The sequence below is a fragment of the Providencia sp. PROV202 genome (genome assembly GCF_028479565.1).
GTDB lineage: Bacteria > Pseudomonadota > Gammaproteobacteria > Enterobacterales > Enterobacteriaceae > Providencia > Providencia zhijiangensis.
In genome coordinates this window covers 57,672-173,014 of the sequence record NZ_JAMPNV010000014.1, presented here as the reverse complement: position 1 = coordinate 173,014, position 115,343 = coordinate 57,672, and the positions used below count along the sequence as shown (strand labels likewise).

The following is a 115,343-nucleotide window of genomic DNA, read 5'->3' as shown; positions in this document are numbered from 1 at the left end:
ATAATCAGTGTCGTGCGTGTCGGCTGCTCATCTAAACACTGTTTCATCCATTCCAGTTGCTGATCAGAAAGCTCGCCGTGAGCAACATCTTGTAGTTGGCTATCTAGCATTAAAATTTGCCAGTCATCACCAATAAAGACCTGCTTCGCACTCGAAATACCCGCAATTTTTAAGGTGCCAACCATCGCAGGCGGATAATCGTGATTTCCCGGTAGCCAAACGCAAGGTGCAGGAATACGCTCAATCCCAGCCGCAAAATGTTGATAGGCTTTAGGTGATTGGTCTTGAACGAGATCCCCTGTGGCGACGATTAAATCGACAGGTAAGTTTTGTTCTGCAATCGCATCAAGTACCGCCTGATAGCTTCGGTAAGTATTGATCCCTAAAAGGGTGTTTTCCGTATCAGCAAAAAGATGCGTATCAGTAACTTGTAATATTCTAATAACTTTAGGGTTATTAGCAGTCACTTTAAGCTGGCTGTCCAAAGTCTTCCTTTTTCCTTAAAAATAGCGCTAAGTATTATCACCTAAACCATGAAGTGCGTAGGTCACTGATTTTAACCTAACTATCCATTAAATATCTGCTAATCAGCACACACTTCACTAGATTAATGGTTATTTAAATCAGTTTCACCCATTTTTCATGCAGCTTTTGATGATTCAATTGTAGCCATTGAATGGCAATCACGGTGGCCGCGTTATCAATTTTACCCTCTTCAACCCATTGATAAGCTTGCTCTCGGCTCACTACATGCACTCGAATATCTTCATTTTCCGAGGCCAAGCCATGAATGCCTTTTGCCAACGAGCTATCGACCTCGCCAACAAAAACATGAATCCGCTCGCTAGTGCCTCCAGGACTTGATAAATAGCTAATCGATTTTTCTATACGTCCAATGGTGAGACCCGCTTCTTCCGTTGATTCGCGGCGAACCACCTCTTCGGGGGATTCGTTATCTTCTATCATTCCCGCGACTATCTCTAACAACCATGGTGTTTCACTTGATTCAAAGGCAGGAAATCGAATTTGCTCGATTAATACGACATTATCGGTTTGTGGATCATAAGGCAGTATTGCCCCCGCATGCCCTCTTTCAAACACTTCGCGAACAATTTCTTTACTCCAGCCGCCTTCAAATAATCGATGTTTAAATCGATATTCAATCATTTGAAAAAAACCGTTAAATAATTTACGCTTAGATATAATTTCAATATCATTTTTACTGTATTTAATCGGGTTTTCGATTTTATTATTCATTGATAGTCTCCTAATCCCTTCATTTTTATACTAACAAAGATGGAAGGATGAAATCAGTTTTTAAGGTTTTTTAACCTTAGATGAGGTAATGTTTAAACTAATTGAGACTAAATGGCACAAAAGGCTACCGTTTTCCGTGCCACACCTCTGTTACAATGTGCGCCATTATTCAAATTTATGAGCAACAATAGGGTCTGTTTTGAGAACGGTCTCTCTTTTCAGAGTTCCAACAGCCTATCATCGTCCGTAACATGATAAGTTTTAGACAACAGGCTCCATATAATTTGCTGTTTAATCAAGGAATCCAAATGAAGAAACTGCTTCCCCTTTTTATTGCGATGAGTTTTGTGGGTCTCAGTGCTAATAGTTACGCAGAAGATTTACTTCAGGTTTACCAAAAGTCCAAAGACAGTAACCCGGAACTCAGAAAGTCATTTGCTGAACGTAATCAAGCTTTTGAGAAAATCAACGAAGCACGTAGCCCGCTGTTACCGCAATTAGGTTTAGGCGCTGGGGCAACTTATGGCAGCGGTTACCGTGATGCAAGCAATACCGAAAGCACGGGTCTTAATGCGTCATTAAAATTGACCCAGACTGTGTTTGACATGTCAAAATGGCGTCAGTTGGATCTTCAAGAAAAAACCGCAGGAATTTCTGATGTTACCTATCAGACAAGCCAGCAACAGCTTATTTTAGATACCGCAACGGCTTATTTTAACGTACTGAAAGCCATTGATGCGTTATCTTACATCCAAGCCAACAAAGAAGCGGTTTACCGCCAGTTAGACCAAACAACGCAACGTTTTAACGTCGGCTTAGTCGCAATCACTGACGTGCAAAACGCCCGTGCAAATTACGATAGCGTGATTGCACAAGAAGTGGCTGGTCGCAATGATTTAGTTAACGCGGTTGAAAAACTTCGCCAAGTCAGCGGTGTTTACTATAGCCAGTTAGCCTCTTTAAATATCGACCGCTTCAAAACTGCTAATCCAGACGATGTTGAGTCTATCTTAAAAGAAGCTGAGCAACGTAACCTGAGCTTACTGAGTGCCCGCTTAGCGCAAGACGTGTCTCGTGAAAACATCCGTTTAGCAGAAACGGGTCATATGCCGACCGTAGATTTAGATGCATCAACTAGCGTAGCAAATACGTATAACCACGGTAGCGGTTACGATCGTACCGGTGGCGCAAATAACAGCTACAATGGCCAAAACAGTATTGGTTTAACATTAAGCTTGCCACTATATTCTGGTGGAGCAATAAGTTCAAAAGTTGAACAAGCACAATATGGTTTCCAAAGTGCAAGCGAACAACTGGAAAGCGTTTACCGTAACGTTATCCAATTGGTTCGTTCATCGTATAACAACGTGACATCATCAATCAGTAGCATCAACGCTTATAAACAAGTTGTTGTTTCAGCGCAGAGCTCATTAGATGCAATGGAAGCGGGTTACCAAGTGGGAACTCGTACTATCGTTGACGTGTTAACAGCAACAACTGCGCTGTATCAAGCGAAGCAAAACCTGTCTAACGCTCGTTACGATTATATGATTAACCAACTGAACATCGAATTTGCACGTGGTACGTTAAACGAAGATGATATTGCGCGTTTAAATGCCAGCTTAGGTAAAGAGATCCAAACTTCACCTGACAGCATTATTCGCAACTCGACTGCACCAAAAATTAAATAATCATTTAATTGAGTCGATGAAAATAGCTCGCCCAAATGGCGGGCTATTTTTTTAGCCCTATCACCCAAGCGCTTATTTTGAAATAACGCGAATTTGTCTGTTCTCTAAATAATGAATAACTTACCGTATTATTTATTCATCTAATTCTTAAAATTCAGTCAATTCTGACTAAACTTAATTGCAACCATAGTCAAAAAATCATCATAATTAATTTATTGATATCAAAGAAAAATAGGAATTACTCAGCATTAGATTTCACCAACAACATGCAAAAATGGAATCAATTTCGCTAAATCCATCATTTCCCATTATTTGTGCAGCATTTGTACTTTAATTTTTATCCTATATCCCCTATTCTAAGGGCAACATCTCGAACCCCCTTACTTATTATTCATTCAAGGTAATTACCATGACCATGAAGCGTACCAAAAATATTAATCAGAACGCCTTCCGTAAGTCTTGGCGCTCATACCGTTTAGCCCCTGTCGCTGTGGCGGTCAGTGCTGTATTTATGCTGTCTGCATGTGAAGAGAGCGATGAAACTGTGTCTCTGTACACTAACGCGCAAGACTGTAGCCAAGCCAATCCATCTCAAGCAGACCAATGTACCCTTGCCTATAACAACGCATTGAATGAAGCCGCTAAAACAGCGCCAAAATACGCAACTCAAGCAGATTGCGTGGCAGAATTTGGTGAAGCGATGTGTACTCAGGCGCCAGCTCAAGCAGGCATCGCAGGTACAAGCACACCAGCAGCCGGTGAGCCAGCTGCTCAACCACAAAGCAGTGGCAGCATGTGGATGCCATTAATGATGGGCTACATGATGGGCCGTATGATGGGCGGTAGCGCACCATCTCAACCACTGTTTAGCTCTAAAAACCCAGCCAGCCCAGCAAATGGTAAATTTGTTGATGCGACGGGTAAAAGTTATGGTCCAGCCGTTGCTGGCGGTCGTTCAATGAGCGTACCAAAAACTGCTATGGCACCAAAACCAGCGACTACCTCCACCATTACTCGTGGCGGTTTCGGTGATACAGTCAACAAACAAGCGACAGCGCAACGTTCATCTTCGTCCGCAAAATCCAGCTCATCCTCTTCCCGTTCAATGGGTGGTTGATAAGTAATGAAACGTGTTCCTATTGTAGAGCGTCCTAACTGGCGCGAAAAAGCGGATGAGTTTGGTTTTCACTTCCACACTATGTACGGAGAACCGTACTGGTCTGAAGATGCCTATTACCAATTCACGCTAGCACAAGTTGAAGAAATTGAAGAAGCTACCGCTGAAATTCACCAAATGTGTTTAAAAGTGGTTGAACGCGTTGTTGAAAGCGACGAGTTACTCGCTCGCTTCCAAATTCCTAAACACTGTTGGGAATTTGTCCGTAGTTCGTGGAAAAGTGAGCAGCCTTCATTATATTCCCGTCTCGACTTAGCTTACGATGGTATAAATCCACCTAAGTTACTGGAAAATAACGCAGATACACCAACGTCACTGTATGAATCAGCATTCTTCCAATGGATTTGGTTAGAAGACCAAATCGAAGCTGGGAAACTGCCAGAAAATGCAGACCAGTTTAACAGCATTCAAGAGCAGCTGATTGAGCGTTTTGGTGAGCTTAAAGATCAATACGGTTTCCGCTTGCTACATATGGCTTGCTGCCAAGATACCGAAGAAGATCGTGGCACAGTGCAATATCTGCAAGACTGTGCAAACGAAGCTGGCGTAGCGACCGAATTTCTGTATATGGATGAAATCGGGCTGGGTGAAAAAGGCGAATTCACCGATACACAAGATCAGGTCATCAGTAACCTGTTCAAGCTGTATCCATGGGAATTTATGCTCAGAGAAATCTTCTCAACCAAGCTGCAAGATGCGGGTGTACGTTGGTTAGAACCCGCCTGGAAAAGTATTATCTCCAATAAGGCGTTGCTGCCAATGTTATGGGAAATGTTCCCTGATCATCCAAACTTGTTACCAGCCTACTTTGCGGATGGTAACAAACCAGAGCTTGAAAGCTATGTGATTAAACCGCTATTTTCTCGTGAAGGTGCGAATATTCGCGTCATCGAAAATGGCAAAGAAATCGCTTCTGCGGATGGCCCTTATGGTGAAGAAGGGATGATTATCCAGCAATTCCACTCACTGCCAAAATTTGAAGGCAGCTACACATTAGTGGGAAGCTGGTTAGTTAACGATCAACCTGCGGGCATCTGTATTCGTGAAGATAACGAACTGATTACTCAGGATTTATCACGTTTTTACCCACATATTATTATCGACTAATATTTTGTTAGTTTGATAAAACAGGGTATCTGATAAAAAGAAGGCGGCAACGAGCTATTTCGTGCCGCTTTCTTATTTTTTATTATCAGTATTAACCAACCTGAAAGCATAAACTGGTTCGAAAATATTAGCCGATTTGCACTGACAACATGCTCAGCGATGCGGAAACAATCCCTTCCACCGGCGTACTTATCCCTTCTACGCCATCCCAAGTTCCTAAAATAGGTAAGATAGGTAAAAAGTGTTCCGGCGATGGATTCGATAATTTACCATCTTCACGATCTAACCCTTTAGTGAGCGGATGCGGCTGATCGAGACTGTGTAAATTGTCATACACAAACTGCTCAAAAGAGGTCGCCCAAGGATAAGGCGCTGCATTAGCATTTTGCCAATCCATCGCTCTTAAATTATGAACCACGTTACCGCTGCCCATAATCAATACCCCTTCATTGCGCAATACCGCCAGCTTTTTCCCCAGCTCATAATGCCAAGCTGCGGGTTTCGTACCATCAATGCTGAGCTGAACAACAGGGATATCTGCTTGAGGATACATACGGACTAAAATTTCCCATGTGCCGTGATCAAGCCCCCACTCCTCTTTATCTTGATGAATTGGTTCCGGAGACAATAATTCAGCCACCTGTTTAGCCAGTTCTGGAGATCCCGGTGCTGGATACTCTATTTGGTATAAAGCTTCAGGGAAACCACCAAAATCATGGATAGTTTTCGGTTTAATCATCGCCGTGATCGCCGTTCCACGGGTATACCAGTGTGCTGAGATCACCAAAATCGCACGCGGTCTAGGCAAGGTTTTGCCCAGTTTTTCCCATGCTTCAGTGTACGGATTATGGTTAATCGCGTTCATCGGACTACCATGACCGATAAATACCGCAGGCATTCGATGGGTTAAGTGTTGGTTATTTGTCGACATGATGACCTCAATTCCACAAAAAGGATAATGAGTATCAGCATACCCTTTTTTAGAAAAAACACAGTGGGGGAATTATGAGAATGATCATCAAAAAATTTGAAGAGGCCACAAAGGTGTGCAACTTTGTGGCCGATGACTCTGTATGCAAAACGTTTTAAAAACCTAGCAAATTAGCTGGCTTTTTTTTCCACTTGAAGGCGGTAGTTCACTAAGTCTTCGATAGTCACAACAGTCATGTTGTGCTCGCGAGCAAACTTCACTACATCTGGCGCACGCGCCATGCTGCCATCATCGTTGGTTAACTCACACAGTACTCCAGCGGGTTTAAAACCTGCCAGTACAGCTAAGTCAATTGTCGCTTCGGTATGACCACGGCGAGTCAATACCCCACCCTCACGAGCGCGCAGAGGGAATACATGGCCTGGGCGATTAATATCCGCAGGCACCGCATTATCCGCAATTGCGGTTTTAATCGTCGTGATACGATCAGCCGCAGAAACGCCTGTCGTTACGCCTTTTGCCGCTTCGATAGTGACCGTAAAACCGGTTTGGTTTTGGCTGGTGTTTTTTTCCACCATCATCGGGATATCAAGCTGCTTACGGCGTTCTTCCGTAATACACAGGCACACAATGCCGCTGCTATAGCGAATGGTCATTGCCATTTGCTCTGTGGTCATGGTTTCTGCTGCAAACACTAAGTCACCTTCATTCTCACGATCTTCATCATCGAGAACTAAGATACCTTTGCCTTGGCGCAGGGCTTCAATTGCATTTTCAACACGCTCGGTTGGATTACCGAATTCGGAAAGTAGCGTCTGATTCATGGTAAAAACCTTCTTAAATTAACAATATTTGAGTTACCAGAACCAGGGCAGTCTTAGGAGTACGAGAAATGAATAAACACAACGACTTAACAGCCGTTTCGCTATTCAATATGTAGAACAATGTTGCACCTAATAGGTACAAGCATGCAGATACAGTGATTCTCTCCCATCCGGACTATAACCGTCGGCTCCAGATTCACACTGGATCTGCTGACCTTTCCTATCCATGACAATAATGCCAAAGACAACAAAGCGCTCGCGGGCTTCATGCGCGATGCATGTTACCGCCGGTGGGGACTTTCACCCCGCCCTGAGATTACGCAATTAATATAACTCCAATAATTCAATGGTGCAACGAGCAAACGATAAAGTGGAAACTTACTCACACTTTTCGCCAATAAAAACAAGATGAAAGGCTGGGTTTCTATAATAATGTTAGAAGGTGGTTTATTCGTAACGCCGCAGGTATTACACTACCCCACATTATTTATTTTGAAACTGACGTTATTTTGAAACTGAAGGACCCGCGAATGCTCGATCCGAAAAAAATTGAACAAGTTGCCCGCCAAATTCAAGGTGCATTACCAAAAGGCGTGCGTGACTTAGGTGAAGACTTTGATAAAAAGCTTCGTTCACTGCTGCAATCTCAGCTCGGTAAATTAGATTTAGTTAGCCGTGAAGAGTTTGATATTCAAACACAAGTTTTGCTGCGCACTCGCGAAAAACTGATGAAAATGGAGCAACGCGTTAGCGCACTTGAAGCCCGTTTTTCAGATGAAAAAGTGATTGAAGAAAAACAAGAAGATTGATTCAGTCACAAACAAAAAAGCCTAACTTCTGTACGCAGTTAAATGCAGACGAAAAGCTAGGCTTTTGCTAAAACCAATTAAAATCTAATTATTTGGTTTTCATGATATTTTTAATAATATTAGTGGTTGAAATACCATCTTCGAAATTCAGTACCATCACTTGTCCACCAGCAGCCCACACTTCCTTGCTACCAGCAATCTCATCTGGTTGATAATCTCCACCTTTTACTAAGATGTCAGGCAGAATTTCGGAGATCAAACGCTGCGGTGTATCTTCCTCGAATGGCACAACCCAATCCACAGCACCCAATGCCCCCAACACAATCATACGTTGGTCTAATGGATTAACTGGGCGAGTTTCCCCTTTCAAGCGGCGAGTCGATGCATCACTGTTTACCGCAACAATCAGGCGATCACCCAATTTACGTGCATTTGCTAGATACGAAACATGTCCCGCATGCAGAATATCGAAACAACCATTGGTCATCACTACGCGCTCACCACGAGCACGTGCATCGGCCACTGCTTGCTTCAGCTGGCTCTCGGTCATTACGCCGAAACCATTTTCTGCGCGACCACGGATAGCATTTTCTAATTCGATAGGGGAAACTGTTGAAGTCCCTAATTTGCCAACCACAACACCCGCTGCGGCATTTGCTAATGCACAAGCTTCATGTAATGGGCGACCTGATGCAATTGATGCCGCCAATACGCCAATGACCGTATCGCCAGCCCCTGTAACATCAAAGACTTCCTGTGCTTCAGTCGGTAAATGTAAAGGTGCTTCATTACGGCGGATCAAGCTCATTCCTTGCTCTGAGCGAGTAATCAACAGTGCGGATAACTCCAAAGATTCCAGGAGCTGCATCCCTTTTTCTTCAACATCTTTATTATCTTTGCAACGACCTACAATCGCTTCAAATTCAGACATATTTGGCGTTAATAGCGTCGCGCCACGATAACGCTCAAAATTGTTGCCTTTCGGGTCGATAAGAACAGGTACGCCCGCTTTATTCGCCAGCGCAATCATCTTTTCAACTTCGGTTAATGCACCTTTCGCATAGTCAGACAGCACCAACGCGCCAATATGAGGCAGGGCTTGCTCGATGCGCTCTAACATTGGCTGCGCATCCACATTTTCGAACCCTTCTTCAAAGTCGAGGCGGATCAGCTGCTGGTTACGGGATAAAACACGTAACTTAGTAATGGTTGGGTGTGTAGGAATGGCCACAAAGTCACAGCGTACATTCACGCCATTCAGGTTCTCGGTCAGCGCTTTTGCCGCATCATCAATCCCCGTTAACCCCACTAAGCGAGAATTTGCGCCCAGTGACGCAATGTTCATTGCCACGTTTGCCGCGCCGCCTGGACGCTCTTCCACCATGGTCACTTTAACAACCGGAACCGGCGCTTCAGGCGAAATACGATTTGTAGGTCCATGCCAGTAGCGATCTAACATGACATCACCAACAACCAAGACACCTGCTTGCTTATAATCAGGAAGGGTTACTTTCATCCCGCACTCCAGTTATGAAAAGAAAATCTGAAATTAATTGCCGCTAATACTAGCATACTGCGCGATATCGCCTAAATAATTTGCTAGCTAATCAATCACTCAAGCCATTTTTTCCAGCTGGCAAGCACCAAGGCGCGTTGAGCTGAAAATTGTTGGCTGTCTACACGGCTAGGTAACGATTGTAGCGCTAAATGATGTAGCTCGTTACGCATCGTGACATACGCCTGCGTTAAACCATACGCCTCTTCTTCTGACATAAAATCATACTGCGCCATTAACTCAAAAATACGCACATTATCAGACCAGCGAGTCAGCGCTGGATTATCAATAGCAAAACGCAGCACTAAATATTGAGCAATAAACTCAATGTCAGTGATCCCGCCCGGATCGGCTTTTAAATCAAACTCATTTTCCTGATGGCTTCCCAAATGCCGATGCATTTTCAGGCGCATATCCCGCACCTGCTCACGAAGCACATCCGGCTCTCTCGGCAGACATAAGGTTTCATGGCGAATTTGCATGAATTTTTGCTGTAGCGAACTGTCGCCAAACACCATACGAGCGCGGATCAGCGCTTGGTGCTCCCACGTCCATGCATCATTTTTTTGGTAGTCATCGAAAGATTGGATTGTACTGACCAACATGCCCGATTCACCGGAAGGTCTTAGGCGAGCATCCACTTCGTACAATACCCCAGAAGCCGTGCGGGTGCTAAAAAGATGAATAATACGCTGTGCAACACGCAGATAAAATTGACGAGCCTCAATGGAACGATCCCCTGTTGTCACCGCATTCATCGGGCAGTCAAACAGAAAAACCAAATCCAAATCTGAGCTATAACCCAGCTCCCAGCCACCTAATTTACCATAGCCCAGTACCGCAAATCCGTACTGTTTTTCATCGAACTGAGCTAAGTGATCGGGTTCCCCATAGCGCTTGACCATCATTTGCCATGCTTGGCGCACCACTGCATCAATAATCGCTTCAGCCAAATACGTTAAGTGGTCACTCACTTTCATCACAGGGAGCACCCCCGAAATATCTTCGGCGGCAATACGTAATAACTGTGCCTGTTTAAATTGGCGGAGCGCTTCTAGCAACTGCTCTTCGTCATCTTCAGGCACACGCATTAAATATTGGCGTAATTCATCGCGGTAGGCGGTGAGCGGTAATGGCTGATACAAGGACTGCGGGTCGAGTAATTCATCCAACAAAAGCGGGTGACGAGCTAACTGCTCGGCAATCATTGGCGAAGCCGCACATAAGCGAATAACGTGAGTTAGCACTTCGTCAAATTCGAGCATCAACTCTAAATAAGTTGTTCGACTAACAATGCTCAGCAATAATGGCGTGATGCGTTCAATCACTCGCCCTGCATCTTCGCGCTCACCCACTTTTGCCAACAACTTTGGCATTAACTCATCAAGAACATCGCGACCACGGGGGCCAATAGTGCGCTTATTAAGATCATGGCGGAACAGGTTAATTCCGTGGATTATTTTTTCTGCGACGAGTTCATCTTTTGACGGTAAATAACTTGCCAGCTCCTCTTTGGAAAGCTCACTCTGCCAGAGCGTAATGTACGCTTCATGGCACTCTTCCACTTTGTCTTCCTCACCATCGCTACCAATTTGCTCTGCGAAAATTTGGTGTACCGTTGCCATTTTTGCACTCAGTTGCTGATAAAAATCAGCCCAATTCGCAAATCCCATCCCCCACGCTAAACGCGCCTGATTTAAAGCATCATCGGGCAATGTCTGGGTTTGTTGGTCATCGATACTTTGCAATAAATTCTCTAACCGACGTAGGAAGATATAGCTGTCTTGCAGTTGAGTAACTTGCTGTGCTGGTAATAATGCAAGTTCTTCAATGCCTTGTAATGCGGTAAATAAAGATTGTGACTGTAACGCGGGTTCTCGTCCGCCTCGGATCAACTGAAAAACTTGGGAGATAAATTCAATTTCGCGAATACCGCCAGCGCCTAATTTGATGTTATTGACCAATCCACGACGGCGAACTTCTCGCTCAATCATATTTTTCATATTACGTAGGGATTGGATAACACTGAAATCAATATAACGGCGGTAGACAAACGGGCGTAATAATTTACGCAAGGTATCCGCATAATGGATGCTGTCAGGCCCCATAATACGGGCTTTGACCATGGCATAGCGCTCCCAGTCACGCCCTTGCTCTTGGTAGTAATCCTCCAAAGCAGAAAAACTGAAGACCAATGGGCCGCTATCGCCAAATGGGCGTAAACGCATATCAACGCGATACACAAAACCGTGAATGGTGACTTGGTCAAGAACGCGGATCAGCTTCTGCCCTAGGCGCGTAAAAAACTGCGCGTTATCCAGCTCTTTACGTCCCCCTTGAGTAACTCCATTTTCGGGATAAGCAAAAATCAGGTCGATGTCAGACGAAAAATTTAATTCCCTTCCACCCAGTTTCCCCATCCCAAGCACTAATAGTGGCTGCGGGTTTCCAGTACGATCACACGGCGTTCCCCACAAGAGGCAATAGGTTTTGTATAGCCAGTCTCGCGCTGCAACAATCAATACCTCAGCCAGTTCGCTAAGTTGCACAATAGTATCGCGCTGGGAACATAATTCTAAGGTTTGCATCCAAGCGATACGCACTAACATATGATGACGAAAAGTGCGTAAGACCTGCATCAAATGATCTTCATCCGTCACCGATGCTAGCGCTTCTTCCAGCCATTCCCCATAGCGAGCCCATTCATCACCTACCGGGGGCAGTATTCGAATATGCTGTAAAAATCGGGAATTAGCGAGAACCTGTTTTAACGCAAAATCACTGAATGCGAGAAAATTCAGTTCAGATTCATTTAGCGGAAGCAGCTCAGAAGATTGCTCCGTAAACAGCTGAATAATACGTTGGTGTTGGTTCTGCAAAAGCTCAGAAGAAAGCGGCATAGATTCAGTACCTATTCGACATCGGTATATGTTAAGGCGGTTAACCACTGAATAAAGGCTAGTTTGCATTTTAGCCATTGGCTACTGTAACAAAAGCCTTCTGCACTGACCGTTTCATCAGTCACATCCAAACGTAATTGTTCCAGAGGGAGATCGTGAACAAAATGCGGTGCAGAGTTTTGGTAATGCACTAAGAAAGCCTGAACAAAGCGTAAAAACTCACTAAGCCCATGACGCGCATGTTCACCACCAGCTAGCCAATACTGTTCATGTTGCTGGCAAAGTTGCTGCATGTGCAACAGTGACTTTTCAATCGGTTGTTCTTCATAATCAAACACAGATTCAGGACGCACTAAAGGCACAGGCTCACTCGCCAATAATGAGTAACCTCGTGCCGCTTTACTCAGGGAGGATAAACTCAGACCATCAATATCTGCGAATTTTTTCGCTAAATTCAGTACGTCAGCTACAAAGCCTTGTTTTAGTTCCAATTCAAATTCTTGAATCGGTAAATCTTTCGCACCCGCGGAGACTTCCCCTTGGTCGAAAACAATTTCAATTTCACTATCTTCGAATTTCACCAACCATGTTTCACGAGTGAAATTAGTGCTAAACAAAACTTCCAACTCATCCTCTAGTTGCGCGATATCCGTTCCTTCAGGCCAGATTTCTGCTGGAAATGCCGCAAGATTGATTTCAGGGGAATCAATTTCCACGTTGAACTCTGGGCGCTGGTGTAATCCGCTAATCACTTGCCCAGCCGTTTTCATCGTCATCTCATAACGACCATCACAACCCCGAATACGCAACCCCATATCCCATTGGCGTAGTTGTCTTTGTGCCGTATCAAAATAGATATTAGTCAGCTTGCGAGGCGCAGAATGTTGTGGTGAAAGCGTCGAAATACACTGACAAACAGCATCAATAGCAGAACTCTGAGCCGCTAACTTGAGTTCAACTTCTATGTGGTTCATACATTTCCTTATTTAATAATTTTACTGCATCCATATTACCCCAATCCCTGAAAGCAGAGAAAAGAAACCGCACGGAAACCAAAAATTCTACAAATATAAATTCCCTTAGAGGGTTGTTTCAATAACATGCTTAAAAATTGTATTATCCAGTGACTTAGGAAGGTTCTCATTCTCATTCAACATTTACACAACTCTATGCTTTAACGTTTGCACCAATAGGCTTTACTTATTAGTATTTAATTAATACGACACTCATTCACCGTGAAAAGATAAAAACACTATGCGAAAAATTCCACTTTTACTTGTTTCAATCATGGGGTTAGGCCTTTCAATCACAGCAAACGCTGAAACACGCTACGTTTCTGAAGATTTATCGACTTATGTCCGTAGTGGCCCAGGCACCAACTACCGCATTGTTGGCTCGCTAAACGCAGGTGAATCCGTTGAACTGATTTCAGTGGATAATAAATTTGCTCAAATTAAAGATGGCAAAGGCCGCACCGTTTGGATACCAACGGATCAGCTTAGCGACATCCCAAGTATGAAAAGCCGAATTCCGCAGTTAGAAGCTGAAAATCAAAAGCTTCGTCAACAGTTAGATAACATTGACAATACTTGGAATACCCGCACCGCAGACATGCAGCAAAAAGTGGCTGATAATGATAGTGAAGTGCGTCAGCTCAAAGCAGAAAATGAAAAACTGAAAAACGAACTCATCAAAGCGGGTAAAAAGTTAGACATTGCTGAAGTGAATCTGGATGATCGTCGCCGTGAGTTAATTTTACAGTGGTTTATGTACGGTGGTGGCGTGGCGGGTGCAGGATTAATTTTAGGGCTACTTCTGCCTCACATTATTCCACGCCGTAAAAAACGTAATGATGGTTGGATGTAAGAGAGCCTAAATGAAAGTCTATCTCGTCGGTGGAGCGGTACGTGACAAATTACTTGGATTACCTATCTCAGATAGAGATTATGTGGTGGTGGGTACCACGCCAGAGGCGATGCTAGCCCAAGGCTTTCAACAGGTAGGCAAAGATTTTCCTGTCTTTTTGCATCCAAAGACTCATGAAGAATATGCCCTTGCCAGAACGGAACGAAAAATCGGTTCTGGCTACACAGGGTTTAGCTGTTATAGCGCGCCAGACGTCACTATCGAAGATGACTTACTGCGCCGAGATTTGACCATCAACGCCATCGCACAAAGCGATACAGGGGAGTTGGTCGACCCCCATCATGGTGTGCGTGATCTCAAAAATCGCGTTCTGCGCCATGTCTCTGATGCTTTTTTGGAAGACCCATTGCGCGTATTGCGTGTGGCACGTTTTGCCGCTCGCTATTATGTTCAAGGCTTTCGAGTTGCCCCAGAAACCATGGCGTTGATGCAGTCCATGTCGGAATCGGGAGAGCTATCCCATCTCACTCCAGAGCGCGTCTGGACAGAAACGCACAAAGCGCTAATGTCCAATTCACCGCAAGTTTACTTTGAAGTTTTACGTGAATGCGGCGCACTTGCCGTTCTATTTCCTGAAATTGATAACCTATTCGGCGTACCAGCCCCTGAAAAATGGCATCCGGAAGTGGACACAGGGATCCATATTTTGATGGTAATGCGCGTGGTGGCAACATTATCGAAAGATATTGATGTGCGCTTTGCTGCGTTATGCCATGACCTAGGTAAAGGACTTACGCCTAAAGCGGTCTGGCCGAGTCATCCGCAGCATGGAGAAGCAGGGATCCCCCTGATCATCGACATGTGTGAGCGGTATAAGATCCCAACCAGCACTAAAGACCTCGCCTGCCTTGCTGCAAAATATCACGATATGATCCATGTGATTAACAAGCTCAGCGCTGCCGATATTGTGGGGATCTTTGATGGATTAGATAGCTGGCATAAACCTGAGCGTATTTCTCAGCTTAGTTTAGTGAGTGAGGCTGATGCCAGAGGTCGCGGAGGGTTAGAAAACCAAGCTTATCCTCAAGGGATATTTTTACGTCAATCCTATGAGATAGCCAAAGCGGTCGCGGTGAAATCGATTATTGAGCAGGGTTTCCAAGGCGCACAAATCCGAGAGGAACTGACTAAGCAGCGTATTCAAGCAGTTGAAGAGTGGCTAAAAATACAAAAAGTGATGATTTAAAATAACTGAAAATATTGGCGGTACTTCAACCGCCAACATCCACGCAACAATCCCCACTAACTGGTTTTTGTACCACGTTCAATCAATACGCCCATATTGGCAGCACGAGCAACAGCCCCTGGCTTAGACACTCGAATACGTACCCAAGGTGTGAAAAATTCATTCATCAGCAGTTGAGCAACCTCTTCTGCAACTCTTTCAACTAACCCAAATTTATTCTGTTCTAAATAGCTAACAACACGTTCGCTAACTTCAGCGTAATTCAAACATAATTCAACATTATCGCTCATCGCGGCCTGTTTATTGTCCCATCCCATTTCGATATCGAGCAAAAGTTTTTGTTCAATATCTTGCTCCCAGTCATATACACCAATGGTGGTGATGACTGATAATTGTTCAATAAATACGATATCCATCACGTCATTTTCTCGTTTATGTGCTGAATTGATACCACTTCAGGAAAAATATGCGTATTATCCAAGACTGAAGTGAATTACATATAAATAGCTTAAACCGTTTTTGGAGTTAGTTATGAGTGCTATCGCGCTTGGCATGATAATCTTCGCCTATCTTTGCGGATCAATATCGAGTGCTATTTTGATCTGCCGTCTGGCAAGATTACCCGACCCTCGTCAACACGGCTCTGGTAACCCCGGTGCAACTAACGTCTTACGCGTCGGTGGCAAAGCTGCCGCTGCCTCAGTACTGATCTGTGACGTACTGAAAGGGATGATCCCTGTATGGCTTGCTTATTATTTAAATGTGCAACCATTCTATCTTGGCTTGGTCGCGATTGCAGCCTGCCTTGGACATATTTATCCGGTTTTCTTTCACTTTAAAGGTGGAAAAGGCGTTGCTACCGCATTTGGATCCATCGCGGCAATCGGTTGGGATCTTTCAGGTTTGGTGGCAGGCACTTGGCTGCTCACCGTATTGCTCAGTGGCTACTCATCCCTTGGGGCGATTGTCAGTGCTCTAATGGCGCCATTTTATGTGTGGTGGTTTAAGCCTGAATTCACCTTCCCGGTAGCCATGCTGTCGTGCTTAGTGCTTGTTCGCCATCATGGCAATATTCAGCGTCTATGGCGCGGGCAAGAAAGCCGAATTTGGCAAAAATTGAAGAATAAAAAGCAAAAAACCACCAAAGAGATAGCTCAAGAGCAACGTGACGATAAGGACGATTAACATCATTCACGATAATGCCTCTAATAAGTCATTACTTTGATAAATAATAAGGGCTGAATTTCAGCCTTTTTTATTTCTATTATCTTCACGTCTAGTTCAATCACATCCTTCTATACCATCAAAAACTTTCCCTATTTTTTACTATATTGACTCACACTCACCCCCCCAATTTTGGTACGTGTTTACACTTATTCATAACACAGCGCACACTTTTAAAAAATAGTTAAAATATTGCAAATTTATTACTAATGAATAATTAAAAACTGTCGACTATATAAAGGAAAACTTAACTATAAAAGTGAATATAAAATGAGCAGAATTCCATATGTAACCCAAAATGAGCATATCTTAGATGAAGATATCACCTTGATGACCACAAGCGACCTTCAAGGGAATATTATTCACGCTAATGATTTTTTTGTGCAAGTCAGCGGGTATGACCTCGATGAATTAATGGGGCAACCACACCGTATTATTCGTCATCCAGATATGCCTAAAGCCGCCTTTGCGGATATGTGGCGTACCTTAAAAATGGGAGAGCCTTGGACTGGGATCGTCAAAAATCGCCGTAAAAATGGCGACCATTACTGGGTTCGCGCTAATATCATCCCTATGCAGCGAAAAGGTGTCATCACCGGTTATATGTCCATTCGTCTACGTGCGACCCGAGAGGAAATCGCCGCGGTTGAGCCGCTGTATAAAGCTCTAGTCGAAAATCGTAGCAATCGCCGAATTTATAAGGGGATCGTGCTGCCAAAACGCCGCCGATTCTCACTTTCAACCCTGTCTGTTCGCTGGCGTTGCCGTTTAATTTCCAGCAGCTTATTTGTTCTGTGGATGGCGATGGCGGGTTTATCGGGTCTATCCGGCAATGCACTGCTACTGACCAGCTTATTCACCTTAATAACCCTGCTACTCGGTAATGTGATGTTAGAGCGTAGTTTTGCGAAGCCGCTCGAAAATATTATGTCTCAGGCATTAAGCGTAGCGCGAGGTAACCGTAATAGCATTGATCACATGAACCGCGTTGATGAAATTGGGCAGATACTGCGCTCCATTGGCCAGCTAGGCTTAGTGTGTCGTTGGCTGATTAACGATGTCTCTGAGCAAGTAGATAACGTCCGTAAAGGAAGCCAATCGTTAGTGAGCGATTGTGGTGAACTCGATAGCCATACACAGCGTACCGTAGGCTATATGCAGCAAACCGCCGCTACCATGAATCAAATGGCGGTCTCCGTTAAGATGAATGCGGACAACACGCATAAAGCCGATGTGCTATCGAACGAAACCAGTGAAACGGCCGTTAATGGGGGAGCAATGATGGATGCGGTCGTCACCACCATGGATGAAATCGTCCATAGCACCAGTAAAATTAACTCCATCACCGATGTGATTAAAGATATTGCATTCCAAACCAATATTTTGGCACTGAATGCTGCCGTGGAAGCCGCTAGAGCCGGTGAGCAAGGTAAAGGCTTTGCGGTCGTCGCCAATGAAGTTCGTAGCTTAGCGAGCCGCAGTGCCAGTGCAGTGAACGATATTCGCGAACTTATCAATAACTGTGAGAAGAAAGTGAGCTCCGGTAAAGACCAAGTCTACGCGGCGGGGAACACAATGAAAGAGATTGTGGATCAAGTGCAAAACGTAACACAGCTAATTACCCATATTAGCCATGCTACAACGGAGCAAGCCTCTGGGATCTCTGATATCACACAAGCCGTCAGTGAACTGGAATCCATCACTCAACAAAGCAGCTTACTCGTTGAGCAGAGCACTGAGACCGCAAATCACGTTAAAGATCGTTCCATTCGTTTAGAAGATGCAGTGACTATCTTGCACTAAAAACATTTTACATTAAAAAATAGAGGGCTAACGTAATACGCTAGCCCTCACTTTAATTATGTTCAAAACATAATTAATTATTTAACAGCGCCTTCATCTAACGGTGGCAACTCTGCAAGCGGCCAGCGAGGACGAACGGTCACGCCTAAATCTGCATTTGCACCGCCTTTTAAGCGAATTAAGCCCGCGAGAGCAATCATTGCACCATTGTCGGTACAAAACTCAGGGCGTGCATAAAATGCTTCGCCGCCACGCTGTTTCAAAACTTCTTCCATTTTGGCGCGTAAAGTACGGTTAGCACTCACACCACCGGCCATCACTAAGCGTTTAAAGCCAGTTTGCTCAAGCGCGCGCTTACATTTTATCGCGAGCGTATCCACAACTGCATCTTCAAAAGCACGAGCGATATCAGCGCGAGTTTGAGGATCATCAGGATTATCGCGGATCGTATTTGCCGCAAACGTCTTCAAGCCGGAAAAACTGAAATCCAGCCCCGGACGGTCAGTCATCGGGCGAGGGAAAACAAAACGCCCTGCAACGCCTTGCTGCGCCATGCGTGATAACACAGGCCCCCCCGGATAGTCTAAACCGAGTAATTTCGCCGTTTTATCGAATGCTTCGCCTGCTGCATCATCGATGGATTCACCGAGAAGTTCATATTCACCAATGCCCGTCACGCTAATTAGCTGGGTATGACCACCAGACACTAACAATGCCACAAATGGGAACTCTGGGCTTTTTTCTTCCAGCATAGGAGCGAGCAAATGCCCTTCCATGTGATGCACAGCAACCGCAGGTACATCCCACGCAAACGCCAGCGCACGACCCACCGTCGCTCCCACCATCAATGCACCCACTAAACCGGGACCTGCGGTGTACGCAACGGCATCGATATCTTCGCGGGTTAAATTGGCTTCTTTGAGTGCCGCTTGAATCAGCGGTACTGTTTTGCGGATATGATCACGAGAGGCTAATTCGGGTACGACACCGCCGTAATCAGCATGAACTTTAATTTGGCTGTATAACTGGTTCGCAAGTAGACCCAGTTTATCATCATAGATTGCGATTCCAGTTTCATCGCAAGATGTTTCGATACCTAAAACACGCATTGCACTACCCTTGTTTGTTGCATGAGGGCAAGTCTATCACTAAATTTGCACCATCGCGCCTAAATTTGCGTCATTGCGTAATAAAAAGTCATGAAATCCCACAATTAATCCCAGCAAAAGGCTGACTTTCCAAGTTGTATAGTCTATAATCAGACCCCTGTAATAAAAATTTCGTGTGGCAAATTCTCATTATTATCTGGTTTTTCTCACTTTATTGATTAAAGCTGAGGCAAAACAGGTGATCTTGCGTGATTCAATTTTATACGGCACTTTACAAACCCGTACTCATTGAAGTAAAATTCCGCACCATTTTAAATGACGGCTGGTGAACAAAAACCAGCAACAAACCGATTTCTATTGAGGTGAGAGGCACATGCCGGTAATTAAAGTACGTGAAAACGAGCCATTCGACGTAGCACTGCGTCGTTTCAAACGTTCTTGTGAAAAAGCAGGAGTTTTAGCAGAAGTTCGTCGTCGTGAATTCTATGAAAAACCAACGACTGAACGTAAACGCGCTAAAGCATCAGCTGTAAAGCGTCACGCTAAAAAACTGGCTCGCGAAAACGCACGCCGTACTCGTCTGTACTAATTGATTGCGATTTTAATCGCAGCCAATACAGACAAGTAAGTAGTTAGCAGTTAAAGGCCGTGCTTTCCTAACGGAAGCGCGGCTTATTATCGTTCATCAACAGGCGAAAAAGAGGCTTATGGCTGGACGAATTCCGCGTTCATTTATCAATGACTTACTCGCTCGAACCGATATCATTGATTTAGTCGATGCAAAAGTCCCGTTAAAAAAACAGGGTAAGAACCATCACGCTTGCTGTCCTTTTCATAACGAAAAAACACCATCATTTACTGTCAATGGTGAGAGACAATTTTACTATTGTTTCGGTTGTGGTGCCCATGGTAACGCCATCGATTTTCTGATGAATTACGACAAATTAGATTTTGTCGAAGCAATAGAAGAGTTATCCGCATTACACGGTCTGGATGTTCCTTACGAAAAAGGAACCGGAACCAGCCAAATTGAACTCCATCAGCGTCAAAATTTGTACCAATTGATGGAAAAAATAAATCAGTTTTACTGCGCTGCCTTAAATCATCCATCGGCCAATAAAGCCAAAGATTATTTAAGCCAACGTGGTTTAAGTGCAGATATTATCTCGCATTTTTCGATTGGTTTTGCGCCCGCAGGCTGGGACAACCTTCTCAAGAAATTTGCCGTGACCCCAGAAAGCCGTCAGCAACTTGATGAAGCGGGCATGCTGGTCACTAATGATAATGGTCGCGTTTATGATCGCTTTAGAGAGCGAGTCATGTTCCCGATTCGGGATCGTCGCGGTCGCGTAATTGCATTTGGTGGACGGGTGTTAGGCGATGCATTGCCAAAATATTTAAACTCCCCAGAAACCGATATATTCCATAAAGGCCGCCAACTTTTTGGCCTTTATGAAGCCACGCAAAATAGTAGTGAGCTTGCAAAATTACTTGTTGTTGAAGGCTATATGGACGTTGTAGCACTCGCACAGTATGACATCCGCTATGCGGTTGCATCACTTGGCACCTCTACAACCTCTGAGCATATTCAATTGATCTATCGCTCAACAGACACGGTAATTTGCTGTTATGACGGAGATAGAGCAGGAAGAGAAGCCGCTTGGCGCGCACTTGAAAACGCCCTTCCCTATCTAACCGATGGTCGCCAACTCCGTTTTATGTTTTTACCTGATGGTGAAGACCCAGATTCATTGGTACGCAAAGAAGGAAAAGACGCCTTTGAGCAACGTATGGAAAATGCGCAAAGTCTTTCCACCTTTTTGTTTGACTCTTTAGTTCCCCAAGTGGACTTAAAAACCCAAGAGGGTCGAGCAAAAATTAGTAAACTTGCTATCCCATTGATAAAACAGATTCCGGGTGAAACTCTGCGCCTCTATATGGCACAAGAGCTAGGAAATTTCATTGGTATACCGGATATTTCCCAAGTTCTTGCTATGATTGATAGAGAGAGTACTGAGCCAGTTAACTATCAGGCACCCAAACTGAAACCAACAACAATGCGTATACTTATCGCGTTGTTGGTGCAAAATCCGAACTTTTCGGAGCTTGTTCCCTCGCTAGAGGGAATTGCCCATATCCAAATGCCGGGGCTTTCTCTATTTCAGGAATTGGTTGAAGTTTGCCGTTCCACCCCCGGAATGACCACTGGGCAGTTGCTAGAACGTTATCGCGATAATAATTTCGCGAAACAACTTGAAAAACTCGCAACATGGAACGATATAGAAATAGAGGAAATAGCGGAAAATACCTTTATAGATGCTCTAAATCATCTATTTAATAGCGCCCTCGATGAGCGTTTCGACTATCTGATAGCGAAAGAACGAACACAAAGGCTGACACCTGAAGAGCGCGAAGAAGTCCGTCTAATCACTCTTTCACGAGTGAAAACGTAAAGCATCCAAAAAATAGTATACAGAACGGCTTAAGTGCCGCAAATAACAAGGCAAATGCCTGTAAATGCTACGAAATATAAAGGGCGTAGCGCGTAGTCAAATGTCCCTTTAAATGTTCTTGTTGGCCGTTAGTTTCGCCGACCGACACCAATTTAAATACTCAGAAGTGTGGATACCGTCTTATGGAGCAAAACCCGCAGTCACAGCTTAAGCTACTCGTCACCAAGGGTAAAGAGCAAGGTTATTTAACCTATGCTGAGGTAAACGACCATCTGCCGGAAGATATCGTCGATTCGGATCAGATTGAAGATATCATCCAGATGATTAATGACATGGGCATCCAGGTCATGGAAGAAGCACCTGATGCCGATGATTTAATTTTGGCTGAAAATACTTCCGACACGGATGAAGATGCGGCTGAAGCTGCAGCTCAAGTATTGTCCAGTGTTGAAAGTGAAATCGGCCGTACCACTGACCCAGTGCGCATGTATATGCGTGAAATGGGGACTGTCGAACTTCTTACCCGTGAAGGTGAGATCGACATCGCAAAACGTATCGAAGATGGTATTAATCAGGTTCAGTGCTCTGTTGCTGAATATCCTGAGGCTATCACCTACTTACTTGAACAGTATGACCGCGTCGAAGCTGGCGAAAGCCGCTTATCTGATCTCATCACTGGGTTCGTTGACCCAAATGCGGAAGAAGATTTAGCCCCTACAGCAACCCACGTAGGTTCTGAACTTCCACAAGAAGAGTTAGATAAAGACGACGAAGACGAAGAAGATGAAGACGGCGATGACAGCGATAGCGATGACGATAACAGCATCGATCCTGAGTTAGCGCGTCAGAAATTCTCTGATCTTCGCGAACAATATGAAAAAACTCGCACCCATATTAAGCAATATGGTCGTAGCGATGCGAAAACGGCGGCTGCTATCGAGCAATTATCCGAAGTTTTCAAAGAGTTCCGTTTAGTACCTAAGCAGTTTGACTATCTGGTCAACAACATGCGTGAAATGATGGACCGCGTTCGTATGCAAGAACGTACCATCATGAAACTGTGTGTTGAGCAGTGCAAAATGCCTAAGAAGAACTTCATCACCTTATTCAGTGGCAATGAAACCAGCGAAACTTGGTTAACCGCAGCAAAAGCGATGAACAAGCCGTGGTCTGAAAAACTGCTGGAAGTGGAAGAGGAAGTTCTGCGTTGTCTGCAAAGACTGCGTCAAATCGAAGAAGAAACTGGCCTGACAATCGAACAGGTTAAAGATATCAACCGTCGTATGTCTATCGGTGAAGCTAAGGCTCGTCGTGCGAAGAAAGAGATGGTTGAAGCAAACTTACGTCTGGTTATTTCTATCGCAAAGAAATACACCAACCGTGGTCTGCAGTTCCTTGATTTGATTCAAGAAGGTAACATCGGTCTGATGAAAGCGGTTGATAAGTTTGAATACCGTCGTGGTTATAAGTTCTCAACTTATGCAACATGGTGGATCCGTCAGGCTATTACCCGTTCTATCGCTGACCAAGCACGTACAATCCGTATTCCGGTTCACATGATTGAGACTATCAACAAACTGAACCGTATCTCTCGTCAAATGCTGCAAGAGATGGGCCGTGAGCCATCGCCAGAAGAACTGGCAGAACGCATGCTAATGCCGGAAGATAAAATCCGTAAAGTACTGAAGATTGCGAAAGAGCCAATCTCCATGGAAACGCCAATTGGTGATGATGAAGATTCACATTTAGGCGATTTCATTGAAGATACCACATTAGAGTTACCATTAGATTCTGCAACGTCAGAAAGCTTACGTTCGGCAACTCATGAGGTTCTGGCTGGCTTAACCGCACGTGAAGCAAAAGTCCTGCGTATGCGTTTTGGTATCGACATGAACACTGACCACACCTTAGAGGAAGTGGGCAAACAGTTTGATGTTACCCGTGAGCGTATCCGTCAGATTGAAGCGAAAGCGCTGCGTAAATTACGTCACCCAAGCCGCTCAGAAGTTCTGCGCAGCTTCTTAGACGAATAAGCCGTAAACGTCTTCAAATCTACAAAATTAAACACCTGCTTCGGCAGGTGTTTTTTTATCGGTCACTCACTCTCAATTTTTGCTAGCGTTTAAACATTAACGCTAATGAAAGCAAAATGGCTAATGCTCCACCAAACATCGCTAAATTAAAACCCGAAACAAAGGCTGAACGGGTTGCTTGCTCAATTATCGTCGACGAAAAAAAACCATGATGATTCACTAATTCGACAATCTGCTCATCAGAAAGATGTAAATTAACCTTTTGATTACTCAGCAATAAATCAACGGCTCGATGAGTCATTAGCGTACCCAGTAAGGCGATCCCCAGAGTCATACCTGTTTGTCTCAATGCGTTCATCACCGCAGATGCCATCCCTGAATAGGCTTTTTCTACACTCGACATCACCAATGCGCCTATTGCCGGTGTTGCCATTCCCATGCCCGCCCCCAAAATAAATAACGTGGCCGCAATAGGGAAATAGTCGGTATCAGCATTAACTCGTGTTAAAAGCATGGACGACAGAGCTATCAGCAGAAAACCAATAATCATAATATTACGGACACTGTATCGCCGAGAAAGCAGACCGAAACCGAATGAAAACAACGCCATTGCGATAAATTCTGGCGCCATCCGTAAGCCTGCTTCAAACGCCCCCCAACCTTGCCCTTTCTGTAAGAACAGCGCGATAAAAAACACATTACTGTAGGTAGCAAACCCGAGGGCAAATGATGCCATATTGTATTGAAAAAAATCAGGATTTTTCTTGAATAGATACAACGGTAATAAGGGGCGAGCCACCTTCAGCTCTACGGCAACAAAACTCAATAATGCCACAGCGCCAAGCGCTAAACTTCCCAGAGTCCATGGGCTATCCCAACCGAGATCCCCGGCTTCAATTAACCCATAAGTGATCCCACCAAGAGCAACAATACTCAACAACTGACCAACCGGATCTAATGCCGCCTTATCTGGATCGGCACTTTCCGTGATCCCGAGTCCACCCAATACCAAAGTCAACAAGCCAATCGGAATATTGATGATAAAAATGGTTGTCCAATCAAAGGTATCCACCAAAAAGCCGCCTAAAATAGGGCCAATAATCAGTGATAACGCACTAACTGCTGACCAGATACCAATCACTTTAATTCGCTCGATATCATTACTAAATGCTTGAGTAATAATGGATAACGCCCCAGGGATCAGCGCCGCGGCGGCAATGCCTTGAACAGCTCTTCCAAATAGCAACCACTGAATATTTGAGGCGAACGCACAGATTAACGACCCTAACGTAAAAATTGCGATCCCAACCAGCCACACTTTCTTACGCCCATAACGATCGCTTAGCGGTCCGACGGAGAGGATCAATGCTGATAAGCACAACGCATATGCATCGATAACCCATTGTAACATCGATAAATTTGTGGAGAGTTCTTGCCCTATTGCTGGGAGTGCGACATTCACAATACTGATATCGAGCGTCGCCATAAACGTTCCCAAACACACTGCAATAATCAGAAAAATTCGTTTCATTCTCTTATTCCCATATTCGATCTTTACCGTATGTTAGATCGCAACTGACCGACGGTCAATCGATATTGAGAATAGAAATCATTTGTAATTAAAACGAAGAATTCTTTGTTACCTAACTATAAAAAAACGGCCTATTGGCCGTTTCATGTTCCACTAAGTCACTATTTTTTTAAACTTGGTCTATTTCACCGGTGTTTCATGCAGATATTTCCAAGCGTATTTTTCATTTTCAACATGAATACACGCGGTTGAAATTCGTAACGTCGAAACGCCATCATTGGTCTGCAACTCTTGGTATTGTACCCAGCAGTCATTGCCTAATTGCTGAATTGGCACTATCTGCTGAGTTGTGATGGTTAAATTAGGCTTCTTGCCAACATGTTGACTAAACAGCGCAGTGACATCTTTGTGGGTGATCCCCTGCCCTTGAATGGTGATCATTTTAAAATCCGGATCAAAGCTATTCAGTAAAAGCGGCAAACTCTCTCCCTGATTGCGCCCTGTAAATACATCCTCAATAGCCACATGTAAATCAATCACACTTTGTATTGCCAGCGACATTTTAGAATCCATCTATTTTCCCCTAATGACTGAAATTAACGATAGCAGCCCCAGAATAGCTGCAATGAAAAACGTATATTGATAACGAACTAACTCTGATGAAAATGAAATAAGGTTAAAGAGGGAAATTAATACCACCGTCCCCACACTAAAGGCCACCTGGCGGTTAATATTCCACAACACACTACCTTGCAATAAATCCTTATCTTTAAAGTCTAGTAATGCACTAATTTGCGCCGTATTCGCACTGATCCCACCGCCTGTTCCCATTAATAAATAAGCCATAATCAATAGCCCTAATTGGCTTTGGTTATCGACCCAAAACAAGGTTAAGATCCCAAGGCTGTGCACAACGATACCTGTAATAAATAGGCTTCGCTTACCCAGACGATGATAAAAATAGCCGCCAGTTACCATGGAAATCAGAGCACCCGCCGCATACACCAACATAAACATGCCCGTTTGTTGTGCATTAAATCCGATATTGTTTTGTAGATTAAAAATATTCAGTAAATTAACGCCCGTAAAAATTCCCGGTACCGCGTAATAAACAATAAAACCATTCCGTAAATTATAATTTTTGAGTAATTGCAGGTTTAAAATCGGTGCTCGGTATTTCTTTGCGTACTGTAAATAAACAATCAGCAAAGCGGCAGAAAGCGCAAAACTCAATAATCCGAGAGCTAAACTTTGATAATCATTATAAAGAGAGAATGACATCAATAAGCTCAGTAAACTGAAACTGACTAACAGCAAACCAATAATATCAGGCTTTTCTCGTACCTGTTTTTCACTGGATTTTACCCAGCCCCAAGCCAACAGTGCCGCCAGCAATGAAAACGGAAGATTAGCAAAGAATACCCATCGCCAAGAAAGAGAATCGATAATCATGCCACCAATTGCCGGAGAAAATGCTGGGGCAATTAAAGCAACCGTCATAATCATCGTCGATATCTTTTGGCGTTCTTGATTAGGAAATAGAGCAAATACTAAAGCCTGCCCAACAGGAATTAGTAATCCCCCTGCAATTCCCTGAATAAAGCGCCAGAAAATCAAACTATAAATAGAATCACTAAATCCACATAGCCCAACGGAAAGGGAAAATAGCAGCATCGAATAAGCCAGTAACTTGCGCTCCCCTAAACGACCCGCTAACCACAGGCTAACTGGCATAATGAGCACGAGCCCTAAAATATAGGCATTCGCCACCCAAGAGACCATCGACTGGCTCGCCGAAAATGCCGAAGCGATGTCTGGCAATGCAATGGCAGACATAAAAATGTTAATACAATCAATGAAAAAGCCGAGAAGAAATACTGTAGCGATTTGATAACGGTATGACATAGCTACCTCCGGTCGCAAAGAGTAGAGTGCACCCCTTCTCCTGTCGATGCAAAGGAAGTAAAATCATTGTTTAACAAAATCAAACAATCGAGTGGATTATGCAAAAAAATCTCAAGCAAATTACCAGCTTTCTTCAAGTTGTCGATTCTGGTTCATTTACCAAAGCCGCAGAAGTCTTAGAGCTAAGCCGTTCGATGGTCAGTATTGATGTTAAACAGCTCGAAAAAAGCTTAAATGTCAGCTTATTGGTGCGAAATACCCGCAATATTGCGCTCACTGAGGTGGGAAAATATTTCTACGATGATTTTAAACGGATTCAATTACAGATAGAGGAAGCCTTTGAGAGAAGCCAAAATTTAGCAACCAACATAACTGGCACATTACGTTTCTCTTCAACCAATGAATTTGGCCAGCGTTACATTTTACCTTTGCTCCCAGCATTTTGCCGGCAATACCCTCAACTGCGTCTACAATACAGCTTCAACTCTTCTTTTGATGATTTATTAGCTGAAAAGCTGGATATTGCGATTCGATTAGGGAATTTAAAAAATTCATCATTAAAATCCCGTAAGCTCGGAGAATATGCAATTTATTTGGTCGCCACCCCCCAGTTTACCAATCAATATTCTATTAAAAATATCGAGGACTTAGCGCATATTCCATGGGTCACACATTCACTACTGAATTTGCAAGATAACCAATATATTCTACAAAATCGCCATGGTGAAAAGTTTGGGTTGCCCCTATTAAATAGCCAGTATGAGTCTAATTCCGCAGAAACTATCCGCCAGCTAGCATTAGCATCACTCGGTGCCGCTATTTGTCCCGCATGGCTAGTTGAAGAGGATCTAAACTCTCACCGCTTAATCCGTTTACTTCCAGACCTTGAGCTCCCCAAACAAAATATTCAGCTGCTCTACCCGAACACCCAAAATCTCCCCGCCAAAACACGGGCATTTATTGAGTTTTTGGTGGGAAATATTCAATAAATTTTAGATTTAGAGCAAGGTTAAATTATCTACATTATTCGGTAATTTATTGTCTCTATTCCATTCGAAAACTAGCAACGTCATATCATCTTTCACTAAACATGAATCACCTGATAAAACACTTTGCTGTTGTTCATGTGTACATTCCGCCCAAAAACCATCACTCGCAATTACTATCTGTCCTTCAAATAGTTCAATATTCTCCAGACAATCTAATATCAAATTTCGCTGTAAATTAAAGTTTCGAGTAACTATTTTTCTTCTTTCATCTTGAAGCATTTGGTTATTAAAAAATTCCCCAAATGGGTTAGCTCCCGTATGAACATTTGTAATCCAATAAATAGCCTCATTTTTATTATATATTCCTAACCTAACGTCTCCAGCATGGAAGCAAAAAAGAGCTTGTTCAAACTTGGCAAATATTAAAATACTTGCTTTTCCAATTCGATACTGTTTTTTCGTTTGTTTAAATGCCAATTGAATACAGTCATGAATAATCTTACTGCTGTATGTGGTTAAAGAGTCTATTTCTTTTGAAAGTATTTTAGAGAAGAAAGCTGCCATTTCAGGCTGAGCTGGCGATGAGGTAGATATATCAAAAGCGATAATAAGAGTTATTTTATCTCTGATAATAAGAGTAAAAACATCTTTATTACACGCTCTATCCTGACCAGTAACAGAATGAAATCTCCATGAAAATTTATTATTCTGTATTAATTTATGCATTCATTTAACCTGCTGTAGATAATATCTTCTCTCAAGCGATCACCTTGGGTAGCACTCTGTACAACCATTTCAAAATCATATTCCTCAATTAATTTTGACAATTCTTCTGAGATATAATTTTTTAGTTCAGTATCAGCATGTGAAATATCAACTACAATACTTTCTCTTCCATCAAAGAGATTCAAAATATCTTCAATATCATGACTACTCAGTAAATCCCCATTCCCCCTGCCCAAATAAGCTTCTAATTTAGTCGCAATAAAGTATTCTGGACGAATTAGTTTTATAACAATATCGCTTTCCAGTGTGTAGTCTAATGCTGTTTCAGCTGCTTTTTTATACCAAGAATTACTAAATCCTAATGCTTGTTCATCTATTGGCATAAAATCAACTTTTAATTCACCTAATAACATTCGGCATATTACGTCTTCGGTTGGATCCTCTTTGAATCCTTTATACCTTAGTGTCTCTTGTAACTGAGCAAATTTTGCATACCCCATAATATTAACGATTAAATCAACATCATCCGTATACCGGACTTGCTCCTTCGTAAATTCATCTGTAACAAATAACCCAGTTGTACATCCTCCAACAAACGTCACTTGCTGCAACAACTCATTTCCTAATGCTTTTGCCACCGTTAAAAGCATCTCTTTTTGCAAATTAATTGTACTCATTTGACCCCCTGAAAAATAATTTCTAGCTTTTCTAAAGCTAGGTTATGTTCCCTTGGTCGCCCAATTCTTATAGCATCAACTAATGCTAACATCGCATATAAGCGATTATCATTTTGTATCGCTTGGAAGATGTTCGGGTGAAGTGGAGTAATCATAACCCCTTTCGTTTTTCCTCTAGGGTCAGCCCACACTGGCGGGATCTCTCCTGATGACATTAGTGATCCTTTAAGCGCAGGTGCAGCAATAGAGGTTGTAATCCCTCGAGACAAAGCACCTTCTTTAGCAGGGAATACATATTTAATGCCATATGCAATAAACTCTAACAGCCCTTTTATATTCACTTTAGGGATCCCTAAAGCTCTATCTGGTTTTGCTAACCCCACGTCATACATACGATTTAAACTTAAGCTAATCTGAGACTTGCTAATTCCTGTATATAACTCAAGATTTCTAACTGTAAAACGATTTTGAATATCATTTTCTACTGTGTAGCTAGGTCTTAATCCCTTCTCTTTCCAATTTTCATGTTCGGCCGAGGATATTGAGGAAATAAGAGCATCATCATTGAAATTATTAGCAGAAACTCCCCCTACGTCCGTAATAGAGCCTCCCTCACTAAACGCCTCCCACCAGCCACCATTATGATTAGATAACTCAACAATATCGCTATCCGTATTCTTCCCATTTATCTCAATATGCATAGATATGATTTTGAGGAGAAGTAAAATATCTTGACTTTTCATGTTCCCTCCGACCATTCGTCCTAAGTCCTAGGACTAAAAACAATTATCATGGCAAAAAGGTAAAAGTCAAGTAGGGGACTTAATGAATATCGCGTAAGTGATGTCTTATACTACGCTCAAGACAGAGGTACACACTTTTTCCAGCAGCGCTTTATTGTGGCTAAAAATAATCATCGCGAGGGGGCGTTGCTGTGAAATACAGATCAAATGCTGCCACACTTCCTTTTGAAGATGAGCGTCTAATTGAGCCGTGATCTCATCAGCGATCAACACTTGTGTGCGGGGATCGAGGGCTCGAAGCAGCGCAATACGAGCTAACTCTCCACCCGATAATTCACTTGGGCGCCTTTCTAGCCATTGAGGTTTTATCGATAACCAATCTAACCATTGGGCATCCGGTTCCCACGCATCGCGTACACTGGAACCCACGGTACGATAAGGATTAAAGCTTTTTTCTGGGTGTTGCGGTACTAGCTGGATTGGGCAATAACCGCGGTGAGGAACAATCTCACCATTCAATAAAACTTGTCCATCAGTGGGCTTTTGCCACTGACCGAGTACACGTCCCAGCGTCGTTTTTCCAAATCCACTGGGAGCGGAAATACCAAGTCGTTCATTGTCTGCCAATGACAAATTCAGGTTATCCCACAATATCCTACCCGCTTGCTCAATACGCAGATTTTGAATCTCTAGCATCTGGCTACCTCCATTCATCCAACATCATAAATTGATGTTCCGGCAGAGCATTCCATAGAGATTGGATCCATTGTCCGCCACCACCTTGTTTGAGTTTTTGACTACTCAGTACTTCTTCAAGCGCACCATTACGCAGTAGTGCCACGCGATCGGCGAAACGCACCGCCATAGAAAGGTCATGAGTCACCCATAACACTCCGCGACCATCGCGACACAGAGATTTAATATTATCGAGCAATTGCACCGCATGTTCGTCATCCAGCCATGAAGAGATCTCATCAGCGAGAATATATTCCGCGCGAGAAAGCGTGGCGCTGCTCGCCAGTACCCTTTTAGCCATTCCCCCTGAGAGCTGGCTTGGGTAGTGATTCACAAGGCTCGATTGCAAACTGTATTCTTGTAGATGTCGTGCCACATCGTGCATTTTTATATGCTTCCCGCTGAGTACCGCGGCGCGTTCTAGCTGAGGACCAATCTGAATTAATGGATTTAATGCGCTCACACCTTGAGGCACGTAACACAACGAATTCCCACGATACTGGGATTTGGTTTTCTCTGTCAGGGCTTGACCATTCAGTTCGATATTCCCTTTACAGCGCATATTGTCTGGCAATAATCCTAATGCGCTTTGTAGTAATAAACTTTTACCTTCACCACTACCGCCAATCAGCGCCACCATTTCACCAGGTTGAATATCTAGCGAAATATCTTGCAGTAATGGAGACCATTGCTTTTTACCCAACCAACGATATTGCGCCACATCAATGGTCAGATTTTCAAATTTCAGCATGTTGCTCCCCTTAACCACAATTGTTGAGCCGATTTCGCAAATTGGTCAAATAGCAGAACTAACCCCATCAATGCCGCACCGGGGAAAACCACCATCCACCACGCACCGGTGCTCAAGTAACGTAACGCTTCAGAAAGCAAAATACCCAGCGATGGCTCATGGGGTGCTAACCCAAACCCGAGGAAACTTAATGCGGCACTGTGTAACACGGAGTGCGGAAACATTAATAATGTCCCGACCATCCATTGAGGAAGTAACATCGGTAAGTAATGGTAGCGTAAACGCTCAAATGCGCTGTTGCCAATACGATGGGATAACATAATGTAATCCGTTTGCTGAACCCGCAGCAGTTCAGAACGTAGAATCAGCGTTAATTTAGGCCAATGGGTTAATGCTACCGCCCAAATCACGCCCATTTTCCCGCCGCCTAGCGTAAAGCAAATCAGTACCAATAACAGTAAATGTGGTAGAGCGAGTAACGCGTCAATAATGCCGCGCACGACATAATCCATGCTTTTATTGAGCGAAGATAACCCCGCCATCACCAAGGCGATAATGCCACTGGTGATCGAGGCGGTTAAACCAATTTGTAAACTGGTGGCTAGCCCTTGAAATGTACGTTCAAATAAATCGCGCCCTAAATTGTCTGTTCCAAATAAATGCAACAATGACGGCGCTTGTCGCCTATCAAGCAAGCTCATTTCAATATCAGAAGAGAGCAGCCAAAAGGCGTAGCTACCTAATAAAATCAGGCAACTTAATGAAAGGAGTAGTTTGATCAGAGCGCGATTCGGATTATAAGTCATGATTCTCTTATCACTCCCTTATTCACCCGTTTTAATAGCAAATCTGCCATTGTATTACTGAAGAAAATCAGTACGGCGCAGAGCATCACAATCCCCATTAACAATGGCACATCTCCACGTAAGCCTGCATCAATAGTGGCTTGTCCTAACCCTGGGTACGCAAACACTTTCTCTGCTAATAATGCGCCACTAAAAAGCTCGCCAACAGAGGCAAACTGCAAGCAAATCGCAGGTGTGATAGCATGTTTAAGCACATGGAAGCCCATCATTGACCAGCCTTTATCCCCTTGCGCTTGTGCATAATGAATAAACTCGCTGTTCATCACTTCAGCCACTTTTGCGCGGGTATGTAAGGCAATGGTGCCCACGCCCAACATGCCAAGGGCAATGACCGGTAAAATTAAATGCTGAATTTTTTGTGAAAATGTGGCGGTCTGTTCATCGAGGCCAATCGGCCATGCACAGCAAATTGGTGCCCATTTTAAGGAAACCGCAAACAGGGAAAGCAGCAATAAACCTATCCAAAAGACAGGGATTGAGGCGAGTAGATAACAAAATGCCGAAATAACTTTGTCAGGCCAGCGGTTTAGGTAGCGCCCAGCGACTAACCCAAGCCCAAACCCGACCACACCGGAAAATACCCACGCACTGCCGAGCAATGCCAGTGAAGGAACAATACGGTCAGAAATCACTTGTAAAACAGGGGTATTATATAGCATCGAATACCCCAAATCCCCTTGAAGCATTTGTGAAAACCAGCGCCAGAACTGCATCCAGAGCGGTTGATCAAGCCCCCAACGCGCCGCAATCAGCGGGTATTGCTCAGGGGGCACATGCATCAAGTCGTTACCAATATAGGCTTTGATCGGATCAATCGGCGAGTAACTTAGCAGGATAAAAATCCCCAGCGCGGTTACCGTTAATAAGCAGATAAATCGCAATAAAAGCCCAAAGGTCGTTCGCATTACTTACAAGTCCACTTCCATTCATCGACGTTATTCAACACAGACCAGGATCCGTGAATTTCGGGGGCGCTTTTACCTAAATCAACACATTGATTTGATAAGTAAATATGCTGAACATTCATCAACCAAGCCCATGCCGCATCCCCTTGGATGCCCACACCCACTTTGCCGTTCCAGTCCACTTGTTGCCATAACGGGATAGCGGCATCTTGGTCTGGTTGGCGTAGCGCTTCTTCGATAATTTCATCCACCGCTGGGTTTTTATAGTAACCCGCATTGTAGAAGCCGACACCCGCGGCTTTGCTGCTGTAGTTATGGACTAACTCCATTGGGTCGAGGCTGCCCCAACCAAACAGGGTCGGATTGGCATGCATATGCAATTCAACCGTTTCCCAACTGCCTGATTTCAAATCCATTTCAATACCGAGCGGTTTTAAGCTTGAGCGGATCGCTTGAGCTAAATCGCGGCGAGTTGTGTCCCCACTGGCGTACCACAGAGTGAGTTTCGCCACTTTACCATTTTTCTCTCTCAAGCCGTCTTTATTCAGCTTCCAGCCGGCCTCTTCCAAAATCGCTTTCGCTTTGTCTAAATCCCCATCTTTGAATGACGATTTAGGGTTATTCCAAGGTAACCCAGCGACACCGGTATAAGCCGGAACAGCAAAGCCTTCAAGAACAGATTCTGCCAACAGCTTGCGGTCTAATGCATAGTTAATGGCTTTACGAATAGCCACATCGGAGGTGATGTCGTTACCGATTGGGTTACCCTGCGCATCTTTTTCGCCAGCAGGTGGAATAGGGAAGGAGATCCCACGGTTTTCCACGCTGTAACGTTCAATCAGCTTCATATTAGGGACATTATTGGCGTTGCTTGCCACTGCTGGTGGAATGCGTACAACCTCAAGCTGAGCACTCTGTGCAGCAGCAAATGCGGCATCTTCATCAAGGAACACAAACACCATTTTGCCGTAATCATTTTTAGGGCCGGCATAGTATGGGTTTTGCTCAACAATCAGTTGTTGACCCGGTTGGAAAGCCACTAAACGGTATGGACCTGCCCCAATCGGGTTATGAGCATACGTTTTTGCATCATACTTATCCGCAGAGACGATCCCTAACGATCCCAACACATTGATAAACGTACTTTGCGGAGAGGATAACGTGATTTTAACGGTCAGCGGGTCGATTTCTTCTGCTTTCGCGAAGTTACCCATATCCACTTTACCGCCGCTCGCCGCCGCATTGTTGTAGCTGAATACCACATCTTTTGCCGTTAACGATGAGCCATCCGAGAATTTCAGATCCTTTTTCAAGGTCAGTATCCACTCTTTACCATCTGCATTATGCGTGTAGCTTTCGAGCATATAACTGTGCCAAGACAGATCTGCTTTTTGCTTTAAGAGTGGGCTATGCAGGAGCAAATAACTGCCGTGACTCCAACCCAACATTGGGTCAAAACCTTCTGTGGGTTCTGCGCCAATGGCAAGTCGTAAAGTGTGTGTCGATGATGCGGGCTCAGCCGCTTGTGCTTGCAGGGTTAATCCCATTAAACACATGGCAACCGCTAATTTTTTAATCATATATCCCTCTAATCGGTGATTTTTTCATTTCGGTACCGTTTTCAGGTACCGTTTTTAGGGTACAAATAACTAACAAATTCGAGGTAATGGCTCGCTATGTGGCAAATCTAAAAGTCGGGAAGCACCAAAAATGCCCACCAGCTTCACCTGTTTATTTTCTGTCACACTGCCAATGGTTTTGGCATTAACGCCTAATGGATGTTGATGTAGTGCGGCTAAAACTTGCTGTTCAGCTTCAGGTTTCACCACAATCACTAATTTGCCTTCGTTGGCAAAATTAAGCGGTTCTAGGCCTAATAATTCGCATACGCCACGAACGGCAGAAGAAACGGGTAAATCCCCTTCGTTGATGGAAATACCGCAGCCACTGACCTGCGCAAACTCATGCAAAATGGCATTCACACCACCACGAGTGGCATCACGGAGTGCACGAACGCCGTCAATATCACGTAGAGGCTCAATAATCGGGGTTAAAACCGCACAATCACTGCTGAGTTGCCCTTCTAAACCGAGCTGTTCACGCAAGTTTAAAATGGTCGCACCATGATCGCCCAGTGTTCCACTGACAATCACTTTATCTCCCACTTGAATTTGCTGAGCGCCCCAATGAATTTCGGTTGGGATCACACCAATGCCTGCCGTATTGATAAACACTTTATCCGCCGCGCCACGCTGTACAACCTTGGTATCCCCTGTCACGATCTGCACTCCCGCCGCTTTAGCGGTTGCCGCCATGGATTCCACAATGGTTTGCAAATCTGACAGTGGTAGACCTTCTTCAAGGATAAAACCGCAAGAGAGGTATTTTGGAACAGCACCGCTAACCGCTACGTCATTCACCGTACCGCAAACCGCCAGTTTCCCAATATTGCCACCGGGGAAAAAAATAGGGTCAATCACGTAGCTATCGGTACTGAATGCTAAACGATCGCCTAATGCCGTCATGTCTGCGAGAGAAAGGCGCGCTTGGTCTTCACGTTCATCGAGAGCTTGGTTAGCAAAAGCCTGTAAAAACAGCTGTTCAATCAACTGCTGCATGGCTAGGCCACCGCTACCATGAGCCATAGTAACCACGTTTTTAGAATCCGAGCTCATTTTACGCCTCCCGACGATATTGGTAATACGCGGCGCAGGCTCCTTCAGAAGAGACCATCAACGCGCCAAATGCCGTTTGTGGTGTGCAACGTTGCCCAAACAGCGGGCATTCATTTGGTTTACAGCGCCCCGTAAGCACATCACCACAACGTGCTTGAGGGTCATCCGACACTTGATGAGGCTGGATATTAAAACGCAGCTCCGCATCAAAGGTTTGGTAATCAAGAGTTAACTGCACACCTGAACCCGCAATTTCGCCTAATCCGCGCCACTCACTGGTGGCTTTCAGTTCAAACACATCATCCAAGGCTTTCAGTGCCAGCAAGTTGCCTTCATCCGCCACAATGCGCTTATATTGGTTTTCTACCTCACAGCGACCATCCGCAATTTGATCCACCAGCATGGCAAGAGATTGCAAAATATCGAGGGGTTCAAACCCTGTAACTACCAGCGGTTTATGGAATTCTTGGGTAATAAATTGATAAGGATGAGCCCCAATCACCATACTGACGTGCCCCGGCGCAAGGAAGCCATCAATTCGCACATCAGGCTGTTCAAGCAGGCTACGAAGGGTTGGGATAATAGTGATATGTTGGCAAAATACCGAAAAGTTTTTCACTTGGCGTAAACGCGCTTGTTGTAGTGTCAGTGCGGTACTCGGCATGGTGGTTTCAAACCCCAAACCGAAAAACACCACTTCACGTTCAGGGTGTTGCTGGGCAAGATTTAACGCGTCTAAAGGTGAATAAACGATCCGCACATCCGCCCCGCGGCGTTTCGCGTCCAGTAAAGAGCCATTTTTACCCGGCACACGCATCGCATCGCCATAGGTGCAGAAAATCACTTCAGGACGTTCAGCAATTTCAATGCAGCCATCAATTCGTCCCATCGGCAGTACACAGACAGGGCAACCTGGTCCGTGCACAAATTCAATTTCAGGAGGAAGAAGCTGGTCGATACCAAACTTAAAGATAGCGTGGGTGTGACCACCGCACACTTCCATTAACTGCAATGGGCGCTGCTTGGCTCTTGGGATATCCGCAATACGCTTGCGGATATGCGCCAATAAGGCTTTTGCCAAGGCAGGGTCGCGAAACTCATCGACGTACTGCATCTGTTGCTCCCGAATTTAGCCCTGTAAAGTCCCCCACTTCATGGTCTAACTGGCTCATCGCCGTTAGCGCATCAAGGGTGGCTTGAGCCTCTTCTTCGTTAATCACACTCATTGCAAAGCCAACGTGTACCAAGACCCATTGACCTAGCAGATCCGCCGTGTCACCTTCACAAATTAGCCCAATATTCACGTCGCGTTTTACTCCACAGACGTCAACTTGCGCCAATTGGTGGACATCTTCGCCCACCGCAACGATTTTACCCGGTATTCCTAAGCACATAGCTGAGTCTCCAGCCATGCTAACCAAGCATCCATCCCTTCACCGCTAGTGGCAGAGACTTTAATCACTTGGATATTCGGATTCACCCGTTTTGCATTGGCAATGCATGCTTCGACATCAAAATGCAGGTACGGCAGCAAGTCGATTTTATTGAGGATCATAATGTCTGATGCCGCAAACATATGCGGGTATTTTAAGGGTTTGTCTTCACCTTCAGTGACAGACAGCACCGCAACTTTATGACGTTCCCCCAGATCAAAACTCGCCGGACAGACTAAGTTCCCAACGTTTTCAATGAATAGCAGGCTGTTCTCATCCAAACCTAAACGGTCAACCGCATCATGCACCATTTGCGCATCTAAGTGGCAGCCTTTACCAGTATTAACCTGAATGGCAGGTACGCCCGTTTCACGAATACGCTGAGCATCATTGGTGGTCTGCTGATCCCCTTCAATCACTGCGCAGTTCAATTTGTCACGCAGACGCAACAAGGTCTCAGTCAGTAAGGTAGTTTTACCGGAGCCAGGGCTCGACACGAGATTCAATGCTAAAATATTTTTTGCCGCAAAATCTTCGCGGTTATGCTCGGCTAGATGGTTGTTTTTATCCAGAACATCCATCTCAATTTGTAACATGCGTTTTTGGCTGATACCCGGCGCATGGGTTCCCGCTTCACCTTGACCATAATCGAGGTCATGGTGGTCACCTGCGGGGGCAAAAGTGGATTCCGCTTCATGGCTATGATCATGAGCATGTTCATGGGAATGCGGATGCTCGTGCTTATGTTTATGCTTATGTTTTTCAATCTTCACGCCACAGGTTTCGGGCTCAGATTGATAGTAGTGGTTCACATCACCTTGGTGGTAATAATGGTGATGAATAATCACCGTTTTACCACTATGTTCTTCCGCATGACTGTGGTCATGGTGATGATGGTCGTGGTCATGATGGTCATGCCCATGAGAATGTTGAGCGTGGTGATGATCATGGTCATGAGAATGATGGTGATCATGTCCATGGTGGTGGTCATGATCATGGTGATGTTGGTGCTCATCACCTTCAATTCTGCGCTCTCCCGAAGCACAGCCACAAGTACTACACATAATGATTACTCCATAAGTGAGTGATGAAGTTAGCTTAGTGCAACATCAGAAAAATAGGTTGATTCACCGCAAGGTCAATTCACAATTTTCGCTCTAAATCACACAAAAGGTTCTTAGATCAAAAATCTATTCGATTTCTAATTCTTTGATTCGCAGGCTGTCACCGTTCTCAACTTTAAGATTAAAACCGTGACATTTAGGACAAGCGGCGTCGTGAGTGTGAACATCAACACTTTCACTACAATCCCAACACCATGCTTGAGCAGGACGATACAGGATATGCAATTGACTACCGTGTGCCACAGTTCCGCGGCACGCGATATCAAAACAAAAACGAAGGGCGCTCTCTTCAATACAGGAGAGCGCGCCAATTTCCAACCAAACGCCGGTCACCTTTTTCACCTGATGCTGTCTTACTTGCTGTTCAATGATCTCAACAGCACTTTGGCATAAAGAGACTTCATGCATTATTGGTCTCCCAGATAACGAGCGAACACAGCACGACGTTCCGGTGATTTAGGGACATTAGGATCTGTCACAGGTAAAGAGAGCAACATCCGCGCGCAGTCATCAGCCAAATGTTCACCCTGCGTTGCAGTTAGCTTTCTGTCTAATGGCGACATTAATGAACACGCCAAATATTGAGTTAGTCCTTCCAGTTCCCCAACGGTGTAAGTCATTTCGCCATAAGGGAGAATCAAACCGAGTTTCTCCCCAACAACACGATGCTCCCAATATTGGTCAGGACCCGGCAAGATGATCGCACTCAACATCCAAGGGGTGATAACCGCCCCTACCCATTGATTTTCAAATAACGAAAATGCACTGGCATAGATGCCCATCGTCGGATGCAAGAAAGACAAATCATGCATCGATTGCTGGGCAACTCGTTCAAAAGCAGCCTGAACCAGAGGCTGCGGATTTTGAGAGTAACCTTGGATTTCTTTTGGCATGGATTCATTAGGCATGGAGACACTCTTCTTTTGCGATAATCTCTAACCCTTCACTGCGTAGCACTTCGATCACTTTTTGCAGTGCAGGCTCTAATGCAGCTTGCCCCGTCGCCGTTAAACCGATATTCGGTTCTAGCGATTCAGGCACAATCCCCACCAGTGTCAGACGCTTTGGAAACTCATCGGTTAGGTGCAACGCCGATAACACATCGGAAAGCCCTAACTGATGGGGTGAGATTTTACGGGTAAACAGCGCGGGTACTTCAGCATCGCGCAGAACTAAAATGCTGCCAGGCTGCTGACTCGACAGCACTACATCCGCAATAATCAGATGGTCACGATCCGCCATGGCGCCAATCAGCTCCATACCTGCCGTTCCACCATCCAATACCTCAACACATTCTGGTAAGTGATAACGTTCTTCGAGTGCTTCAACAATGCGCACGCCGATGCCTTCATCACTCAGCAAAATATTACCAACACCTAAGACTAATATACGCATTACAGCACCTTCACCTTGGTCACTTCGGAGCCTTCTGTATCGACGATATGCACAGCACAAGACATGCATGGGTCGAAGGAATGGATCGTTCTGACGACTTCCAATGGTTTAGATGGATCAGCCACCGTAGTTCCCACAAGCGCTTGCTCATAAGGGCCCGGCTCATCATTGAAATTACGTGGGCCTGAGTTCCATGTGGATGGAACAACGGCTTGATAGTTTTCGATTTTACCGTCTTTTACGACAACCCAGTGGGATAACAGGCCGCGAGGGACTTCACCGAAGCCAACCCCTTTGATCACCGTATCTTGTGGGAAGTTTGGCTTGATAAAAGTGGTGTGATCGCCTTTACCAATGTTATCTACCAGTGCTTGCCATTGAATCGACAGGGTTTCGTTTAATACGCAGCAACGAACAGTACGACCGATAATGCGACCTAATGTTGATTCGAGTTGGTCTTTGGTGATCGTGTTACCCGTTAAGGTTTGATATAAACCGACGACATCATTAAAGTGTTTTTCAGTTGGTTCATGTTTCGCTGCCAGTTTGCATAGCAAGTCAGCTAATGGGCCCACTTCCACGGTTTTATCATAGAAAGTTGGCGCTTTAACCCAAGAGTATTTACCGTCATCTTCCCAGCCAGTGTAGTCAGGAATAGTGGTACCTTCCCAAGGGGCTTGCGGCTCATTATCTTTGTACCAAGCGTGCTTGCTGCTCTCTTTAATACCGTTAATCAGGTATTCGTCAGTGTGGCTAGTGATTGGGCGATAAGTACTGAAATCCCCATTTTCCAGATAACCACCCGGTAGCAAGAAGCTGCCATTTTTGTTGTCCATTGGCATTTCAGGCACACACATATAGTGTTTGGCACCTTTACCCATTTCTAACCATTCTGGATAACCCGATGCAATCACCGCCGCGTCGATTTTGTATACTTGCTCGATAAAATCCCCTAAACGGTCAATAAAGGATTTCACGTACATTAAGCGCTCAAGGTTAAGCACCCCAAGACCATCAAGGTTGATTGGGTTAGCAACACCGCCCACCGCTAAGTTTTGAATATGCGGTGTTTTACCACCCAGCAGAGCCACTATGCGGTTAGCATCACGCTGGCATTCCAATGCTTGCAGATAATGAGCCACCGCAATTAAGTTCACTTCAGGCGACAATTTCATCGCTGGGTGACCCCAATAGCCGTTGGCAAAAATACCTAACTGACCACTGGCAACTAGATCTTTAATTTTGTTTTGAACGCGGGTGAACTCTTCAGGGCTGTTTAGCGACCATGTTGAGACCCCTTTGAGCATATTCGCCGCTTTGTTTGGGTCAGCTTTCAGTGCTGAAGTAATGTCTACCCAGTCCAGCGCAGATAATTGATAGAAGTGCACAATGTGGTCTTGGATAGTGTGCGCCGCCAAAATCATATTACGGATATATTGTGCGTTAACAGGCACTTCAAGATTTAGTGCGCTTTCAATAGTACGCACAGAAATGATCCCGTGAACCGTAGTACATACCCCACAAATACGCTGCATGATCATCCATGCATCGCGGGCATCTTTCCCTTTTACGATCTCTTCCATACCACGCCACATGGTGCCGGATGCCCACGCTTTAGTGACTTTTCCATCTTCGATTTCGCAATCAATGCGTAAGTGACCTTCGATACGAGTTACCGGGTCGATAGTTATACGTTGGCTCATGCTTTACCTCGGGCCTGAGAAGGACTTGAATTAGATTTTTTTATTGCTGGAATAATCGGCAGTAGGCGAACTAACAAGATGTATGCGCACACCTCGATGGCCACAAAACCGATGGAAATTAATATCTCTTCTGCGGTTGGGAAATAGTCATATCCACCGCCAGGATTGAAGGCGATCAGTGAGTAGCTCATACGCCATAGCGCAGAACCCAGTAACATGCTTAATCCACTGATATATAACCATCTTGAGTCAGTACGCAGAGATGGCATACGGAAGATAATCAGCGGGATCACCATTAATGCAGTCTCAATCCAGAACATCATGGCGTAGAAATCCATCGCCATCACATAGTGCATCTTGCCGCGGTAAATCAGTTCGCCGAAACGGCAAACCAAGAACAGTACTAAGAATACTTGAAGGATATTGGTTAACTTAACAAACAGAGGCCGTTCATCAGCCCCTTGCCCTTTTAACGCTGACTGCAATAAGGAGCCTTCAAAAATCACAATGGAGAACCCCATAATGAAGGCGGTCAGTAGCGATAATAACGGCAACATTTCATAGCTTTGCCAAATCGGATGAACCTTGTGCCCTGCGGCAATCATCAGTGAACCCATGGAAGATTGGTGCATCATTGGCAGTAACGCGCCCAATGCGATGATGAAAAACATCACTTTATTCAGGCGTTTTAATGACACTTTCCAATTAAAACGTTCACAAATTGCAGGGGCAAACTCCAGCGCCATCACACCGATGTAGATAGTCATACACACCGCGGTTTCAAACAGCACGGAGTTAGTATTAAAGTATCCTGGAATATAGAAGTAAGGCAGGTTCCAGTAGCGACCCACGTCGATGGTGATGGACAAACCACCGAGAGAATAACCAAACAGACTTGCCAGCAGTGCAGGACGCACTAACGGATGATATTCACCGCGGTTAAAGACATACACCGCCCACGCTAGTGCCCATCCACCACAAGCAAAACCAGTACCAATCAGTAAGTCGAAGGCAATCCAGATCCCCCATGGGTATCCACCGTTCAGATCAGAAACTGAACCCAGCCCAAAGACTAAACGTTTTACAATCAAAATCAGGCACAGGATGACAAACGGTCCGAAGACAATCACTGGCCAACTGACTAAACGCCCACCTAGCGGCTGCTCTTTATCATGCGTTGCCATTAGCGTCGTCCCCCTTGTCCTTATGATTTTGGTCGTCATGATTTTGGTCGTCATGATTTTGGTCATCATGCGTTTTATGGTCATGAGACTTATCGTCATGAGAATCATGATTCTTGGTATTGCGATACACTAAGAAACTCAGTCCCGCTAATGCCGCGAGAGGCAAAACCATGCCTTTATACAAGGTGTGCTGAACATTCTCAGAACGTGCACCCGTTGCCAGTTCGTCTAACTCTGGCAGTCCCAGATTTTGATATGGCACGCCAGAAAGCACCATGACCTGAGTACCACCGCCTTCCAATTCACCGTAAATATGCTGCTGGTATTTTGGTGCTGGCATCACATTCGGATCATTGTGATGGACTGTTTGGCGAGGGAAGCCGTACTCTTCGCCCACTTTCAGGGATAAACGTTTTTTCGCTTCAGCGAGAAGCTCTTCACGGGTACCAAAAATCACAGCTCCCGTTGGGCACACTTCAACACAACCCGGTAAACCGCCTTTATCTAAGCGCTCTACGCCTTTTTGGTTACACAGTTCACATTTATGAATTGCACCAAATTTGTCGTCATAAGCATATTTAGGAATGTTGAATGGACAGCCCACCATGCAATAACGACAACCCGTGCAGATATCTGGGTCGTAATGCACGATGCCAGTTTTCGGATCTTTGGTGAGCGCAGAAACAGGGCAAACAGAGACGCAGTTAGGATCAACACAATGCATACACTGTTTTTTAATGTAGGCGTAACCGTCTTTTTCCTGATCTTTATGTAAGCCTGAGCCATCGCTCCAAACTTGAATCACGTTGTTGGTGTATGGCGTCAGTTTGTCATTGTTTGACCATGTTTGAGGCCCAACAGGATTGCGCTCAGGATGGTTAATATCCTGACACTTGGTGACGCACGCCTGACAACCGACACAGAGTGTCGAGTCATACAACATACCCAACGCATTCGGAATTGGCGGTCTATTTTCCGCTCCCGCCAAGCTCGGTGAAGTGGTGCTTGCAAGCAGCGCTCCCCCTGCTGAGAGCTTAAGGAAATTTCGTCTATCCACGGTTATTCTCCCCGTGAGTTGGTATCATTTTGACGCTTTTGACGCCCTAACTCACGTACAGCCATCACACTGACACCCGCCACCAAACCGACCACACCACCGATTAAGCCCACGGCAGTTGCAGAAACTTGTCCACCTTCTTTGTTATTCAAATCCGGTTTTTCGGAACGTGGTGTTTGGTTTTCCACATTCGCTAATTGGTGGATACCTTTGTGGAAGCCCACATTTTCTTCATTACAGCCGTAGCATGGATGCCCGATAGCCACTGGCCACACGCCGCCAACGTCGCAAAATTGCAAGGTTGAACAATTGCCGTAAGTTTCTGGCCCTTTACAACCTAAATGGTATAAACACCAACCTTCACGGTGACCAGCATCACCGAACTCTTTTGCGAAGCGCCCCGCATCAAAGTGTGGACGGCGTTCACAGTGTTCATGAATTAATCGACCGTACGCGAACATTGGACGATTTTTGCTATCCAATGCTGGTGGACGGTTATAGGTGATCAGATGGGCAACTGTTGCTAAGAAGTTATGTGGGTTTGGCGGACAACCTGGAATATTGATAACGGTTTTATCTTTGATAACTTCATTTAAGCCAACCGCGCCGGTAGGGTTATCCCCAGCTGCCGCAACCCCGCCCCAAGAAGCGCAAGATCCGATAGCAATAATCGCAGCCGCACCTTCAGCAGCCATTCGGATATGCTCAACGATAGGTTTTCCGGCCACCATGCAGTAGATGCCATCATCTTTCAGTGGAATCGAACCATCGACCACTAAAACATACTTACCTTTATATTTTTCAATAGCATTATGCTTGTTCTCTTCAACTTGCTCACCAAAAGCCGCAGAGAGAACTTCGTGATATTCGAGAGAAATGGTATCGAGAATTAAATTTTCTAGGGTTGGGTGAGTCGCACACAGCAACGATTCTGTGCATCCTGTACACTCTTGAGCACCAATCCAAATGACGGGTGGACGTTCTGGATCACTCACCGCATCAGCCATTTGAGCGGCGGCTTTTCCACTTAACCCCATTGTCGCAGCAAGCGCTGTACACAACTTCATAAAGTCACGGCGATTAATGCCATGGGGAGAAAGAATAGAGTTATCTCCTGCCATTTCTATTTCCTATTATGAGTGGCTTAGAGCCTATTTATTAGGCTATTTTTCTTTACGATTTTGCATTCAAAAAATAAATAAAATCCCCCACATATTAGAAATGTGAATAAGAATTTAGGTATTATTTGTATTCAAAATCGCTTCACCAATTACACCTAATAAGCTGAGGCCTTATTAGAATTACCTGATGTGTAAATATAAATGAGATCCTAGTCCTACCGCTTTTTAATCACTTGATCTTCATCAAGAGCCAATAAGAAATTTGGTCTTTTTTAAATTTATGATAGAAAAATCGATTCAGCGACGAGTTAAAAGATTATTTAACTTTTCATGCTGTTTTCAATTTGTTTAAAAAAATGAGAGTTAAAATGTTAAAAACGATAACAAAACGTTGTCATATCATGATGTTAAAATAAAAACCACTCGTAAGGTTTTATAGACAAGTATAATTAACCGAATTTCGAGTAACGAATTATTCCAATAATGACCATTATGGTAAAAACAAATAAGAATTAATATCAATTAAATTAAATTAAATTAAATTAAATTAAATACGAATGAATATCAAAAATAAATAAAGCTAAATGTATTTATTAATATATATCTAATTAAAACAAATAAAGCCTGACTATTATTCTTGGTTATTTTTCTTCAATATTGCGGCAGCGATCGCAACTTGCCCCAATGCAAGTCCACCATCTCCCATCGGTAATTGACGAGCATGCAATACCTCAAGAGGCTGCAATTTCGCTATTAGTAAATGACGTAATAATTGGTTGTGCAGAACACCACCAGACAGCACCACGTGTTGAATGTTGTGCAATTTCGCTTGTTGCAATGCTAAATCTGCAAATCCTTGCGCTAATGCTTGATGAAAAGCATGGGCACGTTCAGCTCTCGGTGCACCATAAGCCAGCCATTCATGCCAGAAAGTGGTTAGATCCAATTGATTACCCACCACCGGCATTGTGACAGGATGCTGCTGAACTGAGCTTTGCAATGCTAACGCTTCTAGCTGACAAGCACCCTCGCCTTCCCAACTGGTTTGCGCAGGGCAGATCCCTAACGCAGCTGCGACAGCATCAAATAATCGTCCGGCCGACGAAGCGCTTGGACAGTTAAGCTTTTTAGCAATCGCTTTTTGTAATAGTGGATAAGCAAAAGGAGCAAGCTCCGAAGCAATGGGCTTCGCTTGCCAATCAGGCACAAATTTTTCTAGATGAGCCAATAAATTACGCCATGGTTGGCGAGACGCTAAATCCCCACCCGGCATAGCAACTGGTGGTAATCCGCCAAGGTGTTGGCTAGAGGCATAATCGACAAGTAAGCACTCACCGCCCCACAGCCGCTTATCATCACCGAAACCGAGACCATCTAATGCCAAACCAATCACTTTTTCATTACCTAACGGGATACCATGTTCCACCATCACCGCCGCAATATGGGCATGATGATGCTGAACGTGGATCATCGGGATATTCAGCTGCTCACTTAACGAATTACCGTAACGGTGGCTCACATAGTTGGGGTGCATATCCCCGACTAAATATTCAGGTTTAAATCGATAAATCGACTCAAACAGTGCAATGGATTGCTGATATTGTTGGTAAATATCGATATCGTCTAAGTCACCTAAATGCTGGCTCATCACCGCGCTTTTATCTCTAAGAAGACAAAAGGTATTTTTTAAATCCGCACCTAGCGCCAAAATAGACGGTGAGTTTTCAAAGCCCGCCGGAAGGTCAATGGCATCTGGCACATAACCTCGGGCTCGGCGTAACATTTCCGCTTTTCCGGCATGGTAACGCACTAAAGAGTCATCCGCCCGTTGAACAATATCGCGATTATGCATCAGCCAAATATCTGCGATATTCGCTAAATCCGTGAAAGCCGCTTGTTCCGCGAGTACGGGGGGTTTGCCCGATGCATTCCCAGAAGTCATCACTAATGGCTTATTCACCTGCGCCATCAGCAAATGTTGCAGCGGGTTAGAGGGTAGCATTACTCCAACTTCGCGCAAATGTGGCGCAATATTTTCGCTTAATACGCTATTTTCCCATCCGTGAATAAGCACTATCGGCGCCGCCGCACTTTCAAGTAACGCACGTAAACCTTCAGTAACATCAACCCCTTGAGCTTTTAGCCAGTCGATGGACGGGATCATTACCGCCAGAGGTTTGCTGGGACGGTGTTTGCGTTGACGTAATTGTTCAACTGCATGGAAATGAGTGGCATCACAAGCAAGATGAAAACCGCCAAGCCCTTTAATAGCAGCAATTTTGCCATTCAATAAATCCGCTGCCGTTTGTTCTAAGGCTTGATGGTGAACCGCTAGAACCTTGCCATTCTTGTCACACAGTTGGATTTCTGGACCACAAGCTGCACAAGCATTTGGCTGAGCATGAAAACGTCTGTCTGCTGGGTTTTCATATTCTTGCTGACATTCAGGGCATAAAGGAAATGCCGCCATTGAGGTATTGGGTCGGTCATAGGGCATTTGACGAATAATCGTAAAACGGGGACCGCAATGGGTGCAGTTTGCAAATGGGTAATGATAGCGACGGTTCGCAGGGTCAAACAGTTCGTCGCGGCAGGCTTTGCAAGTTGCAGCATCGGGGATAACTTGAGTATCCATACGTCCTGCGCCACTGTGGCGAATCGTGAATTTTTCTGGTAACTCATCCCATTGAAAAGGCTGAGATTGAATAGACTCAATATGTGCAAGCGGTGGGCAATGTTGGTATAAAAGTTGGGTAAATAAAGGAATATCCGCAGTCTCTAGTAGGCGAACCAGTACACCTTCGCCATCATTACAGACGTCTCCGTTCAAGGCACATTGATGGGCGAGTTGCCAAACATAAGGTCGGAATCCAACCCCTTGAACCTTTCCTTTGATACGTAACTGTATGCCGTTTTTCACTCAAATGCCCTCTGGTGACTAAGGCTATATTCTCGCGCTTCTACGTATAAATAACCTGAGTTCAGATCAAAAAATGGCAGAGTTTTAGTCTCGATGTATTGACCAAAACCCTGCCATTGCCTTTTATGCTTGAATACTAAGGGAGCTCAACCGATAACAGGAAAATACCTGAATACTCATCCGGAGCGAGATCTTTGGTTTTTCTTAATGTGCTGGAAACATCAAAAGTTTGTTTCACAAACGAATCTACCGAAAGTACAGTTGATGGCGCACCATTGACTTTAATTTCAGACTCTAGCCCATCAGCCATAAAAATGAAGTTATCGTTATCTAATCCTGCGACAGCAGAAATTTTAACATCCGTTGGATTTGTGCAGCTGATCGTAAAGTTTTCTCTCACTGTATGACCATTCATCGAGCTATTGGATAATGTGCCGTGGTCGATATAGTCTGGACCTTCAATATCACAGTTAGTAATAGCAGGGTCTAACGGTGAACAGAGAATTATTGGGTTATCTGCGGTTTGCTCACGCTGCATTTTTTGTCGATACAAAATACCTAAATTGAAGCAATATCCAACTCCAGGCCTTCTCGGATAAAACTGCCAACGTCCCGGAATTTGCCTATTTAAAACGTTATCTTTTTCTAATGCTCTAGCCACTTCACTGAACGTAACTGGGCTTTCATCCCATGAACTTCGTTCTCTTAATCTCACTGAGTGAGTATCAAAGTTAACAATGTGTGAGCTACCTGCACCATACCCACCATCTGCATAGGTTCCCCATGATCCTAACTCTATATCGCAAGGGCAACTACCTGTCGTTTGAACAGCCATCGGGCGATTATCGTGCTGTAAATCTCCACGTAAAATATATCGCGTATCCATCCATGCGCCATGGTCAGTAACAAGCTCACCTTGCGCCGCAAATTCAGCCCGCGCAAATTGAAAGGACGATATCGCTAACAAACAGATAAGAATAAGTTTTTTCATAATATCCTTAACAACCGAGTTATTCGTAATAGATATTAAAAGTAGTGGTGGCGCTAAAATCCCCGAGTTTAATACTTTTATTTTTGATTGCGTCTTCTTCCCCCAAAATGGAAGCTTTAAGTGGGATCACGCTAGGGAATTTATTGCCATTCATTCCAACGATAGGGTATTGGCTATTAATATCCACATTGCCATTATCGCTACTTAACACGATGGCATAACCCAGATCACCGGGGTCACCATCAATTCGTAACGAGCCTTTAATTTTCGGGTTACTGATCCCCGTAAATGACATCGAAAATGAAAAATCAGGTAAAAATTCGCACTCAGAGAGTGTAATTTCAAAGACTTCGGAAATATCTCTTTGACGATAAAGGTCTTTATCATTGACCTCATGAAATGGCACCACAAGCTCCTCGCCACCATTGACGATACAAGGAATGGCGTGCCTCAATACTCCAGAAAAATTCACCTCATCCGCGAACGCATTCCCAGAGAAATAAAGTAATAGAGTAAAGAAGATTATCTTCATGGATAAGCAACCGTTAATGTTGCGCTAGCGGTAAATTCGCCCGGGTCGACACGAGCAGAACTTGAGCTATTTTTTACTAATGCCGCCTTCAGATCAGGCGTTCTATAGTCCGATTCATAGGTGTATACAAACGTATCGTTCACTCTTAATGTGTTTGAATCATAATAAATTTGCAGAGCGATATCTTTTTGCTCATTGATTCTCAGCAAATCATTATCAAAGGAAGAGCGGGAGCCTTCAAAACTAAAAACGACATCCGTTCCTGAAGAGATGTTGTCACATTCCCACTCAAAATCGATATCTTCTATATATTTTGTACCATCTTTAGTTGGCACTAACGAAACCACTAAGTCATCACCAAAATCCACCTCAATCGGGCGATTATTATTGATGACACATGGCGTTCCCTCTATCAAATTTCCTCTAAAGTTCACTTTGACAGCCTGTGCGGTACTTGCATATGCCAGAAATAAAACGAATGATAACAAGAGCTTTTTCATAAGATAATACCTTAATGATATCCTACAGTGAGTGTTGCAGCAGTAGAAAATTCACCCCCAACAGGTCTTATCCCATTAGCCAGTGCCAGTTCTGCGGTTAAAGAAGGTAAATATTGGATGTTATCAATCTCATATTGAGAACCGATATCCATAGGTTTGTTATCAATATACAGTTTGATATTCAAACCCGGTGTATCCGCGACTTTCAGGCTGTTTGAGGTTTCCCCTTTAACGCCTTCAAAAGCAATATACAGCTCATCAAATCGCGAATCACAACTTAAACTATAAGGAATTTCCTCTGTGTATTTACCTGACTCAATTTGCCCAATAACAATGTCATCGCCAAAATCCACATAGATATCTTCGTTATCATTCAATACACATCCGCCAGATAAAACATTCACTCTGACGGTCACAAACTTCCCATCCGCAAATGCAGTCACAGATAAAAAAAACAGTAAACTAAGACAAAACAGGTTCTTAAATTTAAACATTCGATTTATCCATTTCTCTCATTTGCTTATGGGATTAGTTAGCCGCTTGCGCGTGACACTCTGTTGCAGAACAGACAAACGGAACATCAACCTGACCGCCGTAGTCATTGATATAGTTAATCACTGGCGATGAACCTAATTGATCTGCGGTAATTGACAGTTTTTGCTCAGCAAATGGCGCAACGTCTACAGCAACAAAACTTTTTGCTTTCTCTGCGTTAGCACTTTTTCTAATGTTGTTTAATACCACGTAGTAAGCCGTTGGGTTTTTGGCATAAATAGCGCCATCTTTTTTGACTAACACTAATTTATTCTGCCACGGCGCATTTTTCATTTGAGTGGAATCAACCGCTAAAGAAGCTGGACGATAGAACAACTTCACGCGTGTTTGTAATGCAATTTGCAGTACGTTAGATTTTTTACTTGTAGGTGGAATTTCTCTTAAATTAAAGAAAAATAAACTTTCTCTATCTTGAGGTAATTTCACTATGTCTGGTAAAGCTTCAATACGCAATTGGCTTGTTTGCCCCGCATTAATTCTTTGGATTGGCGGTAAAATCGTAAAATAAGAGGTTAACTTTTCGCCTTTTTCATCTTGAAACCAACCTTGTGCCAAATAAGGCAGTTGGTTATTTTTATTACTTACCGTTAATGAAACAGAGTTGCTATCGCCATTATAAATAATACGCGTTCTGTCCATTGAAATTGCAGAATAAGCATTCGCGGTCACGAAGCAGCTAAGTAATAATACGGATAATTTTTTCATCATAAACATTAGCCTTCTTTTAAGATTATTATTAATTAATTACATGGTAAGAGCAGTTTGTCGTAAATATTGTGCTCTTCAATATTTTGTGGGAATGTAATCGTACATTCAGAACCTTGCCATAATACTTTCATTGTCTCACCCGGTCTTATTCCACCGATGTAAGCTTCACCTTGGTCACCCACAATACCTGTTGTCTTGCCTGAATTATTTTTAATATCCGCAGCAAATGGTGGGTAACTTCCATCTTGTAATCTCAACGTCACCATCATTTTGATCCCAGAAATAACATCAAAACTACGATAACCTATTGCACCTTCAGTGAGTGTGGTTTGTGTTACGGAATCCGCAATCTCAACATTCTTAGGTAATTTATTAATATCAACAACAACGTCTGTCTTATAGTAGCTATTAATATCAGGAACAACGACTTTTCCAGAACCACTTGAGCGTAAATGTGTACCATTATATTTGACAGGAACATCTTTAACGCCATTTGTATCAACAAAAACTCGCGCTCCACCCGTTGATGTAACTGGGTGCATGCCTATTCCGTACCCCGTCAATGTCATGCCGCCTTGAACATTCGCAGACAATGACATGGAGTTATTGCTTATATAGTTATAGCTGGTATTAAAGTCATTCATATTGCCTTTGTGGCTATAATAGCTACTAAATATCCCGCTATGTCGATTATTACCAATAGAAAGTGAAAGGTTATCTTTATTTTCAAGACGCTCATTCATTGTCACTTTATTCGTATTATCATTCTTACCGTTATACGTTGAATAATTGACATAAGTTCCTGATGCTAATGGAACTGAAAGGCTGACATAAACTCCATTATCTTGATAACCCTGCATTTTGCTATTAAACATATTGATAGACAGACCGATATTATGAAACTTGCTAGTATCAAAATACTTCGAGAACGTCATGTTATAGCGATAACTATTTGGGCGGTTCCAATAGGTTTGGTGCGTGTAATTTAAATTTATGGATGAACGCCAATCAGTAAAGTTTTTACTTAGTGATGCAGAATAAGAGCCTTTATTGTGTCCTGCATACATAATATCTTTTTGGTCATTATAAGTGAGGAAGTCACTCATCGTCATAAATTCACGATCCATAAAACGGTAAGCGGATAATTGAATTTGACTATTACTTCCTTCGAAACTTTTATAATAATCGACTTTAAATGCTTTGCCTTTTAAGGTCGGCCCATCTGTCAGTGCGGCGATTGAATGATTGAATGAGAACGAAATTGCACCAAATCGAAATAAATCACGTCCAACACCAGCAGCAAAAGAGTTAAATCGACTACTATTTAGCGCACCACCAAAAACTGACCAACCATTGCTAATACCCCATGAAATCTCGCTTTGCGTGAAAGCATCCCCCATGACATGACGATCCATATCTGTTGGTCTACCCGCACTCACTTTATAGCGCACAGAACCTGGGCGAGATAAAAAAGGAATATTCCCAGCTTCAACTTCAAACTCCGAAACACGCCCGTCGCTCTCTTCAACTCTGACTTGTAGCGTCCCTGAAATACCGCTATTTAAATTTTGAATTCTAAATGGACCCGCAGGAACTAAACTTTCGTAAATAACGCGTCCATCTTGGCTAATTTTGACTACCGCGTTCGTTTCTGCAAAACCCGTTACCTCTGGCGCATATGAACGTAAGCTTGGTGGCAACATATTGTCGTCAGAACGTAATGAAACCCCAATAAACTTGAAGCTATCAAACAAATCTGTTTGCAGAAAATCCTCACCGAGGGTTAATTTCGATTTTAAGCTGCGAATAGCTCGATAAGCATAAATATTGGTCCATTTAATCTCGTGAGCATCATCAACTCGACTATTCTGCGCATGGTTATATGAACCTTGCCAAAAACCTCGTAAACGCCAGCTATCAAAGTTAGCGCCGACGGCCCCTAATCCTGAAAGGAAAAAAGTATTGTTCGATTTGTTATCACCTAAACTACGGTTATATTGTGAGGTCAGATTATAGTCAAAAATAATACCTTTAATGCCATCTTCCCAACGAGATGCTGATTCCCAGTCGTTGGCTGAATATTCCTGGTAGCTTTTAGGAATATTAATAATTAATGTTCCGGTTGATAAATTAGGTGTTACTGACATTCCTTCTAAGCTAGCAATATCTAAACACTCTAAGCCATCAATAGTATTCCACTGTAATACACTTTCAGCTTCTGAATTTAAGTCAAATTTCTCGACAATTTCATCCGTTAAACACGCTTGTGATTTTTCTTCATAACTCACAACAGTTATTTTCTGCTCAGGTATATACGCGTTATTTATACTTAGTTTAAAGGGGTAAATGCCAGGAACAATATAAAGATCTTGTGAAAAAACTGCCAAATTAATATTTTCTCTATCTTCTGCGTTCAATATATTAATATTGAAGTCCACAGCCTCTTCAGAGAGAGCAATTAATGGATTCAGCAGCAATAAAGATACCGTGATGAGTTTTTTCATGACTTTATTTTTTATTAACATTTAAAAACACAGAACACATAATTTTATTATTAACTTTTTTCATTACGATGTCCTTAAATTTTAATAAATTTTCTAAGCTGAAGTAATGATTAGTCTCATTACTTCAGCTTACCGTTAATAACTAATCCATTAAATTAGTTATACGACAATACGAAATCAGTTACCGCTTGGAATTCACCTGCAACAATATCAACCGGAGCTTCTGGTTTACCTTGGCTACCTAAACCTTTTACGTATGCAGCAAATTGCAGGGTGTTAGTTGTGCCTTGCAGTTTGTGCTCAGATTTAGTGACTTCATTTAATACGATTGGGTCATTGTTGCTATCTACGATCTGGATACCTGCACCTGCAGCAGTACCTGTAATAGCTAATAGTGATTTAGGATCATTTGTAGCGGCCGCGCCTGAAAATGTAATATTCACGGAATCACCTGTTTCGACGGTACAGTCAATTAATTTAATATCGAACATAACTGGTGAAGATTGACCGTCTGAAGTACCACCATTTTTTAACACCACATCAGCGATTTGACCTAAATCTACAGTTTGGTCAATAGAAGATGGGTCAATAGAACAAGGTGCTGTGATGATGCTACCAGTGAAAGTGACTTTACCATTACCGTGGTTAACTGGTGCTGCATTTGCACCAAAACCAATTAATGTCGTTGCTGCGATAGCCATAAGAGTTTTATTTAATTTCATTTGGTAAATCCTCAATTAAGTCGTAATTTAAAGAAAAAAGGTAATAAGAAGTCCTGTAATTAATTATTAATTACAATAGAGTCTTAAATTTCAGATACGAGACATAGTTAAATATACTTAGGTAAAACCACCATATATTTATAAATACGTTAATTAAATCTTTTTGCCTTTTGAGCTTTGGTTCACACAAATACTATAATTACACTTAAAAGCTGTAAAGTCGCCATCACCTATCGAAAACAAGAAGTTCAATAGGCAGTTATTTTTTGATACATTTACTCATATTACGATTATTCTGATACTATAAAAATCAATTAGTTACAGATAATGTGTCATTGATTCATACTTAACAACATTTCTTTCACATATATCGGACATTACTTTTTTGCAATTCGTTACATCTTTGACGTGTATTATTATCTGTAATTATCCAATTACCACTATTCAGCGTAATAGTTTTTTGCATTTTCAATGCAAAATTTATATACGCCAAAAAGAAAATTATTAATTCAAATTTATCTCAGCTCGCCATACTCCCTAATAAATAAGAACTCAGTCTCATTTGTTATGCCTAATGAGAATTATTCAATGTGAATAAAATATATTCTGATCTAATCAGTGTTTCATTAAGGTACTATTTCACACTCAAATATAATTACCATAGTGATTATTTCTGGGGTGGATTGGGAAAATAGCTAGGTAGGAAATTAGAATGGCAAATGCTCTTTAGGTAAAAAGAAACAAAAAGGCTCAAATGCATTCATTGAGCCTTTATCAAATCAGATGAAATGCATTGAAGCCCGAAAATTCATTATCTAGCGAAGCATTATCCTTTATATGAGTAATATTTCCATAAGTTAAATTTGAACTCTTCCTACCTTAGATAATTTGACTTTAAGTCATTACAAACTCATGAAAAACGCATTAAATGCGTTAAAAACAAAACCATCAGAAGCTATTTCGTATTATTCCGAATGGCTTACTTAAATAACATTTTGATTTAACGCTAGCCGATAAATTGCTAGCTAACTTTAGTTCGTACAGATTAAGATTAAATTTTCCCAGACAACCTGAGAAGCAAGATGACGACCACTTTTATTATTGTTCCCGGCTATACCAATTCCGGCTCTCAACATTGGCAATCCTTTATAGAAAGAAAATACCATAATACTGTGCGAGTCATTCAGGATGACTGGAACGCCCCTAACCATAAATGGATAGAGTGCCTAAACGAGGTAGTTCAAAATACAGAGGGTGAATTGGTATTGATTGGACACAGTTGCGGAGCTGTTTGTGTGGCGCAATGGGCGAGCCAATTTCCCACCCATCGAGTAAAAGCGATGATCCTCGCCACCCCCGCGGATGTTGATTCCCCTTCTGCCCTACTCGATATTCAACAGCAGAGACCACTACCCAATAAAAAGCTTCCAAGTCCTTCTTTGCTTATTTATACCGATAATGATCCACATCTTGGCGCCGAAAAAGCCCATCAGCTTGCCGAAATGTGGGGCAGCCAGCTTATGTTGGTTAAAGGCGGCGAGCATTTAAATACCGATGCAGGATATGGCGAATGGCATGAGGGCGAGCAGTTGATTGAAGAGTTTACGGGAAGAGGGTTTGTTGGGCGGTAGTTTTTACCCGTGCTTCAGACACAAAAAAGCCACTTCTTTCGAAGTGGCTTAATGCGCTGATTTAACAGCTAAAATTTGGTGGCCCCTACTGGACTTGAACCAGTGACCAAGCGATTATGAGCCCCAAGTTAAACTCATATAAAACAATAAATTACTATTTTTCAATGTGTTGCACCGTCGAATAGTGGAGGATTTTAAAGTATCATGACTAGATGTTCTGCCATTTTGCTGCCACTTCTTGATAACCCTCAATCAAGCAACTTAAAGAGCTGTTTTTTGTACAATTTTTTGGACTCAAAGTTGTTGTCCTCATCAAATAAGACATGACAATCATGAGTAGACTTCAATGGAAATAAGTCTTCAGGTATTTCTTTTAAATTGAATGGTGCAAGGTATCTGCGGTGAAAATCAGAGTAAGAATAGTATCTTTTGAAGGTAAGTTGTTCTGCTGACGGTCCCTGAGCTATGTTTGCGGAGCCGCTAATGGACTCGACATAATCTTCCGATACCCCACAGTATATCTTCGCGTGCGAATTTGTGTTTTTGATAGCCGAAGTTATAGCTTTTGGAGTAAAGTCAAACCTTTCAAGGATTTTATAATCCAAATATTCAGTTGTAACTGCTTTTTTAAAGCTGTTTAAGGTTTGTGTCTTGGTTACAATACTTAATTTTGGTGAGTGGCTTTGTGATAGTATTTCCTTCCACAATTTCAATGTCTTATCAGCAGGGGATTTATAATAACCAACATAGGGGAATATTAAATAAGTTCTATCAAAGACAAGTTCCCATCTGACTATTATTTTCTTTAAAATTTCTAGTGAGTCACTTTTTGTTAGAGTACCATCAATCTTGTCATTTAGATCTTGGGTATTAGTTATGTTTGCGAGTAAGAAATCGTCTGATGCGAAGCCACAGTGATTGTAGTCTTTATAAAATAACGCTTTATGTTCTGTTCCGCAAGAGCACTTAAAATTGATTGCTACGAGTATTTTTTCAGGTAGGAATCCGTAACCTTTGATATCAATTATTGTATAATCATTTATAGCACTAGCAAATTCATTGAATTTTTTATCAATTTCTTGATGAGCTATTAACTCTAAATTGTCCTCACAAGTTTCACAACTATACAATGATATTGTATTGGAATTATAACTCGGTGCGTTTTTAAATATATCTCCGTTATATTCAAACATTGCATCTATTTCTGTAAGATAAGATGGAGCCTCGCAACTGTAATCTATAACGTAATCTTTGTTAGCACCACTTATAATATGTGACTCTTCTGGGTTGAGGCACGGAATACTTATTTCTTCACCGCAAGCACCGCATGTACAGACCATTTCTCCGTCATCATTTTCAACAGGAAAAATTATTACGTGATACTCTATCACCACCTCACAATGAGGACAGCTGCCTTTGTATTTTCTTTTGTCAAAATACACTTTTATTTTCCTTTTATGCTCAATTATCATTAATTATTGCTAATGGATTAAGACATATAGCTTCAGATAAGTGGTCCGGCGTATAGTTACCTTAATATCCGTGTGCCCAAGAATACACTGTAGTACCAAAATGTTGCCCCGCGCATCATAAAGCGACTTGCAAATGTATGTTGTAATACATGTGACAACTGTCCGTCAGGTAGTTCTGTAAGTATGATCTCTTTTTTCAGGAGAAGAAAGGCAGGAAACTCTACTTTATACCGGTACTGAAGAAAGGGAAGAGATCAATATACCTAGTGTTACCGTTCGCTGGTATCCTATAGGTATCCTAGAAAAAACAAAGGAGTCATGCTATTAACATAACTCCTTGATAAATTTGGTGGCCCCTACTGGACTTGAACCAGTGACCAAGCGATTATGAGTCGCCTGCTCTAACCAACTGAGCTAAGGGGCCAAAGTGGTGCCGATTATACGTGCTGTTTTGGTGAAGGTCTAGTATTTCAAATACTATATGGTGAATTTGTATCCAAGCCATAGCATCAGCCTATAATTCAATGGCATAACATCATCAAAAACCATCATTCCCATCTTAATTATCGGATTTTAATCTAGGATTCCATTCTTTATTAGAACGCCATTTATGAACAAACCTGCGTTAACAACTACCCTATAGTAAATAATCGGGCGTAAAGATTGAGTTTTCCCATTCTAATTTATTAAGCATTCTTTGTTCAATTGATTGATATAAAACAATAATTTTATACTTCATATAGAACATGATGATATTAGACAAACAGTTATAGGACGATAATGATGAAAAAAGTACGTGCAGTTCAATATGGTTGTGGAAAGATGGGCAAATTTCTCATCCGTTACCTACAAGAACACGGTGCTGAAGTTGTGGCGGCTTTTGATATCAACCCTGCCGTGATTGGCAAAGACATTGGTGAAATCGCGGGAACAGCACCAACTGGCGTAAAAATCCAGCCACTGAATGAAGCCGATAAAGCCCTAGAAACCTTAAAACCTGACGTGGGGATTATTGCGACCCTCAGCACCATGGCAGACTTAGAAGATGCATTCTCCCTTTTCGCTCGCCATGGCGTGAATGCAATCTCAACGGGTGAAGAAGCTCTCTATCCGTGGAACTCTTCCCCTGAAATTACTGAAAAACTCGATGCTTTAGCGAAAGCGAATAACTGCACTTTAGCGGGCAGCGGCTACCCAGATATGTTCTGGGGCGTGCTTATCGATACCTTGGCGGGTTCTATGCACAAACTGGTCAAAATCAAAGGCTCTAGCTGCTACAACGTGGAAGATTACGGCATCGCCCTGGCAAAAGGTCACGGTGCAGGCTTGACTGTTGACGAATTCAATCAGCAAATTGGTAACTATAACGACCTGCCATACGCGGTTATCGCTGAGAAAATCGAGAGCGGTGAATATGCGCCACCGTACATGTGGACACAAAATGGTTGGCTGTGTAGCCGCTTAGGTCTGACTATTACCAATCAAACTCAGCGCTGCGTACCGCAAATTGCCAAAGAAGATATCTATTCAGACACCTTAAAAATGACGGTGAAAAAAGGCGATGTATTAGGGTTGTCTGCGGTGGTAATCACTGAAACGGCAGAAGGCGTCACCTTAGAAACCGAATGTATCGGCAAAATTTTAACGGCGGATGAGTGCGACAAAAACAGTTGGCAGCTAATTGGTGAGCCAGATACGGCGATTGAAGTGAATAACCCAGCAACTGTGGAATTAACCTGCGCAAACTTGGTTAATCGTATACCAGCGCTGATCAACAGCCCTGCTGGCTACACCACCACGGAAAAAATGCCAAATAACGTGTATATGACCAAACCAATACACGAATATTTATAATTAACTGATTTAATTAAATATTAATTATATAGCCCACATCCCGTGGGCTATTTTTTGACTTAGCGAGGCTTTGTCATCTGCCATTCTAAGTGACGACGCACTGCCGGCCACTCATTATTTAAGATGCTATAAACGCAGGTATCTCGTAGCTCCCCCGTACGAGTTAGCATATGGTTACGTAAAATCCCATCAAGTTTTGCCCCTAAGCGCTCAATCGCTTTGCGGCTTTGATGATTTAAAAAGTGCGTTCTTAGCTCCACAGCAACACACTCCAACTCTTCAAATGCATGTTTTAATAACAAGTACTTAGCTTCTGTGTTGATCGGTGTGCGCTGCGCTTCCGTCCCATACCATGTCGCCCCGATTTCTACACGGCGAACCCCTTGATCGATACGCATATACGACGTCATACCAACGGCTTTGCCTGTCCGCTTGTCAATAATCGCGAATGGCACCATCTCTTTTTGCTCAAAACGCGCAAGGCGCATGTCGACATCTTTCGCGACATTTTCCGGTTCAGGTACCGAGGTATACCACAGGTGATGCAGCTTATCTCGTTCAATAATCTCAGCATAAACAGCATCGTGGTGATGGGTTAATGGTTCTAATCGAACATGGTTGCCTTCTAAGGTGACAGCTTGGCAAATCTCTTTCATCGGCGTATTTCCTGAATAACTCGGTTGTGTGGAGTGAAAAACCATCAAATTATGATGTAAATAGCCATTCTTCTTTGTTGTAACCATTTTTTATGACAGAAAAATAAAACAAAAGAAATAGTCCTGTAAGTTTAATTATTCCTCGTAAAACATATGATAAAAATCACAATTTTTTAACATTATTCTTAATTCAATTGTCCATTAGGCTACAGTTAACTCATCTGACCTGTTATTAATAGTCCCAAATGGGAGCCAATATGAGCAATTTTCCACATCTTTTTACCCCACTTGATTTGGGGCATACCGTTCTTAAAAACCGTATATTGATGGGTTCAATGCACACCGGTTTAGAAGAGCATCCTCAAGGAAGCCAGCGCCTTGCCCACTTTTACCGACTTCGTGCAGAGAATGGGGTCAGCCTGATTATTACCGGCGGGATAGCCCCGAACCCTGAAGGTGCTTTAGCACCTCATAGCGCTATATTGAATCATCAAGACCAATTGCCATTTCATCAGCAAATCACCGATGCGGTACATCAGGCGGATGGCAAAATTGCGTTGCAGATCTTGCACGCAGGTCGTTATGCCCTGCACCCAGCGTTGGTGGCGCCTAGCCCGATTAAATCCGAAATTACCCCATTTCCCCCTCGCGAATTAACTGCCGATGAAGTCCAGAGAACCATCGATGACTTCGTGAACACCGCTAAACTTGCCCAGAAAGCAGGCTACGATGGGGTCGAAGTGATGGGATCGGAAGGTTATTTAATCAACCAATTTATTACATCCCGCACCAATCATCGAACTGATGAATGGGGTGGAAGCTACCAAAATCGTATCCGTTTTCCGCTAGAAATCGTTAAACGTATTCGCCAAACGGTTGGGAAAAATTTCATTATTATCTATCGTTTATCCATGCTTGATCTTGTCGAAGGGGGATCAACATGGGATGAAGTCGAGCTATTGGCTAAAGAGATTGAAAGTGCGGGTGCCACCATGATCAATACGGGGATCGGCTGGCATGAAGCCCGAGTACCGACCATTGCGACGTTGGTGCCCCGCAAAGCCTTCAGCTGGGTGACGGAAAAATTAATGGGCAAGGTGAATATTCCGCTAATTACCACCAACCGCATCAATGACCCGTTTGTAGCGGAGCAAATCATTGCTAGCGGTCAAGCTGATATGGTTTCCATGGCGCGCCCTTTCCTTGCCGATGAAGCGTTTGTGTTGAAAGCCCAAGATGGTCGCTTTGATGAAATAAACACCTGTATTGGCTGCAATCAAGCCTGCCTTGACCAGATTTTTAATGGCAAACTGGCTGGCTGCTTGGTCAATCCACAAGCAGTACGCGAGATGGACTATCCCAATGAATTAGCAGATAAACCTAAAAAAGTGGCGATTGTCGGCGCGGGTCCAGCGGGACTTTCTTGTGCAATCTATGCCGCCAAACGAGGCCATCAAGTCACGCTATTTGAACGCAGCAACCAAATTGGTGGGCAATTTAATCTCGCTAAACAGATCCCTGGCAAGGAAGAGTTTTATGAAACTTTGCGTTATTTTTCGCGACAACTGCAACTGCTCAATGTAGAGGTTCGACTCGAGCAGCTTGCACAAGCGAATGATTTAACGCAATTTGATGAAGTCATTATCGCCACAGGCGTTATCCCCCGCGCTATCAACCTCGCTGGCGCTGATCATCGCAAAGTCATGTCCTATCTTGAGGCTTTAAAACAGCCCGATAATGTCGGTAAAAATGTGGCGATTATTGGCGCTGGAGGGATTGGGTTCGATATTGCAGAACTCCTTACTCAGCAAGGGATCAGCAGCAGTTTAGATGATAATAAATTTAATCATGAATGGAATATCGATACCGCCATCACTACGCGAGGCGGGCTTTTCCCGACGAAAAAACAGTTAGAACCAACACCTCGCCACCTCTATTTATTGCAGCGTAAAAACAGCAAAGTCGGCGCAGGGCTTGGAAAAACCACAGGATGGGTACACCGCTTATCGTTAATGAAACGCGGCGTTCAGATGTTTAATGGTGTCGAATATATGAATGTGGATGATGATGGGCTGCATATTCGCTATCAAGATGAAAATATCTGCCTTACCGTTGATAATGTCATCCTTTGTGCTGGACAAGAACCTTATCGCCCATTGAAAGAGCAACTCGAAGAAATTGGCATTCACCCTCATGTGATTGGAGGGGCAGATGTGGCTACCGAGTTAGATGCCCGCCGTGCCATTGAACAAGGTATGAAAGTGGCTTATCAGCTGTAAGTTTTACTGCCCCATAAAAAAAACCCGCTAATTCAGCGGGTTTTCTTTTTGAAAGACGTGAAAGCTTAGTCTTGATTTTGAGATAACTCAGCATCCGCTTGAGCCAGTTTATCGTCTTCCGATAAACATACCGCCGCAGTGAAAAGCACGTCCGTTGAAGAGTTCAGTGCTGTTTCCGCAGAGTCTTGCAGTACGCCAATCATCACGCCCACTGCAACCACTTGCATCGCGACTTCGTTCGAAATACCGAACATATTACATGCCAGTGGGATCAGTAATAATGAACCGCCTGCCACGCCAGATGCGCCACACGCACAAACCGCCGCAACCACGCTTAATAATAGCGCCGTCGGGATATCAACAGGGATCCCCAGTGTATGCACCGCTGCCAGTGTTAATACGGTGATGGTTACCGCAGCACCGCCCATGTTAATAGTTGCACCTAGCGGGATAGAAACAGAATAGGTATCTTCGTGCAGATTCATACGGCGACACATCCCCATGTTCACCGGAATGTTAGCTGCGGAGCTACGGGTAAAGAAGGCGGTTACGCCACTTTCACGTAAGCAAGCGAACACTAATGGGTATGGGTTACGTTTGATTTTCCAGTAAACAATCAGCGGGTTAACCACTAATGCCACAATAATCATACAGCCCAGTAATACCGCCAATACGTGGAAGTAACCTTTTAAGGTTTCAAAACCGGTTGTCGCAATTGTTGAAGACACTAAACCGAAAATACCTAATGGCGCTAAACGAATAACCACACGAACCAGCTGAGTCACGCTTAACGAAAAATCGTGGATCATGGTTTTGGTGGTTTCATTGGCATGACGCAATGCAATACCTAAACCAATCGCCCATGCCAAGATACCGATATAGTTCCCTTTGATCAGTGCATCGACTGGGTTAGCGAAAATATTAATCAGTAAGCCTTTAAGCACTTCAGCAATATTACCCGGAGGCGTTAATTGCGTATCGCCTACAGCTAAAATCAAGCTTGATGGGAACATAAATGAGCCAATCACCGCCACAACAGCCGCGAAGAATGTCCCTAAAATATACAGTACTAAAATTGGGCGAATGCTGGTTTTTTGCCCTTGGCGATGGTTAGCAATGGACGCCATAACCAACACCCAAACAAGTATTGGGGCAACGGCTTTTAACGCACTAACGAACAGGTCACCCAGTAAGCCTACGTTTTTTGCTGCCGACGGCCATAACCATGCCAATAAGATACCTGCAATCAAGCCTGCTAGGATTTGTTTGACCAAACTACCTTGACTAATTACTCGCCATAACCCTGCTTTATTTGTATCCATAATAGACCTTTATAATTTATCTTTTTTAGGAATTAAATGTGTTTGCCGAGCCAGTATAAGGAATATTAATCTCCTGAAAAGGCTATTATTCAAAATATACACAATGATTGATTGCAGTTAACATTAATTTTACATATCTGTGATCGCAATAGAGTTTTGTTTCTTATAGGAAACAGAGGACATAGAAAATGAGTGAGGGTTTTCAGATAGTTAAAATAAAAAAACACCTCAGATAAATCCAAGGTGTTTTTTAAAATTGTATCGATTACTACGAATGAGATTTAACGATCGGTTAAATCACGACCAGATAATCACGCTTCAGTGACGCGGATTTTTCCATCTCAACAGCATTATGACTTAATCAATTTTCTCGCTTCGTTGCGCTTATTCACGATGGTATTAACCACCAGCGTTAGAATTAAAATTGCAGCAACAGTACCTAACGAAACCGCAGTAGGAATATGGAAAATATCCATCAGCAACATTTTCACGCCGATAAAGCTTAAAATAATAGCTAAACCGTACTTAAGCATTGAGAATTTCTCAGCAACACCGGCTAATAAGAAGTACATTGCTCGTAAGCCTAAAATTGCAAACAGGTTAGACGTTAATACGATAAACGGGTCAGTGGTCACAGCAAAGATAGCGGGAATACTGTCTACCGCAAAGATAACATCACTGATTTCCACTAAGATTAAAACCAAAATTAATGGGGTAGCAAACAGCAATCCATTCTTTTTAATAAAGAATTTTTCGCCGTGTAACTCATCGGTCATCCGTAAATGTGAACGAACCCATTTAACTAATGGCTTTTCATTTATCGGTGAATCATCTTCTTTAGCAAACGCCATTTTGATCCCCGTAAACAGTAAGAACGCACCGAAAATATAGAGGATCCAGCTAAATTGCGTGACTAACCAGCTACCTGCAAAAATCATAATGGTACGCAGGACGATAGCCCCAAGTACCCCGTAAACAAGTACACGACGCTGTAAGTTTGCTGGAATAGCGAAGTAACCAAATAGCATTAACCAAACAAACACGTTATCCACGGCAAGGGCTTTTTCTAACAGATAACCGGTTAAGAACGCCATAGTTTGCGTGTTCGCGACTTCAGGTCCAACGGTATCATTAAAGTACCACCACAGGCCGCCCGCAAAAATCAGCGATAGAGTCACCCACAAGATGCTCCAGCCCGCCGCTTGCTTCATCGACATCGCCTGACCTTTATGTTTACCTTGCCAAAACATATCGATGAGTAACATCACAAGGATCATGACAGCAAAGCTGCCCCATAAAACAGGATTTCCAACAGAGTTCATTTTGATTCCTTTAAAAAACAAAAAACGGCTGATATCCAGAAGACATCAGCCGCTTAAACTGTTTTCACCCTAAGTAATCACTATACGGTTGTAAACGATGAGCAAACCTCGCCTTCTGGCAAGGTCTCACTTACAACACAGATCACCTAAGATAAGGAAATTGTGGTGCTCGGTTACCGGATGCAATTGTGTGCATCGTAATGACGATAATCCGACAGAAGAAGTTACTCCCCTTTGCTATGTGCACACAATAAGGTAATTAATCTTAAAAAGCAATGATTAGCTACCAATATGTTCATGCTATTTTTCGTTACCTAAACGTAAATAAACTGGTAAATAGTCAGATTAAATCCTCTTATTCAGCGCCATTCCCATTTTTTGTTATTTTAGAAAGGCAGTGGTTAAGAACCTAAAATGTAAAAATCAGCCGCAATTTAAATGAATTCTCAAAATAAGCTTAAAATTTACTGTTTAGTTATTTTCTGTTTTGTTAAAGTGATCGGGTTTTACACTAACAGCCCGAAGAAACAGCCGTTTTCTTCCGGCATTTACTTAATCCATTTCTGCTCAACAACATGTTTGTTGCTGTGATTGCCGTTTAGGAAACATTAATGGAATTAGTTAGAGAACTTTTTTTCGCCCTTTGGCACCAAGATTACGAAACCTTATCTAACCCATCGTTGATATGGTCGATTTATTTTATGCTGTTCATGATCCTATTATTGGAGAACGGCGTGCTCCCAGCTGCATTCTTACCCGGTGATAGTTTACTGATTCTTGTTGGCGTACTCATCGCAAAAGGTGCTCTTAGCTACCCATTAACCTTAGTGATTTTAACTGCGGGCGCCAGTATTGGTTGCTGGGTGGGTTATATCCAAGGTCGCTGGCTAGGTAATACAAAAATTGTCAAAGGCTGGTTATCACACCTCCCTGAACACTATCACCAGCGTGCTTATGGGCTATTCCATCGTCACGGCTTAGCTGCGCTACTGATTGGTCGATTCCTTGCATTTGTCAGAACATTACTACCAACCATCGCAGGGCTTGCGGGCTTGCAAAATGGGCGTTTCCAACTGTTTAACTGGTTAAGTGGGCTCCTTTGGGTGCTAATTTTGACCGCTATCGGCTATGGATTCGGTAAAAGCCCTATTTTCCAGCAATATGAGCATCAAATTATGAATGTCTTGATGCTTATTCCAGTTGGGTTATTAATTTTGGGTCTGATCGGCAGCATTGGTGTTGTCATCAAGAAAAAATTCGCCCGCAAATAAATAGCCGTCACTGAATCAAATCGAACAGCGGGATATATATCGCAATTCCCGCTTTCCTCTATCTCAATTCGAAATCTATGCCAATTAGTGATTGCACTTAAGCTAAAAAAAGCTATTGTACTATTATTAATGTCATAGGCTATTAAGGTCATACGTTATTAAGGTATTGCGTTATTTTTCTATTGATAGGAGGTTCTACTATGTCGTCCAATCATTCTTCTGAAGATCTACGTGCTGAACTTAAATCACTCGCAGACTCTCTCGAATCCATTCTGAATAGTACTCAAGATAAATCAAAAGAAGAGATCGAAAACTTAAAGGCTAAAGCCCGTGAAGCCCTCTCCTCTTCAAAAGCTAAACTCGGTCAAGCCAGTGATAAAATCACCGAGCAAACCAAAGAAATTGCAGGCCAAGCAGATTGCTATGTGCGTGAAAATCCATGGAAAAGCGTGGGTATCGGTGCAGCCGTCGGTGTAGTCTTAGGCATGCTGCTCAGCAAGCGCTAATCATCGCTTATGGAACAGTCGCCACGTCAAGGACCCGCTAAGCGGGTTCTAGATTCTCTGCAAAGAATTGCGGGTATCACCGTTAATATGGTTGAAACCCGCATTCAACTTATTGCAGTAGAATTAGAAGAAGAGAAACTCAACCTTGTTCAGTTATTATTACTTGCAGGGCTGACTCTTCTATTTTCTGCATTTGGTCTGATGTGCCTTATCGGGCTTATTTTTTGGTCTGTGGATCCCGTCTATCGTTATCAAGCTTTCGCTATCACGACCGGAACACTGATTTTACTCGCGATTATCTTTGCTATTTGGACGTTAAAAAAAGCGAAACAGTCCACGCTACTAAGCGCAACCCGTGAACAACTTCGTAATGACGCTAAAGCACTGGCAGGAACCGATGATGAGCAAAAGTAAACGTCAGTTACTTGCAGAAAGAAAGTCACGCTTAGTCTCTGATATTGAACTGCAGCGCATCCAGTTATCGGCCAGTAAGAAAGAGTGGCTACAAGCCACAGCGCCTTATGACCGCGCTTGGCAAACCCTGATGACCTTTCGCCCAATTGTTATCGCTGCGACGGGTCTTATCTCTATTTTTACCTTAAAACACCCCAATCGATTTATTTCACTGAGCAAGAAAGCCATTGCAACTTGGGGACTTATTCGTACCCTAAGAAGCAGCTTAAACAGTTCAAGTCAGAAATAACCCATCTCCTTAAGATAAAAATAATCATTATTTGTCAATATGATAGATAAAAGTGCCCTTTGGCACTTTTTTTCGCACCCAATTATACACATTCAATTTTTTTGTCTATCTTTGTTAATAAGCTTAGCTTTTTATTGAATGAGCTAAGTAATAAGATACGCACATCCAAGATTTCTAGCCTTTTCGTGCTGAAACTTAGCTTATAACGCGATAGATATCGCACTTTATTTATATTTAATGACCGTATTATCTGGAGAGACTCAATGAAAAATTTAGAAAGTGGAGCTATTTTATTAGCACGTATTATGATGCCAGTTCTGTTCATCGTTGCAGGTTACGGCAAATTAGGCGGGGCATATGAAGGCACTCAGCAATATATGCAAGCAATGGGCGTCCCAGGCTTTTTACTACCACTGACAATTTTACTTGAGTTAGGTGGTGGTCTGGCGGTGTTATTCGGTCTGTTAACACGTACAACCGCAATTTTCACTGCAGTGTTCACATTCTTAACTGCGATGCTTTTCCACACGAACTTCAGCGTTGAGCCAAACAGCTTGATGTTTATGAAAAATATGACCATTGCAGGCGGCTACATTCTGTTAGCAGTGACTGGCCCAGGCAAATTCAGTATCGACCATTTATTAAATAAAAAATGGTAATGAGCTCCAACCTCCTCGCCTATAGCGACCTATAGGCAGGGAGTCAACAGTACCCTCAAGTCAACATCCTTTTCCATAAGTTAAATGCCTTTGCACCTCTTGTCCGAGGTGCTTTTTTTTTGCTTTTATCGTTGCTTTCTTTTTATTTTCGCTTTTCGCTTTAAAAAAGAATTAAAGAATAGGTTACGAGTGATCTCTAAATAATTTGTCTTGTAGGTAGGCGGTCAACGAGGATATCTCGGGGAGCATACACAAGTATGTGACTCGAGTAGCCGAGAGCAACCAACACCCCTACAATGCAAAGTATGACGAGATCAACCAACACAGCTACAACTTAAAGTATGACGAGATCACCCTCTAAATAATTTGGGAATTTCTCGGAGACACCACGACTTTGCCTCTCCCATGCTATCGCGTCGCCACGCCATAATCATATTCGACTCATGACTAAACTCCGCCCCCACCACTCGCAGGCGCCCTTCCTTAATATCTTGCTCCACCAGCGGATATGGCATTGTCGCCACTCCTAGCCCTGCAATCAGCGCCTTGCGCTTATCTTCGATGCTCGATACCGTCAATCTTTGCTGCTTATCCAGCAGTTGCACGGTGATCACTGGGCGCTCACGGGCAGTATCTGCCACCGCAATACCTCGGTATTTCACGCGTGTGGTTTCAGAAAGCGGCTCGGGCTCTTGGTGAATAGGATGGTTTGGGCTTGCCACATAAATATGGTTCAGGGTATACAGCACTTTGGAGTTAATTTCAGAGGATGAACGGAAATGCATATCTGGTGCGATAACAATATCCGCACGCCCGGATTCGAGTCGCTCCCATGCCCCTGCTAGCACCTCAGTAATTAAAGAGAGTTGGGTGTCGGATTTCTCAGCCAGTTTATCCACCAGCGGGAATAAAGACTCTGCCGGAACCAGCGCTTCACACACAATCGTCAGGTGAGTTTCCCAACCTTTAGCCAGCGCCTCCGCATCCGAGGTGAGTTTATCGGCGGCTTCAAGTAACACCCGCCCACGCTCTAACAGCATGCGCCCCACATTGGTAAATTTAGTTCGATGTCCTGAACGGTCAAACAAAATAACATCAAGTTCTTCTTCTAACTTCTGCATGGTATAGCTCAATGCCGAAGGAACGCGACCCAGCTCTTCCGCCGCTGCCGCGAAGCTGCCACGCCTATCGATTGCATCCATCACCCTTAACGACTCAAGTGTTAATGCTCTCTCTTTGCTCATGATGTATCTCTTTCAGGAAATTTGAATGATGGAAACAGATTAACTGGCTAACAATTCAACGTCCAGATATTTATTATAACAATATATTACTAGCTATATATTTTGAGTGAGGGTTAACCATTATGATGAAATTAAGATCAGTTAACCATTGTGGGAAAGCAGACTACGGTTGGTTACAGGCACGCTATACTTTTTCGTTTGGTCACTATTTTGATCCAGACTTAATGGGCTTTAAAACCCTAAAAGTGCTAAATCAAGAAGTGCTTGCGCCAGATAATGCTTTTCAACCAAGAGTTTATCCTCATGTTGATATTGTGAACATCATCCTGCAAGGTCAAGCTGAATACCGCGATAACGTAGGTAATACCGTCAGTGCAAAAGCAGGGGAATGCGTCAGTTTTTCACCTCGTCCTGACCTGAGCTACAGTGAACACAATATCAGTGAGACAACGCCATTAACACGGCTTCAGTTGTGGCTAAATGCGTGCCCACAACAGGAATCTATGCCTCCCCAAAAGTTGGCATTAGCGGAGAAAGATAACAAGCTTATCGCGTCACCCGATGGGGACAATAATAGCCTACAACTTCGCCAAAAAATTTGGATAAGCCAGATTTATCTTGAGCCTAATGAGTCGAAAGCCCTCGTATTACGAGGTAAAAATGCCTACCTGCAATCCATTCATGGTGGTTTACAGGTTAGCGGAAAAGAATCACAATCTTTATCAATGAGCTGTAACGATGGCTTATTTATCCAAGATGAAAATTCCCTAACGCTCACCAGCGACCGAGCATTTAGAGGTTTGTTAATTGATTTAGGTGAATCGTTTTAATTCTATTCAGGGGCGGAAAAAGTGAATTTAATCCGTAGATCGCGCAAAATTTGCGAATAGATTCGCAAATTTCATCATTTCTATTTCCGCTATCCTGATACCACTGTGTTAGAGTCCAGCCATAAGACAGTTAAAAAACCATCAGTTTTTAACTCCGAACTTTATTTTTTGATTTTAAAGGGGTTCTTGTGGCTTTATTCATTTTGCAGCGACACAATCAAATTTTCTCTCGGATCCTCAATGAGGTTGTCCCTCAAGATGAATTAGCGAAACAGTTTTCCGTTTCCACCCGCACTATTCGTTCAGATATCAATGAAATCAACGAATTAATCAAAGATCATAGCGCTCATATTATGTATGAACGCGGGCGGGGGTATCGATTAAAAATCGAAAATGATGAAGTTTTTTCTACATTTACCAAACTTAATGATAAAAACAGCCAAATCCCACGCACCAGCAAAGAGCGTATTGATGCCCTATTACTCAAGCTGCTAATGCTGTCCCTACCTGTCAAGCTCGATGATATTGCCGAAGAGTGGTTTGTTAGCCGCAGTACCATTCAGCAAGATATGGGAGCCGTTCGTGAGCATCTTCATCGCTATCAAGTGCAATTGGAGAGCATCCCCCATCAAGGGATCCGCTTAAATGGTAGTGAGTGGGCTATTCGTGCTTGTATGACTGAAGCACTCTGGCGGCAGTTTAGCGAGCAAATCACTCCCGACCTCGCCACATTCACCCCGGAAAGTCTGGACAATCTCGATTTAACCTATATCGATAAAGTGGTTCATAACAGTTTGAATCGCTTTGATATTCGTATCAGCAATGAAGGCCATCTTTATCTTGTATTTAACTGCGCCGTCACCATTTTGCGTATTACCCGCGGCCATGAACTCACTGCCAGCGTCAACAACGAAGAGTTAGAAGAAATCATTACTCAAGCCAGTGATGAAATTTCTAAAGGGCTAATTTACTTCCTTGGTAATGATTTATCCGCAGCTGAATTGAGCTTTTTGCACGACCAAATCATCGCGCAGCGTATTAGTAACCAGCATGCATCAACACAAAAACATCATCATCACAATGAGTTATCTGAATATATCTTAAATTATATCAACGAGTTGTATAACTATGATTTGCGGAATGATGAAAAGCTAAAGAAAGATCTGAATACCCATCTTTCAGCCTTAATGACTCGCCTTCAATACCATATTTCCACCCCAAACCCGCTGCTTTCAGACATTAAACAGTATTATCCATTTGCTTATGATGTCACGTTAAGCGCCTTAACCAGTGCCAGTAAGCAGCTGCTTCCACATCCCATTAATGAAGATGAACTGGGTTACTTAGCGGTGCACATTGGGGTTAGCCTTGAACGAAATTATGGGGCAGGTTCCGCACGCCAGACGGAAGTGTTAGTGGTCACGGATGCGGGTAACTCCACCTTTCGCGTGGTGGAATCCAAAATTATGCGTGAATTTCCGCAGCTCAAATTTAGCCGGGGGCTAACGCTGCAAGAGTATGAATCGTTGGATGAAGTCGCAGAAGACTTTGTGATCACCACCGTACGGATCTCAGAGAAAAATAAACCCGTTATTAAAATTGCACCCTTTCCAACCCCCTACCAGCTCGAACAAGTGGGTCGCTTAGCGATGGTGGATCAGACCCGTCCCTATATTATTGAACGCTTCTTCGATGAACGTTTCTTTATGGTTATCAATGAAAAAATTAGCCAAGAGACGCTGTTCAAAACTGTCTGCCAGAAACTGCAATTAGAAGGCTATGTCACCGCAGATTTTTATCCTTCATTGCAAGAACGGGAATCGATTGTCTCGACATTGCTGGGCGAAGGGATCGCCCTTCCTCACTCTTTAGGGTTACTTGCCAATAAAACCATCGTGACCACTATCCTTGCCCCGCAAGGCATCGAGTGGAACAAAGAGACCAAAGAGAACGCCTATGTGATTTTCTTATTGGCAATCAGCAAAACTGACTATGAAGAAGCGATGGCGATTTATGATTTGTTTGTCACCTTCGTCAAAGAGAAAACCACCCGCCGTCTTGTGAATGTCAAAAATTTCAATGAGTTCCAAGCTATCGCCAAAGATAGTCTCGCGCGAATTTTGTAGTTTCCTTTTACTTCCACCTCCTTGTGGAAAAAGGGAGGTGGGAACTATTTACGTGATCCTAACCACAACTCCACCAAATGATTTTTAGTCCAAATTGTCCACTTCATGCGTAAACCAACGTAAGTGGAAGTGAAGATTTCCACTCTATATAGATTTCCACAAATTCATTTCCACTTTTATTTATTAACCTAAGAGCTATTTCCACTATCCCAAAAATATCTTTAATAAATTGAAATATAATAAATTTATTATATTACTCATTATCCAATCATCCCAATTCACCCTCTGAATGTGTTAGTTTTTCCAGTTAACTTCCTCTTAGAGCGAAAATTAATCGCCACCCTTCCAGTTTCACTTCCAAAATATTTCCACTTTGAACTGGAAATTCCCTGTCTGCAAAATTATTCAAGAAGCGATTAAGGTATTAGTCATGAAGAAAAAAGTGATTTGATTTGAAATATTACCTTGGATTTTAAACAGTTATGAATGAATCAGTTGTAGTTTTCAAAATGTTAGAAGACGATCTTGATATCCATCAGGTCACACAAGAACTGCTAGCAGTGATTACTGACTGGCTCAAACTGGAGGGTTGCTACACCACGGATGTACAGCAACAAATGCTGGAGTCTCATCTACGTGCCATGGTCGCTCGAGCCAAAACCGGTGAAGCCTTACCGGAAGTGGATATCAGTTTATTTGATGAAATCTCGGATCACTCCATTGCATTAGCGCAACGCGTTGTCGATACCTTGCCAGGGCTTGCGCCAGAAGAGACTTATTTGCTCTCAGTTCACTTTGAAGTTGCCCGTTCTAATGATTAATTTTTAGCACCTTATTTTTAGCATTCGGTCTTGGAGAATATTTTATGAAACAGATAGTTATTGTTATCGGCGATCGTTTAGGTAAAGGGCAAAAAGTGGCTGCGGGCGTTGAAGCTGCCGGCGGAAAAGCCATCGTTGTTCCCGGTGTCGCTGCTGACATGAAACTGGGGGATGTGATGAACCAAGAACAAGCTGATCTTGGCATTTCATTCTGTGGTAGCGGTGGTGCAGGCGCCATTACAGCTCAAACCAAATATGGCTACAAAGCGCGTTATGGGATGCGTTCGATTGAAGAGGGAGAAACCGCCATTGCTGAAGGTTGCAATGTTTTAGGTTTCGGTTTTATGGACAAGGAAGAGTTAGGCGAGCGCTTAGTTAAAGCTTTTAATAAAAAATACGGCAACGCTTAATGAAAAAATCTATCGAAACGACTGTACGGGTGACAGGGCAAGGCGACACAAAGCAAAAAGCGATTGCTGACGCCTTAAATTCGATTCAAAAAACCGTACTTAAGAACAGTACCGACATCATTCTGCGGATAGAACCCAAGGATGTTGAGGTTGTTAGTGCTCACTCTCATTCGCGGACAGAAAAGTTTCTTTTTCTCTTTTTGCCACGCAAACGTGAACATTTCCGAGTTGTTCTCGACGTTTCGCTGGATGTTACCTTACTTTCTGTCAACGAAATTCCATTTACAGAACAATAAAAGCAATCAGGTCTGGAGTAAATTCCATGAGTGAAACTGCATCTTTCTTAGAAATATTGGGCATGTCCCTCATTATCGGCGGTCTCTGCGGCTTTGGTTTAGGCGCAGGGGCGGCACGTATGTTCCACGCGCCAACCGTTCAAGGTATGGGCGCATTCCGTACCCTTGGTGAGTTAAACGCGTGTGAGGGCGACCCTGCATCACACTTCTCATTCGGCTTAGGATTCTTCTTCAACGCATGGGCATCATCGGTCGCTGCGGGTGCCTTCACCCAAGACGTTGATCACCGCATCATCCCTAACTGGGGTGCCGCTGCTCTATTAACTAAAAACCGTAGTGTGGCAGATACCCTGCATAACCCGAAAAAAATGGCGATTGCCTGTGCCATTATCGGGGCATTGGTGGTCGCCTTCTTAAATACCACGGCGTCCGCAGTACCCGCCGCGCTACAAACCACCGCGATCAACGTACTGGTTCCGGCGGCTAACTTACTGGTTAACACCGTGATGCCCGTGATTTTCTGGTTAGCCGCGATGGACGCAGGTCGTCGTTCCGGTTTCTGGGCAACCTTATTTGGTGGTTGCGCCCAATTAATCATGGGTAACGCTATCCCAGGTTTAGTGTTAGGGATCTTGATTGGTAAAGGCGTGGATGACAATGGCTGGAACCGTATCACTCGTACCATGATGATCACCGTTGTTCTGCTGTTCGTTCTCAGTGGCTTCTTCCGCGAGTTTGACCTGAAGATGATCACCTCTTTCAACTTAGACAAACCACTGTGGCTTGAATATGTCCACGGACTGCTGAGCGGGAAATAATCATGACAACTGAAATTAATAAACAAGACTTTTGGTACGCGGAATGGTCTTTCCCTATCTTTGTTGGTCTGTTATCTGCAGGGATCTTCGCGGGTACCCATATGTACGTCGTGTACGGGTTCGGCGCATTTAACGAAGTGGCATTCGTCGCGATGTTACGCGCAGGGCTAGATACAGGGGTTTACGGTGCCGTCGCCGCCTTCGGTGCAAGCTTCCTGTTTGCGCGGATTATCGAAGGGTCATTAGTGGGGATTTTGGATATCGGTGGTGCACTACAAACCGGTATTGGCTTAGGGGTTCCCGCCCTATTTTTAGCCGCTGGCTGGGATATTTTAGTCACTAACTTCTGGATATCCCTGATCACAGGTTTATTCCTTGGTGTGCTTATCGGCTTAATTATCGTGTTCGCCCGTAAGTTTACCATTGCACAAGCGAACTCAACGTTTGGTGCAGACGTCATGATGGGCGCAGGTAACACGTCAGGTCGTTTTTTGGGTCCATTGATTATCCTTGCCGCAATGGCCGCGTCTATTCCGATTGGTATTGGCGCACTGATTGGTTCACTGATTTTCTATGTATGGCAAAAACCAGTCGCCGGTGGCGCTATCTTAGGCGCAATGTTATTTGGGTATTTCTTCCCACTCGCAGTTTAATAGCATTTAGAACAAACACTTGAGCATACTCTAAATAATTCAAGCTGCAGCTAGGCGGCAAGCGACGATATCCCTAGGAGCATACATAAGTATGTGACTAGGGTAGCGAAAGAGCAGCCAACAACACTGCGGTTTGAAGTATGACGAGTATGACAGAGGGATATTATGTACTCACTAATAATCAAACACGCCAAGCGTATCGATGGTTCAATTATCGATATCCTAATCAAAGATGGAAAAATCGAAGCAGCGGGTCCTGAGCTTTCCCACAATCAGCAAGCTGAGAAAATCATTAATCTTGAAGGAAAGCTGTATGTTAGCGCTGGATGGATTGATTCTCACGCCCACTGTTTTGCCGAGTCGCCGATTTACTTCGATGAACCAGATCTCGCTGGTGCCGCTGGCGGTGTCACTTCACTGGTTGATGCGGGTAGTGTGGGTGCTGATGATATTGACAGGTTTTATCGGCTAACCACTCAATCCAAAACTAATGTCTTCTCTCTGCTGAATATTTCGCGCATTGGCATTATTGCTCAGAATGAGCTGTCCAACATGGACAATATCGACGATGCGAGTTTTCAAGCCGCACTTGAGCGCCATCCCAGCTTTGTGGTGGGCATGAAAGCGCGTATGAGCAAAAGTGTAGTTGGTGAGAATGGTATTGCGCCTTTGGTTAAAGCCAAAGAAATGCAGAAAAAGCACCATCTTCCATTAATGGTACACATTGGAAATAACCCGCCTAATATTGATGAAGTCGCTGACTTACTCACCCGTGGGGACATCATTACCCACTGCTTTAATGGCAAACCAAATAAAATTTTAGGGGATGATGGATACCTAAAACCGTCTATTGCCCGCGCCCTCGCCCGTGGTGTGATCCTCGATGTGGGTCACGGCGGTGAAAGCTTTAGCTTCAAAGTCGCAGAGCAAGCCATGCGAATTGGCACCTATCCAGACATTATCAGCTCAGACATCTATCACCGTAACCGTGTGAATGGCCCTGTTTATAGCCTTGCATTCGTGATGACGAAATTCCTATGCATGGGCTTTAGCGCCGAACAAATTTTACGCTGTGTCACTGAGAAAGCCGCAGATTTACTGTCGCTTCCTGCTAAAGGTTATTTAAGACCGGGCTTTGATGCTGACATCACGCTATTTGACCTCAAAGAAGAGGCAACCGAGCTGACGGATGCCGACGGCGAGCATCGCATCGGTACCCATCGTTTTGTTCCTGTTGCTGCCATCGTTGGTGGAAAGCACATTATTCCTGCACAAGGCGAATCTGAACATGCAATCAATCTATGAAAAATATCAGTTAAAACACGTTATTAATGCCTCCGGTCGTATGACCATCTTAGGCGTTTCTACCCCAACGCCTGAAGTGATCGAGCGCGTAACGTATGGGTTGAACCATTATTTTGAAATTAAAGACTTAGTAAACAAAACCGGGGAGTACATCGCTCAACTGCTCAATGTTGAAGCTGCGGTTGTGGTTTCCTGTGCCTCTGCAGGTATTGCTCAAGCGGTGGCGGCAGTGATTGTACAAGATGATGAGGATTTGCTGCTTAACTTGCACTCCTCCAGCAAATCCGTTCCTCGTGAAATTATTTTGCCAAAAGGGCATAACGTGAACTTTGGCGCCCCCGTGGACACGATGGTCACGTTAGGTGGCGGTAAAGTGGTTGAAGCCGGTTTTGCGAATGAATGTAGCGCTGCGCAGTTAGCAGCAAAAATCACCTCGCAAACCGCTGCCATTTTGTACATCAAATCCCACCATACCGTACAAAAGAGCATGTTAACTGTGGCGGAAGCCGCCAAAATCGCGCATGCCCACCAGCTTCCGTTGATCGTGGATGCGGCCGCGGAAGAAGATTTAACTGCCTACTACCAAGCGGGGGGCGACCTTGTGATTTACAGTGGTGCCAAAGCGATTGAAGGGCCGACCAGCGGCTTGGTTGTTGGTAAAAAACAGTATGTTGAATGGGTTAAACGCCAATCTCAAGGCATTGGCCGTGCGATGAAAGTTGGTAAAGAAGGTATTTTGGGCTTAACACTGGCTATCGAGCAGTACCTTACCGCCACCAAAGAAACTGGGGCACAGATGGTTAGCCGTATGGATAAATTCCTTAAAGATTTAAATGCGATAGCCGGTATTTCAGCCCGTATTGTTTGGGATGCCGCTGGGCGTGATATCGCCAGAGCCGAGATCAGTTTCGATGAAAAAGCGCTTGGTAAAACCACCTACCAAATCATGGATGAGCTGAAGCAAGGCAATACCGCGATTTATTTTCGTGAGTACAAAGCCAATGAAGGTAAGGTTGAGGCCGACATTCGCAGCGTCAGTACCGAGCAACTTGACGTCATTTCGCAGCAAATTCGTACGCTAGTAGAAGGAATTTAACATGAAGTTGTCACCAAATTTTTACCATGACCGTGTGTGCCTGAACGTCCTAGCGGGGAGCCATCAAAACGCAAAAGAGATTTATGCCGCGGCGGAGAGTTTTGTGGTGGTAGGGGTGTTATCCAAAAATTATCCTGATCTTGAAAGTGCCATTGCGGATATGAAGGTGTACGCCAAGGAAGTACACAATGCGTTATCTGTCGGTTTAGGTGCTGGCGACCCTAAGCAGTCCACCATGGTGTCTCTGATTTCAAAAGAAGTTCAACCACAGCATGTGAATCAAGTATTTACAGGTGCACCGATTAGCCGTGCGCTACTGGGTCAGAATGAAACGTTCGTCAATGCGTTAATTTCCCCAACAGGCACCGTGGGTATGGTGAAAATCTCAACAGGTCCATTAAGCGCTCAAGCACCAGATGGCATTGTGCCGATTGAAACCGCCATTATGATGCTCAAAGATATGGGCGCAGATTCAGTGAAGTTCTTTAATATGCAGGGGTTGAAGTATATTGAGGAATACAAAGCTATCGCAGAAGCTTGCGCGAAGTTTGATTTTTCTTTAGAGCCTACGGGTGGTATTGATTTAGAAAATTTCGCCGAGATCCTGCAAGTCGCCCTCGACGCTGGTGTGAAGAAAATCATCCCGCATATTTACAGTTCTATTATCGACAAAACTACTGGTGATACCCGCCCAGAGGATGTCCGCCAATTGCTAAACATGGTCAAAAACGCGGTAAATTGATGTGGCAATAAGCTGCACATAAGAAAATAAATATTAGCGAGATATTAAAGTACTTACCATCATAACCATGATGAAGCAGCCAATGCCCCACTCACTTTTGTGCCGTGGGGCATTTTTAGTTTTTAACTTTAAATCAATGACCTATTCCTTTGGCATTCGGTATGATGTGAAACCAGTAGTTATCCGGTACAGGGCTATCCCAAACGCCTAAGTAAGCCGCAACCGCGATAGTGGCGAATAAAATACCTAGGGTCAAAATGGCCATCATCATTCCCGATAAGGGAATTTGGCGTTTTTTGATCGGCGTTTGTAATGAGAAAGCCAATGTTGATGCCACTGGGCAAGATTCGACGCACGTCATGCAACCCGTGCATTCTACCGTTCTGACGTTGATTAATTGATCAACAGGAATACGTGACGGGCAATTTTTGGCACATTTTCCGCAATCAATGCAGCTTTCTACATTTCGGCGAATTTTAACCGGCGAAAATAGAGAGAATATTCCCAGCAATGCGCCATAAGGGCAGAGATAACGACACCACGCGTTACGAATAAATAGGCTAGCGACAACAAGAACAGAAACCGTGATGAGTGAGGCGCTACTAATATAGCGAAAGAAATCCAGCATTTTGACATCGATGATGATCCCATAAGGCGACATCATAAAGTATTGGATCATTTGCGCCGACATGGATAACGAGATATAGAGGAAGAAGGCTAATAGTAGGTATTTCAGTCCTCTTAAGGGGATATCGAGCCATTTAGGTACGTTGATTTGAAAACGAAAAAGTTTCTGTCCTATTTTCCCGATGTATTCCGATATTGTGCCTATCGGGCATAGCCATGAGCAAAAGGATTTTTTCAGTAATAAACTGATGATAATAAAGGAAGCTAAGAGAAACATTGCTGCGGCATGAATAGGAGGCAATCCACCCGTTTCAATGGCGTACTTTAAGTTCATTAACCCCGCAATAGGCAGCCAGCCTTCGATGCCTCCTGGACGCGGAAGATAGAGCGTCGCACCGCCAGTTTCGTAATAGCGTACCCAGTAATAGAAGGTAATGCCGATATAAATGTTGATCGCCAAGAGCGTGATTTGCACGACTTTCCGCCATGTTGAGGCGTTACGCCAATCATTCCAAGGGAGTTTTCCGCCAACGGTTCCCGGACGACGTGGGTATCGTACTGAGGGTTTCTTTGCCATGTCCGCCTATCTCTTTAACATGCATTTTAAATACCATTATTGTATGTAAGTCCCCAGCACTCGTATTGATTTGCATCACTGGCTTGCGATGTTGACGGTGGATATGGCGTGTTGATAGGAAGATAAGTAAATGGAAGGTAGAAGGTAGTCAATGAAAGATAATAAACTCAGATTTTTTCTAAATAGTTAGTGTAGTAACAAGGCAGCAAAATGAAGACAACGCGGGGAGCATACATAAGTATGTGACCCGTGTGGCTGAATGAAGCTAACGCCGTTACACCACTAAATATGACGAAAAAAACAGCTCTAAATAGTTCGGCTTGTAGGTAGGCGGCAAACGAGGATATCCCTAGGAGCATACACAAGTATGTGACTAGGGTAGCTGAGAGTAGCCAACACCCCTACAGGCCGAAATATGACGAGTAATAAAAAAGGCCTATAGCGAACGCTATAGACCTTTTCTATTTATCTGTGGAGTTGGTCGGTAAGCCGGGTTCTGTCGTGGACAACCATTCATCTAGGCCAGCACTTGCGCACTGGCTCCAGCAACCTACCCGAGTTCAATGCGGGCCGCACCATATGAACCCCTATTTGGTCTTGCTCCGGGTGGAGTTTACCATGCCACGAACTGTTGCCAGTCGCGCGGTGCGCTCTTACCGCACCCTTTCACCCTTACCTGATCCTGTAAACAGGCCATCGGCGGTTTGCTCTCTGTTGCACTTGTCGTAGGCTCGCGCCTCCCAGACGTTATCTGGCACCCTGCCCTATGGAGCCCGGACTTTCCTCCCCTCTACCCGTCTCCCGAAGGGACTACGATAAAGCAGCGGTTGTCTGACCAACTCCGCGGCGAATTATAGGCACTTTACACTAGCTTGTACAGACTCAATGACAGGCAAATTACGTCAAAACCGGCACTTGGACAAAAATCACTCGCCGTCTTGCTGGTCTAGCATTAATTTGTAGAGCTGGTTTTTCTTCAGGCCATAAATTTCTGCAGTGATCGCAGCCGCTTTTTTAGGTGGTAACTCTTTTTGCAGTAGACCCAACGTACGAATAACATCTGGCGTAATCGCCGATTCATCGGTTTGTGGCTTATACCCTTCCACAATGAGTACCATTTCACCGCGATGACGGTTTTCATCTTCTTTTACCCATTCGAGTAATTCACCGACTGGGCGCCCTTCAATCGACTCCCAAGTTTTGGTCAATTCACGGGCTAAAACCACACGACGCTCAGGTCCCCACACTTCCACCATGTCTGCTAAACTGTCTAACAAGCGATGAGTAGATTCATAAAAAATCAGTGTTCGAGTCTCTTGTTCTAAGGATTGCAACACATCTTTGCGTCCCTTAGTTTTTGCGGGTAAGAAGCCTTCATAACAAAAACGGTCTGAAGGTAAACCTGCGGCTGACAAGGCGGTGATGGCCGCACAAGCACCCGGTAATGGGACAACGCGGATCCCTGCTTCACGGCAGCGATTGACTAAGTGATAACCAGGATCATTAATTAAAGGTGTACCTGCATCCGAGACTAATGCGATACTATCCCCTTGTTGAAGCTTGCTAATTAATTGATCTGCTTTTTGCTGCTCGTTATGATCATGTAGCGCAAACATGCGCGCATTGATGGCAAAATTCTGTAAGAGAATGCCTGAGTGCCTTGTGTCTTCCGCAGCAATTAGGTCAACATGTTTAAGCACATCTAACGCGCGTTGCGTGATATCTCCCATGTTACCAATTGGGGTTGGCACGATGTACAGCGTAGATGCCATAACCACTGCTTGATTAGGTTGATTCATTGTTTCATCCGAATAGCCGGTTTAAAATTAAGCAATTGAAAAATACACCATTGGATACAGTATGCGTCCTTCAATTTTTTTGCATTTGAAAAAAAGATTAATCTGCACTGCGATGTTGTCCACGTTGGCATTAACAGGGTGCCAAATTGAATCATCGACAACCTCGACAACCACCCAGCAGCCTAGCGTTTCTGATGCCAGCCATTACCAGTCCGTTATCGATGCCGCTCAAGGCAAACCATCAATGGATGTCCTGCGTGCTTTTATCAGCCAAGAACCTCTGCTAACCGATCCTGCACAACATCAAGCGAATATTGATTCTCTGTGGCAGATGTTAACACAGATGAAGCCAGAACAGATTCAAGGAATCGAAGCTGACGAAAATATTCTACTGGGCTGGGTCGACCTTCTGGATATCTACCAAAATAATAAAGATGACCCAGAGGCACTACGTACCGGTATTGAAGACTGGAAAACCCGCTACCCACATAATCCGGGAGCCAAAAACCTGCCAAGCGCATTAGTTCAAGGAACCGTTACCAAAGTCGGTACGAACCCACGTATTGCGTTATTTTTACCGATGAGCGGGCAAGGTCAAGTCTTTGGCCAAGCCATCATGCAAGGCTTCCTTGATGCACAAAAAGGTTTACCTTTAGGCCCTGCATCCCAAGCTGCCGCGGCACCAACTGCGCCACAAAGCTCCGGTAATGATGTACTAGACCAGATTTATCAAGAAGTGGCTGCAACGGTTAATGAAAATGCCAATGCAGAAGTGGCTTCATCCAGCGTGCGCATTGATGCAACGCCAACCAATACCCAAAGCGTTAAAGTCTTTGATACCCAAGGCAAAGCGATCCCTCAATTAGTCGCTCAAGCCTCTTCTGAAGGGTATAACTTAATTGTTGGGCCTCTACTGAAATCAGAGGTGCAAGCTATTGCTCAAATGAATGCGCCCGTCAATGTATTGGCACTGAATGAATTAGACGCTAATCAATTACAGCCGCGTGCAAATTTATGTTATTTCTCTTTATCTCCTGAAGATGAAGCGAAAAATGCCGCTAACCAAATGAAATTAGACGGTAAGCAGATGCCGTTAGTGTTAGTGCCTGCATCCCCATTTGGTGATCGCATCGCAAAAGCGTTTGCCGAAGAGTGGCAAGCAAAAGGCGGTGGCACTGCACTGATGCAAACATTTGGTTCTACTGCATCTTTAAAAGAATCAATCAACCGTGGTCAAGGGATCCGCATGACGGGTACCCCGATCAGTATCGATACCCAAGGGATGGCTCCAACCAGTGGCGGTGTTGATGCGGTTTATATCGTCGCAACACGCGATGAATTAACCCTCGTCAAACCGATGATTGATATGGCAATCAGTTCCCGTCAACGCCCTGCTTTATATGCCAGTTCGCGCAGTAACCAAGGGAGCTCAAATGCCGATTATCGTTTCGAAATGGAAGGCGTGAAATTCAGTGAAGTTCCATTACTTGCTGGTGCAAACAACAACCTACGTAAACAAGCTCAAGGCAAAGTGAATAACGATTATTCACTGTTCCGCCTGTATGCGATGGGTATTGATGCATGGTCACTGGCGAATAACTACGATAACTTGCAGCAACATAGTGACCAATTCCGTGTTAACGGTGCATCCGGTACGCTAAGTGTGCATGATAACTGTGTTATCTATCGTGAATTGCCGTGGCTGCAATTCAAGCAAGGGCAAGTAAAGCCTGCGCAATAAATTAAACAAGGCCGCTATATTGCTGCCTATTTTTCAGACAAGGATGTCATGAAAACCGTTAAAAAATCATTAAAATGGTTGACTGGTCGATATTACGAAAACCAAGCGCTCTCCTATTTAAAGCAGCAAGGGCTCGCTTTTGTCGCACGCAATGTTCGAAATCGTGCGGGAGAAATCGATTTGATCATGCGAGATAAATCAGGCTGGGTATTCGTAGAGGTTCGTTTTCGCAAGAATAGTGATTACGGAGACGCACTTTTATCAGTAAACTGGCACAAACGCAGAAAAATATTGTCCACCGCACAATATTGGCTTGCTCAACGACAAGAAAGTTTTGAAACAACACCCTGCCGCTTTGATATCTGTGCAATCACCGGCAAGCAATTTCAGTGGATTCAAAACGCATTTAATCTTAGTGAACAGGAATATAAGTAAGTGCTAGATAGAATAAAAGTTTGCTTTACTGAAAGCATCCAAACTCAAATTGCCGCAGCAGAAGCCCTGCCCGATGCAATTTCTCGTGCTGCTATGATGATGGTGCAGTCACTGCTTAATGGTAATAAAATTTTGTGTTGTGGCAATGGCGCATCCGCAGCAACAGCACAGCGTTTTGCGGCGAGCATGATCCACCGTTTTGAAACCGAGCGCCCAAGCTTACCGGCTCTCGCGCTAAATACGGATAATACCGTGCTCACCGCGATTTCAGGAAGTAAGCAACCAACTGAAATTTATGCAAAACAAGTTCGAGCGCTGGGCCAGCATGGTGATGTATTAATGGCTATCTCAACCCACGGTAACAGTGCCGATATTATTAAAGCCGTAGAAGCTGCAGTAACGCGCGATATGACTATTGTCGCACTTACTGGCTATGATGGTGGTGAGTTAGCGGGTCTTTTAGGACCACAGGATGTTGAAATTCGCATTCCATCCCAGCATAGTGTCAGAATTCAAGAGGTACACTTACTCACAGTGAATTGTCTGTGTGACCTTATCGATAACACGCTCTTTCCTCATCAGAACGACTAAGGAGACAAAATGCGATTACTTCCGATTTTTGCCATAGTGTTTAGCGCTGTTCTTTTACAAGGCTGTATTGGTGCAGCCGTTGTGGGTACTGCCGCAGTAGCCACCAAAAGCGCTACAGACCCTCGTTCTGTTGGTCAACAAGTTGATGATGGCACATTAGAAGCCCGAGTCAGTGGTCAACTTAACAAAGACAAAGATATCACCAGCAAAGCCCGTATTATTGCAACGGCGTATAAAGGTAATGTCTTGTTAACTGGACAATCTCCCGATATGTCATGGGCAGATAAAGCCAAACAAATCGCCAGTAACGTCGATGGTACAGAAAAAGTGTATAACGAGGTTCGACAAGGTCAGCCCGTTGATTTAGGTACCGCGTCAAAAGACACTTGGTTAACCACCAAAGTAAAATCTAAGATTTTAGCCAGTGACGAAGTGAAGTCCGGCAGCGTTAAAGTTATTACTGAGAATGGTGAAGTCTTCTTATTAGGAGTCCTTACTCAGCAAGAAGGTGCTGCGGCTGCAAAAATTGCCAGTGAAACGGATGGCGTTCGTCGCGTAACGACGGCATTTACTTATCTCAATTGATTATAATTAGTAACCTATTGTTACAAAGAGCCAAGCCATGAAGTCAAATTCATGGCTTTTTTCTTATTCCTCACCTATACCGTTATTTTTCAGATAATTCCTATCTCCTAACAAGCTCATCTGATTAAGTATCCACGCCTGCCTTTTCAAAACATATGAAGATGGATTTTTCACATGGAATCGATGAGGATTAGGCAAAACAGCCGCTAAAAGTGCAGCTTCCTGTCGAGAAAGCTTGCTGGCAGGCTTGTTAAAGAATTTATTTGCAGCTTCTTCAACACCAAAAACCCCCTCACCAAACTCTGCAATATTAAGATAAACAGTAATGATCCGAGTTTTTGACCACATCAACTCCATAACTGGTGTCATTGCTGTCTCAAGCCCTTTTCTTACCCAGCTTCTTCCATCCCATAACCATAGGTTTTTTACCGTTTGCTGAGAGATTGTTGAAGCCCCTCTAACTGTCTGTTTATTACTCGAATTATGTTTATATGCTCGCTCAATTGCATCAAGATCAAATCCCCAATGATGAGGAAAATTTTGATCTTCAGAAGCAATGACAGCGAGATAAAGATAAGGAGAAATCTGTTTTTCACTCACCCAAGTCGAATGAGAAACATAAGAAAAATTAAAGTTTATCCATGCGAAGAGCTGCCTTTCGACCATCACTGCAGAAAAGGGAACAGGGATAAATTTGAAGATCACAACCGACACTAGCCAGAGGGCAAGTAATGAAAGTGTGATCTTCTTTAACCAATACCACAAGCGAGAAACAAACTTTTGCATTGAGTTAATTACGCCATTTCTAATACTTTCTCAACCAGCTTATTGATACCTATATTTGCCTCAGCAATGGATTGAGCCAGCATATAAGCAGGTGTTGTAACAACTTTGTTATATTCATCAACCACAATGTTATCAACCGTGCAAACAACATGCTGCCCACCCATCTTTTCAATTTGGGCAATCGTTTCAGTATCATTGCCAATCGTCAATTTCACTGATGTATTTAACATCTTCGGTAACATGACAGGAGCAATACACATCAGCCCTAGCGGCTTTTTCTGATGGTGCATTGCCTGTACTAAACTTAATAGTTGTTTATTAATTTCACATTCGCTTCCTTTCACCGCAAAATCGCATAAATTTTTTGCCACACCAAAACCACCAGGAATTATAAGGGCATCTAGCTTAGAGGCATCTGCTGATGACAAAGGCGCTATTTTTCCACGAGAAATACGTGCAGATTCTTCCATTTGGTTACGCTTTTCTGTTTTTAACTCACCATTAACATGATTAATTACAGTAGCTTGATATTCATCTGGTGCATAAAAGTGAACTTCTGCGTTATTTTTACTTAAAGCAAGCATAGTTAATACTGATTCATGGATCTCGCTTCCATCAAAAACACCACAGCCACTTAAAATTACCGCAATTGATTTCATATCTTCGTCCTTTTGTAGTAAATTACTCCCCAGAGCGAAAGCAGACAAACATCAATCTTCATCACAGATTTTAATGAATCTTGTAACAGGTTCGATAAATTTTGGTATCTTGATAACGTCTGAGTCGTGACAAATGCATTTTAATGATTCGCCTAAGATAAAAATTATAAGCGAATCAATGATTTCCCTGGTGTTGGCGCAGTATTCGCGCACCCCAACTTAGGTTGGGGTTATTTTTTTGTGCGGCCATCCACCCAGTTTCTTAATGTTTCTATATCTGATTTCCAATCCTGTTTTAACTCATCAACCCACTCTTGCACATTGTCCCACCATGCTGGTAATTCAGGGGATTGGATCTGCTGAGCGAGTTTCTGTAAATTTTTCAGTCCCACTGAACCCGCGGCACCTTTAATTTTGTGAGCTTCCTCAACAATGCCCTTTTGATCTTTAGCCACCATATTGGAATCAAGAATCGCTAAATAACCCGGTAGCATTTTTTCAAATACTTCTAAACCGTCATAAATTAGTTTTGGTCCAACTAATTCAATGTATTGCTCTAACATTTCACAATCTAAAATTGACTCATCAACTTCTGCCATATCCACTTGCTCCTCATGTTTGTCATTTGAAGATGCATTCTCGCCCCAGAATTGCTCAATCACTTGAGTGAGCGCAGGAACCGATAATGGTTTGCTCAGAACACCGTCCATTCCCGCATCAAAGTACTCTTTCTTATCTTTGAGGACATTCGCGGTCAAGGCGATTAATGGTGGTAAATCATCTTTATCATACTGTTGTTTAAGCTGTTTAGAGATATCTAACCCCGTCATATCAGGAAGTTGGATATCCAGTAGAACTAAGTCATATTCCCCAGGTGCGAACATCTCTAACGCGTCCTTACCTGTCATTGCGACATCAACCGTGTTGCCAAGGTTTTCTAGCACAGAACACGCCACAACCACATTTAGTTCAATATCTTCTACTAGTAAGATATGGAGCGCTGGTAATGGATAATCATCTTCATGCTGTTGCTGCTCTACGATTTCAGCCTCAACCTCAGGGGCTATAATCGACAATGTAAATGTTGAACCATGCCCAATATCGCTTTCCACGCGAATATCGCCACCCATACTTTGTGCTAACCTACGGGATACAGAAAGCCCAATCCCCGTTCCCGTTGCAGGACGTCCACCGGCAGAATCGCGAACTTGATAATACATAGCAAAGATTTTATCTAATTCATCTTTCGGAATACCGATGCCGCTATCTTTGACTTGGAAAAATAGCTTGTCATCCGCTTCACGCCAGATGCTCAATTTAACTTCACCTTTTTGAGTGAATTTCACCGCATTGCCGATTAAGTTCCATAGAATTTGGCGTAAACGCGTACCGTCCGTCAGAATAGTTTTCGGTAAACCGTGTGCGACATCCATAACAAACTTCAAGCCTTTCGGCTGAACCAGTAGCCCGCTTAAGTTTTCTAAATCGTTCACAAATTCAGGCAATGTCACAGGTTGGTTATCCAATTGGACTTTGCGACGCTCGATTTTGTCCATTTCAATCACATCATTAAAAATATTACCTAAGGTGACGGCACTGACGTGAATGGTTTTTAAATAGCTCGATTGTTCTTTGGTAAGCTTGGTATCCAGTAAAATGCGGCTAAGCCCCACAATGCCATTAAGCGGCGTACGAAGCTCGTGGCTGATAGTAGAGATAAAGGTGGTCTTCTCTCTACTGGCGTTCTCTAACGCCTCCTGATAGCGCTTACGCTCGGTAATATCACGCCCGAACCCCATTAGCCCGTGGCGTTTCCCTACTCGATCATAAAATGGCACTTTTCGCAGCTCAAAACAGGCTTTTCTCCCATCAGGGTAAACTAGCCACTGCTCATAGGTTAATGCCACATTGTGTCTGAAAACTTTCTCGTCCGTTTCCATTACTTTTGCGGCAATTTCTTCATCATAAATGTCCAGTGGCGTTAAACCGACTAGCTGTTTTTCACTCTTACCAGTGAGCAGCTCCATTGCACGGTTACAACCAGAAAACTCATTGTTTTCATTACGATAATAAACAAGGTCAGGGGAGGCATCGAGGAATGAACGCAGTAAAACAGATTGCTGTTCGAACTCAATTTGAGTCTGTTCTCGGTATTTCATTTCTTGTTTGAGTTGCTCTAACAACTCAAGATGGGCACTTTCGGCTTTTTCACGCTCTAAAATTTCTAAGTTAAGTTGCTCAATATTGCCTTGAAGCTGAGTATTCAGTTCCGCATCACGCTTTCGCATCACTTCGAGCTTATCAACCATGCGCGTTAAACGCTGGCGAGATTCTTCTAATTGTTCTACCACCACCGAAAGAAAATAAACAGCTAATGGCGTAATAATTAAGCCAAAGAAAATTGAACCGACCATATCGAGGCTGTCGACTTGTCCTCGAAGAAAAATCGCTACCGCCATTTGCATTATCATGGCAAGCACAACTAACGCTGACGCGAGAAGCAAAGAGAAACGCACTAAGCCTAGCTTCATCATCAGGTCAACATAGTATTGTGCAAGACCGCGAAGTACTTTCATAACCACCCCTTAGTTAAATTCTCACTGAATCATATATCAAACAGGGCTGTTTCGGATGGGGTTTCATACGAAATATCGATCCTGCTCATTAAATCGTCGGTCACAATGGGATATTCACCCGCGTATTAGTAACTTTATTACGATAATCACTATTTATATCAATGCTATCAAAGTAAACTTTAATTTATATCATTCCCGTAAAAGAATTTGGCTGGAAAGGTGCCTATGTCCTCTTCAAATATGGGTTCGCCCCGTCTTGAACCTCGAAAAAAAACGCTGACGATCCGCAAAATTGAGTTTGTGGAAATTTACCAGCCAATCAGCGGCATTGAAGCTCAGCATCAAGCCCAGCGTTGCTTGTCTTGCGGCAGCCCCTATTGTGAGTGGAAATGCCCGCTCCATAACCCTATCCCAAATTGGTTAAAACTGGCTGGAGAAGGTCGAATTCTTGAAGCGGCAGAGCTTTGTCATCACACCAACAGCTTGCCAGAAATTTGCGGTCGAATTTGCCCGCAAGAACGATTGTGTGAAGCCGCTTGTGTCCTGAATGAAACCTTTGGTTCCGTCACCATTGGACATTTAGAGCGCTATATTACCGATAGTGCGTTTAAACAAGGTTGGCGCCCTGACCTTTCCCATGTTAGGGAAACCGATAAGCGAGTCGCGATTATCGGTGCGGGCCCCGCAGGTCTTTCCTGTGCCGATGTGTTGGCTCGCCACGGCGTTCAAGCAACGGTATTTGATAAACACCCTGAAATCGGCGGGTTACTCACTTTTGGTATACCCGCCTTTAAGTTAGAAAAGTCGATAATGCAGCATCGTCGACGCATTTTTGAAGAAATGGGGATTATTTTTAAACTTAACACCGAGATTGGGCAACATGTCCCGTTAGAAACGTTACTCAATGAATTTGATGCGGTTTTTATTGGAACCGGCACCCATCACCCAGTTTCAGGCAATCTCCTCAACGAAGACGTTATAGGTGTCTATCAAGCACTTCCTTATTTAGTGGGCAATGCACGTCATTTATTAGGTTACGCTGACGATCCTCAATATCCTTATGTATCACTGGAAAATAAGAATGTGATTGTGTTGGGCGCAGGAGATACCGCGATGGATTGTGTCCGTAGCGCTATTCGCCAAGGAGCCAGCCAGGTCAGTTGTGTCTATCGAGGTGGCTCTTCAGAAATGCCAGCAACACCGCGAGAAGTCCTACACGCCCAAGAGGAAGGCGTACAGTTTCATTTTCACTTACAACCCATTGGGGTTAACACTAACGCCGAGGGGCAACTTATCAGTGTTCATTTCACCAGCACACTATCGAATTCCACTAAATTGGAAGAAATGACACACTCTGCTGATGTGGTCATTATTGCGTTTGGTTTTGAATCTGACGATATGCCGTGGATTAGCGCACATTCCATACAGCGCGATACGAGCGGTAGAATAATTGCCCCTCGTCATCATCATTATGCTTACCAGACTTCACACCCTAAAATTTTTGCAGGGGGGGATGTGGTTCACGGTTCTGATTTAGTGGTAACAGCAATTGCCGAAGGGCGTGGAGCCGCAGAAGGAATAATGAGTTTTCTTCAGGTATAAAAAAAGAGGAATTTCTTCCTCTTTTTAGCATTGACTATATCAATCTTCATTGCCACGATTTGTGTTTATTTCACAACCCGTAGCGCTGGACGACCTTTCGGTGGTCTTGGTGGCTCATCATCTGGGAATGAAGGCTCTTCAGTTTGAGTGGCCTCATCATGAACCAATACAATGTTGTCAGACAGTGCTTCATCAGTTGTGTTCTCTTCCCCATCAAAGTGCTCATCATAAGCCGCTTCCGGTTCAAACATCATACCTGCGCCATTTTCACGCGCATATACCGCCATGATAGCCGCCATTGGTACATAAACCTGACGAGGTACACCACCGAATCTCGCATTAAACCGCACTTCTTCGTTGGTAATTTCAAAGTTACCTACTGCACGTGGGGCAACATTTAAAACAATTTGCCCATCACGCGCAAATTCCATTGGAACATTCACCATGGGAAGAGTGACATCAACCACCAAATGCGGAGTCATATCGTTATCCAGCAACCACTCATAGTGGGCGCGCAGCAGATAAGGGCGACGTGGTGTCATTGGTGCCATTTCCATCATCCGACTTAGCCTCGTGCTGACTGGCGCATTTCACGCTCTAATTCAGTTAATGATGCTAAAAATGAATCGCGTTCAAATACACGCTGCATGTACATCTGTAAATGTTTGCTAATTGCAGGCTTTAATTCGATCCCTAACACAGGTAAGCGCCATAACAGCGGTGCTAAATAGCAATCGGCTAGGCTGAATTCATCACTCATAAAGTATTGCATGTGTTCAAATGTCGGAGAGACTGCGATCAGCTCTTCAGCTAATTGACGACGCGCACTTTCAGCTTCTTGTGCAGTTCCTTTCTCGATTTTTGTCATCAGTGAATACCAGTCTTTTTGGATACGGTGCATCAGCTGACGGCTAATACCACGTGCAACTGGATAAACTGGCATTAACGGTGGATGAGGGAAGCGCTCATCAAGGTATTCCATGATGATATGTGGGTCATACAGAGTCAGATCGCGATCCACCAGCGTTGGTACGCTTTGATACGGGTTAAGATCAATAAGGTCTTGAGGCAGGTGATCAGGCTCGACATGTTCAATCTCAACACTAACACCTTTTTCAGCGAGTACGATGCGTACTTGATGGCTAAAAATATCAGTAGGGCCTGAAAACAATGTCATTACCGAACGTTTATTAGGAGCAACAGCCATTAAAACCTCCAAATGATAAAAATAATGATCCTTAAATAAGGATTAATTCATTATTTCCATTTTTAAAATCCCATGTGCTTAACCTTCAAGATCCATTTTGAAAGTCAGCACAACCCTCTCGCTTCATGGAAGCGAGAAATAATCAAATAAAAAACTGGGGCATAGTCTAACAGATTTTGTACAGCTTAGGGGGCTGACCTAGAGAAAATCATCGGTTAATTTTATTAGAGGGGAATACCCACATCAAAATCAGCATTATCAGCTTTTGGTTTTTGATAATTAAAAATTAAAACCTTAAAGCTAACTCCATGGTTAATGAGTTGTATTTTTACTGTATTTGAGATATGACGCAAAATGAGAGTGGAATAATAGAATAATACTTTCTGCCTGTCTTTATTTTAATTAAATCATGATGGCTCAATATTTGATTTATTTTAGGCAATAAAAAACCCGCCATAAAGACGGGCTTTTTCATCAATTTTATGCCCAGAAGGCAATAAATTAACGTTTGGAGAACTGTGGACGACGACGTGCTTTACGCAGACCCACTTTCTTACGTTCAACAGAACGCGCATCACGGGTAACGAAACCAGCTTTACGCAGATCAGAACGAAGAGTCTCGTCATAAGCCATCAGTGCACGTGTAATACCGTGACGGATTGCGCCTGCCTGACCAGAGATACCACCACCTTTAACAGTGATGTACAGGTCCAGTTTTTCTAACATTTCAACCAGTTCTAACGGCTGACGAACTACCATGCGCGCAGTTTCGCGACCAAAGTATTGTTCCAGTGTACGTTGATTGATTGTGATGTTACCGCTACCCGGCTTAATAAAGACACGAGCAGATGAGCTTTTGCGGCGACCAGTGCCGTAGTATTGATTTTCAGCCATTGCTATAATCCCGATTAAATGTCAAGAACTTGCGGTTGTTGTGCCGCGTGGTTGTGCTCATTACCTGCGTAAACTTTCAGTTTACGGTACATTGCACGACCCAGAGGTCCTTTTGGCAACATGCCTTTAACCGCGATTTCAAGCACACGCTCAGGACTACGAGCAATCATCTCTTCGAAAGTTGCTTGCTTGATTCCACCAATATGGCCAGTGTGGCGATAGTAGATTTTGTCTTCGCGTTTTTTGCCGGTAACAGCAATTTTTTCTGCATTCAGAACGATGATGTAATCACCAGTATCCACGTGCGGAGTATATTCCGCTTTATGCTTACCGCGCAGACGGCTAGCAATTTCAGTTGCAAGACGGCCTAAAGTTTTGCCATCTGCATCAACAACATACCAGTCGCGTTTTACGGTCTCTGGTTTAGCTGTAAAAGTTTTCATTAAAACTTACCCAATATTGAAGTTACACGTTGTGTGAACACTCATGTTCGTAAAATATAGCGAGGTTCACGCGACTCATTGTCCAGCAAACCCACCCCTTCGAGCAGCCTAGCTGGCATTAATGCGTTATTTTTTGGGAAATAAAAAACAACGCCGTAACGTGGGGTCGCAAGATTATAGAGAAGTCAGCAACAAAAATCGACCCCAAATGCATTTTTTTTACGTTCAAATAAACAATTAGTACCGCATGTTCAAAAAGCACACATAAATCTGGAGAGAAAACGACGCCCTTGAGACTCATTTCCTCTTTGGCTTCTATGATAAATGCGGGATTTTCAAATATTCTTCACTTTGCATTTCTTGCAAGCGAGAAAGGCAGCGCTGATATTCAAACGCCAAAAGTTGCCCTTGATAAAGTGAATCCATCGACACCTGTGCATTGATCATCAATTTTACCTTACGTTCATAGAACTCATCAATAAGCGCGAGAAAACGTCTGGCCGGATTTTCATCCTTCATTCCCATCACAGGAACGTCATACAGCAATACCGTATGATAACAATTTGAGAGGTAGATATAATCATTTTGGCTACGAGGCTCTTCACACAAAACCTTAAAGCTGATTGCCAATACCCCTTCAGCGGAACGAATTGCCTGCATTTTTCGGTGGTTAACTTCTAATACAGGATTTTGCTGCCCTTCCTTACCTGCCAATTTCACAAACACTTCATCTAAATGATGGCGATTTTGCTCATTAATTGGCGATAAAAATAGATGAGCTTGAGTCAGAGTACGCAAGCGATAGTCAATCCCCGCATCCACATTCATTACATCGCAATATTTTTTTATCTGTTCGATAGCAGGCAAAAAGCGAGCGCGTTGCAAACCGTTGCGATAAAGGTTGTCAGGGATAATATTGGATGTCGCGACTAACGTGATACCCCGTGCAAAGAGCCCTTCTAATAGGGTTCCTAGAATCATCGCGTCGGTAATGTCCGAGACAAAAAACTCATCGAAACACAAAATATCCGTCTGTTTTTTGAATTCATCAGCAATAATGTCGAGCGGATTTTCCTGTCCTTGCAGCGCCATTAAGTCTTCCTGCACTTTCTTCATAAAGCGATGAAAGTGTAAACGCAATTTGCGCTCTCCCGGTAAACTGTCGTAGAACATGTCCATCAACCACGTTTTACCGCGACCTACGCCCCCCCACATATATAACCCCTGAACTGGCTCGCAGGTTTTTGTGGATGATTTCCCTAACAAGCGTCCAAAGCGCTGTTTTAGACCGTTTGTTTTTTCATTTGGGAAGCAAGGCGTAGCACTGCAAAGTTGCTGATAAATCTTGTCTAATCGCTCTACGGTTTGTTTTTGTACGTCGTCAGGCTGGTAATTGCCTTGCTCAAGAGCTTGTTGGTAACGCATGGTAGGGGTCATCGGTGACATCAACTCAGTGATCCTTAAAATTTTCGGTTTTTTTTACCGTTATATGATATACACTGCCTTTATTATAACCAGATTCTGTTAGCATTTAACTTTCGATTAACTATTGGGCATAGAGTAAGGAATTTCGCTTTATTATTCCACTCTTTAGCATTAACAGATTTGCGATTAGCAGGTATAGTTAGGGTAATCGAGCTAAATTTTGGCGACCATTTTCTGTGAATTTTGATTGAAGTAAACGAAGGAGTTAGCATGACTTGGGAGTATGCACTAATAGGATTAGTTGTTGGCTTTATCATCGGCGCATTGGTTGTGCGTTATGGCAATCCAAAACTTCGTCAACAAAAAACAGCACAGGCTGAATTAGACAAAAAAAGCACTGAGCTGGAAGAGTATCGTAAAGAACTCGTTAGCCATTTTGCTCGCAGCGCAGAGTTATTGGATAAAATGGCGCGCGACTATCGCCAACTGTATCAACACATGGCGCAAAGCTCTTCCGAGTTAATGCCGGATATGCAAGATAACCCATTCCATTATCGTTTGACTGAATCTGAAGCCGATAATGACCAAGCACCGGTTAAAATGCCACCTAGAGATTACTCTGAAGGTGCTTCAGGGCTCTTCCGCCCTCTCGATGAAAAAGAGAAGTAATTTTTTGATTATGCCACCAGTAGCGCCTGTTACTGGTGGTGTTATTTCCCCCGCCGTATCATTCCAATTCCGAATAAAATCTTATAGTTAGTTTAGCTACTGTATAGAAGTTAGCGTTTCACCTAAACATCATGTAAATGGATGTAAAATTGTGGATAAGTACTATCCGCATAGGGAACTTTTCCGCATAATCCGTGGTCATAGTCATCAGTAAAATATTATTTGAGACCCCAAAATACCTCCGCTTATATGACCTTAGGGTACCGTTAATGGGTGCCATTCATATGAGCTGATATTTTCTATTGAGAGAATCTACGGAATGATGAAAAGAAAAAATTTCTTTCTGACAGCAGTCGCAATGAGTTTAGGTTTAACCCTGTCCACGATCCCAGCAATCAGCAGCGCCGCATTACCGGCCACATTACCAGCAACCGCACAAAGCCAAAATATGCCAAGCTTAGCGCCAATGCTGGAAAAAGTGCTGCCTGCCGTCGTGAATATCCATGTTTCAGGCACTCGTGTACAAAATCAACAAATTCCCGAAGAACTGAAATTCTTCTTTGGCCCAAATGCACCTTCACAACAACAAAGTGTGCGCCCATTTGAAGGCTTAGGTTCTGGTGTCATCATTGATGCGACACAAGGTTATGTTTTAACCAATAATCACGTTATTGATGGTGCTGATAAAATCCAAATTCAGCTAAATGACGGTCGTGAAATTGACGTTAAACTGATTGGTAAAGATCCACAAACTGATATTGCTCTATTAAAAATCAGCAATGCAAAAGATATCAAAAACCTCACCGCGGTTTCTATTGCAGACTCCGATAAACTGCGTGTTGGTGATTTTGCCGTTGCCGTGGGTAACCCATTCGGTTTAGGACAAACTGCCACATCCGGGATTATTTCTGCGTTAGGTCGTAGCGGATTAAATCTGGAAGGCTTAGAAAACTTTATCCAGACCGATGCCTCAATCAACCGTGGTAACTCCGGTGGTGCGCTGGTTAACTTAAACGGTGAGCTGATTGGGATTAACACCGCAATCTTAGCACCAGGTGGCGGAAATATTGGTATCGGCTTTGCTATCCCAAGCAATATGGCGAAAAGCCTGAGCGAGCAGCTGATTAAACACGGTGAAGTTAAACGCGGAATTTTAGGTATTAAAGGTACAGAGATGAACTCTGATATCGCTAAAGCCTTCAATATCGATGCACAACGTGGTGCCTTCGTCAGTGAAGTCATTCCAAAATCATCAGCGGCAAAAGCAGGCATCAAATCGGGTGACGTTTTAGTGTCTGTAGATGGTAAACGTATTAATAGCTTCGCGGAATTAAGAGCGAAAATTGGTACCAGCCAGTTAGGTAAAGAAATCACCCTTGGTCTGATCCGTTCAGGCAAACCAATGGAAGTGAAAGTGGTGCTAGAAAGCGATGAAGGTTCAGCGACCAACGCAGAAAAACTGAGTGAATCCTTATTAGGCGCCACCATTTCCAATGCGGTTGTTAGCAATACCAAAGGGGTACAAGTGGACAGCGTAGCACCTAAGTCTCCGGCTGCTGCGGTTGGTTTAGCGAAAGGCGACCTGATCTTTGGCGTGAATGACACTCGCGTAGAAAGTATCGACCAATTTCGCAAAATCATCGATAGCAAACCGCCAGTATTAGCGATGAAAGTGCTGCGTGGTGGTGAAACGCTTTACTTATTAATGAAAAACTAATTCATTAAGTTACCGCACATAAATCAATAAAACGGGTACAGTATCACTCTGCTGTGCCCGTTTTTTTATGTTATGCTCAAAGCATCTCTCTGTCTGTCATCTCCATCATAGCGAACTTGGTAACCTTTAACATGGTCAAAAAGCTGCTTGTGTCTGTCCTGCTTGGATTGGTCACTGCCTCAATCATTATTGTGGCCGTCCCCTCATTACGCCCACAGGGACTGGCTGATTTACTGTATGGGAAAACCAATAGCGAGCCCGTAAGCTATAACAAGGCCGTACGCCGTGCCGCGCCTGCGGTCGTGTATGTCTATAGCAGCTCTAAAGGGAGTTTTTCCCAATCGGGTCGGGAATTACAATCTCTTGGATCAGGGGTGATATTAAGCGCTAATGGCTACATAGTGACCAACAAACATGTGGTGGATAACCCAGATCAAATTCTTGTCGCTCTACAAGATGGTGCCATTTTCGATGCTTTTTTAGTCGGCTCAGACCCTCTCACCGACCTCGCCGTCTTAAAGATAGACGCTGAAAATCTCCCCGTTATCCCCATTAATACCAAGCGCATCACCCATGTTGGAGATGTCGTTTTAGCCATTGGAAACCCTTATAACCTTGGACAAACAGTCACCCAAGGAATTATCAGCGCGACAGGTCGTGTCGGGTTAAGCTCCACACGCCGCCAAAATTTCCTGCAAACCGATGCCTCCATTAACTCCGGTAACTCCGGTGGTGCCCTCATCAACACTGAAGGGGAATTGGTTGGTATAAACACCCTTTCATTCAGTGCAGGGCAAGGCGTCAGTTCCGAAGGATTGAGTTTTGCTATCCCAACCGCCCTAGCAACCAAAATCATGGAAAAACTGATCCGTGATGGTCGTGTCGTTCGAGGCTACATCGGCATTACGGCTCGTGAGTTACCGCAAATTCGCACAAATACAAATAATATCAATCAAATTCAAGGATTAAGGATTTTCCAAGTCTCAGCCAATGGACCCGCTGCAAAATCAGGCATTGAGCAAGGGGATATTATTTTATCCTTAGATGGAAAACCTGCCGTTTCTGCTGCAGAAACAATGGATTATGTCGCTGAAATTCGCCCCGGCACAAAAATTCCCGTTCAGATTTTACGTGATGGTAACGTGCAAAACATCGATATCGTGATTGAAGAACTGCCTGAAGGGCAAGCGAACTAAACCCTCAAATCTTCCATTCAAAATAAGCCCGAAAAAAAAGGTTGTTCCGATGAAGAACAACCTTTTTGTTTTTTGAAATCTCGCTTTTGCGATGATATCAACGCAATCTGGGATTAGTCTTCAGATTTAACGCGTTGAATATTAGCGCCTAACGCATTTAATTTCGCTTCGATATTTTCATATCCACGATCGATATGATAAATACGGTCAACTGTCGTTGTTCCACCCGCGATACACCCAGCAATCACCAAGCTTGCTGATGCGCGTAAATCTGTTGCCATCACTTGCGCACCCGTCAGTTTTTCAACGCCATGACACACGACTGTATTACTTTCAATATCCGCGTGCGCACCCATACGAATTAACTCAGGAATATGCATAAAACGGTTTTCGAAAATGGTCTCAGTGATAACACCCGTACCTTCAGCTACCAAGTTTAATAGGCTAAATTGTGCTTGCATATCAGTAGGGAAACCAGGATGTGGAGCAGTACGCAATGTAACCGCCTTTGGACGCTTACCATGCATATCTAAGCTAATCCAATCTTCGCCCGTTTGAACATCAGCACCCGCTTCACGTAATTTTGCCAGCACTGCATCCAGCGTATCTGGACGTGCATTGCGGCAAACCACTTTACCACGAGAAACCGCAGCCGCGATTAAGAATGTGCCTGTTTCAATACGGTCTGGCAGAACGCGATACACACCGCCACCTAAGCGAGCCACACCTTCAATGACAATACGGTCAGTTCCTGCACCGGTGATTTTCGCACCTAACGCATTTAAGAAATTAGCAGTATCTTCAATTTCAGGTTCACGAGCGGCGTTCTCGATGGAAGTGGTTCCTTCAGCAAGCGCTGCGGCTGTCATGATGCTGATAGTGGCACCCACGCTCACTTTGTCCATCACGATGTCTGCACCTTTCAGACGACCATTCACCGTTGCCTTAACATAACCATCTTCAAGGACAATATTGGCACCTAACTTCTCTAAACCGCTGATATGTAAATCCACTGGACGAGCACCAATCGCACAACCACCCGGTAGAGAAACTTCACCGTGACCAAAACGCGCAACCAGCGGCGCTAATGCCCAAATAGAGGCACGCATGGTTTTCACCAGATCATACGGCGCACAATATTCAGTCACATTGCTAGCATCAACAAAAATCGAACCGTTACGCTCGATTTTGACGCCAAGTTGGCTCAGTAACTTAATTGTGGTGTCGATGTCTTTCAGCTTAGGGACATTCTGTAATTCAACTGGCTCTTCAGCCAGTAAAGCAGCGAACAGGATTGGCAGTGCGGCGTTTTTAGCGCCTGAAATAGAGACTTCACCCTCTAAGCGGGTTGGCCCTTTTACTAAAAATTTATCCATTCTGGTATTCTCGTGTGTCAGATTTTTACAAACTGTCCGCTTACATATTCAAACTTATAGGCCGCTCAGCTTACGATCACGCTCCCACTGCGCTGGGGTATAAGCCTTAATTGAAAGCGCATGAATTCGGTTGTCCGCAATATATTCCATTAGCGGCGCATAGACTGCTTGCTGCTGTTTAACACGGCTCATGCCGTCAAAAAGGCTGCCAACAGCGATAACTTGAAAATGACTGCCATCGCCATTCACTATCACTTCATCCAGTGACAGCTTTTCCATTAAGACTTGTTTAATTTCGTTGGTATCCATAATGACTCAATTTTGTAATTAATTATGATAATAAATATAGCCATCTATCCTAAAGGATTCAGCTTAACACTTAAACTAAAGAAAACGCTTCTGGCGTATAAAAACACTCAGAAGCGCTATTTTTTACATAACTTGACTTAATCCATCAGCAGGGGCTTTACCCCGTACAATTCCATCAAGGTATTGAGATTATCGCTCACACCAACAAGGCCAAAATGACGCTGCTGGGATTGATACTCCCCTTTCAGACGCACTAGCATGGCGAGTCCGGTAGAATCCACATGGGTTAAATCAGAAACATCAATTTGCTCAACTTGGGTCAACAAGGCTTGGCGCTTATCCCAAAATTCAACCAGAGAATCGCGATTTAAAATACCGGAAAAAGCCAATGTTTTGTTATTTTTCGTCCAAGATAACAAACTACTCATCTTACTTGCTCTCTTCTAACGTAATCGGCACCTGAGCACTACGTTGTAATTGAGCTGTCAATCCATCAATACCTTGCTTACGCAGAATATCACCCCACTCATTTTGCTTGGTGGTGATCATGCTAACGCCTTCAGCAATCATGTCATACGCCTGCCAGTAACCTGTTTTACTGTTTTTACGCCATTGGAAATCCAAACGTACTGGAGGGCGGCCATTAGTGTCATTGATAGTCACTCGGATAGCGACAATATTTTTGTCACCAATCGGCTGTTCAGGAGCGATGGTGTACGTTTGACCGTGATACATTGCCAGCGCTTGACCGTAAACTTGCTCAAGATAAGACTCAAATGCTTTAAAGTAAGCATCACGCTGCGTTGGAGTGGCATCTTTATAGTAAGTGCCTAATACCAATGCACCCGCATACTTAATTTGCACATATGGCAGTAACTCTTCACGCACGATAGTACGTAAGTAATCTGGGTTTTGTTTGATTTGAGGTTGTTCCGCTTTTAAGCGATCGAAGGTTTTCGCTGCGGTTTCTTCCATAAGCTTATACGGGTTAGTTTGGTCAATCGCCATCGCAAATGGCGCAACCACTAACATAGCTATCATTATTAAACGTTTAAACATAATTCATTCCTTTTAAGTTCACAGGGAATTACAACTTAGTGAGCAACAGGCTCTGACGGTGCTGCGACATGAGTCTCTGGCGCGGATGCCGGTGCTGCAGATGCAGGCGCAGGTGCGGCTGCTTCAGTACCTTGGCTATCACCACTCTTATACAAGAATTGACCGATTAAATCTTCCAGCACCATAGCCGGTTTGGTATCTTCTAAACGACCGCCATCTTTTAACATCGCAATCCCCATATCTTCGTCATAAGGACCGATATTCATGGCGATATACTGTTCACCAAGCAGGCCTGAAGTCCGAATTGATAGCGAGCTGGAATCAGGAATATTGTCATATTCACTGAGCAAATCGATTTGAACGTCAGGAATATAGTTCTTTTTATCTAAAGAAATATTCGCAACCCGTCCCACGACAACGCCACCGACTTTGATGGGAGAGCCTACTTTTAAGCCACCCACATTTTCAAAAGAGGCAGAAACTCGGTAAGTTGACTGACTACCAATCGATTGTAAATCCGCTACTTTTAAGCAGAGGAACACAATTGCGGCGATCGCCAGCAACATAAAACAACCCACCCATATTTCACTTTTTTTACTTTGCATGACTTAGTTCCCAAACATCAGTGCTGTCAGTACGAAATCTAACCCTAGAACCGATAATGATGCATGCACAACAGTTTTCGTCGTTGCACGGCTAATTCCTTCCGAGGTTGGAATCGCATCATAACCATTAAATAGTGCAATCCACGTTACTGTAATTGCAAAGACTAAACTTTTGATAAAACAGTTCACTAAATCGAGTCGCCACTCTACAGAAGACTGCATGGATGACCAGAAGAAACCCGGGTCAATCCCTTTCCAATCCACACCGACAATGGCCCCACCAATAATACCGACAGCGACAAAGATCAGTGATAACAGCGGCATGCTAATGAACCCAGCCCAAAATCTTGGGGCGACAACACGGCGCAGAGGATCCACCGCCATCATCTCTAAACTCGAAATCTGCTCAGTGGCTTTCATCAAACCAATTTCTGCGGTTAATGCCGAGCCTGCTCGTCCCGCAAACAACAGCGCAGTGACCACAGGCCCCAGTTCACGCAATAGTGAAAGCGCAACCATCATGCCAAGGCTGGCTTCTGCACTGAACGTCGTCAGTACCAAATAACCTTGTAAGCCGAGCACCATGCCGATAAACAGACCAGACACCGCCACGATAAGTAGAGACTGAACCCCTACAGAATAAAGCTGTTTAACTAACAGTGGCCACTGTTTGCCAAACTCAGGTTTGCCAAATAGTGCACCAAATAATAAGTAGCCTGCTCGACCAAAAGCCGCAAATGTTTCAATCCATCGACGTCCGAAGGCAGCAATCGCCTTAATTATCATGTTCATTTACCCTAATAAATCAGCCGAATAGTCATTGGCCGGAAAGCGGAATGGCACAGGACCATCGGCAATACCATCCATAAACTGTCTGACGCGCGGATCTTGGTTTTCGCGTAACTCTTCCCCAGTTCCTTTCGCAATAACATGTTGCTGCGCCACAATATATGCTTTATCGGCAATACTTAGCACTTCTGGAACGTCATGGGAAACCACTACGCAGGTCACCCCTAACGCTTGGTTAAGTTCATCAATCAGTTTGACCAAAACGCCCATCGTGATTGGGTCTTGCCCCACGAAAGGCTCATCAAACATAATCAGGTCAGGGTCCAGAGCGATAGCTCTTGCTAGCGCCGCACGGCGTGCCATTCCCCCTGAAAGTTCTGATGGCATTAATTTAGCGGCTCCGCGTAACCCCACCGCCTCTAATTTCATCATCACCGTCGTATGAATCAATGATTCTGGTAAATTTGTGTGTTCACGCAAGGGGAAAGCCACGTTATTAAAAACGTCCATATCGGTAAACAAGGCACCAGATTGGAATAACATGCTCATTTTTTTACGCGATTGGTATAACTTAGAACGAGACAGCGCAGGAATATTATCCCCATCAAACCAGATTTCTCCTTCTTCTGGGCGCAGTTGTCCGCCAATCAGTCTGAGTAATGTCGTTTTACCAATCCCTGAAGGCCCCATAATCGCAGTAATTTTACCCCGAGGCACAGTTAGGTTAATATTTTCAAATATTTTCCTATTTCCCCGTGTAAATGACATGTTTTTGACTTCGATTAAGTTCTCTGTCTGTGCTTGCATCGTTTAATAGCTCGTTATAGGTCAAACTATGATTCTGCCTAAATAAATTCAGGGTTTTACAGAAACATAAACCAAATAGTATTAACTAATATTTTACCTAATTAATAGAAGATAGCTCTTAGAAATTTATATATCCAACCATAAGGGTAAGAGAATTAAAAAAATTTTTTTTGGGCATCGGTGCGGTTAAACCCTAAAAAGCGCTTTTGAGCTCAAATCGCTAATAGAGACTCATAACTATCACATTCATAATAACCATGACATTCATAAAAGCTTAGAGACAAAATACTTACTGATACTAAGTATTCGTTATACAATCCGATTTCTCTTTTTTGATCTAACCGAAACTTTGAACCAACCGACACTTTTGATTCACCCGAAAACATCCATGGAATTAGACATGTCAAATATCGATTTTCAGAAAGTAGGTAAAGAAGTTCTCCATATCGAACGCGAAGGTCTGAAAAACCTAGAACAATATATTAATCATGACTTTGACCTTGCTTGTCAGCAAATCTTTGCTTGTCAGGGAAAAGTAGTCGTTATGGGAATGGGGAAATCAGGGCATATTGGACGGAAAATTGCGGCGACGCTTGCCAGCACAGGAACGCCTTCATTTTTCGTGCATCCCGGAGAAGCCAGCCATGGCGATTTAGGGATGATCTCCAATAAAGACGTTGTATTAGCGATTTCGAACTCAGGTGAATCAGGGGAAATTTTAGCCCTACTGCCCGTATTAAAGCGTATCAAAGTCCCACTGATCTGCATGACCAATAATCCAGACAGCAATATGGGCAAATATGCAGATATCCACTTATGCATAAAAGTACCGCAAGAAGCCTGCCCGCTTGGTTTGGCACCAACAACAAGTACCACAGCAACATTAGTGATGGGGGATGCGTTAGCCATTGCATTGTTAACCGCCCGCGGCTTCACAGCAGATGATTTTGCACTGTCTCATCCAGGGGGCGCACTTGGGCGCAAACTTTTACTCTTAGTTCGTGATTTAATGAGTACTGGTGACGATGTTCCTCATATTCCGAAAAGTGCCACGTTACGGGAAGCCCTTGTGGAAATTACCCGTAAAAAGCTGGGTATGACCGTCATTTGTGATGACGACATGAATATTCAAGGGATTTTCACGGATGGAGATTTACGCCGCATTTTTGATATGGGCATCGACCTCAACAATGCCAAAATTGCCGATTTAATGACGCCGGGCGGTATCCGAGTCGCACCGGGCATGCTAGCGGTTGAAGCACTGAACCTGATGCAATCTCGCCATGTCACGTCGTTATTAGTGGCGGATGGCGACCAATTAGTGGGTGTTCTCCATATGCACGACCTACTGCAAGCGGGTGTGGTATAAGTCGAAAAGTATACATAAAGGAAATAGAATGAACCCTAATTATCAGAATACTTGCTATGGGTCTGTAGCGAATTCTGTGATAGAAAAAGCGACCAAAATTAAACTGCTTATCTGTGATGTCGATGGCGTGATGTCCGACGGTTTAATTTACATGGGGAATAATGGCGAAGAATTAAAAGCCTTTAATGTCCGCGATGGGTATGGCATTCGCTGTCTATTAACCTCAGGTATTGAAGTCGCTATTATCACCGGACGCAAAGCTAAATTGCTGGAAGACAGAGCTCAAACGTTAGGTATTACATATCTTTACCAAGGACAAAGCGATAAGCTTTTGGCGTATCGCGAACTGTTAGATAAACTACAACTAACAGAAGAGCAAACGGCTTACATTGGTGATGACCTCATTGACTGGCCTGTGATGGCAAAAGTTGGGTTATCTGTTGCGGTGGCTGATGCACACCCATTGTTATTACCTAAAGCAGACTATGTAACGCATATTGGTGGCGGAAAAGGCGCAGTACGTGAACTCTGCGACCTTATTCTGTTATCCCAAAATAAACTGGAAGAAGCTAAAGGCTTGTCGATTTAAAGAACAGATATCATTCATGAGCAACGCAAAAAAGTGGTTAATCATTGTTTTATCCCTCATTGTACTGGGGCTAATTGGTTGGAACTTTTCGGTTTACGATGACTCCAAACCATTAACAACAGAAATCAATGACGGAAAACCTAATTATCAAACTGATGATTCGGTAACTTTCGTCTATAATCCTGCGGGCGATTTAGCCTATAAACTCGCCGCGAGCAAAGTTGATAATTATACCGATGGCAAAATCACGTGGTTTACCAATCCTGTATTAACGACTTATAACGATGCGGGTACACCGACTTGGACGGTGAAGTCCATTAAAGCAAGATTAACCAAAGAGCGCGTGCTCTATCTGTATAGCGATGTTCAAGTTGACAGTTTGACCCCTGAGCCTCAAATCCAGCGTATTACCACAGATAATGCGGTGGTCAATCTAGTCACACAAGATGTTTCATCTGACGATAAAGTTACCATTATCGGACACGGGCTAAATTCAACGGGTTTAAAAATGAAGGGGAACCTTCGTACAAGAACCGCTGAATTAATTGAAGATGTTAAAACTCACTATGAGTTACAACCAAAAGAGCAACACAATGAATCAAGTAACTAAGAAAAGTTTTATTCAAGGGGCTATTGCAAGTGCAATTTTGGCTCTTAGCCTGCCGGCAATGGCACTGAAAACAGATACTCAACAGCCGATGACCATTAACTCGGTTAAGCAATCTCTTGATTTAGAAAAAAATATCACCACATTTACTGATGACGTTGTTATCAAACAAGGTTCCATTGATATTCGTGCCAACAAAGTTGTTGTGACGCGTCCAAGCAGCGATTCCGATAAAATCGTCATTGAAGCATTTGGTACGCCAGTGACTTTCTTCCAGTTACAAGACGATGGTAAACCAATCAAAGGTCACGCATCCAAAGCACGTTATGAAGTTGATAAACAACTGGTCACATTAACGGGTGATGCTTACCTTGAACAGCTCGATAGCAATATCAAAGGCGATAAGATCACCTATGTGGTTCCAACCCAGCAAATGGAAGCATTTAGCGATAAAGGTAAACGCGTGACCACCGTCTTATTACCAGCACAGTTACAAGAAAAAGGCCCAGCCGCACAGGGTTCATCAACAAGTAAGAGTAAATAATTGTTATGGCAACACTAACCGCAGAGAATCTGGCGAAATCCTATAAAAAACGCAGCGTAGTCACTGACGTCAGCCTTGAAGTGAAATCAGGGGAAATCGTTGGTCTCTTAGGCCCTAACGGTGCGGGTAAAACGACCACTTTTTATATGGTAGTCGGCATTGTTCAGCGGGATGCTGGTAAAATTTTAATTGATGGGGAAGATATTAGCTTACTGCCTCTACATGAGCGCGCTCGTCGTGGCATTGGCTACCTTCCTCAAGAAGCATCTATTTTCCGCCGCCTCAGTGTGTATGACAACCTGATGGCCGTGTTAGAAATTCGCCCAGACTTAACCTCAGAACAGCGCAAAGAGCGTGCTGAAGAGCTGATGGAAGAGTTCAGTATTACTCACTTGCGTGATAGTGTAGGCCAGTCACTGTCTGGTGGTGAGCGTCGTCGTGTGGAAATTGCACGCGCCCTCGCTGCTAATCCAAAATTTATCCTGTTAGATGAGCCGTTTGCTGGGGTTGACCCGATTTCCGTTTTGGATATCAAAAAAATCATCCAACACTTACGCGACTATGGGCTCGGCGTATTAATCACCGACCATAACGTCCGTGAAACTCTCGATGTTTGCGAGCGTGCTTACATTGTCAGCCAAGGGCACTTGATTGCTCACGGCTCGCCAGAGATGATCCTTGAAAACGAGCAAGTGAAACGCGTTTATTTGGGTGAAGGTTTTAGACTGTAGTTTGTAAATTGTAGACTGTAGTTTTGTCTTGTTGGTTGTCATGGCATTGGTTGTGTCAGTGGTAATGGAGAATAAAGCACATTCATGAAGCAAAGTTTGCAGCTCAGAATCAGTCAACAACTTGCAATGACGCCTCAATTGCAACAGGCCATTCGCCTGTTGCAGTTATCCACACTTGAGCTTCAACAAGAAATTCAACTCGCCCTTGAAACCAACCCTCTGCTCGAACAAGAAGAATCATCCTCTGAGCAAGAAAGTTTAGATAGCCTAAGCAGCGACACTGACAGCAGCGAAATCGATACCAAAGATGCCCTCGAAAAAACAGATATGCCCGATGAGCTTCCGCTAGATGCTGATTGGGATGAAATCTATACGGCAGGCACCCCGTCAGGAACGAGCAATGACTACAGCTTCGATGAACTTCCTGTTTACCAAGGGGAAACCACCCAAACACTGCAAGATTATCTAATCTGGCAAGCGGATCTCACCCCGTTTACCGATACCGATCGCGCGATTGCAACCTCGATTATCGATTCCATTGATGATTCCGGCTATCTCACTAGCTCAATCAACGAGATCCATGAAGGGATTGATGACCCCGATATCACTTTAGAAGAAGTGGTTGCCGTTTTAAAACGCATTCAGCATTTTGACCCATTAGGGGTGGCCGCTCAGGATCTCAAAGAGTGTTTACTGATCCAGCTTTCTTTATACCCGAAAGAGACAATTGGCCTGCAAGAAGCTAGACTGATTATTAGTAATCATATTGATTTACTGGCAAATCGTGATTTTCGTCAACTGAGTAAACTGACCCGTTTAAAAGAAGATGCGCTGAAAACGGCCATTGACCTGATCCTCACGCTGAATCCCAAACCAGGGCAATCAATCAATACGGGTGAATCGGAATATGTTATTCCCGATGTGCTGGTGAAAAAAGTCGGTGGGCACTGGCAAGTTGAGTTAAATACAGATAGCATCCCTAAGTTAAGCATCAATAATCATTATGCTTCAATGGCAAATAATTCAGCCAGCGAAAGTGACACGCAATATATTCGCAGTCACTTGCAGGATGCTAAATGGCTGATTAAAAGCTTAGAAAGTCGCCATGAAACATTACTGAAAGTGGCGACCTGTATTGTTGAGCAACAACAAGAATTTTTTGAGTTAGGCGAAGAGTATATGAAACCGATGATTTTGGCAGACATTGCCTATCAGGTGGACATGCATGAATCGACTATCTCCCGTGTGACAACCCAAAAATTCCTGCATAGTCCACGAGGCATTTTTGAGTTGAAGTATTTTTTCTCCAGTCACGTCAGTACGGACACCGGAGGAGAAGCCTCCTCCACTGCGATTCGTGCACTGGTGAAAAAGCTGGTTGCTGCGGAAAACCCAGCAAAACCATTGAGTGACAGTAAATTGACGAGTATGCTGGCAGAGCAAGGTATACAAGTTGCTCGTCGAACTGTTGCTAAGTATCGTGAGTCATTATCTATTCCGCCATCAAATCAACGTAAACAGTTGGTTTAACCCAATAATATAAGGAAGATTGTATGGAATTTCAGATTACTGGACACAATATTGAAGTTACACCGGCATTGCGCGAAACGGTTGAGAAAAAACTCAAGAAATTAGAGCAATTGTTTGATCGTATTAACAGTATCCAAGTTGTTCTGAAAGTGGAAAAAGTTCAGCAAATTGCTGAAGCCACCCTGCAACTCAACGGCGCAGAGCTTCACGCATCGGCGGAAGACGACGATATGTACGCGGCACTTGATTTACTCCTTGATAAGCTGTCACGCCAATTAACCAAACATAAAGAAAAACTGAGACAACACTAATACATTTAGCCAGTCGTTGACTGATTAATGTTCTGAACCAGATGGTGGCATACATCATCTGGTTTTGTAGTCCTAAGTGAATAATAAAATGAATAGTGATATAGAAATCCAATTAAGCGATGTTTTATCTGCCAGTTGCACACGTAATAATTTAGTTTGCACCAGTAAGAAGAGAGCATTAGAAATTATTAGTGAGTTAGCGGCCGCCGAGTTGGGATTACCGGAAAATACGGTATTTGAAGCGTTACTAACCAGAGAAAAAGTGGGTACCACGGGTATTGGTGGTGGAATTGCAATCCCTCATGGCAAACTTAGTGAAGGCGAAAGTGCACGCGCCGCTGGCGTGTTTTTGCATTTAGAAGAGCCCATTGCGTTTGATGCGATTGATAACCAACCTGTTGATCTGCTTTTTGCATTACTTGTTCCATCGGATCAATGTAAAACTCACTTACATACTTTATCTCTTATCGCTAAAAAATTAGCGGATAAAGCATTCTGTAAGCGCCTACGCAGTGCGCAAAGTGATGAAGAGTTATACCAGATCATCATTGAGTAAGTAATAACTAATATGTGTTGATGCCAGCCTAATGATATTGTTATGATTTCTTTCATTCGGCATCGTAAAACACCGCAAAATGCAAAATAGTCAGAAATGTGTGATCAGTCAGAAATCGATCATTAAGATATAAATCCTTAAGAGACAGAAGGGAGTTAGCTCATGGTGCTGATGATTGTCAGCGGCCGTTCCGGTTCGGGAAAATCCGTTGCCCTACGCGCGCTGGAAGATATGGGTTTCTATTGTGTGGATAACCTTCCGGTAGTCTTACTGCCGGAATTAGCTAATTCACTTGCCGATCGCAATATTTCTGCGGCCGTGAGCATTGACGTGCGTAATATGCCCGACAATCCAGAAGTGTTCGAAGAAGCCATTGATAAACTGCCATCAACCTTCTCACCACAACTGCTGTTTCTGGATGCAGATCGCAATACATTAATTCGTCGTTATAGTGATACCCGTCGATTACACCCACTTTCAAGTAAAAACTTATCCTTAGAAAGTGCCATCGATGAAGAAAACGAGCTATTAGAGCCGCTGCGCTCCCGCGCTGACTTGGTCATTGATACCTCAGAAATGTCAGTGCACGAATTAGCGGAAATGCTCAGAACTCGCTTAATGGGCAAACGCGAGCGTGAACTGACGATGGTGTTTGAGTCCTTCGGTTTCAAACACGGCATCCCAATTGATGCTGACTACGTTTTCGATGTGCGCTTTTTACCAAACCCACACTGGGATCCTAAATTGCGTCCAATGACTGGTTTAGATCGTCCTGTTGCGGCCTTCTTGGACAGACACACAGAGGTTCATAACTTCATTTACCAGACTCGCAGTTACTTAGAGTTATGGTTGCCAATGTTAGAAACCAATAACCGCAGCTATCTCACCGTCGCCATCGGCTGTACGGGAGGAAAACACCGTTCGGTGTATGTGGCAGAACAGCTGGCTGATTATTTCCGCTCCCGTGGGAAAAACGTCCAGTCACGCCACAGAACGTTGGAAAAACGCAAGCAATGACCGTCAAAGCGACGATTACGCTGAAAAACCGTCTTGGTATGCATGCCAGACCAGCAATGCTTCTCTATGATTTAGTTAAACAATTTAACTCTAGAGTCATTTTAAAAAATGACAGTCAAATTGAGGCCGAGGCGGATAGCGTTATTGCGATGTTGATGTTAGACTCGGAACAAGGCAGTAAAATTGATATCGAAGTTAGCGGGCCCGATGAAGATTTGGCGTTATCCGCAATCATTAACCTGTTTGAAAGTGGATTTGACGAAGAGTAGCCCAACTCATTGCGTCTTACATCTTAGCGAACAGAGCGATATACACGGTTTTACACGCATAGGCACCGAGTTCGTGATCCCGATCTCTTCCCTTTAACGCCTATAGCGCCTAATATTTTATATAATTTATTTTTCTAGCAAACACCCCCTGCCTTCTGGGTGGGGGGTGTTTGCTTTGTACGTCCCTATTGGAGTGTGGTATGACAAAGCCAACAATTATTATCAATGATTTAGATGCAGAACGCTTAGATGCACTGATGGAGCAAGCCGCTTATGCGGGTACGCCTGTTGCTGAAGCACTAAACGACGAATTAGACCGCGCAGATATCGTCTCTCCACAAGAGATCCCTGCGGATGTGGTCACGATGAACAGTACTGTTCGTTTCTTAGATTTAATCAGTAATGAAGAGCGCACACGCACCCTAGTTTATCCTGCCTCTCTTAAAGATAGTGCAGAACAACTGTCCGTGATGGCGCCAATCGGTGCAGCGTTATTAGGTTTGCATGTTAACGACGAAATTAGCTGGGCGCTGCCAAACGGCGTAGAAACCCGTGTTCGTGTGTTAGAGATTGTTTATCAACCTGAAGCGGCTGGCGAGTTCCATCGCTAGTTGCGATGTTCAACAAGAGAAAGAAGACTAGCCGAAAAAAGTTTCCATCAAGAAACTCCCGTTAGTCTTCAGGCGGTATTCAGGCACTCATCGAGTGCCTTTTTGCTATTTAGAGCTTATTGAACAACTATAACTTACTGACCAGCAATACTCATTTCAGGGATCAACACAGAGCCGCACTGAATATTACTGCGCGTTTCGATATCATCGGCGATAGTCACCATGTTCATCCACATATCCTTCAAGTTACCCGCAATGGTAATCTCGCTCACTGGATACTGAATCTCACCGTTTTCTACCCAAAAACCGGATGCACCACGGGAATAATCCCCCGTAATTCCACTCACACCCTGTCCCATCAGCTCAGTGACCACTAAGCCGGTCCCCATTTGCTTCAACAAAGCGTCAAATGATAAGCCTTGTCCTTCAATGCGCCAGTTATGGATCCCCCCCGCATGACCCGTGCTTTGCAGACCCAGTTTACGCGCAGAATAACTGGTCATCAGCCAAGTTTGTAGAACGCCATTTTCCACAATATTACGTTCAGTGGTACGCACACCTTCGCTGTCAAATGGGGAGGAGGCTAATCCGCCCATTAAGTGCGGTTGCTCATTGATGGTTAACCAGTTCGGTAAAATTTGTTTACCAAGGCTATCCATTAAGAATGATGATTTACGATAAATGCTGCTGCCGCTGATAGCACCGACTAAATGACCAAATAACCCCGTCGCCACTTCTGAGGCAAAAATCACTGGGGCTTTCATGGTTGGTAATTTACGCGGCGATAAGCGAGATAATGTACGACGAGCACACTCTTGCCCTACCCACTCAGGGGATTTCAATGCCTGCATGCTGCGTGCGATGGTATACGCATAATCGCGCTCCATTTCGCCATTTTGCTCGGCGATTACGCAGCTCGACATCGAATAACGGCTAGAACTGTAGCTCTTTAATAGTCCAAGAGAGTTACCAAAGACACGGATACCATAGTGCCCATTGAAGCTACCGCCTTCCGTATTCACAATGCGTGAATCTGCATTTAATGCGGTCATTTCCGCAATCGAGGCCAGCTTAATGGCTTCCTCGGGGGAAAGTTCTGTAGCTTGGAATAAGTTTAAATCCGGTGCATCGAATGCCAGTAATGATTTTTCAGCAGGACCTGCGCATGGGTCTTCAGAGGTATAATTCGCAATATCAATCGCGGCTTGAACTGTACGCTCAATGGCTTCTTCGCTTAAATCCGTTGAAGATGCACTACCTTTGCGTTGTTTATGGTAAACCGTGATCCCGAGCGCCCCATCACTGTTAAATTCCACATTCTCCACGTCACCTTGGCGAGTGCTCACACTAATACCAGTGCTTTTATTGACTGCAACTTCAGCGCCATCACAACGGCTTTTGGCAAATTCCAATGCGTGGGCGACGGCTTGTTCTAATTGTTTACGTTGTTCGGCAACTTGTTCAGTAACACTCATGCATTTAGTCCAATAAAGAGGGGAAAAGTGATTTTCTACCTCGACATATCAATGTCAGGTAGTCATAAGGGGGTTTTCCCAGTTACAATAGAGTTAATCTATAAATGTTAACACTCACAACGCCGTAAATCATGCTAATTACTCGTAATTACACGACGGCGTTTAGTAAAAAGGAAAATCCCTATGGCCAAACAGCCTGAAGATTGGCTGGATGATATCCCAGCGCCCCAAGATGATGAGGACGATGAGATTATTTGGGTCAGCAAAAGCGAAATTAAACGCGATGCCGAGATCCTCAAAAAATTGGGGGCAGAACTTGTTGATTTAAGTAAAAGCGAGCTTGAGCGCATCCCATTAGACACGCAATTACTTGAAGCTATCGAATTAGCACAAAAAATTAAGCGGGAAGGCCGTCGTCGTCAATTACAACTTATCGGTAAACTGTTACGTTCTCGAGAAGTGGAACCGATCACTGAAGCCCTCGATAAGCTGAAAAACCGCCATAACCAGCAAGTTGTTATCTTGCACAAGCTGGAAGATCTGCGTAACCGTTTATTAGCCGATGGCGATGAAGTCATTGAAGAAGTCGTTGCGCTGTTCCCACAAACTGATCGCCAGCAACTGCGTGCATTAGTCCGTAATGCGAAGAAAGAGCGTGATGGAAATAAACCACCAAAAGCATTCCGCCAGATTTTCCAATATCTGAAAGAGCTTTCTGATAGCAACTAATTTCCAGGTTTTATTCAATAAAAATCCCCCTATGCGGTAAAAACATAGGGGGATTTTTTAATACCAAAATCGTAGAAGATTGAGTAACGCAGGAAGTCGAGTATAGCCTTCTCTATCAAGAAAATGCCCCGCACTTTCTACCATCGTGACAGAGGTTTTTAATGCTTTTGCTAACTCAATTGAAGCGTCAGGATCCACGACCCAATCATTGGAAGAAATAATCGAAGCTCGCTTATCCGTTAGACTAATCAGCTTATTATAATCCAATGAAAACTGAGTATGGTCTGCCAAATCAGACAATGTATCCAGTGAGCGATCAAACCCAGAAACTAGCACATAGCCACCAATTTTAGCCCTTTCCGGCGCATTATTTTCCAGAAAACGTAATGCCGTAATACACCCTAAACTGTGCCCAACTAAAATCGTATTTTCATCAAACTGAATATTGGCATCGAGTAAGCATTGCTGCCATTTTTGCGGATCAGGAGAATTGGATTCCGGTAATGCAGGAACATCAACCGTCGCCCCTAAAGCTTCTAATTCATTTTTTACCCAATTAAACCAATTATCATTCGGTGATGCTGTATAACCATGAACAATGACAACTTTTTTACCGTCCACTTAATCGCCCTCAATATTAATTGCCATCAAAATATGGCTAAACGCAAAGTCATTGCGCAAATTTAGCATGGGGTTTGAGAAGCTTCATTCTCATTATTCGTGATATCTATAAGAAAAATAAACGCTTCATCCAGCTCTTCTTCAGCTTCATTCATCAATTCAATCACCGCTGAAAATTGCGTACGCTGAGCCGCCTTTAAATGGCTAAAAATCAGCGTAATGGGTAACTCTATTTCCCCTGTAATCACATCCCATAACCCATCGAGATTATGACCAAACCATTTAGGAAGCGAGAATTGTTGCTGAAATTGCTGATAAAATGCCTCAAGGCTATCTATTTCACGAAAATCAAAAACGACGGTCTTGCTCATCGCTACCCCCGATTATTTAACTTGTTGGAACGTTTTATAATGGTCGGTACTGACGAAAATCATCCCATCAGAGGAATAAAGTAAACGGTCTGCACCACGATGCCCACAACGATAATTTATATCCGCTTCAAACCACTGACGCCCCTGTGCAATAGGCAGGCCTTTTTCACGGTTAGAAAAGCGGTCGCCACCGATGGCTCTACCAGGTAATACTTCACATAAATTCCCTTTTTTAGCATCCCATCCCGCTTCTCTGGCCTGTTTTTTCGTCATGTAAAATTCAGGAAGTTTTTGGTATTTTTCCATAAAACTGACCACATTGTTCTGAGCGGTCAGCTGATCAATAGTTTTTGGCGTTTCACGCGGAGTTATCGCTTCGCGGGAAGGCGGTGTACTTTGTGTATTTTGTGTGGTTGATGATGTACCAGAAGATGGTTCCGGTGCGCCCTGCTCACCACCTTTAAAGTACAGGCTAACCGCAATCAAAATTGCCATTAACACTAAAGAAATAATACGTTTATTCATAACGCCTCAATTATTTTTGCTGTGCGGATAAACAATCGCCCCAGTCACATTCGTAACTAGG

114 protein-coding genes, 1 tRNA gene, 1 other RNA gene, 2 pseudogenes and 1 riboswitch (1 of these 119 only partly in view) are annotated in these 115,343 nt (G+C 43.6%); of the genes and pseudogenes, 50 read left to right on the top strand and 68 right to left on the bottom strand.

The window, feature by feature from the left end; all coding sequences use genetic code 11:
• Both cpdA and nudF read right to left on the bottom strand, forming a co-directional pair.
• Positions 1 to 485 carry the 5' portion of a 3',5'-cyclic-AMP phosphodiesterase gene (gene cpdA, locus PR799_RS11290; RefSeq protein WP_154627686.1) on the bottom strand. It extends 355 nt beyond the left edge of the window, so 485 of the gene's 840 nt are visible here — the first part of the coding sequence; it begins with the start codon at positions 483 to 485; its stop codon lies beyond the left edge, outside the window.
• A 133-nt stretch (positions 486 to 618) separates the two neighbouring features.
• Positions 619 to 1,257, bottom strand: coding sequence for an ADP-ribose diphosphatase (gene nudF, locus PR799_RS11285; protein WP_272522075.1), 639 nt, complete (start codon positions 1,255 to 1,257; stop codon positions 619 to 621).
• A 308-nt stretch (positions 1,258 to 1,565) separates the two neighbouring features.
• On the opposite strand from nudF, the gene tolC reads away from it, so the two are divergent.
• The 3 genes from tolC (at position 1,566) to PR799_RS11270 (ending at position 5,232) form a co-directional block, all read left to right on the top strand.
• On the top strand, positions 1,566 to 2,948 hold the full coding sequence (gene tolC, locus PR799_RS11280) for an outer membrane channel protein TolC (RefSeq protein ID WP_272522073.1): 1,383 nt from the start codon (positions 1,566 to 1,568) through the stop codon (positions 2,946 to 2,948).
• A 409-nt stretch (positions 2,949 to 3,357) separates the two neighbouring features.
• Complete coding sequence (locus PR799_RS11275; RefSeq protein ID WP_154627688.1) at positions 3,358 to 4,065, top strand: DUF1190 family protein; 708 nt, start codon at positions 3,358 to 3,360, stop codon at positions 4,063 to 4,065.
• A 6-nt stretch (positions 4,066 to 4,071) separates the two neighbouring features.
• Positions 4,072 to 5,232, top strand: coding sequence for a glutathionylspermidine synthase family protein (locus PR799_RS11270; protein WP_272522072.1), 1,161 nt, complete (start codon positions 4,072 to 4,074; stop codon positions 5,230 to 5,232).
• 127 nt (positions 5,233 to 5,359) lie between these two features.
• Here PR799_RS11270 and ygiD read toward each other — a convergent pair whose 3' ends face one another.
• On the bottom strand, positions 5,360 to 6,163 hold the full coding sequence (ygiD, locus tag PR799_RS11265) for a 4,5-DOPA dioxygenase extradiol (RefSeq protein ID WP_272522071.1): 804 nt from the start codon (positions 6,161 to 6,163) through the stop codon (positions 5,360 to 5,362).
• Positions 6,164 to 6,333: 170 nt separating this feature from the next.
• Entirely contained in the window at positions 6,334 to 6,987 is a 654-nt protein-coding gene (gene ribB, locus PR799_RS11260; protein ID WP_154603389.1) for a 3,4-dihydroxy-2-butanone-4-phosphate synthase, read from the bottom strand.
• A gap of 154 nt (positions 6,988 to 7,141) precedes the next feature.
• Positions 7,142 to 7,309: riboswitch (FMN riboswitch) on the bottom strand.
• Between the two features lie 208 nt (positions 7,310 to 7,517).
• On the opposite strand from ribB, the gene ubiK reads away from it, so the two are divergent.
• The gene (gene ubiK / locus PR799_RS11255) at positions 7,518 to 7,796 is read left to right on the top strand and encodes a ubiquinone biosynthesis accessory factor UbiK (RefSeq protein WP_006662951.1); all 279 of its coding nucleotides are present in this window, start codon (positions 7,518 to 7,520) and stop codon (positions 7,794 to 7,796) included.
• Between the two features lie 88 nt (positions 7,797 to 7,884).
• On the opposite strand, the gene hldE is transcribed toward ubiK, so the two are convergent.
• From hldE to PR799_RS11240, 3 genes are all read right to left on the bottom strand, one after another.
• Complete coding sequence (gene hldE / locus PR799_RS11250) at positions 7,885 to 9,312, bottom strand: bifunctional D-glycero-beta-D-manno-heptose-7-phosphate kinase/D-glycero-beta-D-manno-heptose 1-phosphate adenylyltransferase HldE (RefSeq protein WP_036956264.1); 1,428 nt, start codon at positions 9,310 to 9,312, stop codon at positions 7,885 to 7,887.
• Positions 9,313 to 9,407: 95 nt separating this feature from the next.
• The gene (gene glnE / locus PR799_RS11245) at positions 9,408 to 12,251 is read right to left on the bottom strand and encodes a bifunctional [glutamate--ammonia ligase]-adenylyl-L-tyrosine phosphorylase/[glutamate--ammonia-ligase] adenylyltransferase (protein WP_272522070.1); all 2,844 of its coding nucleotides are present in this window, start codon (positions 12,249 to 12,251) and stop codon (positions 9,408 to 9,410) included.
• Positions 12,252 to 12,262: 11 nt separating this feature from the next.
• Entirely contained in the window at positions 12,263 to 13,225 is a 963-nt protein-coding gene (locus PR799_RS11240; protein WP_272522069.1) for a CYTH domain-containing protein, read from the bottom strand.
• Positions 13,226 to 13,505: 280 nt separating this feature from the next.
• Between PR799_RS11240 and PR799_RS11235 the strand changes: the two genes are divergently transcribed.
• Both PR799_RS11235 and PR799_RS11230 read left to right on the top strand, forming a co-directional pair.
• Positions 13,506 to 14,117: a TIGR04211 family SH3 domain-containing protein gene (locus PR799_RS11235; protein ID WP_154627691.1), complete on the top strand. Its 612-nt coding sequence runs from the start codon at positions 13,506 to 13,508 to the stop codon at positions 14,115 to 14,117.
• A 10-nt stretch (positions 14,118 to 14,127) separates the two neighbouring features.
• Positions 14,128 to 15,363, top strand: a complete 1,236-nt coding sequence (locus tag PR799_RS11230; RefSeq protein ID WP_272522068.1) for a multifunctional CCA addition/repair protein — start codon at positions 14,128 to 14,130, stop codon at positions 15,361 to 15,363.
• Positions 15,364 to 15,419: 56 nt separating this feature from the next.
• On the opposite strand, the gene folB is transcribed toward PR799_RS11230, so the two are convergent.
• On the bottom strand, positions 15,420 to 15,779 hold the full coding sequence (gene folB / locus PR799_RS11225; protein WP_154627895.1) for a bifunctional dihydroneopterin aldolase/7,8-dihydroneopterin epimerase: 360 nt from the start codon (positions 15,777 to 15,779) through the stop codon (positions 15,420 to 15,422).
• 115 nt (positions 15,780 to 15,894) lie between these two features.
• Here folB and plsY point away from each other — a divergent pair, with 115 nt between their 5' ends.
• Together plsY and PR799_RS11215 are read left to right on the top strand one after the other, a co-directional pair.
• Positions 15,895 to 16,548 carry a glycerol-3-phosphate 1-O-acyltransferase PlsY gene (plsY, locus tag PR799_RS11220; protein WP_272522067.1) on the top strand — a complete coding sequence of 218 codons (654 nt, stop codon included), beginning with the start codon at positions 15,895 to 15,897 and terminating at the stop codon, positions 16,546 to 16,548.
• A 309-nt stretch (positions 16,549 to 16,857) separates the two neighbouring features.
• On the top strand, positions 16,858 to 18,390 hold the full coding sequence (locus tag PR799_RS11215; RefSeq protein ID WP_272522066.1) for a methyl-accepting chemotaxis protein: 1,533 nt from the start codon (positions 16,858 to 16,860) through the stop codon (positions 18,388 to 18,390).
• 77 nt (positions 18,391 to 18,467) lie between these two features.
• Here the strand turns inward: PR799_RS11215 and tsaD are convergent, their stop codons facing one another.
• Positions 18,468 to 19,499 (bottom strand): tRNA (adenosine(37)-N6)-threonylcarbamoyltransferase complex transferase subunit TsaD, encoded by a 1,032-nt coding sequence (gene tsaD / locus PR799_RS11210; RefSeq protein ID WP_036956254.1) that lies wholly within the window; start codon positions 19,497 to 19,499, stop codon positions 18,468 to 18,470.
• A 373-nt stretch (positions 19,500 to 19,872) separates the two neighbouring features.
• Between tsaD and rpsU the strand changes: the two genes are divergently transcribed.
• From rpsU to rpoD, 3 genes and pseudogenes are all read left to right on the top strand, one after another.
• On the top strand, positions 19,873 to 20,088 hold the full coding sequence (gene rpsU, locus PR799_RS11205) for a 30S ribosomal protein S21 (RefSeq protein WP_001144069.1): 216 nt from the start codon (positions 19,873 to 19,875) through the stop codon (positions 20,086 to 20,088).
• A gap of 118 nt (positions 20,089 to 20,206) precedes the next feature.
• Positions 20,207 to 21,952: a DNA primase gene (gene dnaG / locus PR799_RS11200; protein WP_272522065.1), complete on the top strand. Its 1,746-nt coding sequence runs from the start codon at positions 20,207 to 20,209 to the stop codon at positions 21,950 to 21,952.
• Positions 21,953 to 22,116: 164 nt separating this feature from the next.
• Positions 22,117 to 23,985, top strand: a pseudogene (gene rpoD / locus PR799_RS11195) (RNA polymerase sigma factor RpoD); the annotation flags it as partial.
• Between the two features lie 82 nt (positions 23,986 to 24,067).
• Here rpoD and PR799_RS11190 read toward each other — a convergent pair.
• The 3 genes from PR799_RS11190 to PR799_RS11180 all read right to left on the bottom strand — a co-directional run bounded on the left by PR799_RS11190 (position 24,068) and on the right by PR799_RS11180 (position 27,421).
• Positions 24,068 to 25,516, bottom strand: a complete 1,449-nt coding sequence (locus PR799_RS11190) for an MFS transporter (protein ID WP_272522064.1) — start codon at positions 25,514 to 25,516, stop codon at positions 24,068 to 24,070.
• A 180-nt stretch (positions 25,517 to 25,696) separates the two neighbouring features.
• On the bottom strand, positions 25,697 to 26,089 hold the full coding sequence (locus tag PR799_RS11185) for a hypothetical protein (protein ID WP_272522063.1): 393 nt from the start codon (positions 26,087 to 26,089) through the stop codon (positions 25,697 to 25,699).
• Entirely contained in the window at positions 26,090 to 27,421 is a 1,332-nt protein-coding gene (locus PR799_RS11180) for an MFS transporter (protein WP_272522062.1), read from the bottom strand. It lies immediately after the preceding gene.
• Positions 27,422 to 27,519: 98 nt separating this feature from the next.
• Here PR799_RS11180 and PR799_RS11175 point away from each other — a divergent pair, with 98 nt between their 5' ends.
• Positions 27,520 to 28,410, top strand: a complete 891-nt coding sequence (locus PR799_RS11175) for a LysR family transcriptional regulator (protein WP_272522061.1) — start codon at positions 27,520 to 27,522, stop codon at positions 28,408 to 28,410.
• A gap of 9 nt (positions 28,411 to 28,419) precedes the next feature.
• Here the strand turns inward: PR799_RS11175 and PR799_RS11170 are convergent, their stop codons facing one another.
• From PR799_RS11170 to PR799_RS11040, 27 genes are all read right to left on the bottom strand, one after another.
• Entirely contained in the window at positions 28,420 to 29,136 is a 717-nt protein-coding gene (locus PR799_RS11170) for a PP2C family serine/threonine-protein phosphatase (RefSeq protein WP_272522059.1), read from the bottom strand.
• Positions 29,124 to 29,813, bottom strand: a complete 690-nt coding sequence (locus tag PR799_RS11165; RefSeq protein ID WP_272522058.1) for a hypothetical protein — start codon at positions 29,811 to 29,813, stop codon at positions 29,124 to 29,126. The genes PR799_RS11170 and PR799_RS11165 overlap by 13 nt, the downstream gene beginning before the upstream one ends.
• Positions 29,810 to 30,556 carry a hypothetical protein gene (locus PR799_RS11160; protein WP_272522056.1) on the bottom strand — a complete coding sequence of 249 codons (747 nt, stop codon included), beginning with the start codon at positions 30,554 to 30,556 and terminating at the stop codon, positions 29,810 to 29,812. The genes PR799_RS11165 and PR799_RS11160 overlap by 4 nt, the downstream gene beginning before the upstream one ends.
• A 105-nt stretch (positions 30,557 to 30,661) precedes the next feature.
• Entirely contained in the window at positions 30,662 to 31,252 is a 591-nt protein-coding gene (locus PR799_RS11155) for an ATP-binding cassette domain-containing protein (RefSeq protein ID WP_272522055.1), read from the bottom strand.
• Between the two features lie 4 nt (positions 31,253 to 31,256).
• Positions 31,257 to 32,042 (bottom strand): ATP-binding cassette domain-containing protein, encoded by a 786-nt coding sequence (locus tag PR799_RS11150; RefSeq protein WP_154627699.1) that lies wholly within the window; start codon positions 32,040 to 32,042, stop codon positions 31,257 to 31,259.
• On the bottom strand, positions 32,036 to 32,848 hold the full coding sequence (locus PR799_RS11145) for an ABC transporter permease (RefSeq protein WP_154627700.1): 813 nt from the start codon (positions 32,846 to 32,848) through the stop codon (positions 32,036 to 32,038). Before PR799_RS11145 ends, PR799_RS11150 begins: the two co-directional genes overlap by 7 nt.
• On the bottom strand, positions 32,845 to 33,813 hold the full coding sequence (locus PR799_RS11140) for an ABC transporter permease (RefSeq protein WP_154627701.1): 969 nt from the start codon (positions 33,811 to 33,813) through the stop codon (positions 32,845 to 32,847). The genes PR799_RS11145 and PR799_RS11140 overlap by 4 nt, the downstream gene beginning before the upstream one ends.
• Positions 33,813 to 35,393, bottom strand: a complete 1,581-nt coding sequence (locus PR799_RS11135; protein ID WP_272522054.1) for an ABC transporter substrate-binding protein — start codon at positions 35,391 to 35,393, stop codon at positions 33,813 to 33,815. The genes PR799_RS11140 and PR799_RS11135 overlap by 1 nt, the downstream gene beginning before the upstream one ends.
• 69 nt (positions 35,394 to 35,462) lie before the next feature.
• Entirely contained in the window at positions 35,463 to 36,488 is a 1,026-nt protein-coding gene (hypE, locus tag PR799_RS11130; protein ID WP_272522053.1) for a hydrogenase expression/formation protein HypE, read from the bottom strand.
• A gap of 1 nt (position 36,489) precedes the next feature.
• Complete coding sequence (gene hypD, locus PR799_RS11125; protein ID WP_154627704.1) at positions 36,490 to 37,602, bottom strand: hydrogenase formation protein HypD; 1,113 nt, start codon at positions 37,600 to 37,602, stop codon at positions 36,490 to 36,492.
• Complete coding sequence (gene hybG, locus PR799_RS11120) at positions 37,586 to 37,882, bottom strand: hydrogenase maturation factor HybG (RefSeq protein WP_036956233.1); 297 nt, start codon at positions 37,880 to 37,882, stop codon at positions 37,586 to 37,588. Before hybG ends, hypD begins: the two co-directional genes overlap by 17 nt.
• Entirely contained in the window at positions 37,873 to 38,985 is a 1,113-nt protein-coding gene (hypB, locus tag PR799_RS11115) for a hydrogenase nickel incorporation protein HypB (RefSeq protein WP_272522052.1), read from the bottom strand. The genes hybG and hypB overlap by 10 nt, the downstream gene beginning before the upstream one ends.
• Before the next feature lie 126 nt (positions 38,986 to 39,111).
• Positions 39,112 to 39,453 carry a hydrogenase maturation nickel metallochaperone HypA gene (gene hypA, locus PR799_RS11110; protein ID WP_154603408.1) on the bottom strand — a complete coding sequence of 114 codons (342 nt, stop codon included), beginning with the start codon at positions 39,451 to 39,453 and terminating at the stop codon, positions 39,112 to 39,114.
• Positions 39,453 to 39,938 (bottom strand): hydrogenase-2 assembly chaperone, encoded by a 486-nt coding sequence (gene hybE, locus PR799_RS11105; RefSeq protein WP_108478511.1) that lies wholly within the window; start codon positions 39,936 to 39,938, stop codon positions 39,453 to 39,455. The genes hypA and hybE overlap by 1 nt, the downstream gene beginning before the upstream one ends.
• Before the next feature lie 7 nt (positions 39,939 to 39,945).
• On the bottom strand, positions 39,946 to 40,440 hold the full coding sequence (locus tag PR799_RS11100; protein ID WP_154627706.1) for a HyaD/HybD family hydrogenase maturation endopeptidase: 495 nt from the start codon (positions 40,438 to 40,440) through the stop codon (positions 39,946 to 39,948).
• Entirely contained in the window at positions 40,440 to 42,143 is a 1,704-nt protein-coding gene (gene hybC, locus PR799_RS11095; RefSeq protein ID WP_154627707.1) for a hydrogenase 2 large subunit, read from the bottom strand. Before hybC ends, PR799_RS11100 begins: the two co-directional genes overlap by 1 nt.
• On the bottom strand, positions 42,140 to 43,327 hold the full coding sequence (gene hybB, locus PR799_RS11090) for a Ni/Fe-hydrogenase cytochrome b subunit (protein WP_036956223.1): 1,188 nt from the start codon (positions 43,325 to 43,327) through the stop codon (positions 42,140 to 42,142). The genes hybC and hybB overlap by 4 nt, the downstream gene beginning before the upstream one ends.
• On the bottom strand, positions 43,314 to 44,384 hold the full coding sequence (hybA, locus tag PR799_RS11085) for a hydrogenase 2 operon protein HybA (RefSeq protein WP_272522051.1): 1,071 nt from the start codon (positions 44,382 to 44,384) through the stop codon (positions 43,314 to 43,316). The genes hybB and hybA overlap by 14 nt, the downstream gene beginning before the upstream one ends.
• A gap of 2 nt (positions 44,385 to 44,386) precedes the next feature.
• Entirely contained in the window at positions 44,387 to 45,505 is a 1,119-nt protein-coding gene (gene hybO, locus PR799_RS11080) for a hydrogenase 2 small subunit (RefSeq protein WP_036956217.1), read from the bottom strand.
• Positions 45,506 to 46,136: 631 nt separating this feature from the next.
• Positions 46,137 to 48,425: a carbamoyltransferase HypF gene (hypF, locus tag PR799_RS11075; RefSeq protein WP_272522050.1), complete on the bottom strand. Its 2,289-nt coding sequence runs from the start codon at positions 48,423 to 48,425 to the stop codon at positions 46,137 to 46,139.
• Positions 48,426 to 48,561: 136 nt separating this feature from the next.
• Positions 48,562 to 49,416, bottom strand: coding sequence for an MrpH family fimbial adhesin (locus PR799_RS11070; RefSeq protein WP_154627709.1), 855 nt, complete (start codon positions 49,414 to 49,416; stop codon positions 48,562 to 48,564).
• Between the two features lie 19 nt (positions 49,417 to 49,435).
• Positions 49,436 to 49,948 carry a fimbrial protein gene (locus PR799_RS11065; RefSeq protein ID WP_154627710.1) on the bottom strand — a complete coding sequence of 171 codons (513 nt, stop codon included), beginning with the start codon at positions 49,946 to 49,948 and terminating at the stop codon, positions 49,436 to 49,438.
• Positions 49,945 to 50,448, bottom strand: coding sequence for a fimbrial protein (locus PR799_RS11060; protein WP_154627711.1), 504 nt, complete (start codon positions 50,446 to 50,448; stop codon positions 49,945 to 49,947). Before PR799_RS11060 ends, PR799_RS11065 begins: the two co-directional genes overlap by 4 nt.
• An 11-nt stretch (positions 50,449 to 50,459) precedes the next feature.
• The gene (locus PR799_RS11055) at positions 50,460 to 50,942 is read right to left on the bottom strand and encodes a fimbrial protein (protein ID WP_154627712.1); all 483 of its coding nucleotides are present in this window, start codon (positions 50,940 to 50,942) and stop codon (positions 50,460 to 50,462) included.
• A 34-nt stretch (positions 50,943 to 50,976) separates the two neighbouring features.
• Positions 50,977 to 51,717 (bottom strand): fimbria/pilus periplasmic chaperone, encoded by a 741-nt coding sequence (locus PR799_RS11050; protein ID WP_154603414.1) that lies wholly within the window; start codon positions 51,715 to 51,717, stop codon positions 50,977 to 50,979.
• Positions 51,718 to 51,743: 26 nt separating this feature from the next.
• Positions 51,744 to 54,215: a fimbria/pilus outer membrane usher protein gene (locus PR799_RS11045; RefSeq protein WP_272522048.1), complete on the bottom strand. Its 2,472-nt coding sequence runs from the start codon at positions 54,213 to 54,215 to the stop codon at positions 51,744 to 51,746.
• A gap of 155 nt (positions 54,216 to 54,370) precedes the next feature.
• A complete protein-coding gene (locus tag PR799_RS11040) occupies positions 54,371 to 54,937 on the bottom strand; it encodes a fimbrial protein (RefSeq protein WP_036956196.1) in 567 nt (188 codons plus the stop codon).
• Positions 54,938 to 56,019: 1,082 nt separating this feature from the next.
• Here PR799_RS11040 and PR799_RS11035 point away from each other — a divergent pair.
• A complete protein-coding gene (locus PR799_RS11035; RefSeq protein WP_272522047.1) occupies positions 56,020 to 56,568 on the top strand; it encodes an RBBP9/YdeN family alpha/beta hydrolase in 549 nt (182 codons plus the stop codon).
• Positions 56,569 to 56,816: 248 nt separating this feature from the next.
• Here PR799_RS11035 and PR799_RS11030 read toward each other — a convergent pair whose 3' ends face one another.
• From PR799_RS11030 to PR799_RS11020, 3 genes and pseudogenes are all read right to left on the bottom strand, one after another.
• Entirely contained in the window at positions 56,817 to 58,010 is a 1,194-nt protein-coding gene (locus PR799_RS11030) for a hypothetical protein (RefSeq protein WP_272522045.1), read from the bottom strand.
• Positions 58,011 to 58,088: 78 nt separating this feature from the next.
• Positions 58,089 to 58,216, bottom strand: a pseudogene (locus PR799_RS11025) (site-specific integrase); the annotation flags it as partial.
• Positions 58,217 to 58,387: 171 nt separating this feature from the next.
• Positions 58,388 to 58,464 (bottom strand) — tRNA-Ile (locus tag PR799_RS11020).
• Between the two features lie 356 nt (positions 58,465 to 58,820).
• Here PR799_RS11020 and PR799_RS11015 point away from each other — a divergent pair.
• Entirely contained in the window at positions 58,821 to 59,894 is a 1,074-nt protein-coding gene (locus tag PR799_RS11015) for an NAD(P)H-dependent amine dehydrogenase family protein (RefSeq protein ID WP_154627717.1), read from the top strand.
• A gap of 59 nt (positions 59,895 to 59,953) precedes the next feature.
• On the opposite strand, the gene PR799_RS11010 is transcribed toward PR799_RS11015, so the two are convergent.
• On the bottom strand, positions 59,954 to 60,550 hold the full coding sequence (locus PR799_RS11010; RefSeq protein WP_154627718.1) for a GNAT family N-acetyltransferase: 597 nt from the start codon (positions 60,548 to 60,550) through the stop codon (positions 59,954 to 59,956).
• Positions 60,551 to 60,807: 257 nt separating this feature from the next.
• Here PR799_RS11010 and PR799_RS11005 point away from each other — a divergent pair, with 257 nt between their 5' ends.
• The gene (locus tag PR799_RS11005) at positions 60,808 to 62,829 is read left to right on the top strand and encodes an NADPH-dependent 2,4-dienoyl-CoA reductase (protein ID WP_272522043.1); all 2,022 of its coding nucleotides are present in this window, start codon (positions 60,808 to 60,810) and stop codon (positions 62,827 to 62,829) included.
• Positions 62,830 to 62,894: 65 nt separating this feature from the next.
• Here PR799_RS11005 and sstT read toward each other — a convergent pair whose 3' ends face one another.
• Positions 62,895 to 64,151 (bottom strand): serine/threonine transporter SstT, encoded by a 1,257-nt coding sequence (sstT, locus tag PR799_RS11000; protein ID WP_154627720.1) that lies wholly within the window; start codon positions 64,149 to 64,151, stop codon positions 62,895 to 62,897.
• Positions 64,152 to 64,501: 350 nt separating this feature from the next.
• Positions 64,502 to 65,473, bottom strand: a complete 972-nt coding sequence (locus PR799_RS10995; protein ID WP_154627721.1) for a TerC family protein — start codon at positions 65,471 to 65,473, stop codon at positions 64,502 to 64,504.
• A gap of 611 nt (positions 65,474 to 66,084) precedes the next feature.
• Between PR799_RS10995 and PR799_RS10990 the strand changes: the two genes are divergently transcribed.
• From PR799_RS10990 to PR799_RS10970, 5 genes are all read left to right on the top strand, one after another.
• Positions 66,085 to 66,744, top strand: coding sequence for a DedA family protein (locus PR799_RS10990; RefSeq protein ID WP_154603423.1), 660 nt, complete (start codon positions 66,085 to 66,087; stop codon positions 66,742 to 66,744).
• Positions 66,745 to 66,944: 200 nt separating this feature from the next.
• On the top strand, positions 66,945 to 67,250 hold the full coding sequence (locus PR799_RS10985; protein ID WP_154603424.1) for a DUF883 family protein: 306 nt from the start codon (positions 66,945 to 66,947) through the stop codon (positions 67,248 to 67,250).
• Positions 67,251 to 67,259: 9 nt separating this feature from the next.
• Complete coding sequence (locus tag PR799_RS10980) at positions 67,260 to 67,664, top strand: phage holin family protein (RefSeq protein WP_154603425.1); 405 nt, start codon at positions 67,260 to 67,262, stop codon at positions 67,662 to 67,664.
• Positions 67,651 to 67,953, top strand: coding sequence for a YqjK-like family protein (locus PR799_RS10975; RefSeq protein WP_230086679.1), 303 nt, complete (start codon positions 67,651 to 67,653; stop codon positions 67,951 to 67,953). The genes PR799_RS10980 and PR799_RS10975 overlap by 14 nt, the downstream gene beginning before the upstream one ends.
• Positions 67,954 to 68,216: 263 nt before the next feature.
• Positions 68,217 to 68,612, top strand: coding sequence for a DoxX family protein (locus tag PR799_RS10970; protein ID WP_006659138.1), 396 nt, complete (start codon positions 68,217 to 68,219; stop codon positions 68,610 to 68,612).
• Between the two features lie 350 nt (positions 68,613 to 68,962).
• On the opposite strand, the gene PR799_RS10965 is transcribed toward PR799_RS10970, so the two are convergent.
• Positions 68,963 to 69,856, bottom strand: coding sequence for a LysR family transcriptional regulator (locus tag PR799_RS10965; RefSeq protein ID WP_272522042.1), 894 nt, complete (start codon positions 69,854 to 69,856; stop codon positions 68,963 to 68,965).
• Between the two features lie 122 nt (positions 69,857 to 69,978).
• Here PR799_RS10965 and PR799_RS10960 point away from each other — a divergent pair, with 122 nt between their 5' ends.
• From PR799_RS10960 to dagF, 10 genes are all read left to right on the top strand, one after another.
• Positions 69,979 to 70,686 (top strand): pirin family protein, encoded by a 708-nt coding sequence (locus PR799_RS10960; protein ID WP_154627723.1) that lies wholly within the window; start codon positions 69,979 to 69,981, stop codon positions 70,684 to 70,686.
• A 188-nt stretch (positions 70,687 to 70,874) separates the two neighbouring features.
• Complete coding sequence (locus PR799_RS10955) at positions 70,875 to 72,812, top strand: BglG family transcription antiterminator (RefSeq protein ID WP_272522041.1); 1,938 nt, start codon at positions 70,875 to 70,877, stop codon at positions 72,810 to 72,812.
• A gap of 482 nt (positions 72,813 to 73,294) precedes the next feature.
• Positions 73,295 to 73,633 (top strand): transcriptional antiterminator, encoded by a 339-nt coding sequence (locus PR799_RS10950; RefSeq protein WP_154603428.1) that lies wholly within the window; start codon positions 73,295 to 73,297, stop codon positions 73,631 to 73,633.
• Between the two features lie 44 nt (positions 73,634 to 73,677).
• On the top strand, positions 73,678 to 74,043 hold the full coding sequence (locus tag PR799_RS10945) for an SFCGS family glycine-rich protein (protein WP_036956157.1): 366 nt from the start codon (positions 73,678 to 73,680) through the stop codon (positions 74,041 to 74,043).
• Positions 74,043 to 74,339, top strand: coding sequence for a DUF4312 family protein (locus tag PR799_RS10940; protein ID WP_006659132.1), 297 nt, complete (start codon positions 74,043 to 74,045; stop codon positions 74,337 to 74,339). Before PR799_RS10945 ends, PR799_RS10940 begins: the two co-directional genes overlap by 1 nt.
• A gap of 26 nt (positions 74,340 to 74,365) precedes the next feature.
• The gene (locus PR799_RS10935; protein WP_004258184.1) at positions 74,366 to 75,157 is read left to right on the top strand and encodes a DUF4311 domain-containing protein; all 792 of its coding nucleotides are present in this window, start codon (positions 74,366 to 74,368) and stop codon (positions 75,155 to 75,157) included.
• A gap of 2 nt (positions 75,158 to 75,159) precedes the next feature.
• A complete protein-coding gene (locus PR799_RS10930; RefSeq protein WP_154627726.1) occupies positions 75,160 to 75,810 on the top strand; it encodes a DUF4310 family protein in 651 nt (216 codons plus the stop codon).
• Between the two features lie 165 nt (positions 75,811 to 75,975).
• Entirely contained in the window at positions 75,976 to 77,115 is a 1,140-nt protein-coding gene (locus PR799_RS10925; RefSeq protein ID WP_154627727.1) for an amidohydrolase/deacetylase family metallohydrolase, read from the top strand.
• Complete coding sequence (locus PR799_RS10920) at positions 77,099 to 78,211, top strand: DgaE family pyridoxal phosphate-dependent ammonia lyase (protein WP_272522040.1); 1,113 nt, start codon at positions 77,099 to 77,101, stop codon at positions 78,209 to 78,211. The genes PR799_RS10925 and PR799_RS10920 overlap by 17 nt, the downstream gene beginning before the upstream one ends.
• Position 78,212: 1 nt before the next feature.
• Positions 78,213 to 78,953, top strand: a complete 741-nt coding sequence (gene dagF, locus PR799_RS10915) for a 2-dehydro-3-deoxy-phosphogluconate aldolase (RefSeq protein WP_154627729.1) — start codon at positions 78,213 to 78,215, stop codon at positions 78,951 to 78,953.
• Between the two features lie 133 nt (positions 78,954 to 79,086).
• Here dagF and PR799_RS10910 read toward each other — a convergent pair whose 3' ends face one another.
• The 3 genes from PR799_RS10910 to rsmI form a co-directional block, all read right to left on the bottom strand.
• On the bottom strand, positions 79,087 to 80,157 hold the full coding sequence (locus PR799_RS10910; RefSeq protein WP_272522039.1) for a 4Fe-4S binding protein: 1,071 nt from the start codon (positions 80,155 to 80,157) through the stop codon (positions 79,087 to 79,089).
• A gap of 469 nt (positions 80,158 to 80,626) precedes the next feature.
• Positions 80,627 to 81,000, bottom strand: an RNA gene (rnpB, locus tag PR799_RS10905) — RNase P RNA component class A.
• Positions 81,001 to 81,083: 83 nt separating this feature from the next.
• Positions 81,084 to 81,956, bottom strand: a complete 873-nt coding sequence (rsmI, locus tag PR799_RS10900; protein WP_036956141.1) for a 16S rRNA (cytidine(1402)-2'-O)-methyltransferase — start codon at positions 81,954 to 81,956, stop codon at positions 81,084 to 81,086.
• A gap of 61 nt (positions 81,957 to 82,017) precedes the next feature.
• Between rsmI and PR799_RS10895 the strand changes: the two genes are divergently transcribed.
• Genes PR799_RS10895 through dolP form a run of 4 tightly spaced genes read left to right on the top strand, consistent with a single transcriptional unit; the run spans position 82,018 to position 85,308 of the window.
• Positions 82,018 to 83,697, top strand: a complete 1,680-nt coding sequence (locus PR799_RS10895) for a penicillin-binding protein activator (RefSeq protein WP_272522038.1) — start codon at positions 82,018 to 82,020, stop codon at positions 83,695 to 83,697.
• A gap of 48 nt (positions 83,698 to 83,745) precedes the next feature.
• On the top strand, positions 83,746 to 84,132 hold the full coding sequence (locus PR799_RS10890; protein WP_154603437.1) for a YraN family protein: 387 nt from the start codon (positions 83,746 to 83,748) through the stop codon (positions 84,130 to 84,132).
• Positions 84,133 to 84,723: a DnaA initiator-associating protein DiaA gene (gene diaA, locus PR799_RS10885; RefSeq protein ID WP_006659121.1), complete on the top strand. Its 591-nt coding sequence runs from the start codon at positions 84,133 to 84,135 to the stop codon at positions 84,721 to 84,723. It abuts the gene before it with no gap.
• A 9-nt stretch (positions 84,724 to 84,732) separates the two neighbouring features.
• Positions 84,733 to 85,308 (top strand): division/outer membrane stress-associated lipid-binding lipoprotein, encoded by a 576-nt coding sequence (dolP, locus tag PR799_RS10880; RefSeq protein ID WP_036956134.1) that lies wholly within the window; start codon positions 84,733 to 84,735, stop codon positions 85,306 to 85,308.
• Positions 85,309 to 85,371: 63 nt separating this feature from the next.
• On the opposite strand, the gene mtgA is transcribed toward dolP, so the two are convergent.
• The 3 genes from mtgA to arcB form a co-directional block, all read right to left on the bottom strand.
• Positions 85,372 to 86,094: a monofunctional biosynthetic peptidoglycan transglycosylase gene (gene mtgA, locus PR799_RS10875; protein WP_272522037.1), complete on the bottom strand. Its 723-nt coding sequence runs from the start codon at positions 86,092 to 86,094 to the stop codon at positions 85,372 to 85,374.
• 8 nt (positions 86,095 to 86,102) lie between these two features.
• Entirely contained in the window at positions 86,103 to 86,753 is a 651-nt protein-coding gene (elbB, locus tag PR799_RS10870) for an isoprenoid biosynthesis glyoxalase ElbB (protein ID WP_154627733.1), read from the bottom strand.
• 230 nt (positions 86,754 to 86,983) lie between these two features.
• Entirely contained in the window at positions 86,984 to 89,329 is a 2,346-nt protein-coding gene (arcB, locus tag PR799_RS10865; RefSeq protein ID WP_272522036.1) for an aerobic respiration two-component sensor histidine kinase ArcB, read from the bottom strand.
• Positions 89,330 to 89,554: 225 nt separating this feature from the next.
• Here arcB and PR799_RS10860 point away from each other — a divergent pair, with 225 nt between their 5' ends.
• Entirely contained in the window at positions 89,555 to 90,931 is a 1,377-nt protein-coding gene (locus PR799_RS10860) for an FAD-dependent oxidoreductase (RefSeq protein ID WP_272522035.1), read from the top strand.
• Positions 90,932 to 90,996: 65 nt separating this feature from the next.
• On the opposite strand, the gene sspB is transcribed toward PR799_RS10860, so the two are convergent.
• The 5 genes from sspB to zapE form a co-directional block, all read right to left on the bottom strand.
• Entirely contained in the window at positions 90,997 to 91,491 is a 495-nt protein-coding gene (sspB, locus tag PR799_RS10855; protein ID WP_154603442.1) for a ClpXP protease specificity-enhancing factor, read from the bottom strand.
• Between the two features lie 5 nt (positions 91,492 to 91,496).
• Positions 91,497 to 92,138, bottom strand: a complete 642-nt coding sequence (gene sspA, locus PR799_RS10850) for a stringent starvation protein SspA (RefSeq protein WP_272522034.1) — start codon at positions 92,136 to 92,138, stop codon at positions 91,497 to 91,499.
• Positions 92,139 to 92,639: 501 nt separating this feature from the next.
• Complete coding sequence (gene rpsI, locus PR799_RS10845) at positions 92,640 to 93,032, bottom strand: 30S ribosomal protein S9 (protein ID WP_004258235.1); 393 nt, start codon at positions 93,030 to 93,032, stop codon at positions 92,640 to 92,642.
• Positions 93,033 to 93,046: 14 nt separating this feature from the next.
• Complete coding sequence (gene rplM, locus PR799_RS10840; RefSeq protein WP_006659112.1) at positions 93,047 to 93,475, bottom strand: 50S ribosomal protein L13; 429 nt, start codon at positions 93,473 to 93,475, stop codon at positions 93,047 to 93,049.
• A gap of 315 nt (positions 93,476 to 93,790) precedes the next feature.
• Entirely contained in the window at positions 93,791 to 94,921 is a 1,131-nt protein-coding gene (gene zapE / locus PR799_RS10835) for a cell division protein ZapE (protein WP_154627735.1), read from the bottom strand.
• Between the two features lie 249 nt (positions 94,922 to 95,170).
• Here zapE and zapG point away from each other — a divergent pair, with 249 nt between their 5' ends.
• The 3 genes from zapG (at position 95,171) to degS (ending at position 98,482) form a co-directional block, all read left to right on the top strand.
• The gene (gene zapG, locus PR799_RS10830; protein WP_036956122.1) at positions 95,171 to 95,569 is read left to right on the top strand and encodes a Z-ring associated protein ZapG; all 399 of its coding nucleotides are present in this window, start codon (positions 95,171 to 95,173) and stop codon (positions 95,567 to 95,569) included.
• Between the two features lie 322 nt (positions 95,570 to 95,891).
• Positions 95,892 to 97,286 (top strand): Do family serine endopeptidase, encoded by a 1,395-nt coding sequence (locus tag PR799_RS10825; RefSeq protein WP_036956406.1) that lies wholly within the window; start codon positions 95,892 to 95,894, stop codon positions 97,284 to 97,286.
• A gap of 131 nt (positions 97,287 to 97,417) precedes the next feature.
• Positions 97,418 to 98,482, top strand: a complete 1,065-nt coding sequence (degS, locus tag PR799_RS10820) for an outer membrane-stress sensor serine endopeptidase DegS (RefSeq protein WP_272522033.1) — start codon at positions 97,418 to 97,420, stop codon at positions 98,480 to 98,482.
• A gap of 113 nt (positions 98,483 to 98,595) precedes the next feature.
• Here degS and murA read toward each other — a convergent pair whose 3' ends face one another.
• From murA to mlaF, 7 genes are all read right to left on the bottom strand, one after another.
• Positions 98,596 to 99,858 carry a UDP-N-acetylglucosamine 1-carboxyvinyltransferase gene (murA, locus tag PR799_RS10815; RefSeq protein WP_036956120.1) on the bottom strand — a complete coding sequence of 421 codons (1,263 nt, stop codon included), beginning with the start codon at positions 99,856 to 99,858 and terminating at the stop codon, positions 98,596 to 98,598.
• Positions 99,859 to 99,912: 54 nt separating this feature from the next.
• Positions 99,913 to 100,167 (bottom strand): BolA family iron metabolism protein IbaG, encoded by a 255-nt coding sequence (ibaG, locus tag PR799_RS10810; RefSeq protein WP_036956119.1) that lies wholly within the window; start codon positions 100,165 to 100,167, stop codon positions 99,913 to 99,915.
• Positions 100,168 to 100,304: 137 nt separating this feature from the next.
• Positions 100,305 to 100,595, bottom strand: coding sequence for a lipid asymmetry maintenance protein MlaB (mlaB, locus tag PR799_RS10805; protein ID WP_154603448.1), 291 nt, complete (start codon positions 100,593 to 100,595; stop codon positions 100,305 to 100,307).
• A gap of 1 nt (position 100,596) precedes the next feature.
• A complete protein-coding gene (mlaC, locus tag PR799_RS10800; RefSeq protein ID WP_272522032.1) occupies positions 100,597 to 101,226 on the bottom strand; it encodes a phospholipid-binding protein MlaC in 630 nt (209 codons plus the stop codon).
• A gap of 35 nt (positions 101,227 to 101,261) precedes the next feature.
• Positions 101,262 to 101,831, bottom strand: coding sequence for an outer membrane lipid asymmetry maintenance protein MlaD (gene mlaD, locus PR799_RS10795; RefSeq protein WP_154627738.1), 570 nt, complete (start codon positions 101,829 to 101,831; stop codon positions 101,262 to 101,264).
• Positions 101,832 to 101,834: 3 nt separating this feature from the next.
• The gene (gene mlaE, locus PR799_RS10790) at positions 101,835 to 102,617 is read right to left on the bottom strand and encodes a lipid asymmetry maintenance ABC transporter permease subunit MlaE (protein ID WP_036956115.1); all 783 of its coding nucleotides are present in this window, start codon (positions 102,615 to 102,617) and stop codon (positions 101,835 to 101,837) included.
• A 6-nt stretch (positions 102,618 to 102,623) separates the two neighbouring features.
• On the bottom strand, positions 102,624 to 103,427 hold the full coding sequence (gene mlaF / locus PR799_RS10785; protein ID WP_006659099.1) for a phospholipid ABC transporter ATP-binding protein MlaF: 804 nt from the start codon (positions 103,425 to 103,427) through the stop codon (positions 102,624 to 102,626).
• Positions 103,428 to 103,827: 400 nt separating this feature from the next.
• Between mlaF and kdsD the strand changes: the two genes are divergently transcribed.
• The 11 genes from kdsD (at position 103,828) to rnk (ending at position 111,561) form a co-directional block, all read left to right on the top strand.
• Positions 103,828 to 104,796 carry an arabinose-5-phosphate isomerase KdsD gene (kdsD, locus tag PR799_RS10780; protein WP_036956114.1) on the top strand — a complete coding sequence of 323 codons (969 nt, stop codon included), beginning with the start codon at positions 103,828 to 103,830 and terminating at the stop codon, positions 104,794 to 104,796.
• Positions 104,797 to 104,824: 28 nt separating this feature from the next.
• Positions 104,825 to 105,385, top strand: coding sequence for a 3-deoxy-manno-octulosonate-8-phosphatase KdsC (kdsC, locus tag PR799_RS10775; RefSeq protein WP_036956113.1), 561 nt, complete (start codon positions 104,825 to 104,827; stop codon positions 105,383 to 105,385).
• A 16-nt stretch (positions 105,386 to 105,401) separates the two neighbouring features.
• Positions 105,402 to 105,995 (top strand): LPS export ABC transporter periplasmic protein LptC, encoded by a 594-nt coding sequence (gene lptC / locus PR799_RS10770; protein ID WP_154603452.1) that lies wholly within the window; start codon positions 105,402 to 105,404, stop codon positions 105,993 to 105,995.
• Positions 105,979 to 106,536 (top strand): lipopolysaccharide ABC transporter substrate-binding protein LptA, encoded by a 558-nt coding sequence (gene lptA, locus PR799_RS10765; protein WP_154627741.1) that lies wholly within the window; start codon positions 105,979 to 105,981, stop codon positions 106,534 to 106,536. Before lptC ends, lptA begins: the two co-directional genes overlap by 17 nt.
• A gap of 5 nt (positions 106,537 to 106,541) precedes the next feature.
• Entirely contained in the window at positions 106,542 to 107,267 is a 726-nt protein-coding gene (lptB, locus tag PR799_RS10760) for an LPS export ABC transporter ATP-binding protein (RefSeq protein WP_036956110.1), read from the top strand.
• 84 nt (positions 107,268 to 107,351) lie between these two features.
• Positions 107,352 to 108,797: an RNA polymerase factor sigma-54 gene (rpoN, locus tag PR799_RS10755; protein ID WP_272522030.1), complete on the top strand. Its 1,446-nt coding sequence runs from the start codon at positions 107,352 to 107,354 to the stop codon at positions 108,795 to 108,797.
• Positions 108,798 to 108,820: 23 nt separating this feature from the next.
• Positions 108,821 to 109,108 (top strand): ribosome hibernation promoting factor, encoded by a 288-nt coding sequence (gene hpf / locus PR799_RS10750; protein WP_006659090.1) that lies wholly within the window; start codon positions 108,821 to 108,823, stop codon positions 109,106 to 109,108.
• An 88-nt stretch (positions 109,109 to 109,196) separates the two neighbouring features.
• Positions 109,197 to 109,664 (top strand): PTS IIA-like nitrogen regulatory protein PtsN, encoded by a 468-nt coding sequence (ptsN, locus tag PR799_RS10745; protein ID WP_154603455.1) that lies wholly within the window; start codon positions 109,197 to 109,199, stop codon positions 109,662 to 109,664.
• Positions 109,665 to 109,826: 162 nt separating this feature from the next.
• Positions 109,827 to 110,681, top strand: coding sequence for an RNase adapter RapZ (gene rapZ / locus PR799_RS10740; protein ID WP_036956106.1), 855 nt, complete (start codon positions 109,827 to 109,829; stop codon positions 110,679 to 110,681).
• Positions 110,678 to 110,950 (top strand): PTS phosphocarrier protein NPr, encoded by a 273-nt coding sequence (gene npr / locus PR799_RS10735; RefSeq protein WP_154627743.1) that lies wholly within the window; start codon positions 110,678 to 110,680, stop codon positions 110,948 to 110,950. The genes rapZ and npr overlap by 4 nt, the downstream gene beginning before the upstream one ends.
• Positions 110,951 to 111,150: 200 nt before the next feature.
• Positions 111,151 to 111,561 carry a nucleoside diphosphate kinase regulator gene (gene rnk / locus PR799_RS10730; RefSeq protein WP_006659086.1) on the top strand — a complete coding sequence of 137 codons (411 nt, stop codon included), beginning with the start codon at positions 111,151 to 111,153 and terminating at the stop codon, positions 111,559 to 111,561.
• A gap of 134 nt (positions 111,562 to 111,695) precedes the next feature.
• On the opposite strand, the gene pmbA is transcribed toward rnk, so the two are convergent.
• On the bottom strand, positions 111,696 to 113,036 hold the full coding sequence (gene pmbA, locus PR799_RS10725; protein WP_006662905.1) for a metalloprotease PmbA: 1,341 nt from the start codon (positions 113,034 to 113,036) through the stop codon (positions 111,696 to 111,698).
• A gap of 183 nt (positions 113,037 to 113,219) precedes the next feature.
• Here pmbA and yjgA point away from each other — a divergent pair, with 183 nt between their 5' ends.
• Positions 113,220 to 113,765 carry a ribosome biogenesis factor YjgA gene (gene yjgA / locus PR799_RS10720; protein WP_036956102.1) on the top strand — a complete coding sequence of 182 codons (546 nt, stop codon included), beginning with the start codon at positions 113,220 to 113,222 and terminating at the stop codon, positions 113,763 to 113,765.
• Positions 113,766 to 113,822: 57 nt separating this feature from the next.
• Here the strand turns inward: yjgA and PR799_RS10715 are convergent, their stop codons facing one another.
• The 3 genes from PR799_RS10715 to PR799_RS10705 form a co-directional block, all read right to left on the bottom strand.
• Positions 113,823 to 114,386 carry an RBBP9/YdeN family alpha/beta hydrolase gene (locus PR799_RS10715; protein ID WP_272522028.1) on the bottom strand — a complete coding sequence of 188 codons (564 nt, stop codon included), beginning with the start codon at positions 114,384 to 114,386 and terminating at the stop codon, positions 113,823 to 113,825.
• Between the two features lie 62 nt (positions 114,387 to 114,448).
• Positions 114,449 to 114,757, bottom strand: coding sequence for a barstar family protein (locus tag PR799_RS10710; RefSeq protein WP_154627746.1), 309 nt, complete (start codon positions 114,755 to 114,757; stop codon positions 114,449 to 114,451).
• A gap of 12 nt (positions 114,758 to 114,769) precedes the next feature.
• Complete coding sequence (locus PR799_RS10705) at positions 114,770 to 115,282, bottom strand: ribonuclease domain-containing protein (protein WP_154627747.1); 513 nt, start codon at positions 115,280 to 115,282, stop codon at positions 114,770 to 114,772.
• Positions 115,283 to 115,343 lie beyond the last annotated feature (61 nt).

What these genes read in the sequence shown, in the direction of transcription:
- degS (WP_272522033.1), top strand. Translation starts at nt 97,418, where the DNA reads ATGGTCAAAAAGCTGCTTGTGTCTGTCCTGCTTGGATTGGTCACTGCC.
- PR799_RS11160 (WP_272522056.1), bottom strand. Translation starts at nt 30,556, where the DNA reads ATGAAAAGTCAAGATATTTTACTTCTCCTCAAAATCATATCTATGCAT.
- PR799_RS10995 (WP_154627721.1), bottom strand. Translation starts at nt 65,473, where the DNA reads ATGAACTCTGTTGGAAATCCTGTTTTATGGGGCAGCTTTGCTGTCATG.
- PR799_RS11135 (WP_272522054.1), bottom strand. Translation starts at nt 35,393, where the DNA reads ATGATTAAAAAATTAGCGGTTGCCATGTGTTTAATGGGATTAACCCTG.
- PR799_RS10910 (WP_272522039.1), bottom strand. Translation starts at nt 80,157, where the DNA reads ATGGCAAAGAAACCCTCAGTACGATACCCACGTCGTCCGGGAACCGTT.
- PR799_RS11040 (WP_036956196.1), bottom strand. Translation starts at nt 54,937, where the DNA reads ATGAAATTAAATAAAACTCTTATGGCTATCGCAGCAACGACATTAATT.
- dagF (WP_154627729.1), top strand. Translation starts at nt 78,213, where the DNA reads ATGAAGTTGTCACCAAATTTTTACCATGACCGTGTGTGCCTGAACGTC.
- PR799_RS11145 (WP_154627700.1), bottom strand. Translation starts at nt 32,848, where the DNA reads ATGACTTATAATCCGAATCGCGCTCTGATCAAACTACTCCTTTCATTA.
- hybC (WP_154627707.1), bottom strand. Translation starts at nt 42,143, where the DNA reads ATGAGCCAACGTATAACTATCGACCCGGTAACTCGTATCGAAGGTCAC.
- rpsI (WP_004258235.1), bottom strand. Translation starts at nt 93,032, where the DNA reads ATGGCTGAAAATCAATACTACGGCACTGGTCGCCGCAAAAGCTCATCT.
- PR799_RS10940 (WP_006659132.1), top strand. Translation starts at nt 74,043, where the DNA reads ATGAAAAAATCTATCGAAACGACTGTACGGGTGACAGGGCAAGGCGAC.
- rpoN (WP_272522030.1), top strand. Translation starts at nt 107,352, where the DNA reads ATGAAGCAAAGTTTGCAGCTCAGAATCAGTCAACAACTTGCAATGACG.
- PR799_RS11150 (WP_154627699.1), bottom strand. Translation starts at nt 32,042, where the DNA reads ATGCTGAAATTTGAAAATCTGACCATTGATGTGGCGCAATATCGTTGG.
- dolP (WP_036956134.1), top strand. Translation starts at nt 84,733, where the DNA reads ATGCGATTACTTCCGATTTTTGCCATAGTGTTTAGCGCTGTTCTTTTA.
- hpf (WP_006659090.1), top strand. Translation starts at nt 108,821, where the DNA reads ATGGAATTTCAGATTACTGGACACAATATTGAAGTTACACCGGCATTG.
- PR799_RS11175 (WP_272522061.1), top strand. Translation starts at nt 27,520, where the DNA reads ATGCAAAAAAATCTCAAGCAAATTACCAGCTTTCTTCAAGTTGTCGAT.
- pmbA (WP_006662905.1), bottom strand. Translation starts at nt 113,036, where the DNA reads ATGAGTGTTACTGAACAAGTTGCCGAACAACGTAAACAATTAGAACAA.
- mtgA (WP_272522037.1), bottom strand. Translation starts at nt 86,094, where the DNA reads ATGCAAAAGTTTGTTTCTCGCTTGTGGTATTGGTTAAAGAAGATCACA.
- hypE (WP_272522053.1), bottom strand. Translation starts at nt 36,488, where the DNA reads ATGAGCTCGGATTCTAAAAACGTGGTTACTATGGCTCATGGTAGCGGT.
- zapG (WP_036956122.1), top strand. Translation starts at nt 95,171, where the DNA reads ATGACTTGGGAGTATGCACTAATAGGATTAGTTGTTGGCTTTATCATC.
- PR799_RS11100 (WP_154627706.1), bottom strand. Translation starts at nt 40,440, where the DNA reads ATGCGTATATTAGTCTTAGGTGTTGGTAATATTTTGCTGAGTGATGAA.
- PR799_RS11050 (WP_154603414.1), bottom strand. Translation starts at nt 51,717, where the DNA reads ATGTTTATGATGAAAAAATTATCCGTATTATTACTTAGCTGCTTCGTG.
- PR799_RS11185 (WP_272522063.1), bottom strand. Translation starts at nt 26,089, where the DNA reads ATGGATTCTAAAATGTCGCTGGCAATACAAAGTGTGATTGATTTACAT.
- mlaB (WP_154603448.1), bottom strand. Translation starts at nt 100,595, where the DNA reads ATGAGTAGTTTGTTATCTTGGACGAAAAATAACAAAACATTGGCTTTT.
- sstT (WP_154627720.1), bottom strand. Translation starts at nt 64,151, where the DNA reads ATGGATACAAATAAAGCAGGGTTATGGCGAGTAATTAGTCAAGGTAGT.
- mlaF (WP_006659099.1), bottom strand. Translation starts at nt 103,427, where the DNA reads ATGCAAGCACAGACAGAGAACTTAATCGAAGTCAAAAACATGTCATTT.
- PR799_RS11065 (WP_154627710.1), bottom strand. Translation starts at nt 49,948, where the DNA reads ATGAAGATAATCTTCTTTACTCTATTACTTTATTTCTCTGGGAATGCG.
- ibaG (WP_036956119.1), bottom strand. Translation starts at nt 100,167, where the DNA reads ATGGATACCAACGAAATTAAACAAGTCTTAATGGAAAAGCTGTCACTG.
- PR799_RS11155 (WP_272522055.1), bottom strand. Translation starts at nt 31,252, where the DNA reads ATGCTAGAGATTCAAAATCTGCGTATTGAGCAAGCGGGTAGGATATTG.
- PR799_RS11190 (WP_272522064.1), bottom strand. Translation starts at nt 25,516, where the DNA reads ATGAAACGAATTTTTCTGATTATTGCAGTGTGTTTGGGAACGTTTATG.
- PR799_RS11180 (WP_272522062.1), bottom strand. Translation starts at nt 27,421, where the DNA reads ATGTCATACCGTTATCAAATCGCTACAGTATTTCTTCTCGGCTTTTTC.
- rnk (WP_006659086.1), top strand. Translation starts at nt 111,151, where the DNA reads ATGACAAAGCCAACAATTATTATCAATGATTTAGATGCAGAACGCTTA.
- rapZ (WP_036956106.1), top strand. Translation starts at nt 109,827, where the DNA reads ATGGTGCTGATGATTGTCAGCGGCCGTTCCGGTTCGGGAAAATCCGTT.
- hldE (WP_036956264.1), bottom strand. Translation starts at nt 9,312, where the DNA reads ATGAAAGTAACCCTTCCTGATTATAAGCAAGCAGGTGTCTTGGTTGTT.
- sspB (WP_154603442.1), bottom strand. Translation starts at nt 91,491, where the DNA reads ATGATGGAAATGGCACCAATGACACCACGTCGCCCTTATCTGCTGCGC.
- PR799_RS10960 (WP_154627723.1), top strand. Translation starts at nt 69,979, where the DNA reads ATGATGAAATTAAGATCAGTTAACCATTGTGGGAAAGCAGACTACGGT.
- PR799_RS10990 (WP_154603423.1), top strand. Translation starts at nt 66,085, where the DNA reads ATGGAATTAGTTAGAGAACTTTTTTTCGCCCTTTGGCACCAAGATTAC.
- hypA (WP_154603408.1), bottom strand. Translation starts at nt 39,453, where the DNA reads ATGCATGAAGTCTCTTTATGCCAAAGTGCTGTTGAGATCATTGAACAG.
- PR799_RS10860 (WP_272522035.1), top strand. Translation starts at nt 89,555, where the DNA reads ATGTCCTCTTCAAATATGGGTTCGCCCCGTCTTGAACCTCGAAAAAAA.
- plsY (WP_272522067.1), top strand. Translation starts at nt 15,895, where the DNA reads ATGAGTGCTATCGCGCTTGGCATGATAATCTTCGCCTATCTTTGCGGA.
- tolC (WP_272522073.1), top strand. Translation starts at nt 1,566, where the DNA reads ATGAAGAAACTGCTTCCCCTTTTTATTGCGATGAGTTTTGTGGGTCTC.
- hypD (WP_154627704.1), bottom strand. Translation starts at nt 37,602, where the DNA reads ATGCAGTACGTCGATGAGTTTCGCGACCCTGCCTTGGCAAAAGCCTTA.
- lptB (WP_036956110.1), top strand. Translation starts at nt 106,542, where the DNA reads ATGGCAACACTAACCGCAGAGAATCTGGCGAAATCCTATAAAAAACGC.
- PR799_RS11215 (WP_272522066.1), top strand. Translation starts at nt 16,858, where the DNA reads ATGAGCAGAATTCCATATGTAACCCAAAATGAGCATATCTTAGATGAA.
- PR799_RS10985 (WP_154603424.1), top strand. Translation starts at nt 66,945, where the DNA reads ATGTCGTCCAATCATTCTTCTGAAGATCTACGTGCTGAACTTAAATCA.
- PR799_RS11240 (WP_272522069.1), bottom strand. Translation starts at nt 13,225, where the DNA reads ATGAACCACATAGAAGTTGAACTCAAGTTAGCGGCTCAGAGTTCTGCT.
- arcB (WP_272522036.1), bottom strand. Translation starts at nt 89,329, where the DNA reads ATGAAAGTACTTCGCGGTCTTGCACAATACTATGTTGACCTGATGATG.
- glnE (WP_272522070.1), bottom strand. Translation starts at nt 12,251, where the DNA reads ATGCCGCTTTCTTCTGAGCTTTTGCAGAACCAACACCAACGTATTATT.
- PR799_RS10705 (WP_154627747.1), bottom strand. Translation starts at nt 115,282, where the DNA reads ATGAATAAACGTATTATTTCTTTAGTGTTAATGGCAATTTTGATTGCG.
- hybE (WP_108478511.1), bottom strand. Translation starts at nt 39,938, where the DNA reads ATGCCAAAAGAAATCCAAGGTTACTCTCAAAATCCGCAGCCTCTGGTT.
- ygiD (WP_272522071.1), bottom strand. Translation starts at nt 6,163, where the DNA reads ATGTCGACAAATAACCAACACTTAACCCATCGAATGCCTGCGGTATTT.
- elbB (WP_154627733.1), bottom strand. Translation starts at nt 86,753, where the DNA reads ATGAAATCAATTGCGGTAATTTTAAGTGGCTGTGGTGTTTTTGATGGA.
- PR799_RS11140 (WP_154627701.1), bottom strand. Translation starts at nt 33,813, where the DNA reads ATGCGAACGACCTTTGGGCTTTTATTGCGATTTATCTGCTTATTAACG.
- kdsC (WP_036956113.1), top strand. Translation starts at nt 104,825, where the DNA reads ATGAACCCTAATTATCAGAATACTTGCTATGGGTCTGTAGCGAATTCT.
- PR799_RS11165 (WP_272522058.1), bottom strand. Translation starts at nt 29,813, where the DNA reads ATGAGTACAATTAATTTGCAAAAAGAGATGCTTTTAACGGTGGCAAAA.
- PR799_RS10935 (WP_004258184.1), top strand. Translation starts at nt 74,366, where the DNA reads ATGAGTGAAACTGCATCTTTCTTAGAAATATTGGGCATGTCCCTCATT.
- PR799_RS10710 (WP_154627746.1), bottom strand. Translation starts at nt 114,757, where the DNA reads ATGAGCAAGACCGTCGTTTTTGATTTTCGTGAAATAGATAGCCTTGAG.
- rplM (WP_006659112.1), bottom strand. Translation starts at nt 93,475, where the DNA reads ATGAAAACTTTTACAGCTAAACCAGAGACCGTAAAACGCGACTGGTAT.
- PR799_RS11230 (WP_272522068.1), top strand. Translation starts at nt 14,128, where the DNA reads ATGAAAGTCTATCTCGTCGGTGGAGCGGTACGTGACAAATTACTTGGA.
- PR799_RS10945 (WP_036956157.1), top strand. Translation starts at nt 73,678, where the DNA reads ATGAAACAGATAGTTATTGTTATCGGCGATCGTTTAGGTAAAGGGCAA.
- PR799_RS11035 (WP_272522047.1), top strand. Translation starts at nt 56,020, where the DNA reads ATGACGACCACTTTTATTATTGTTCCCGGCTATACCAATTCCGGCTCT.
- lptA (WP_154627741.1), top strand. Translation starts at nt 105,979, where the DNA reads ATGAATCAAGTAACTAAGAAAAGTTTTATTCAAGGGGCTATTGCAAGT.
- sspA (WP_272522034.1), bottom strand. Translation starts at nt 92,138, where the DNA reads ATGGCTGTTGCTCCTAATAAACGTTCGGTAATGACATTGTTTTCAGGC.
- murA (WP_036956120.1), bottom strand. Translation starts at nt 99,858, where the DNA reads ATGGATAAATTTTTAGTAAAAGGGCCAACCCGCTTAGAGGGTGAAGTC.
- PR799_RS10920 (WP_272522040.1), top strand. Translation starts at nt 77,099, where the DNA reads ATGCAATCAATCTATGAAAAATATCAGTTAAAACACGTTATTAATGCC.
- mlaC (WP_272522032.1), bottom strand. Translation starts at nt 101,226, where the DNA reads ATGTTTAAACGTTTAATAATGATAGCTATGTTAGTGGTTGCGCCATTT.
- PR799_RS10950 (WP_154603428.1), top strand. Translation starts at nt 73,295, where the DNA reads ATGAATGAATCAGTTGTAGTTTTCAAAATGTTAGAAGACGATCTTGAT.
- yjgA (WP_036956102.1), top strand. Translation starts at nt 113,220, where the DNA reads ATGGCCAAACAGCCTGAAGATTGGCTGGATGATATCCCAGCGCCCCAA.
- mlaD (WP_154627738.1), bottom strand. Translation starts at nt 101,831, where the DNA reads ATGCAAAGTAAAAAAAGTGAAATATGGGTGGGTTGTTTTATGTTGCTG.
- tsaD (WP_036956254.1), bottom strand. Translation starts at nt 19,499, where the DNA reads ATGCGTGTTTTAGGTATCGAAACATCTTGCGATGAAACTGGAATCGCA.
- mlaE (WP_036956115.1), bottom strand. Translation starts at nt 102,617, where the DNA reads ATGATAATTAAGGCGATTGCTGCCTTCGGACGTCGATGGATTGAAACA.
- PR799_RS10965 (WP_272522042.1), bottom strand. Translation starts at nt 69,856, where the DNA reads ATGAGCAAAGAGAGAGCATTAACACTTGAGTCGTTAAGGGTGATGGAT.
- PR799_RS11070 (WP_154627709.1), bottom strand. Translation starts at nt 49,416, where the DNA reads ATGAAAAAACTTATTCTTATCTGTTTGTTAGCGATATCGTCCTTTCAA.
- PR799_RS10825 (WP_036956406.1), top strand. Translation starts at nt 95,892, where the DNA reads ATGAAAAGAAAAAATTTCTTTCTGACAGCAGTCGCAATGAGTTTAGGT.
- PR799_RS11170 (WP_272522059.1), bottom strand. Translation starts at nt 29,136, where the DNA reads ATGCATAAATTAATACAGAATAATAAATTTTCATGGAGATTTCATTCT.
- nudF (WP_272522075.1), bottom strand. Translation starts at nt 1,257, where the DNA reads ATGAATAATAAAATCGAAAACCCGATTAAATACAGTAAAAATGATATT.
- npr (WP_154627743.1), top strand. Translation starts at nt 110,678, where the DNA reads ATGACCGTCAAAGCGACGATTACGCTGAAAAACCGTCTTGGTATGCAT.
- PR799_RS10970 (WP_006659138.1), top strand. Translation starts at nt 68,217, where the DNA reads ATGAAAAATTTAGAAAGTGGAGCTATTTTATTAGCACGTATTATGATG.
- PR799_RS11015 (WP_154627717.1), top strand. Translation starts at nt 58,821, where the DNA reads ATGATGAAAAAAGTACGTGCAGTTCAATATGGTTGTGGAAAGATGGGC.
- folB (WP_154627895.1), bottom strand. Translation starts at nt 15,779, where the DNA reads ATGGATATCGTATTTATTGAACAATTATCAGTCATCACCACCATTGGT.
- PR799_RS11060 (WP_154627711.1), bottom strand. Translation starts at nt 50,448, where the DNA reads ATGAAAAAGCTCTTGTTATCATTCGTTTTATTTCTGGCATATGCAAGT.
- PR799_RS11055 (WP_154627712.1), bottom strand. Translation starts at nt 50,942, where the DNA reads ATGTTTAAATTTAAGAACCTGTTTTGTCTTAGTTTACTGTTTTTTTTA.
- PR799_RS11045 (WP_272522048.1), bottom strand. Translation starts at nt 54,215, where the DNA reads ATGAAAAAACTCATCACGGTATCTTTATTGCTGCTGAATCCATTAATT.
- PR799_RS10980 (WP_154603425.1), top strand. Translation starts at nt 67,260, where the DNA reads ATGGAACAGTCGCCACGTCAAGGACCCGCTAAGCGGGTTCTAGATTCT.
- lptC (WP_154603452.1), top strand. Translation starts at nt 105,402, where the DNA reads ATGAGCAACGCAAAAAAGTGGTTAATCATTGTTTTATCCCTCATTGTA.
- PR799_RS11005 (WP_272522043.1), top strand. Translation starts at nt 60,808, where the DNA reads ATGAGCAATTTTCCACATCTTTTTACCCCACTTGATTTGGGGCATACC.
- hypB (WP_272522052.1), bottom strand. Translation starts at nt 38,985, where the DNA reads ATGTGTAGTACTTGTGGCTGTGCTTCGGGAGAGCGCAGAATTGAAGGT.
- ptsN (WP_154603455.1), top strand. Translation starts at nt 109,197, where the DNA reads ATGAATAGTGATATAGAAATCCAATTAAGCGATGTTTTATCTGCCAGT.
- ribB (WP_154603389.1), bottom strand. Translation starts at nt 6,987, where the DNA reads ATGAATCAGACGCTACTTTCCGAATTCGGTAATCCAACCGAGCGTGTT.
- PR799_RS10930 (WP_154627726.1), top strand. Translation starts at nt 75,160, where the DNA reads ATGACAACTGAAATTAATAAACAAGACTTTTGGTACGCGGAATGGTCT.
- PR799_RS10925 (WP_154627727.1), top strand. Translation starts at nt 75,976, where the DNA reads ATGTACTCACTAATAATCAAACACGCCAAGCGTATCGATGGTTCAATT.
- PR799_RS11275 (WP_154627688.1), top strand. Translation starts at nt 3,358, where the DNA reads ATGACCATGAAGCGTACCAAAAATATTAATCAGAACGCCTTCCGTAAG.
- zapE (WP_154627735.1), bottom strand. Translation starts at nt 94,921, where the DNA reads ATGTCACCGATGACCCCTACCATGCGTTACCAACAAGCTCTTGAGCAA.
- kdsD (WP_036956114.1), top strand. Translation starts at nt 103,828, where the DNA reads ATGTCAAATATCGATTTTCAGAAAGTAGGTAAAGAAGTTCTCCATATC.
- rsmI (WP_036956141.1), bottom strand. Translation starts at nt 81,956, where the DNA reads ATGAATCAACCTAATCAAGCAGTGGTTATGGCATCTACGCTGTACATC.
- hybG (WP_036956233.1), bottom strand. Translation starts at nt 37,882, where the DNA reads ATGTGCTTAGGAATACCGGGTAAAATCGTTGCGGTGGGCGAAGATGTC.
- PR799_RS11235 (WP_154627691.1), top strand. Translation starts at nt 13,506, where the DNA reads ATGCGAAAAATTCCACTTTTACTTGTTTCAATCATGGGGTTAGGCCTT.
- hybB (WP_036956223.1), bottom strand. Translation starts at nt 43,327, where the DNA reads ATGGCAACGCATGATAAAGAGCAGCCGCTAGGTGGGCGTTTAGTCAGT.
- hybO (WP_036956217.1), bottom strand. Translation starts at nt 45,505, where the DNA reads ATGGCAGGAGATAACTCTATTCTTTCTCCCCATGGCATTAATCGCCGT.
- PR799_RS10895 (WP_272522038.1), top strand. Translation starts at nt 82,018, where the DNA reads ATGCGTCCTTCAATTTTTTTGCATTTGAAAAAAAGATTAATCTGCACT.
- PR799_RS11270 (WP_272522072.1), top strand. Translation starts at nt 4,072, where the DNA reads ATGAAACGTGTTCCTATTGTAGAGCGTCCTAACTGGCGCGAAAAAGCG.
- PR799_RS10975 (WP_230086679.1), top strand. Translation starts at nt 67,651, where the DNA reads ATGAGCAAAAGTAAACGTCAGTTACTTGCAGAAAGAAAGTCACGCTTA.
- rpsU (WP_001144069.1), top strand. Translation starts at nt 19,873, where the DNA reads ATGCCGGTAATTAAAGTACGTGAAAACGAGCCATTCGACGTAGCACTG.
- dnaG (WP_272522065.1), top strand. Translation starts at nt 20,207, where the DNA reads ATGGCTGGACGAATTCCGCGTTCATTTATCAATGACTTACTCGCTCGA.
- PR799_RS11010 (WP_154627718.1), bottom strand. Translation starts at nt 60,550, where the DNA reads ATGAAAGAGATTTGCCAAGCTGTCACCTTAGAAGGCAACCATGTTCGA.
- ubiK (WP_006662951.1), top strand. Translation starts at nt 7,518, where the DNA reads ATGCTCGATCCGAAAAAAATTGAACAAGTTGCCCGCCAAATTCAAGGT.
- PR799_RS10890 (WP_154603437.1), top strand. Translation starts at nt 83,746, where the DNA reads ATGAAAACCGTTAAAAAATCATTAAAATGGTTGACTGGTCGATATTAC.